Origin of the sequence: Pseudomonas sp. NFACC41-3 (assembly GCF_900109505.1) — a bacterium.
Classification (GTDB): Bacteria; Pseudomonadota; Gammaproteobacteria; order Pseudomonadales; family Pseudomonadaceae; genus Aquipseudomonas; species Aquipseudomonas chlororaphis.
This window is the reverse complement of record NZ_FOAE01000007.1, coordinates 213,511-323,956: the sequence shown is the minus strand read 5'-3', so window position 1 is coordinate 323,956 and position 110,446 is coordinate 213,511. Positions and strand designations below refer to the sequence as shown.

At 60.6% G+C, this 110,446-nt stretch carries 113 protein-coding genes and 1 pseudogene (1 of these 114 cut by a window edge); 75 read left to right on the top strand and 39 right to left on the bottom strand.

The window, feature by feature from the left end:
- The 23 genes from rpsC to bfr all read left to right on the top strand — a co-directional run.
- A protein-coding gene (gene rpsC / locus BMY68_RS29305) for a 30S ribosomal protein S3 (RefSeq protein WP_007924192.1) crosses the window boundary here: on the top strand, positions 1-111 show its 3' end. Its footprint begins 576 nt before the window's first position; the window shows 111 of its 687 coding nt (coding positions 577-687); its start codon lies off the left edge, out of view; the stop codon is at positions 109-111.
- Positions 112-123: 12 nt separating this feature from the next.
- On the top strand, positions 124-537 hold the full coding sequence (gene rplP / locus BMY68_RS29300) for a 50S ribosomal protein L16 (RefSeq protein ID WP_003228729.1): 414 nt from the start codon (positions 124-126) through the stop codon (positions 535-537).
- Entirely contained in the window at positions 537-728 is a 192-nt protein-coding gene (gene rpmC / locus BMY68_RS29295) for a 50S ribosomal protein L29 (protein ID WP_002555481.1), read from the top strand. The genes rplP and rpmC overlap by 1 nt, the downstream gene beginning before the upstream one ends.
- Before the next feature lie 2 nt (positions 729-730).
- Positions 731-997, top strand: a complete 267-nt coding sequence (gene rpsQ, locus BMY68_RS29290) for a 30S ribosomal protein S17 (RefSeq protein ID WP_003176419.1) — start codon at positions 731-733, stop codon at positions 995-997.
- Between the two features lie 23 nt (positions 998-1,020).
- Complete coding sequence (rplN, locus tag BMY68_RS29285; protein ID WP_002555479.1) at positions 1,021-1,389, top strand: 50S ribosomal protein L14; 369 nt, start codon at positions 1,021-1,023, stop codon at positions 1,387-1,389.
- Positions 1,390-1,400: 11 nt separating this feature from the next.
- Positions 1,401-1,715 (top strand): 50S ribosomal protein L24, encoded by a 315-nt coding sequence (gene rplX / locus BMY68_RS29280; RefSeq protein ID WP_003186046.1) that lies wholly within the window; start codon positions 1,401-1,403, stop codon positions 1,713-1,715.
- A 20-nt stretch (positions 1,716-1,735) separates the two neighbouring features.
- Positions 1,736-2,275, top strand: coding sequence for a 50S ribosomal protein L5 (gene rplE, locus BMY68_RS29275; RefSeq protein ID WP_007924186.1), 540 nt, complete (start codon positions 1,736-1,738; stop codon positions 2,273-2,275).
- Between the two features lie 13 nt (positions 2,276-2,288).
- On the top strand, positions 2,289-2,594 hold the full coding sequence (rpsN, locus tag BMY68_RS29270; RefSeq protein WP_003228726.1) for a 30S ribosomal protein S14: 306 nt from the start codon (positions 2,289-2,291) through the stop codon (positions 2,592-2,594).
- 208 nt (positions 2,595-2,802) lie between these two features.
- The gene (gene rpsH, locus BMY68_RS29265; RefSeq protein ID WP_003228724.1) at positions 2,803-3,195 is read left to right on the top strand and encodes a 30S ribosomal protein S8; all 393 of its coding nucleotides are present in this window, start codon (positions 2,803-2,805) and stop codon (positions 3,193-3,195) included.
- A 12-nt stretch (positions 3,196-3,207) separates the two neighbouring features.
- Positions 3,208-3,741 (top strand): 50S ribosomal protein L6, encoded by a 534-nt coding sequence (rplF, locus tag BMY68_RS29260; RefSeq protein WP_007924185.1) that lies wholly within the window; start codon positions 3,208-3,210, stop codon positions 3,739-3,741.
- 10 nt (positions 3,742-3,751) lie between these two features.
- On the top strand, positions 3,752-4,102 hold the full coding sequence (gene rplR, locus BMY68_RS29255; protein ID WP_003186037.1) for a 50S ribosomal protein L18: 351 nt from the start codon (positions 3,752-3,754) through the stop codon (positions 4,100-4,102).
- A 3-nt stretch (positions 4,103-4,105) separates the two neighbouring features.
- Positions 4,106-4,606, top strand: a complete 501-nt coding sequence (rpsE, locus tag BMY68_RS29250; RefSeq protein WP_007924184.1) for a 30S ribosomal protein S5 — start codon at positions 4,106-4,108, stop codon at positions 4,604-4,606.
- 2 nt (positions 4,607-4,608) lie between these two features.
- A complete protein-coding gene (gene rpmD / locus BMY68_RS29245; protein ID WP_003176408.1) occupies positions 4,609-4,785 on the top strand; it encodes a 50S ribosomal protein L30 in 177 nt (58 codons plus the stop codon).
- A 3-nt stretch (positions 4,786-4,788) separates the two neighbouring features.
- Positions 4,789-5,223 (top strand): 50S ribosomal protein L15, encoded by a 435-nt coding sequence (gene rplO, locus BMY68_RS29240; RefSeq protein WP_007924183.1) that lies wholly within the window; start codon positions 4,789-4,791, stop codon positions 5,221-5,223.
- On the top strand, positions 5,224-6,552 hold the full coding sequence (secY, locus tag BMY68_RS29235) for a preprotein translocase subunit SecY (RefSeq protein WP_007924182.1): 1,329 nt from the start codon (positions 5,224-5,226) through the stop codon (positions 6,550-6,552).
- A 24-nt stretch (positions 6,553-6,576) separates the two neighbouring features.
- Positions 6,577-6,693 carry a 50S ribosomal protein L36 gene (rpmJ, locus tag BMY68_RS29230; protein ID WP_002555468.1) on the top strand — a complete coding sequence of 39 codons (117 nt, stop codon included), beginning with the start codon at positions 6,577-6,579 and terminating at the stop codon, positions 6,691-6,693.
- A 130-nt stretch (positions 6,694-6,823) separates the two neighbouring features.
- The gene (gene rpsM / locus BMY68_RS29225) at positions 6,824-7,180 is read left to right on the top strand and encodes a 30S ribosomal protein S13 (protein WP_009045849.1); all 357 of its coding nucleotides are present in this window, start codon (positions 6,824-6,826) and stop codon (positions 7,178-7,180) included.
- Between the two features lie 30 nt (positions 7,181-7,210).
- Positions 7,211-7,600 (top strand): 30S ribosomal protein S11, encoded by a 390-nt coding sequence (gene rpsK, locus BMY68_RS29220; RefSeq protein WP_007924177.1) that lies wholly within the window; start codon positions 7,211-7,213, stop codon positions 7,598-7,600.
- Between the two features lie 18 nt (positions 7,601-7,618).
- Positions 7,619-8,239, top strand: a complete 621-nt coding sequence (gene rpsD / locus BMY68_RS29215) for a 30S ribosomal protein S4 (RefSeq protein ID WP_003176404.1) — start codon at positions 7,619-7,621, stop codon at positions 8,237-8,239.
- A 22-nt stretch (positions 8,240-8,261) separates the two neighbouring features.
- The gene (gene rpoA / locus BMY68_RS29210; RefSeq protein WP_007924176.1) at positions 8,262-9,263 is read left to right on the top strand and encodes a DNA-directed RNA polymerase subunit alpha; all 1,002 of its coding nucleotides are present in this window, start codon (positions 8,262-8,264) and stop codon (positions 9,261-9,263) included.
- Positions 9,264-9,305: 42 nt separating this feature from the next.
- Complete coding sequence (gene rplQ, locus BMY68_RS29205) at positions 9,306-9,692, top strand: 50S ribosomal protein L17 (RefSeq protein WP_007924175.1); 387 nt, start codon at positions 9,306-9,308, stop codon at positions 9,690-9,692.
- 171 nt (positions 9,693-9,863) lie between these two features.
- A complete protein-coding gene (locus BMY68_RS29200) occupies positions 9,864-11,312 on the top strand; it encodes a catalase (protein ID WP_085534444.1) in 1,449 nt (482 codons plus the stop codon).
- Between the two features lie 155 nt (positions 11,313-11,467).
- Complete coding sequence (bfr, locus tag BMY68_RS29195) at positions 11,468-11,932, top strand: bacterioferritin (protein WP_007924173.1); 465 nt, start codon at positions 11,468-11,470, stop codon at positions 11,930-11,932.
- Between the two features lie 91 nt (positions 11,933-12,023).
- Here bfr and uvrA read toward each other — a convergent pair whose 3' ends face one another.
- On the bottom strand, positions 12,024-14,858 hold the full coding sequence (gene uvrA / locus BMY68_RS29190; RefSeq protein WP_007924172.1) for an excinuclease ABC subunit UvrA: 2,835 nt from the start codon (positions 14,856-14,858) through the stop codon (positions 12,024-12,026).
- A gap of 180 nt (positions 14,859-15,038) precedes the next feature.
- On the opposite strand from uvrA, the gene BMY68_RS29185 reads away from it, so the two are divergent.
- The 6 genes from BMY68_RS29185 to BMY68_RS29160 all read left to right on the top strand — a co-directional run bounded on the left by BMY68_RS29185 (position 15,039) and on the right by BMY68_RS29160 (position 22,213).
- Entirely contained in the window at positions 15,039-16,433 is a 1,395-nt protein-coding gene (locus tag BMY68_RS29185; RefSeq protein WP_062824453.1) for an MFS transporter, read from the top strand.
- A gap of 9 nt (positions 16,434-16,442) precedes the next feature.
- Positions 16,443-16,955 carry a single-stranded DNA-binding protein gene (locus tag BMY68_RS29180; protein WP_009045846.1) on the top strand — a complete coding sequence of 171 codons (513 nt, stop codon included), beginning with the start codon at positions 16,443-16,445 and terminating at the stop codon, positions 16,953-16,955.
- A 142-nt stretch (positions 16,956-17,097) separates the two neighbouring features.
- Positions 17,098-18,315, top strand: coding sequence for a tyrosine-type recombinase/integrase (locus BMY68_RS29175; RefSeq protein WP_085534446.1), 1,218 nt, complete (start codon positions 17,098-17,100; stop codon positions 18,313-18,315).
- Positions 18,312-19,826, top strand: a complete 1,515-nt coding sequence (locus BMY68_RS29170) for a site-specific integrase (RefSeq protein WP_085534448.1) — start codon at positions 18,312-18,314, stop codon at positions 19,824-19,826. Before BMY68_RS29175 ends, BMY68_RS29170 begins: the two co-directional genes overlap by 4 nt.
- Positions 19,819-21,828: an integrase gene (locus tag BMY68_RS29165; RefSeq protein WP_085534450.1), complete on the top strand. Its 2,010-nt coding sequence runs from the start codon at positions 19,819-19,821 to the stop codon at positions 21,826-21,828. Before BMY68_RS29170 ends, BMY68_RS29165 begins: the two co-directional genes overlap by 8 nt.
- Positions 21,821-22,213, top strand: a complete 393-nt coding sequence (locus BMY68_RS29160) for a hypothetical protein (protein ID WP_085534697.1) — start codon at positions 21,821-21,823, stop codon at positions 22,211-22,213. The genes BMY68_RS29165 and BMY68_RS29160 overlap by 8 nt, the downstream gene beginning before the upstream one ends.
- A gap of 35 nt (positions 22,214-22,248) precedes the next feature.
- Here BMY68_RS29160 and BMY68_RS29155 read toward each other — a convergent pair whose 3' ends face one another.
- The gene (locus BMY68_RS29155) at positions 22,249-22,524 is read right to left on the bottom strand and encodes a helix-turn-helix domain-containing protein (protein WP_085534451.1); all 276 of its coding nucleotides are present in this window, start codon (positions 22,522-22,524) and stop codon (positions 22,249-22,251) included.
- An 84-nt stretch (positions 22,525-22,608) separates the two neighbouring features.
- On the opposite strand from BMY68_RS29155, the gene BMY68_RS29775 reads away from it, so the two are divergent.
- From BMY68_RS29775 to BMY68_RS29135, 4 genes are all read left to right on the top strand, one after another.
- Positions 22,609-23,049: an FTH domain-containing protein gene (locus BMY68_RS29775; protein WP_139214913.1), complete on the top strand. Its 441-nt coding sequence runs from the start codon at positions 22,609-22,611 to the stop codon at positions 23,047-23,049.
- Between the two features lie 861 nt (positions 23,050-23,910).
- A complete protein-coding gene (locus BMY68_RS29145; protein WP_085534455.1) occupies positions 23,911-24,837 on the top strand; it encodes a DUF4007 family protein in 927 nt (308 codons plus the stop codon).
- The gene (locus BMY68_RS29140; RefSeq protein ID WP_085534457.1) at positions 24,827-28,138 is read left to right on the top strand and encodes an ATP-binding protein; all 3,312 of its coding nucleotides are present in this window, start codon (positions 24,827-24,829) and stop codon (positions 28,136-28,138) included. The genes BMY68_RS29145 and BMY68_RS29140 overlap by 11 nt, the downstream gene beginning before the upstream one ends.
- On the top strand, positions 28,131-28,970 hold the full coding sequence (locus BMY68_RS29135) for a phosphoadenosine phosphosulfate reductase domain-containing protein (RefSeq protein WP_085534459.1): 840 nt from the start codon (positions 28,131-28,133) through the stop codon (positions 28,968-28,970). The genes BMY68_RS29140 and BMY68_RS29135 overlap by 8 nt, the downstream gene beginning before the upstream one ends.
- 116 nt (positions 28,971-29,086) lie before the next feature.
- On the opposite strand, the gene BMY68_RS29130 is transcribed toward BMY68_RS29135, so the two are convergent.
- The 4 genes from BMY68_RS29130 to BMY68_RS29115 form a co-directional block, all read right to left on the bottom strand.
- Positions 29,087-30,940, bottom strand: coding sequence for a hypothetical protein (locus BMY68_RS29130; RefSeq protein ID WP_085534461.1), 1,854 nt, complete (start codon positions 30,938-30,940; stop codon positions 29,087-29,089).
- A 2-nt stretch (positions 30,941-30,942) separates the two neighbouring features.
- Positions 30,943-33,348, bottom strand: coding sequence for a sensor histidine kinase (locus BMY68_RS29125; RefSeq protein WP_085534463.1), 2,406 nt, complete (start codon positions 33,346-33,348; stop codon positions 30,943-30,945).
- Positions 33,349-34,648: 1,300 nt separating this feature from the next.
- Entirely contained in the window at positions 34,649-35,512 is an 864-nt protein-coding gene (locus BMY68_RS29770) for a hypothetical protein (RefSeq protein WP_139214912.1), read from the bottom strand.
- A gap of 928 nt (positions 35,513-36,440) precedes the next feature.
- A complete protein-coding gene (locus BMY68_RS29115; protein ID WP_085534467.1) occupies positions 36,441-36,995 on the bottom strand; it encodes a cysteine hydrolase family protein in 555 nt (184 codons plus the stop codon).
- A 103-nt stretch (positions 36,996-37,098) separates the two neighbouring features.
- Between BMY68_RS29115 and BMY68_RS29110 the strand changes: the two genes are divergently transcribed.
- From BMY68_RS29110 to BMY68_RS29100, 3 genes are all read left to right on the top strand, one after another.
- Positions 37,099-38,106, top strand: coding sequence for a GlxA family transcriptional regulator (locus BMY68_RS29110; RefSeq protein WP_009045844.1), 1,008 nt, complete (start codon positions 37,099-37,101; stop codon positions 38,104-38,106).
- A 182-nt stretch (positions 38,107-38,288) separates the two neighbouring features.
- Complete coding sequence (locus BMY68_RS29105) at positions 38,289-39,398, top strand: DUF3182 family protein (RefSeq protein ID WP_085534469.1); 1,110 nt, start codon at positions 38,289-38,291, stop codon at positions 39,396-39,398.
- The gene (locus BMY68_RS29100; protein WP_062824457.1) at positions 39,388-40,143 is read left to right on the top strand and encodes an alpha/beta hydrolase family protein; all 756 of its coding nucleotides are present in this window, start codon (positions 39,388-39,390) and stop codon (positions 40,141-40,143) included. Before BMY68_RS29105 ends, BMY68_RS29100 begins: the two co-directional genes overlap by 11 nt.
- A gap of 83 nt (positions 40,144-40,226) precedes the next feature.
- Here BMY68_RS29100 and BMY68_RS29095 read toward each other — a convergent pair whose 3' ends face one another.
- The 6 genes from BMY68_RS29095 to BMY68_RS29070 all read right to left on the bottom strand — a co-directional run bounded on the left by BMY68_RS29095 (position 40,227) and on the right by BMY68_RS29070 (position 50,198).
- Positions 40,227-41,222, bottom strand: a complete 996-nt coding sequence (locus BMY68_RS29095; RefSeq protein WP_085534471.1) for a lysylphosphatidylglycerol synthase domain-containing protein — start codon at positions 41,220-41,222, stop codon at positions 40,227-40,229.
- Positions 41,209-42,510, bottom strand: coding sequence for a cardiolipin synthase ClsB (clsB, locus tag BMY68_RS29090; protein WP_085534473.1), 1,302 nt, complete (start codon positions 42,508-42,510; stop codon positions 41,209-41,211). Before clsB ends, BMY68_RS29095 begins: the two co-directional genes overlap by 14 nt.
- Positions 42,507-43,304 (bottom strand): endonuclease/exonuclease/phosphatase family protein, encoded by a 798-nt coding sequence (locus tag BMY68_RS29085; protein WP_085534475.1) that lies wholly within the window; start codon positions 43,302-43,304, stop codon positions 42,507-42,509. Before BMY68_RS29085 ends, clsB begins: the two co-directional genes overlap by 4 nt.
- Entirely contained in the window at positions 43,301-44,227 is a 927-nt protein-coding gene (locus tag BMY68_RS29080) for a DUF72 domain-containing protein (RefSeq protein WP_085534477.1), read from the bottom strand. Before BMY68_RS29080 ends, BMY68_RS29085 begins: the two co-directional genes overlap by 4 nt.
- A gap of 261 nt (positions 44,228-44,488) precedes the next feature.
- On the bottom strand, positions 44,489-45,700 hold the full coding sequence (locus BMY68_RS29075) for an MFS transporter (RefSeq protein WP_053262830.1): 1,212 nt from the start codon (positions 45,698-45,700) through the stop codon (positions 44,489-44,491).
- 181 nt (positions 45,701-45,881) lie between these two features.
- Complete coding sequence (locus BMY68_RS29070) at positions 45,882-50,198, bottom strand: DEAD/DEAH box helicase (RefSeq protein ID WP_085534479.1); 4,317 nt, start codon at positions 50,196-50,198, stop codon at positions 45,882-45,884.
- A gap of 222 nt (positions 50,199-50,420) precedes the next feature.
- Between BMY68_RS29070 and BMY68_RS29065 the strand changes: the two genes are divergently transcribed.
- Both BMY68_RS29065 and BMY68_RS29060 read left to right on the top strand, forming a co-directional pair.
- The gene (locus BMY68_RS29065; RefSeq protein WP_023969342.1) at positions 50,421-51,305 is read left to right on the top strand and encodes a sugar nucleotide-binding protein; all 885 of its coding nucleotides are present in this window, start codon (positions 50,421-50,423) and stop codon (positions 51,303-51,305) included.
- Positions 51,298-52,227, top strand: a complete 930-nt coding sequence (locus BMY68_RS29060) for an NAD-dependent epimerase/dehydratase family protein (RefSeq protein WP_009045834.1) — start codon at positions 51,298-51,300, stop codon at positions 52,225-52,227. Before BMY68_RS29065 ends, BMY68_RS29060 begins: the two co-directional genes overlap by 8 nt.
- A gap of 58 nt (positions 52,228-52,285) precedes the next feature.
- Here BMY68_RS29060 and BMY68_RS29055 read toward each other — a convergent pair whose 3' ends face one another.
- The 5 genes from BMY68_RS29055 to BMY68_RS29035 all read right to left on the bottom strand — a co-directional run bounded on the left by BMY68_RS29055 (position 52,286) and on the right by BMY68_RS29035 (position 56,479).
- On the bottom strand, positions 52,286-52,984 hold the full coding sequence (locus BMY68_RS29055) for an OmpW/AlkL family protein (RefSeq protein WP_009045833.1): 699 nt from the start codon (positions 52,982-52,984) through the stop codon (positions 52,286-52,288).
- A gap of 235 nt (positions 52,985-53,219) precedes the next feature.
- Positions 53,220-53,738 carry a DUF3299 domain-containing protein gene (locus tag BMY68_RS29050; RefSeq protein ID WP_085534481.1) on the bottom strand — a complete coding sequence of 173 codons (519 nt, stop codon included), beginning with the start codon at positions 53,736-53,738 and terminating at the stop codon, positions 53,220-53,222.
- 28 nt (positions 53,739-53,766) lie between these two features.
- A complete protein-coding gene (locus BMY68_RS29045) occupies positions 53,767-55,032 on the bottom strand; it encodes an ABC transporter permease (RefSeq protein ID WP_085534483.1) in 1,266 nt (421 codons plus the stop codon).
- Position 55,033: 1 nt separating this feature from the next.
- Positions 55,034-55,744: an ABC transporter ATP-binding protein gene (locus BMY68_RS29040; RefSeq protein WP_053262826.1), complete on the bottom strand. Its 711-nt coding sequence runs from the start codon at positions 55,742-55,744 to the stop codon at positions 55,034-55,036.
- 138 nt (positions 55,745-55,882) lie between these two features.
- Positions 55,883-56,479, bottom strand: a complete 597-nt coding sequence (locus BMY68_RS29035; RefSeq protein ID WP_085534485.1) for a DUF2796 domain-containing protein — start codon at positions 56,477-56,479, stop codon at positions 55,883-55,885.
- Positions 56,480-56,614: 135 nt separating this feature from the next.
- Here BMY68_RS29035 and BMY68_RS29030 point away from each other — a divergent pair, with 135 nt between their 5' ends.
- On the top strand, positions 56,615-56,968 hold the full coding sequence (locus tag BMY68_RS29030; RefSeq protein WP_085534487.1) for a hypothetical protein: 354 nt from the start codon (positions 56,615-56,617) through the stop codon (positions 56,966-56,968).
- A 50-nt stretch (positions 56,969-57,018) separates the two neighbouring features.
- On the opposite strand, the gene trxA is transcribed toward BMY68_RS29030, so the two are convergent.
- From trxA to BMY68_RS29015, 3 genes are all read right to left on the bottom strand, one after another.
- Positions 57,019-57,891: a thioredoxin gene (trxA, locus tag BMY68_RS29025; protein ID WP_085534489.1), complete on the bottom strand. Its 873-nt coding sequence runs from the start codon at positions 57,889-57,891 to the stop codon at positions 57,019-57,021.
- A 105-nt stretch (positions 57,892-57,996) separates the two neighbouring features.
- Complete coding sequence (locus BMY68_RS29020; protein WP_009045827.1) at positions 57,997-58,653, bottom strand: class I SAM-dependent methyltransferase; 657 nt, start codon at positions 58,651-58,653, stop codon at positions 57,997-57,999.
- The gene (locus tag BMY68_RS29015; protein WP_085534491.1) at positions 58,650-59,108 is read right to left on the bottom strand and encodes a hypothetical protein; all 459 of its coding nucleotides are present in this window, start codon (positions 59,106-59,108) and stop codon (positions 58,650-58,652) included. Before BMY68_RS29015 ends, BMY68_RS29020 begins: the two co-directional genes overlap by 4 nt.
- A 129-nt stretch (positions 59,109-59,237) precedes the next feature.
- On the opposite strand from BMY68_RS29015, the gene nrdR reads away from it, so the two are divergent.
- The 12 genes from nrdR (at position 59,238) to BMY68_RS28955 (ending at position 67,922) form a co-directional block, all read left to right on the top strand.
- Positions 59,238-59,702 (top strand): transcriptional regulator NrdR, encoded by a 465-nt coding sequence (gene nrdR, locus BMY68_RS29010; protein ID WP_007924133.1) that lies wholly within the window; start codon positions 59,238-59,240, stop codon positions 59,700-59,702.
- A complete protein-coding gene (gene ribD, locus BMY68_RS29005) occupies positions 59,699-60,832 on the top strand; it encodes a bifunctional diaminohydroxyphosphoribosylaminopyrimidine deaminase/5-amino-6-(5-phosphoribosylamino)uracil reductase RibD (protein ID WP_085534493.1) in 1,134 nt (377 codons plus the stop codon). Before nrdR ends, ribD begins: the two co-directional genes overlap by 4 nt.
- Positions 60,833-60,878: 46 nt before the next feature.
- On the top strand, positions 60,879-61,541 hold the full coding sequence (locus tag BMY68_RS29000) for a riboflavin synthase (protein ID WP_009045823.1): 663 nt from the start codon (positions 60,879-60,881) through the stop codon (positions 61,539-61,541).
- Positions 61,542-61,572: 31 nt separating this feature from the next.
- A complete protein-coding gene (gene ribBA, locus BMY68_RS28995; protein ID WP_007924126.1) occupies positions 61,573-62,664 on the top strand; it encodes a bifunctional 3,4-dihydroxy-2-butanone-4-phosphate synthase/GTP cyclohydrolase II in 1,092 nt (363 codons plus the stop codon).
- A gap of 91 nt (positions 62,665-62,755) precedes the next feature.
- Positions 62,756-63,232, top strand: a complete 477-nt coding sequence (gene ribE / locus BMY68_RS28990; RefSeq protein WP_007924117.1) for a 6,7-dimethyl-8-ribityllumazine synthase — start codon at positions 62,756-62,758, stop codon at positions 63,230-63,232.
- A complete protein-coding gene (gene nusB / locus BMY68_RS28985) occupies positions 63,229-63,729 on the top strand; it encodes a transcription antitermination factor NusB (protein ID WP_007924115.1) in 501 nt (166 codons plus the stop codon). Before ribE ends, nusB begins: the two co-directional genes overlap by 4 nt.
- A gap of 18 nt (positions 63,730-63,747) precedes the next feature.
- Positions 63,748-64,713 carry a thiamine-phosphate kinase gene (thiL, locus tag BMY68_RS28980; RefSeq protein WP_085534495.1) on the top strand — a complete coding sequence of 322 codons (966 nt, stop codon included), beginning with the start codon at positions 63,748-63,750 and terminating at the stop codon, positions 64,711-64,713.
- On the top strand, positions 64,710-65,213 hold the full coding sequence (locus BMY68_RS28975; RefSeq protein WP_009045821.1) for a phosphatidylglycerophosphatase A family protein: 504 nt from the start codon (positions 64,710-64,712) through the stop codon (positions 65,211-65,213). Before thiL ends, BMY68_RS28975 begins: the two co-directional genes overlap by 4 nt.
- 10 nt (positions 65,214-65,223) lie before the next feature.
- A complete protein-coding gene (locus BMY68_RS28970; protein WP_085534497.1) occupies positions 65,224-65,982 on the top strand; it encodes a substrate-binding periplasmic protein in 759 nt (252 codons plus the stop codon).
- Between the two features lie 112 nt (positions 65,983-66,094).
- Positions 66,095-66,712, top strand: a complete 618-nt coding sequence (gene ribA, locus BMY68_RS28965) for a GTP cyclohydrolase II (protein ID WP_007924108.1) — start codon at positions 66,095-66,097, stop codon at positions 66,710-66,712.
- Positions 66,709-67,128 (top strand): hypothetical protein, encoded by a 420-nt coding sequence (locus BMY68_RS28960; protein WP_009045819.1) that lies wholly within the window; start codon positions 66,709-66,711, stop codon positions 67,126-67,128. Before ribA ends, BMY68_RS28960 begins: the two co-directional genes overlap by 4 nt.
- Entirely contained in the window at positions 67,128-67,922 is a 795-nt protein-coding gene (locus tag BMY68_RS28955; protein WP_085534499.1) for a cobalamin-binding protein, read from the top strand. The genes BMY68_RS28960 and BMY68_RS28955 overlap by 1 nt, the downstream gene beginning before the upstream one ends.
- A 15-nt stretch (positions 67,923-67,937) precedes the next feature.
- On the opposite strand, the gene BMY68_RS28950 is transcribed toward BMY68_RS28955, so the two are convergent.
- The 4 genes from BMY68_RS28950 to BMY68_RS28935 form a co-directional block, all read right to left on the bottom strand.
- A complete protein-coding gene (locus BMY68_RS28950; protein ID WP_085534501.1) occupies positions 67,938-69,821 on the bottom strand; it encodes a TonB-dependent receptor domain-containing protein in 1,884 nt (627 codons plus the stop codon).
- A gap of 142 nt (positions 69,822-69,963) precedes the next feature.
- Positions 69,964-71,862 (bottom strand): 1-deoxy-D-xylulose-5-phosphate synthase, encoded by a 1,899-nt coding sequence (gene dxs, locus BMY68_RS28945; protein WP_007924104.1) that lies wholly within the window; start codon positions 71,860-71,862, stop codon positions 69,964-69,966.
- A gap of 111 nt (positions 71,863-71,973) precedes the next feature.
- Positions 71,974-72,861: a (2E,6E)-farnesyl diphosphate synthase gene (ispA, locus tag BMY68_RS28940; RefSeq protein ID WP_009045815.1), complete on the bottom strand. Its 888-nt coding sequence runs from the start codon at positions 72,859-72,861 to the stop codon at positions 71,974-71,976.
- Complete coding sequence (locus BMY68_RS28935) at positions 72,858-73,100, bottom strand: exodeoxyribonuclease VII small subunit (protein ID WP_007924102.1); 243 nt, start codon at positions 73,098-73,100, stop codon at positions 72,858-72,860. The genes ispA and BMY68_RS28935 overlap by 4 nt, the downstream gene beginning before the upstream one ends.
- A 225-nt stretch (positions 73,101-73,325) precedes the next feature.
- Between BMY68_RS28935 and nirK the strand changes: the two genes are divergently transcribed.
- From nirK to BMY68_RS28920, 3 genes are all read left to right on the top strand, one after another.
- A complete protein-coding gene (gene nirK, locus BMY68_RS28930; RefSeq protein WP_085534503.1) occupies positions 73,326-74,414 on the top strand; it encodes a copper-containing nitrite reductase in 1,089 nt (362 codons plus the stop codon).
- A gap of 67 nt (positions 74,415-74,481) precedes the next feature.
- On the top strand, positions 74,482-74,781 hold the full coding sequence (locus BMY68_RS28925) for an ArsR/SmtB family transcription factor (protein ID WP_007924100.1): 300 nt from the start codon (positions 74,482-74,484) through the stop codon (positions 74,779-74,781).
- A gap of 57 nt (positions 74,782-74,838) precedes the next feature.
- Complete coding sequence (locus BMY68_RS28920; RefSeq protein ID WP_175534877.1) at positions 74,839-75,849, top strand: zinc-dependent alcohol dehydrogenase family protein; 1,011 nt, start codon at positions 74,839-74,841, stop codon at positions 75,847-75,849.
- A 24-nt stretch (positions 75,850-75,873) separates the two neighbouring features.
- Here BMY68_RS28920 and BMY68_RS28915 read toward each other — a convergent pair whose 3' ends face one another.
- Entirely contained in the window at positions 75,874-76,323 is a 450-nt protein-coding gene (locus BMY68_RS28915; protein ID WP_085534507.1) for a DUF3828 domain-containing protein, read from the bottom strand.
- Positions 76,324-76,494: 171 nt separating this feature from the next.
- Here BMY68_RS28915 and BMY68_RS28910 point away from each other — a divergent pair, with 171 nt between their 5' ends.
- Positions 76,495-76,794, top strand: coding sequence for a type II toxin-antitoxin system RelE/ParE family toxin (locus tag BMY68_RS28910; protein ID WP_062824477.1), 300 nt, complete (start codon positions 76,495-76,497; stop codon positions 76,792-76,794).
- Positions 76,791-77,084: an addiction module antidote protein gene (locus tag BMY68_RS28905; protein WP_085534509.1), complete on the top strand. Its 294-nt coding sequence runs from the start codon at positions 76,791-76,793 to the stop codon at positions 77,082-77,084. The genes BMY68_RS28910 and BMY68_RS28905 overlap by 4 nt, the downstream gene beginning before the upstream one ends.
- 115 nt (positions 77,085-77,199) lie before the next feature.
- Here the strand turns inward: BMY68_RS28905 and BMY68_RS28900 are convergent, their stop codons facing one another.
- The 9 genes from BMY68_RS28900 to BMY68_RS28860 all read right to left on the bottom strand — a co-directional run bounded on the left by BMY68_RS28900 (position 77,200) and on the right by BMY68_RS28860 (position 86,901).
- Positions 77,200-77,586, bottom strand: coding sequence for a DUF6124 family protein (locus BMY68_RS28900; RefSeq protein WP_085534511.1), 387 nt, complete (start codon positions 77,584-77,586; stop codon positions 77,200-77,202).
- Between the two features lie 813 nt (positions 77,587-78,399).
- Positions 78,400-78,927: an inorganic diphosphatase gene (gene ppa / locus BMY68_RS28895; RefSeq protein ID WP_062824479.1), complete on the bottom strand. Its 528-nt coding sequence runs from the start codon at positions 78,925-78,927 to the stop codon at positions 78,400-78,402.
- Between the two features lie 264 nt (positions 78,928-79,191).
- Positions 79,192-80,001, bottom strand: coding sequence for a M90 family metallopeptidase (locus BMY68_RS28890; protein ID WP_062824480.1), 810 nt, complete (start codon positions 79,999-80,001; stop codon positions 79,192-79,194).
- Positions 80,002-80,006: 5 nt separating this feature from the next.
- The gene (locus BMY68_RS28885; RefSeq protein ID WP_007924093.1) at positions 80,007-80,663 is read right to left on the bottom strand and encodes a DedA family protein; all 657 of its coding nucleotides are present in this window, start codon (positions 80,661-80,663) and stop codon (positions 80,007-80,009) included.
- A gap of 253 nt (positions 80,664-80,916) precedes the next feature.
- Complete coding sequence (locus BMY68_RS28880) at positions 80,917-81,375, bottom strand: GNAT family N-acetyltransferase (RefSeq protein WP_009045805.1); 459 nt, start codon at positions 81,373-81,375, stop codon at positions 80,917-80,919.
- Positions 81,376-81,482: 107 nt separating this feature from the next.
- Complete coding sequence (gene eutC, locus BMY68_RS28875; protein WP_085534513.1) at positions 81,483-82,307, bottom strand: ethanolamine ammonia-lyase subunit EutC; 825 nt, start codon at positions 82,305-82,307, stop codon at positions 81,483-81,485.
- A 10-nt stretch (positions 82,308-82,317) separates the two neighbouring features.
- Entirely contained in the window at positions 82,318-83,712 is a 1,395-nt protein-coding gene (locus BMY68_RS28870; protein WP_085534514.1) for an ethanolamine ammonia-lyase subunit EutB, read from the bottom strand.
- Positions 83,713-83,767: 55 nt separating this feature from the next.
- The gene (gene eat / locus BMY68_RS28865; RefSeq protein ID WP_085534516.1) at positions 83,768-85,216 is read right to left on the bottom strand and encodes an ethanolamine permease; all 1,449 of its coding nucleotides are present in this window, start codon (positions 85,214-85,216) and stop codon (positions 83,768-83,770) included.
- Between the two features lie 164 nt (positions 85,217-85,380).
- On the bottom strand, positions 85,381-86,901 hold the full coding sequence (locus tag BMY68_RS28860; protein WP_009045801.1) for an acetaldehyde dehydrogenase ExaC: 1,521 nt from the start codon (positions 86,899-86,901) through the stop codon (positions 85,381-85,383).
- 429 nt (positions 86,902-87,330) lie between these two features.
- Here BMY68_RS28860 and BMY68_RS28855 point away from each other — a divergent pair, with 429 nt between their 5' ends.
- From BMY68_RS28855 to BMY68_RS28840, 4 genes are all read left to right on the top strand, one after another.
- Positions 87,331-89,244: a sigma-54-dependent Fis family transcriptional regulator gene (locus tag BMY68_RS28855; protein WP_085534518.1), complete on the top strand. Its 1,914-nt coding sequence runs from the start codon at positions 87,331-87,333 to the stop codon at positions 89,242-89,244.
- Positions 89,245-89,459: 215 nt separating this feature from the next.
- Positions 89,460-90,809, top strand: a complete 1,350-nt coding sequence (gene mpl, locus BMY68_RS28850) for a UDP-N-acetylmuramate:L-alanyl-gamma-D-glutamyl-meso-diaminopimelate ligase (protein WP_007927128.1) — start codon at positions 89,460-89,462, stop codon at positions 90,807-90,809.
- Entirely contained in the window at positions 90,806-91,438 is a 633-nt protein-coding gene (ubiX, locus tag BMY68_RS28845; protein ID WP_007927126.1) for a flavin prenyltransferase UbiX, read from the top strand. The genes mpl and ubiX overlap by 4 nt, the downstream gene beginning before the upstream one ends.
- Positions 91,431-91,718 (top strand): YceK/YidQ family lipoprotein, encoded by a 288-nt coding sequence (locus BMY68_RS28840; protein ID WP_085534520.1) that lies wholly within the window; start codon positions 91,431-91,433, stop codon positions 91,716-91,718. The genes ubiX and BMY68_RS28840 overlap by 8 nt, the downstream gene beginning before the upstream one ends.
- 154 nt (positions 91,719-91,872) lie before the next feature.
- On the opposite strand, the gene BMY68_RS28835 is transcribed toward BMY68_RS28840, so the two are convergent.
- The 3 genes from BMY68_RS28835 to BMY68_RS28825 all read right to left on the bottom strand — a co-directional run bounded on the left by BMY68_RS28835 (position 91,873) and on the right by BMY68_RS28825 (position 94,820).
- On the bottom strand, positions 91,873-92,514 hold the full coding sequence (locus BMY68_RS28835) for an oxidoreductase (RefSeq protein WP_085534522.1): 642 nt from the start codon (positions 92,512-92,514) through the stop codon (positions 91,873-91,875).
- Positions 92,515-92,542: 28 nt separating this feature from the next.
- Positions 92,543-94,261 (bottom strand): C13 family peptidase, encoded by a 1,719-nt coding sequence (locus BMY68_RS28830; protein ID WP_085534524.1) that lies wholly within the window; start codon positions 94,259-94,261, stop codon positions 92,543-92,545.
- A 103-nt stretch (positions 94,262-94,364) separates the two neighbouring features.
- Positions 94,365-94,820, bottom strand: coding sequence for a MaoC family dehydratase (locus BMY68_RS28825; RefSeq protein WP_009045795.1), 456 nt, complete (start codon positions 94,818-94,820; stop codon positions 94,365-94,367).
- 182 nt (positions 94,821-95,002) lie between these two features.
- Here BMY68_RS28825 and BMY68_RS28820 point away from each other — a divergent pair, with 182 nt between their 5' ends.
- The 3 genes from BMY68_RS28820 to BMY68_RS28810 are packed head-to-tail and all read left to right on the top strand — an operon-like array spanning position 95,003 to position 96,679.
- On the top strand, positions 95,003-95,365 hold the full coding sequence (locus tag BMY68_RS28820; protein ID WP_009045794.1) for a CidA/LrgA family protein: 363 nt from the start codon (positions 95,003-95,005) through the stop codon (positions 95,363-95,365).
- Positions 95,362-96,078: an LrgB family protein gene (locus BMY68_RS28815; protein ID WP_007927117.1), complete on the top strand. Its 717-nt coding sequence runs from the start codon at positions 95,362-95,364 to the stop codon at positions 96,076-96,078. Before BMY68_RS28820 ends, BMY68_RS28815 begins: the two co-directional genes overlap by 4 nt.
- A 10-nt stretch (positions 96,079-96,088) precedes the next feature.
- Complete coding sequence (locus tag BMY68_RS28810) at positions 96,089-96,679, top strand: LON peptidase substrate-binding domain-containing protein (protein WP_007927116.1); 591 nt, start codon at positions 96,089-96,091, stop codon at positions 96,677-96,679.
- Positions 96,680-96,803: 124 nt separating this feature from the next.
- Here BMY68_RS28810 and BMY68_RS28805 read toward each other — a convergent pair whose 3' ends face one another.
- Both BMY68_RS28805 and BMY68_RS28800 read right to left on the bottom strand, forming a co-directional pair.
- Complete coding sequence (locus BMY68_RS28805; protein ID WP_085534526.1) at positions 96,804-98,120, bottom strand: bifunctional DedA family/phosphatase PAP2 family protein; 1,317 nt, start codon at positions 98,118-98,120, stop codon at positions 96,804-96,806.
- Positions 98,121-98,215: 95 nt separating this feature from the next.
- Positions 98,216-98,902 (bottom strand): DNA-3-methyladenine glycosylase, encoded by a 687-nt coding sequence (locus BMY68_RS28800; protein ID WP_007927114.1) that lies wholly within the window; start codon positions 98,900-98,902, stop codon positions 98,216-98,218.
- Positions 98,903-99,078: 176 nt separating this feature from the next.
- Here BMY68_RS28800 and BMY68_RS28795 point away from each other — a divergent pair, with 176 nt between their 5' ends.
- From BMY68_RS28795 to lipA, 12 genes and pseudogenes are all read left to right on the top strand, one after another.
- Positions 99,079-100,344 (top strand): glutamate-5-semialdehyde dehydrogenase, encoded by a 1,266-nt coding sequence (locus tag BMY68_RS28795; protein ID WP_053262799.1) that lies wholly within the window; start codon positions 99,079-99,081, stop codon positions 100,342-100,344.
- Positions 100,344-100,988 (top strand): nicotinate-nucleotide adenylyltransferase, encoded by a 645-nt coding sequence (nadD, locus tag BMY68_RS28790; RefSeq protein WP_007927112.1) that lies wholly within the window; start codon positions 100,344-100,346, stop codon positions 100,986-100,988. The genes BMY68_RS28795 and nadD overlap by 1 nt, the downstream gene beginning before the upstream one ends.
- A gap of 75 nt (positions 100,989-101,063) precedes the next feature.
- Positions 101,064-101,471: pseudogene (gene rsfS, locus BMY68_RS28785) on the top strand (ribosome silencing factor); the annotation flags it as partial.
- A gap of 9 nt (positions 101,472-101,480) precedes the next feature.
- Positions 101,481-101,948 carry a 23S rRNA (pseudouridine(1915)-N(3))-methyltransferase RlmH gene (rlmH, locus tag BMY68_RS28780; RefSeq protein WP_003185785.1) on the top strand — a complete coding sequence of 156 codons (468 nt, stop codon included), beginning with the start codon at positions 101,481-101,483 and terminating at the stop codon, positions 101,946-101,948.
- Positions 101,949-101,960: 12 nt separating this feature from the next.
- Positions 101,961-103,856 (top strand): penicillin-binding protein 2, encoded by a 1,896-nt coding sequence (mrdA, locus tag BMY68_RS28775; protein WP_085534528.1) that lies wholly within the window; start codon positions 101,961-101,963, stop codon positions 103,854-103,856.
- A gap of 31 nt (positions 103,857-103,887) precedes the next feature.
- Positions 103,888-104,991, top strand: coding sequence for a rod shape-determining protein RodA (rodA, locus tag BMY68_RS28770; protein ID WP_051003959.1), 1,104 nt, complete (start codon positions 103,888-103,890; stop codon positions 104,989-104,991).
- A 17-nt stretch (positions 104,992-105,008) separates the two neighbouring features.
- Positions 105,009-106,022 (top strand): lytic murein transglycosylase B, encoded by a 1,014-nt coding sequence (gene mltB / locus BMY68_RS28765; RefSeq protein ID WP_009045789.1) that lies wholly within the window; start codon positions 105,009-105,011, stop codon positions 106,020-106,022.
- Positions 106,022-107,023, top strand: coding sequence for a septal ring lytic transglycosylase RlpA family protein (locus BMY68_RS28760; protein ID WP_007927105.1), 1,002 nt, complete (start codon positions 106,022-106,024; stop codon positions 107,021-107,023). Before mltB ends, BMY68_RS28760 begins: the two co-directional genes overlap by 1 nt.
- A gap of 185 nt (positions 107,024-107,208) precedes the next feature.
- On the top strand, positions 107,209-108,366 hold the full coding sequence (locus BMY68_RS28755) for a D-alanyl-D-alanine carboxypeptidase family protein (RefSeq protein WP_007927104.1): 1,158 nt from the start codon (positions 107,209-107,211) through the stop codon (positions 108,364-108,366).
- An 80-nt stretch (positions 108,367-108,446) separates the two neighbouring features.
- A complete protein-coding gene (locus tag BMY68_RS28750; RefSeq protein ID WP_007927103.1) occupies positions 108,447-108,722 on the top strand; it encodes a DUF493 domain-containing protein in 276 nt (91 codons plus the stop codon).
- A complete protein-coding gene (gene lipB, locus BMY68_RS28745; protein WP_025807692.1) occupies positions 108,722-109,369 on the top strand; it encodes a lipoyl(octanoyl) transferase LipB in 648 nt (215 codons plus the stop codon). The genes BMY68_RS28750 and lipB overlap by 1 nt, the downstream gene beginning before the upstream one ends.
- 1 nt (position 109,370) lies before the next feature.
- A complete protein-coding gene (lipA, locus tag BMY68_RS28740; RefSeq protein ID WP_007927101.1) occupies positions 109,371-110,393 on the top strand; it encodes a lipoyl synthase in 1,023 nt (340 codons plus the stop codon).
- The last annotated feature ends 53 nt before the right edge of the window (positions 110,394-110,446 follow it).

Genomic DNA, 110,446 nt, shown 5'->3' with positions numbered 1-110,446 from the left:
TACGGTGTGATCGGTGTGAAGGTTTGGATCTTCAAAGGCGAAGTAATTGGTGGTCGCCAAGAAGAGCTGAAGCCACAAGCACCTGCGCCTCGTAAAAAAGCTGCTAAGTAAGGGGTACGCCAAATGTTGCAACCAAAGCGTACGAAGTTCCGCAAGCAAATGACCGGCCACAACCGTGGTCTGGCATTGCGCGGTAGCAAAGTCAGCTTCGGCGAGTTCGCGCTGAAGTCTGTTGCTCGTGGTCGTCTCACCGCTCGTCAGATCGAGTCAGCGCGTCGTGCTCTGACCCGTCACGTAAAACGTGGCGGCAAGATCTGGATCCGTGTATTCCCGGACAAGCCTATTTCCAAGAAGCCACTCGAAGTTCGGATGGGTAAAGGTAAGGGTAACGTCGAATACTGGGTTGCCCAGATTCAGCCAGGCAAAGTCCTGTATGAAATCGAGGGTGTTTCTGAAGAGCTGGCGCGTGAGGCTTTCGCCCTGGCTGCTGCAAAGCTGCCGCTCGCCACCTCCTTTGTTAAACGGACGGTGATGTGATGAAAGCGAATGAACTTCGTGAAAAATCCGCACAGCAGCTGAACGAGCAACTGCTCGGCCTGCTGCGCGACCAGTTCAATCTGCGTATGCAGAAGGCAACTGGCCAGTTGGGGCAGTCTCATCTGCTCTCGCAAGTTAAGCGTGACATCGCTCGCGTGAAGACTGTGCTCAACCAGCAGGCAGGTAAGTAATCATGGCTGAAGCCGAAAAAACTGTCCGTACGCTGACTGGCCGTGTTGTCAGCGACAAGATGGACAAGACCATCACCGTTCTGATCGAGCGTCGCGTTAAGCACCCTATCTACGGTAAATACGTTAAGCGTTCGACTAAGCTGCACGCGCACGACGAAACCAACCAGTGCCACATCGGCGACAAAGTCACTATTCGTGAAACTCGTCCGCTGGCCAAGACCAAGTCTTGGGCTCTGGTTGATGTTCTCGAACGCGCTGTGGAAGTCTAAGGGCTAAGGGTCGGAGAAATTATATGATTCAGACTCAATCCATGCTCGATGTGGCCGATAACAGCGGCGCTCGCCGTGTTATGTGCATCAAGGTGCTGGGTGGCTCCCATCGTCGTTACGCTGGTATCGGTGACATCATCAAGGTTACCGTCAAGGAAGCAATTCCTCGCGGTAAGGTGAAGAAAGGTCAAGTGATGACTGCTGTTGTAGTCCGCACTCGCCATGGCGTCCGTCGTGCTGACGGCTCCATCATCCGCTTTGATGGCAACGCTGCTGTTCTGTTGAACAACAAGCAAGAGCCGATCGGCACCCGTATCTTTGGGCCAGTGACCCGTGAACTTCGTACTGAGAAGTTCATGAAGATCGTCTCGCTCGCCCCAGAAGTGCTGTAAGGAGATCCGACATGCAAAAGATTCGTCGTGACGACGAGATCATCGTGATCGCCGGCAAAGACAAGGGTAAGCGCGGTAAGGTGCTTAAGGTTCTCGCTGACAACCGTCTGGTTGTTGGTGGTCTGAACCTGGTTAAGCGTCATACCAAGCCTAACCCGATGTCGGGCGTACAGGGCGGTATCGTCGAGAAAGAAGCGCCACTGCACGCTTCCAACGTCGCCATTTTCAACGGCGAAACCAACAAGGCTGACCGCGTTGGTTTCAAAGTAGAAGACGGCAAAAAAATTCGTGTCTTCAAGTCGACCCAAAAAGCGGTTGATGCTTGAACACTGCTAGGTAGAAGACCATGGCACGACTACAAGAGATTTACCGGAAGGAAATCGCTCCGAAACTTAAGGATGAACTTAAGCTTTCGAACGTGATGGAAGTTCCGCGCGTTACAAAAATCACCCTGAACATGGGTCTGGGCGAAGCGATCGGCGACAAAAAAGTCATCGAGCATGCTGTTGCTGACCTGGAAAAGATCACCGGCCAGAAAGTCGTTGTGACCTACGCTCGGAAATCCATCGCTGGCTTTAAAGTCCGTGAAGGTTGGCCGATCGGCGTCAAAGTGACCCTGCGCCGTGAGCGTATGTACGAGTTCCTGGATCGTCTGCTGTCGATCTCCCTGCCTCGGGTTCGCGACTTCCGCGGCCTGAATGCCAAGTCCTTCGACGGTCGTGGCAACTACAGCATGGGCGTGAAAGAGCAGATCATCTTCCCGGAAATCGACTACGACAAGATCGATGCTCTCCGCGGTCTGGACATTACCCTGACCACCACTGCCAAGAACGATGATGAAGGCCGCGCTCTGCTGCGTGCTTTCAAATTCCCGTTCCGCAACTGATTGGAGTAGGAAAATGGCCAAGAAGAGCATGAAAAACCGTGAGCTGAAGCGTCAGCTCACCGTTGCCAAGTACGCCACCAAGCGTGCAGCGCTGAAAGCTATCATCGTCGATCTGAACGCAAGTCCAGAAGCGCGTTGGGAAGCTACCGTAGCTCTGCAGAAGCAGCCACGTGACGCAAGCGCTTCGCGCATGCGTAACCGCTGCCGCCTGACTGGTCGTCCGCACGGCGTTTACCGCAAGTTCGGCCTCGGCCGTAACAAGCTGCGTGAAGCTGCAATGCGTGGTGACGTACCAGGTCTGGTTAAAGCCAGCTGGTAATAGCTATCAAAGTCTCGGTGTTCGGGGTCGCAAGATCCTGACCGCCGGTGGCCTTGAACATGAATCAAGCCCCTTTTGGGGCTTGATTCATTTCTGGGGTGTGTCTAGAATGACCGGCTCGCCTGAGCCCGTGTTTTTTGCCCGGAATTTCTCGGCGACAAGCTGTAGCCGCAAGGCTCATTTTTTTTGTATCAGGAGCGTCTAGCCCATGAGTATGCAGGACCCGTTAGCGGACATGCTAACTCGAATCCGTAATGCCCAGATGGCTGAAAAGTCCGTCGTAAGCATGCCGTCTTCCACGCTGAAGGTGGCTGTAGCAAAAGTCCTGAAGGACGAAGGTTACATCGCGGGTTATCAGATCAGCAGCGAAACCAAGCCACTGCTGTCCATCGAGCTGAAATACTTCGAAGGCCGTCCGGTCATCGAGGAAGTGAAGCGCGTTAGCCGTCCAGGCCTGCGTCAGTACAAGTCCGTTGAAGATCTGCCGAAAGTTCGTGGCGGTCTCGGCGTGTCTATCGTCTCCACCAACAAAGGTGTGATGACTGATCGTGCTGCGCGCGCTGCCGGTGTCGGCGGCGAAGTTCTTTGCACTGTGTTCTAAGGGGGGATAAGCATGTCTCGCGTCGCTAAGAACCCCGTTAAGCTGCCAGCTGGTGTTGAAGTTAAATTCGCCGGCCAACAGCTTTCGGTGAAGGGTGCCAAGGGCACTCTCGAACTGAACGTACACTCGTCCGTTGAAATTGTTCAGGAAGCTGGTGAGCTGCGTTTCGCTGCTCGCAATGGCGACCAACAAACTCGCGCAATGGCCGGTACCACTCGTGCGTTGGTAAACAACATGGTCCAAGGCGTAAGCCAAGGCTTCGAGCGCAAGCTCCAGCTGGTCGGTGTTGGTTACAAGGCACAAGCAAAAGGCACAGTGCTGAACTTGGCCCTTGGCTTCTCGCATCCAGTGGACTACGAGCTGCCGGAAGGCATCACCGCTGAGACTCCTAGCCAGACCGATATCCTGATCAAGGGCATCGACAAGCAGCTGGTAGGTCAAGTGGCCGCTGAGATCCGCGACTTCCGTCCGCCAGAGCCTTACAAAGGTAAAGGTGTGCGCTACGCGGACGAAGTCGTCCGTCGTAAAGAAGCCAAGAAGAAGTAGGGCATAGCAAATGACCGACAAAAAAGTTACTCGACTGCGTCGCGCTCGCAAAGCACGCCTGAAAATGCACGAACTCGAAGTCGTGCGTCTCTGCGTGTTCCGCTCTTCGCAGCACATCTACGCCCAGGTCATTTCGGCCGACGGCAACAAGGTCCTGGCAAGTGCCTCGACTTTGGATAAAGAACTGCGTGATGGCGCCACTGGCAACATCGACGCGGCCACTAAGGTTGGCCAGCTGGTCGCTACGCGTGCAAAAGCCGCTGGCGTCTCGCAGGTGGCTTTCGACCGCTCTGGCTTCAAGTACCACGGCCGCGTCAAGGCGCTGGCTGATGCTGCTCGTGAAGCTGGGCTGGAGTTCTAAGTTATGTCAAATAACGACCAAAAGCGCGACGAAGGCTACATTGAGAAGCTGGTTCAAGTTAACCGCGTAGCCAAAACCGTAAAAGGCGGCCGTATCTTCACTTTCACCGCGTTGACCGTGGTTGGTGATGGTAAAGGTCGCGTTGGCTTCGGCCGTGGCAAGTCGCGTGAAGTGCCTGCTGCGATCCAGAAGGCAATGGAAGCTGCTCGCCGCAACATGATCCAAGTTGATCTGAACGGCACTACCCTGCAGTACGCAATGAAGTCCGCTCACGGTGCTTCGAAGGTGTACATGCAGCCTGCTTCTGAAGGTACCGGTATCATCGCTGGCGGCGCTATGCGTGCTGTCCTCGAAGTTGCTGGCGTTCAGAACGTTCTGGCCAAGTGCTACGGCTCGACTAACCCAGTAAACGTGGTTCACGCCACTTTCAAGGGTTTGAAAGCAATGCAGTCCCCTGAATCCATTGCCGCCAAGCGTGGCAAAAGCGTCCAGGAGATCATCTGATCATGGCTACCGTTAAAGTAACGCTGATCAAAAGCATGACCGGCCGTATCCCTAACCACAAACTGTGCGTTAAGGGTCTGGGTCTGCGTCGCATCGGTCACACTGTAGAAGTCCAGGATACTCCCGAGAACCGCGGGATGATCAACAAGGCTTACTACATGCTGCGTGTCGAGGGTTAATCGATGAAACTCAATGATCTGAGTCCAGCGCCGGGTTCCCGTCGCGAAAAGCATCGTCCGGGCCGTGGTATCGGTAGTGGTTTGGGTAAGACTGGTGGCCGTGGTCACAAAGGTCAGACTTCCCGCTCCGGTGGCACCATTGCCCCAGGCTTTGAAGGCGGTCAACAGCCGCTGCATCGTCGCCTGCCAAAGTTCGGTTTCGTATCTCTGAAGGCCATGGACCGCGCAGAAGTGCGTCTGTCCGAGCTGGCTAAAGTGGAAGGCGACATCGTCACCGTGCAGTCCCTGAAAGATGCCAACGTGATTAACCAAAACGTACAGCGTGTGAAAATCATGCTGTCCGGCGAAGTTACTCGCGCTGTGACTATCAAGGGCATCGCAGCCACCAAAGGTGCGCGTGCGGCTATCGAAGCAGCTGGCGGCAAGTTCGAGGAATAAATGGCTAAGCAAGGTGCTCTCTCTGCGCTCGGCAAAGGCGGTATGTCTGAACTCTGGGCTCGTCTGCGTTTTCTGTTCTTGGCGATTATCGTCTACCGAATAGGCGCACACATCCCGGTTCCAGGTATCAACCCTGACCGACTCGCAGACCTGTTTCGACAGAATGAGGGGACCATTCTTAGCTTGTTCAACATGTTTTCCGGCGGCGCGCTGGAACGGATGAGCATCTTTGCACTGGGGATCATGCCGTACATCTCGGCATCGATCATCATGCAGCTGATGACCGCCGTCAGCCCGCAGTTGGAGCAGTTGAAGAAGGAAGGTGAAGCTGGCCGTCGCAAGATCAGCCAGTACACCCGCTACGGCACTGTCGTCCTAGCTCTTGTTCAGGCCATCGGCATGTCCGTTGGCCTGGCGGGGCAGGGCGTTGCGTTCACTGGTGACTTTGGCTTCCATTTCGTCGCGGTATCCACTTTTGTGGCTGGTGCGATGTTCATGATGTGGCTGGGTGAGCAGATTACTGAGCGTGGTGTTGGCAACGGTATCTCGATGTTGATTTTCGCAGGTATCGTCGCCGGTCTTCCGAGAGCGATCGGGCAGTCTTTCGAGTCTGCGCGTCAGGGTGATATCAACATTTTTGCCCTGGTTGCCATCGGTTTGCTGGCAGTAGCGATTATCGGTTTTGTGGTGTTCATTGAGCGTGGCCAGCGTCGTATTGCTGTTCACTATGCCAAGCGTCAGCAGGGCCGCAAGGTGTTTGCTGCGCAGACTAGCCACTTGCCGCTGAAAGTGAATATGGCAGGCGTTATTCCTGCTATTTTCGCGAGCAGCATTTTGCTGTTCCCGGCTTCGTTGGGTGCCTGGTTCGGTCAGTCTGAAGGTATGGGCTGGTTGCAGGACATCTCGCAGTCGATCGCTCCTGGTCAGCCGTTGAATATTCTGCTGTTTAGTGCAGGGATTATTTTCTTCTGCTTCTTCTATACGGCGTTGATGTTCAATCCGAAAGACGTAGCGGAAAACCTGAAGAAGTCCGGTGCCTTTATTCCGGGCATCCGTCCAGGTGAGCAGTCTGCGCGCTACATTGATGGCGTTCTGACCCGCTTGACCATGTTCGGTGCTCTATATATGACGGCCGTCTGCCTGTTGCCCCAGTTCCTGGTGGTTGCAGCAAACGTTCCGTTCTACCTTGGCGGGACCTCGTTGCTGATCGTGGTCGTGGTTGTTATGGACTTTATGTCGCAAGTACAATCGCACCTCGTTTCGCACCAGTACGAATCCCTGATGAAGAAAGCCAACCTGAAGGGTTACGGCAGCGGCATGCTGCGCTGACCCATAAGGTTCGAGGAGTTGGTGATGAAAGTTCGTGCATCGGTGAAAAAGCTGTGCCGTAACTGCAAGATTATTCGCCGCGAAGGTGTTGTTCGAGTAATTTGCAGCGCGGAACCGCGTCACAAACAGCGCCAAGGCTGAGTGTGATTGTGCTTCAAGCCCAGCAGCTAGTGCGCTGCTGGGTTGATTATTTGTTATTACAGCGATATTATCTCGCGCCCTATTTCTTGGCTTCCGGGGCGTAGGTAGCTGTCAATTGGAGTCCCACTGAATGGCCCGTATTGCAGGCGTTAACATTCCAGATAACAAGCATACTGTTATCTCGCTGACCTACATCTATGGTGTTGGTCGCACGACTGCGCAGAAAATCTGTGCAGAGACTGGGGTCAACCCAGCCGCAAAGATCAAGGATCTGAGCGACGAGCAAATTGAACAGCTGCGTGGCGAAGTGGCGAAGTTCACCACTGAAGGTGACCTGCGTCGCGAAATCAACATGAAAATCAAACGCTTGATGGATCTGGGCTGCTACCGCGGTCTGCGCCATCGTCGTGGTCTTCCAGTGCGCGGTCAGCGTACCAAGACCAACGCGCGTACTCGCAAAGGTCCGCGTAAGCCGATCCGCAAGTAATCGCACCAGCGAATCGACAGGAATTTAGTCATGGCAAAACCTGCTGCTCGTCCTCGTAAAAAGATTAAAAAGACAGTGGTTGATGGCATCGCCCACATCCACGCGTCTTTCAACAACACCATCGTGACCATCACCGACCGTCAAGGTAACGCTCTTTCCTGGGCAACCTCCGGTGGTTCGGGTTTCCGCGGTTCCCGCAAGTCCACCCCGTTCGCTGCTCAAGTAGCTGCTGAGCGTGCTGGCCAAGCTGCGCTGGAATATGGCCTGAAAAACCTCGACGTCAACGTCAAGGGCCCAGGTCCAGGTCGTGAATCCGCAGTCCGCGCTTTGAACGGCTGTGGCTACAAGATCGCCAGCATCACCGACGTGACGCCAATCCCGCATAACGGGTGCCGTCCGCCGAAGAAGCGCCGCGTGTAATCCAGGAGATTGTAAAGAATGGCTCGTTACATTGGTCCAAAATGCAAACTGGCTCGTCGCGAAGGCACCGATCTCTTCCTGAAGAGCGGCGTGCGCGCTATCGAATCCAAGTGCAACATCGAAGCAGCACCTGGTATCCACGGCCAGCGCCGCGGTCGCCAGTCCGACTACGGCACCCAACTGCGTGAAAAGCAGAAGGTCCGTCGTATCTACGGCGTTCTCGAGCGTCAATTCAGCGGCTACTACAAAGAAGCTGCTGGCAAGAAGGGTGCAACCGGTGAAAACCTGCTGCAACTGCTCGAATGCCGTCTGGACAACGTTGTATACCGTATGGGCTTCGGTTCGACTCGTGCCGAATCCCGTCAGCTGGTATCGCACAAGTCGATCAGCGTAAACGGTCAGACCGTTAACGTTCCGTCCTACCAGGTTCGTGCTGGTGACGTGGTTGCTGTTCGCGAGAAAGCAAAAAACCAACTTCGCATTGTCCAAGCTCTCGATCTGTGTGCCCAACGTGGCCGCGTAGAATGGGTAGAAGTAGACACTGAGAAGAAGTCGGGCGTTTTTAAGAACGTTCCAGCTCGCAGTGATCTGTCCGCCGACATCAACGAAAGCCTGATTGTCGAGCTCTACTCCAAGTAAGGGCTAGAAAATAGGTGCATCCATGCAGATTTCGGTAAATGAGTTCCTGACACCCCGCCATATTGATGTGCAGGTTGTCAGTCCAACCCGCGCCAAGATCACCCTCGAGCCTCTCGAGCGTGGTTTTGGCCACACCCTGGGCAACGCGCTGCGCCGCATCCTGTTGTCCTCAATGCCCGGCTGTGCAGTAGTCGAGGCCGAGATTGACGGTGTGCTCCACGAGTACAGCGCCATCGAAGGTGTACAGGAAGACGTAATTGAAATCCTGTTGAACCTTAAAGGTCTGGCTATCAAGCTGCACGGCCGTGACGAAGTTACGCTGACCTTGTCGAAGAAGGGTTCGGGGGTGGTTACCGCTGCCGATATTCAGCTGGATCATGATGTCGAGATCGTTAACCCCGATCACGTAATCGCTAACCTGGCGTCTAACGGCGCCCTGAACATGAAGCTCGTAGTAGCTCGTGGTCGTGGTTATGAACCGGCAGACTCGCGTCAGAGCGATGAAGACGAAAGCCGCAGCATCGGTCGCTTGCAGCTTGACTCTTCGTTCAGCCCGGTTCGCCGTATCGCATACGTGGTGGAAAACGCCCGTGTCGAGCAGCGTACCAACCTGGACAAGCTGGTTATTGATCTGGAAACCAACGGTACTCTGGATCCTGAAGAGGCTATCCGTCGTGCTGCAACCATCCTGCAACAGCAGTTGGCTGCGTTCGTCGACCTCAAAGGTGACAGTGAGCCAGTGGTAATCGAGCAGGAAGACGAGATCGATCCGATCCTGCTTCGCCCGGTTGACGATCTGGAACTGACTGTACGTTCGGCTAACTGCCTTAAGGCGGAAAACATTTACTACATCGGTGACCTGATTCAGCGTACCGAAGTAGAACTGTTGAAGACTCCGAACCTTGGCAAGAAATCCTTGACCGAAATCAAGGACGTTCTGGCCTCCCGCGGTCTGTCCCTCGGCATGCGCCTCGACAACTGGCCGCCTGCAAGTCTTAAGAAGGACGACAAGGCGACTGCCTGATCGTCGTAATCACCGAACGTTGTGTTTGGTAAGGAATGAACCATGCGTCATCGTAAAAGTGGTCGTCACCTGAGCCGCACCAGCTCGCACCGCAAGGCCATGTTCCAAAACATGGCGGTGTCGCTGTTCGAGCACGAGCTGATCAAAACTACACTGCCGAAAGCTAAAGAACTGCGCCGCGTTGCTGAGCCGCTGATCACTTTGGCCAAGACAGACAGCCTGGCTAACCGCCGTCTGGCTTTCGACCGTACTCGTTCGAAAGCTATCGTTGGTAAGCTCTTCAACGACCTGGGCAAGCGTTACGCTACCCGTGAGGGTGGCTACCTGCGCATCCTCAAGTGCGGTTTCCGCGCTGGCGACAACGCGCCTATGGCGTACGTCGAGTTGGTTGATCGTGCTGTCGGCGGTGAAGCTGTATCCGCTGAGTAAGACGTCAAATACAAAGAACCGGGCCTAGTGCCCGGTTTTTTGTGTCTGCTGTATTAGAAAATTACTATCGATAGCAATCATTTAATGCATTTGATGCTGTCATCTTGATGGTCGATACTCCTCGTCAGCCGATTAGCCGGCAGTTCCAAGACTGACAGAGGAAGATTGAGCATGAGCCAAAACAAAACGCTTACCACCGCAAGTGGCGCTCCAGTCGCCGATAACCAGAATTCCCGTTCTGCTGGCCCTCGTGGCCCGCTGCTGCTCGATGATTTTCACCTGATCGAGAAGCTTGCCCACTTCAACCGTGAAAACATTCCTGAGCGTCGCGTACACGCCAAGGGCTCGGGTGCCTATGGCACTTTCACTGTGACCCGCGATATCACCGAATACACCAGCGCCAAGCTTTTCGAGTCCGTGGGTAAGCAGACTCCTACCTTCCTGCGGTTCTCCACCGTAGGTGGCGAGCGTGGTTCGGCTGATACCGAACGCGACCCGCGCGGTTTTGCCCTGAAGTTCTATACCGAAGAAGGTAACTGGGACATCGTCGGCAACAACACGCCTGTGTTCTTCATTCGCGATCCACTGAAGTTTCCCGACTTTATCCACACCCAGAAACGTTTGCCGCAGAGCAACCTGAAGAGCGGCCAGGCCATGTGGGACTTCTGGTCACACTCTCCCGAGGCGCTGCACCAAGTCACCATCCTGTTCTCGGATCGCGGGATTCCGGACGGCTATCGTCATATGCACGGCTTCGGTAGCCACACCTACAGCTTGATCAACGCCAAGGGCGAGCGTCACTGGGTGAAATGGCACTACAAGACCCAGCAGGGCATCAAGAACCTGGCACCGGCCGAGGCTGCCCGCCTGGCGGGTACCGATCCGGACTACGCCCAGCGTGACCTGTTCAACGCGATCGAGCGCGGCGACTTCCCGAAATGGAGCGTATGCATTCAGATCATGACCGAGGCTGAGGCTACCGCTCACTACGAGAACCCGTTCGACGTGACCAAGACCTGGTCGCAGAAGGAGTTCCCGCTGATCGAGGTCGGTGAGCTGGAATTGAACCGCAACCCGCTGAACTACTTCGCAGAAGTCGAGCAGGCTGCCTTTGGTCCTAGCAACATGGTTCCAGGCGTCGGCCTGTCGCCGGACCGCATGCTGCAAGGCCGCGTATTCGCTTACGCCGACGCTCATCGCTATCGTGTCGGCACCAACCACCAGCAACTGCCGGTCAACGCCCCACGCAGCCCGGTGAACAGCTACCAGCGCGACGGCTCCATGGCCTTTGGCAGCAATGGTGGCGCGGCACCGAACTATGAGCCGAACAGCTACGCCGATGCGCCGAAGCAGGCTCCTCGCTACGCGGAGCCGGCGCTGGCCCTCAGCGGTGCGGCGGATCGTTACGATCACCGCGAAGACACTGACTACTACAGCCATGCGGGCGCTCTGTTCCGCCTGATGAATGATCAGCAGCAAGCCCTGTTGATCAACAACATCGCCGGTGCAATGGCGGGTGTCAGTTCGGATGTGGTCCAGCGTCAACTGCAGCATTTCTTCAAGGCTGACCCGGCTTATGGAGAAGGAATCGCAAAGGCGTTGGGCGTACAGCTTAACTAAGTCTAAACGAGAAGCAGAACCGCCCTCATTTGGGCGGTTTTTGCGTTTTTTCGGCTACTTTTCTCTGGAATTCTTCACTTTGTTAGCGTTTTTCCAGTGACCTGCAAGTCAGCTTGGTTCAAAATACAGACTTTCAAGCAGGGAGATGTAGGGCGATGCAAGGTCACCCGGACGTAATCGATTACCTCAACACGTTGCTGACGGGCGAACTGGCGGCGCGTGACCAATATTTCATCCATTCGCGCATGTATGAGGACTGGGGCTTCAGCAAGCTCTACGAGCGCATCAATCACGAGATGGAAGAAGAGACTCAACACGCCGATGCATTGATGCGTCGCATCCTGATGCTCGAGGGCACGCCACGCATGCGCCCTGACGATCTGGATATCGGTACCACCGTGCCGGACATGTTCGCCGCCGACCTGCGCCTGGAGTACAAGGTCCGCGCTGCACTGTGCAAAGGCATCGAACTGTGCGAGAAGCACAAGGACTATGTCAGCCGCGACATCCTGCGTGTGCAGTTGGCCGATACCGAAGAAGACCATACCTACTGGCTGGAAAAGCAGTTGGGCCTGATCAAATCGATCGGTCTGGAAAACTATCTGCAGTCGCAGTTCTGATGCTTTAGCCAGCGCCTGCAGGCAAATGCAGGACTGACGAGCACAAAAAAGCCCCTGTCATTTCACAATGGCAGGGGCTTTTTCATTGGGCTCAGGCCCGGTCGCGGGTCAGCAGTGGCTTGAGGTAGTAGCCGGTATGGGATTGCGGCATTTCTGCCAACTGCTCCGGCGTACCCTCGGCAATGATCTGTCCGCCCTTGGAACCGCCTTCCGGCCCCAGGTCCACCAGCCAGTCGGCGGTCTTGATCACGTCCAGGTTGTGCTCGATCACCACCACGGTGTTGCCGTGGTCACGCAGGCGATGCAGAACGTCCAGCAACTGCTGGATATCGGCAAAGTGCAGGCCGGTGGTTGGCTCGTCGAGGATGTAGAGGGTCTTGCCGGTGTCACGCTTGGACAGCTCGCGAGACAGCTTGACCCGCTGCGCCTCACCGCCGGACAAGGTCGTTGCCGACTGCCCCAGCTTGATGTAGGAAAGCCCCACATCCATCAGCGTCTGCAGCTTGCGCGCCAGCGCCGGCACCGGGTCGAAGAACTCCCGCGCTTCCTCGATGGTCATTTCCAGGACCTCGTGGATGCTCTTGCCCTTGTATTTGATCTCAAGGGTTTCGCGGTTGTAGCGCTTGCTCTTGCACACATCGCACGGCACGTAGATGTCCGGCAGGAAGTGCATTTCCACCTTGATCAGGCCGTCGCCCTGGCAGGCTTCGCAGCGTCCACCCTTGACGTTGAAGGAGAAGCGGCCCGGGCCGTAGCCGCGCGAGCGCGACTCGGGTACCCCGGCAAACAGTTCGCGGATCGGCGTGAACAGCCCGGTGTAGGTCGCCGGGTTGGAGCGCGGTGTACGGCCGATCGGGCTCTGGTCGATATCCACCACCTTATCCAGATGCTGCAGGCCGTTGATGCTGTCGTGCGCAGCGGCTTCCAGCGTGGTCGCGCCGTTCAGCGCCGTGGCGCTGAGGGGGAACAGGGTGTTGTTGATCAGGGTCGACTTGCCCGAACCGGAGACACCGGTCACGCAGGTCAGCAGGCCGATCGGAATCTCCAGGTCGACGTTGCGCAAGTTGTTGCCACGAGCCCCTTTTAGGGACAGTGAAAGCTTCTTGTTGCGCGGCGTACGCTTGGCTGGCACGGCGATTTTCACGCGCCCTGACAGGTATTTGCCGGTCAGCGAGTCGGGATGGGACATCACCTCGTCGGGAGTACCCTCGGCGACGATCTGTCCGCCATGCACGCCAGCGCCTGGGCCGATGTCCACCACATAGTCGGCCAGGCGAATGGCGTCCTCGTCGTGTTCGACCACGATCACCGTATTGCCGATATCCCGCAGGTGTTTCAGGGTGCCCAGCAAGCGATCGTTGTCGCGCTGGTGCAGGCCGATGGAGGGTTCGTCGAGGATGTACATCACCCCCACCAGGCCGGCGCCGATCTGGCTGGCCAGACGAATACGCTGCGCCTCGCCGCCGGACAGGGTATCGGCGCTGCGATCCAGGGTCAGGTAATCCAGGCCGACATTGACCAGGAACTGCAGGCGCTCGCGGATTTCCTTGAGGATCTTGTCGGCAATCTCGCCACGGCGTCCGGTCAGAGACAAAGTGCCGAAGTAATCGGTGGCATCGCCGATCGGCAGGCTGGTAACGGCCGGCAATGTCTTCTCGCCGACCCACACGTGGCGGGCTTCGCGACGCAGGCGGGTGCCGCGGCAATCCGGGCACGGCTGGGTGCTGAGGAACTTGGCCAGCTCCTCGCGCACGGTGGCTGATTCGGTCTCGCGGTAGCGACGTTCCAGGTTCGGCACTATGCCTTCGAACGGGTGGGAGCGTTTGACGATATCGCCACGATCGTTGAGGTACTTGAAGTCGACGTTCTGCGTGCCGCTGCCGTTGAGAATGACCTTCTGCTGGTCGGCCGGCAGCTGGTTGAACGGCACTTCCAGGCTGAAGCCGTAATGCGATGCCAGCGAGCCAAGCATCTGGAAGTAATAGACGTTACGCCTGTCCCAGCCACGAATCGCCCCTTCGGCCAGGGTCAGCTCGCCATTGACCAGGCGCTTGATGTCGAAGAACTGCTTGACCCCCAGGCCATCGCAGGTTGGGCAAGCACCGGCCGGGTTGTTGAAGGAGAACAGCTTGGGTTCCAGTTCGCTGATGGCGTGGCCACAGATCGGGCAGGCGAAGCGCGCGGAGAAGATGATCTCTTCACCGGGTTCGTCGTCCATCGGCGCCACCAGGGCGATACCGTCGGCCAGCTTCAGCGCGGTCTCGAACGACTCGGCCAGACGCTGCTGCAGGTCGGCGCGGACCTTGAAGCGGTCGACCACCACATCGATCGAGTGCTTCTTCTGTTTATCCAGCTTCGGCAGCTCATCCAGCTCGTAGAGCTTGCCGTTGACCCGGGCGCGGACGAAACCCTGGGCGCGCAGTTCCTCGAAGACCGACAGGTGCTCGCCCTTGCGCTCGCGAATCACCGGCGCCAGCAGCATCAGCTTGCTGCCTTCCGGCTGGGCCAGCACCAGGTCGACCATCTGGCTGACGGTCTGGGCTTCCAGCGGGATGTCGTGATCCGGGCAGCGTGGCGTACCCACGCGTGCATACAGCAGGCGCAGGTAGTCGTAGATCTCGGTGATGGTGCCCACGGTGGAGCGCGGGTTGTGCGAGGTGGATTTCTGCTCGATGGAAATTGCCGGCGACAAACCTTCGATGGTGTCGACGTCGGGTTTTTCCATCATCGACAGGAATTGCCGGGCATAGGCCGACAGCGACTCGACATAACGGCGCTGGCCTTCGGCGTACAGCGTATCGAACGCCAGGGACGATTTGCCGGATCCGGACAGGCCGGTGATGACGATCAGTTTGTCCCGTGGCAGGGTCAGGTCGATGTTCTTCAGGTTGTGGGTTCGGGCCCCACGAATCAGGATCTTGTCCAAAGTGGCCTCGCTCGGCGGGCGTCGAAAACGTAGGAGTATAAGGGCAAATACTGGATGGATGCACACTATCAAATGAGGTCTGTGCAGCCGTAGATGAAACCTGCGCGGCAAAGCGTCGCCATATACCCCGTCAATCGATCGGACTGGTAGAATCGCCGCCGGTTCACACGAGGTTTTTCCATGCATGATCCCCACAGCGAGCGCATGAGTGGCGCCGAGACCCGCGCGGCAAGCGGTCTGGCCCTGGTGTTCGCCTTCCGTATGCTTGGCATGTTCATGGTGTTGCCGGTCCTGGCGACCTATGGGATGGACCTGGCGGGAGCGACCCCGGCCCTGATCGGGTTGGCGATCGGCGCTTACGGCCTGACCCAGGCGATTTTCCAGATCCCGTTCGGGATCATTTCCGACCGCATCGGCCGTCGTCCGGTGATTTACCTGGGGCTGATCGTCTTTGCCCTGGGCAGTGTGCTGGCGGCCAACGCCGATTCGATCTGGGGCGTGATCGCCGGGCGCATCCTGCAGGGCGCCGGGGCGATTTCCGCGGCGGTCATGGCGCTGTTGTCGGACCTGACCCGCGAGCAGCACCGCACCAAGGCCATGGCCATGATCGGCATGACCATCGGCCTGTCCTTTGCCGTGGCCATGGTGGCCGGCCCGCTGCTGACCCGCGCTTTCGGCTTGCCCGGGCTGTTCTTCGCCACCGGCGGCATGGCGCTGCTGGGAATTTTCATCGTTGCCTTCATGGTGCCGCACTCGACCGGCCCGTTGCAGCACCGCGAATCCGGGGTCGCGCGCCAGGCCCTGTTGCCGACGCTCAAGCATCCGGACCTGCTGCGCCTGGATCTTGGTATCTTCGTGTTGCACGCGATGCTGATGTCGAGCTTCGTCGCCTTGCCGCTGGCCCTGGTGGAAAAAGCCGGCCTGCCCAAGGAACAGCACTGGTGGGTCTACCTCACCGCGCTGTTGATCTCCTTCTTCGCCATGATCCCGTTCATCATCTACGGCGAGAAGAAACGCAAAATGAAACGAGTTCTGCTGGGCGCGGTCAGTACGCTGCTGCTCACCGAGCTATTCTTCTGGGAGTTCGGCGACAGCTTGCAGGCGCTGGTGATCGGCACGGTGGTGTTCTTCACCGCGTTCAACCTGCTGGAAGCTTCGCTGCCGTCGCTGATCAGCAAGGTTTCACCGGCCGGTGGCAAGGGCACGGCCATGGGGGTCTACTCCACCAGCCAGTTCCTCGGTTCGGCGCTGGGCGGCATTCTCGGCGGCTGGTTGTTCCAGCATGGCGGTTTGTCGGTTGTGTTCCTGGGGTGTGCAGGACTTGCTGCCCTGTGGTTGGCCTTTGCTGTTACCATGCGCGAACCTCCTTACGTGACGAGCCTGCGCTTGCCGTTATCGCCCGAAGCGATCCGCGAAGCCGGTCTGGTCGAGCGCCTGAAGGCCGTTGTTGGGGTAACAGATGCAGTGATGGTGGCCGAAGAAGCCGCCATTTACATCAAATTGGACACCGAATTATTGGATCGCGCGACCCTCGAGCAGCTGGTCAACCCAGCCCGATCGGCGTGCGAAGCCTAGGAGAACGTTATGGCCCGTGGGGTTAACAAAGTCATATTGGTCGGCACTTGCGGCCAGGATCCTGAAGTTCGCTACCTGCCTAACGGTAACGCCGTGACCAACCTGAGTCTGGCCACCAGCGAACAATGGACCGACAAGCAGACCGGCCAGAAGGTCGAGAAGACCGAGTGGCACCGTGTGTCGATGTTCGGCAAGGTCGCGGAAATCGCCGGCGAGTACCTGCGCAAAGGTTCGCAGGTCTACATCGAAGGCAAGCTGCAGACCCGCGAGTGGGAAAAAGACGGCATCAAGCGTTACACCACTGAAATCATCGTCGACATGCAGGGCACCATGCAGCTGCTGGGCGGCCGTCCTCAGGGCGACCAGGGCCAGGGCATGGGCAACTCCGCGCCACGTCCGCAGCAGTCGCGTCCGCAGCCTTCGCAGGCGCCACAACGCGAATCGCGTCCAGCGCCTCAGCAGTCCTCGCCACAGCCGGCGCAGAACTTCGACGACAGCTTCGATGACGATATTCCGTTCTAGGCCATACCTTAGATTTTTTTGTAAAGTTTAGCCACGAAGCCCCCGCCATGCGGGGGCTTCGTGTTTTATAAGTGTTAAAAATATTCTTAGCAAATTCCTAGGAGGTACTACCCTGTAAAAATGTAAAGAATAGGTGGCTGCTATGAACCTGTCTCTTCGCAGGGTTAAGTCCTCAAATGGTGAGCGCCTCATCGTTCTTGTCGATGAGCTTGGCATGCCTTTGTTTTACCCTGCGCTCTACGTAACCGTGCACATGCGCGGACGCTCATTAGCTCTGAATACAATTCAAAGCGCGCTCAGTGCCCTCAAAGCCATGTATGCATGGCAGAGTTATTACAGCATTGATGTCGAATCGCGTTTTTCGTGTGGTGAGCTGCTGCTAAGTCACGAAATCCATTCGCTGCGTGATTTCATGCAGAAGCCCTTGGCCGATGAGGATGGGGGGAGTGTCGTATCAATTTCCCGCAGGGTGCGAACCGTAAGTAAAGGCAATCAGTACGCGCGGATGTCAGTAATTGCGGACTATCTGGGTTTTCTCGCAGACCAAAATCTCCCGGCCTCTATTTCGAGCCATGATGGTGTTGGGCGAATGGTGTCGCAGATCAAGGCCAACCGACCGAAGACCTCGAATAAGTCCAATGTGAGTCGAGAAGAGAAATATCTGGATGACTCGGTGCTTGATACGCTGGAAAACACGTTGAGGCCAGGCTCAGCTAGCAACCCGGTGCGAGAGTATGCCGTCCAGGTACGTAACGCGCTAATGTTTGCCATTCTCCGTATCACCGGGCTGCGCCGGGGCGAGCTGTTAAATCTAAAAGTTGAAGATATTGACTTTGGAATGAACACAATGCAGGTCGTCAGACGCCCAGATTCAAAGGAGGATGCGAGGGCCTATCAGCCAGTCGTCAAGACGCGGGAGCGGGTCTTCCCGCTGATACCTGAACTTTCAGATCAGATTTATAACTATGTAATCAGGCTCAGAAATAAAGTACCTGGCGCCAAAAAGCACGGCTATCTCTTCATAACGCATAAGTCGGGAGTTTCGCAGGGGCTACCGTTATCGAATGCTGGGTTTGGTAAATTCATGGGTCTGCTGAAAAATATCGTCGAAGGTAATAGCGATATCCACGCTCATTCCCTACGCCATCATTGGAACTATTCTTTCTCGAAAATCTGCGAAATCCAAGGCATCACACCTCAGCGCGAAGAAAAGATTCGTTCATATCTCATGGGTTGGAGTGAGACTTCTGGCACCGCTGCGACCTACAACCGTAGGCATACCAAAGAACAGGCAGGTAAAGCGGTTCTTGAACTTCAATATAAACATCTTGGTAAGGCTCTTAAGGACGGTGCTGTATGAACGTGCTCACGTCGTACGCTTGTACCAATGAAGAGTTTTACTCAAGAGAGGGTTATTTAGTAAGGCTTGATGATGATCGATGGAAGCTAAGTAAGGATGTTGAAATTCCCCTTTCTTTAGTGAAGCCATTGTTAAGTGAAGCTATGTACCTAGCATTTCGGCATGTACTAGCATTTTACGCCAGATCCGGTTCTCCTTCGCACGTCCAGAATTTGTTTTATCGCTGTAAGTATTACCTCGAGTCTACCGTAGGGTTAAATCCTTTCAGTATCGAGTCACTGATTTCGTACCGCTCTACGTTGGACGTGAAAACGGAGTGGTATTTGGGGACACTGCGTGGACTCATCAGGCAGTGGGATAGACTCGGATATGCAGGTATTCCTAAAGACGCGCTAACTCTATTGGACAAATGGACGCTCAAAGGGAATGAAAAAGGCTATGCGGTTCAATCGATGTGCCCCGATAGCGGACCGCTGACAGATATCGAAATGGAGGGCATTACAGCAGCACTCATCAGGGACTATGTGGCGAATCGCTTGGCGCTGATTGATGCGTGTTTTGCACTGACTTTGGCCATGACAGGGCGGCGACCTAGTCAGATTACCGGATTGAAATTGCGCGATCTTATTTGTCGATCAGACAGATACTTCATCAGTTTTCCCCGTGCCAAGCAGCGTAGTCAGTCTTGGCGTACATCTTTCAAAGAGTTTGCGATAGTCGAAGACCTCTGGCTACTTCTGCAGCAGCAAGCCGTACAAGTTCAGCGTGCATTTGCCCGCAGGCTGGGAAAAGAGGTTCCGCTGGACTTGGTGGCGGATCTGCCGCTATTTCCAGTAATGAGTGCGTTAGACGCGCGATCCGATCTCAGAAGCCAATTGGTTGGAGATCGTTTGCACGCACCCAGCGCCTCAGTGAAGGAGTCGATGGATGAGGTGGCAAAAACGACGGGCGTTTTCAGTGAGCGCACAGGGGGCTTGCTGCGCCTGAATCCGACCCGCTTTCGTTACACGCTGGGCACCAATTTAGCCAGAGAAGGCAGGGGCGAACTTGTCATTGCGGAAGCACTTGATCATTCCGATACTCAAAACGTTGGAGTGTACGTCCGGAACATTCCTGAGATTGTCGAACGAATTGATAAAGCGGTTGCGTTGCAACTGGCGCCCATCGCACAAGCGTTTCAAGGCGTGCTTGTCGTGTCTGAGAGAGACGCGAAGCGCGGAGATGACCCAAACAGCAGAATTTCCAATGGTGCTGTAAACCTTGGCACCTGCGGTAGCTATGGTTTTTGCGGCGCCCTTGCCCCCGTTGCTTGTTACACCTGCAGTCACTTCCAGCCATGGTTGGACGGTCCACATGAAGCTGTCCTGGAGGGCTTGATCAATGAGCGCGACAAGGTCATGGAGCGGACGGAAGACAGGAAAATCGCTTCCGTAAACGACCGATTGATTCTTGCCGTAAGCGATGTGGTTAACCGCTGTATTTCGATGAAAAAGGAGGTCGCTCGTGGCTGAACTCCTCCTGTTCAAGCCGAAGCATGTAATCGATGCCAAAACCAATCTCAGTGATTTCATTGAGATGTGTCGTGACAGGCTTACGGTATTCGGGGCTGATCTCGAGTGGGAGCGCGACACCTGGCCAGGAGTGGGTAATTTCACCGTTATGGGGGCACCCGCTCGTGGATTTACCGACAGCCAGCTACTAAATTTCGAAATCGTCCCTTTCGCCAAGGCGTATGTGCGGTACCAGCAGGGGCATAAACCCAACAAGCTCAAGAATGAGTTTAAAGCGATTCGCTGCATCGAGAAGGCGCTTTTGCAAGTCAAAGGGCGAGCGGATATCACGCTAACAGATATTCAAGTTATGGATGTAGCCGCTGAGGTTGCCCGAGAATACAAGTCGACTGCATATCAAGCGGGCAGTAGTTTGGTGCACCTCATAAATTTTCTCAACGAAAGTAAAATCATTCCAAGGCCTGTCAATTGGAGAAATCCGATCTCTAAGCCAAAGGAAATACACCGAACAGACGTGGATGGGAAAAAGAAACGAGCTGAAAAAATGCCCGAACAGCACTTGCTTGAGTATATGGGCGAGATGTTCGCAAACGATCTTCAGGCTCCTCGAGATCGATTTACGACTTCGATATTCGCTTTATTGATGTGTGCTCCATCACGTATCGGTGAAGTTCAGGACCTACCGATTAACTGCTTGCACATAGAGGTCGACAGCAAAGGTGTAGAGCGCCTTGGTCTGCGTTTCTATGCGGGTAAAGGTTACGGCGCTGATATCAAGTGGGTTTCGACCGTGACAAAGGATATAGCCGTCGAAGCTGTGCGGCGTCTGACCGAGATGTCTGAAGAAGGTCGAAGGTTGGCCTCTTGGTATGAGACACAGCCCGATAAGTTTTATCGCCATGCTGGCTGCCCAAATGTTGGCGAGCTCGAACCGCTATCGGATGAACAGGCTGCCATGGCGCTCGGGTTATCCCTACAGCATCTGAATGTCGATCCTTATTTCAAAGGTTACGAGCCCTATCAGGAACTCAAGGCGAAGGGAGAACGTTTGACCTTGGCATTTCTGAACAAGTTTGCTCATAGCCAGCTACCGGAAGGCTGGCCTTGGAAGAGCAAGGATCGGCATATCAGGTATTCGCAAGCACTTTGCTGCTTCCGCCTTCACGAGTTGCACCTCAATCGTACGACCAGTCCTTTACTGCTTTGGTCACCGGGTAAAAGCACCTTCACGACCGACCTGAATTACATTCCAGGTCAAGAGAGCAATATCTGGCGTCGCCATGGCTATGCCAATCTGGTTGGTAATGACATTTCCATGACTTCGCATCAGTTGCGACACTTTTTGAACACGGTTGCTCAGAGGGGGGATCTCGGTCAGCTAGATCTTGCCAAGTGGTCTGGTCGCGCGAATATCCATCAGAACGCTACCTACAATCACATGAGCGACGATGAGTACGTTGATCTTGCTAGGCAGGCTGGAGTTGGAGGCGTTCTCGCTAAAATTAAAGCGAACACGCCGGTGACGTTTACTGACCTGAATGCCATAGGTGAAGGGATTGCTCACGTAACCGAGTATGGGTTCTGTGTCCATGACTTCTCCATGTTGCCATGCCAGAAGCACCGCGATTGCTTGAACTGCACCGAGCAGGTTTGTATCAAGGGAGACGATGAAAGATTAGAGCGCTTGATGCAGCAACGCGATGGAATTCGCCAGCAGCTAGAAAAGGCGCAAGAGGCAAGTGAGGGCGGCTTGTACGGCGCAGATCGGTGGAGCCAACATCAACATAAAACACTGGAACGAGTCAGTCAGCTCATCGAGATACTTGCGTCGCCGAAAACTCCGATAGGATCAGTGATTTGCTTGAGCAATGATCAGGAATTCAGCCCCCTTAAGCGTGAATTGGATGCCCGCTCAGATGCCTCAGAGCGTGTTCCGCTAGCATCGTCAAGCCAGCCAGCTTTTGATGAAATGCGAGCGCTGCTTAGGGGGAATGATGGCTAAGCATTTGACCCGCAGGGACATCGAAATCCTGGTCGGCATCGTCGATGTCTGGGAAGGGAAGTTGAGTTGGGACGCGCTGTGCGATGCCGCTGCACCTCTAATCGGTGGGCGGCCGACTCGACAGACGCTTAGCTCGCATGGCCAGGTTAAGACGGCGTTCGCGCATAAGAAAGAGCAGCAAAAAACAGGTTTTGTTGCTGGGAAAAGGCCAGCAAGCTTGAGTATTGCCGAGCAACGAATCAAGCGTCTCGAAAATGAAAATGATCGGCTTCGGGATGAGAGCTCTAGATTGCTCGAGCAGTTTATTCGATGGCAATACAATGCCTATAAGCATGGCCTCTCGAAAGACAAGCTTGATGCGCCATTACCCGATATTGAGAGATGAAACCAAGAGTGTTTCTCTTCCTGTCAGTTTGCAGCTCATAAATCACACATGCCGAGCTCTTTGCGTACCAGTGTCAGCAGGTCTTCCGGTGACAGGGATCTATCTTTAATTAGGTAGCTTTTTGCAAGAATCGTCACGGGATGAATGCCAATGGTTGAAGCGAATTCATCCAGCTTCTCGATAGAGGGGGTCTTCAGGCCGCGCTCAACGTCGCTCACGTAGCTCTGACTTGCACCTATGCTTTCCTGCGACAGATCCTTACTCATTCTGAGTTCTCGCAGGGCCTGCCCAAATGCGTATTTCAGTTCCAATGTGCATTACTCGCAAAAGGAACGATAAGGCCTTTACAGGAATAAAAGTGCTATACTCAATAGAGTATAAATTGGAGGGATGATATGTTTCGTACCTACGCAGATGCTGAAATTCAGATTGGCGAGGCTTTCGGATCAGATTGTCATCTGTGGCGCTTTATTGAGCATGGGCTTCATCAGCCCTGGTTTTATGTGACGCTGGCTAAACTAACTAAAGACGGTAAATATCGAGATATGCTGATGCTGTCTGATATTGTTAATCTTGAAGGTTTGGTTTTTTCTCGGTCTGAGTTGGTGAAAATTGAAGAGGTTCAATTAGTCAGTCCTGGGTACTTTAATAAAAGCGGGTCTTGGTTGATGGAACCCTTGCTAAGTATCTCAAAGGGTAAGTTTAGATCTGGTGGCTACTACTATGTTTATAGGGTTTTAGGAGGAGGGTGCTATATTTCTAGCGGAGGTGGTTGTGTTTCGGATCGTATAGAGGAAAGTGAAGTTTCGGTTTTTGAAGGGGGAGGTAATGATTAGCTTGTTGCGCTTGGCGGTGAGTTACGAGGGTTGGTGAGTTAATTTTTTGCTTCGGCGCATGGGGTTGTAGTTCTGCCTATGTCACGATAGTTTGCGAAAGAGAATACTCGCGAGCTACTCCTTATCTCACCAATCTGTATCTTTTTTTGATATTAAGTAGTTGAGTTTTTTTCCGTCAGCTGCAAGTCGACGGCCCGATGCACGTTGTCTTTTTTTACCTTCCATGCGAATGATCTGTAGCGGGCTAGGTCTCACGTCCTCGACCAACGAACTGAGGCGCTCAAGCGCATCAATAGTTCGAAGCACGCTAATCAAATTAGCTACAGTACCTTTTCCGTGATTGAGCAGGAGGTTTAGTGTTTGTCGGCTTATAGCTGCGTTTTTTGCGACCTCCTCTAGGCTGATATTCCTCTTCAAGCGGAGTGCCTGAATCCGTGCGCCAATGGTTTGCGCAATTACTTGGTCTGTGTTTGCTTTTAGTCTCATAGTGTCAGCAATTTTAGCCCGTAAGTGGATTTTTTTGAGTTTTCGTAAGCTATTGTTGACGTTATGCCTTTCTAGACTCTAGCACTCAGCGCGGATCGGTTAGGCGTTTGAGGCACCATAGCCGGTATGGAAGCAAACTCCAACGCCTTGCAGGGACCGCTATCGGTCAGAGGCTCCTTATCACTGTTCAATTTGCGGGCTTGATTGGTTTCGCCTCGACTACCAAGCAGCCATATTGCTTTTTGAAATGCTCATTGGCAGACATCGAGAGTGGTCAAGGATACAATGCGCCTCATTCGACCCGGGACAACTGGATGAGTCCACCAGCGTGGTACTTTTCGGCTGGAGAGGGTCACCAGCGTGGAAAAAGGATCAATGACTTCTATTCCGATTGGCAAAACAGATGCCCATTTCTCTGGGCATGAAACCTTTCCGCTCCGCCAGATGTGGCTCAAAAAGGCCGTGGACAAGGCTGATGCTGATGGTCACTTGTCCAAAAGCACCTTCTCTGATGAGAAGGCTATTGCCGATTTTGGCGTCGGTAGAAACATGGTCGCCTCTATTAAGCATTGGGCTCTCGCATGCGATGTGATAGCTGAAGATGATTCGCGTCGCCATTTTTCTCTCACGCCTGTTGGAAGAGCGATTTATGGAGATAACGGTTTCGATCCTTATTCTGAAAATCCTGTCACTGCATGGCATGCCCATTGGTGCCTCGCAGGTCGTGGTACCCGAGCTACAACGTGGTACTGGCTATTTAACGTGTTTTCGGCACAGTCGTTTAGCCGAGAGGAGGCCCTCCCCACTCTCACCAAGTACGCGCTCTTAGCGGCTAAGGGGAAAAAACTGTCCCAAGCTACGTTGAGCAGGGATTTGGATACATGCTTGCGTGGCTATGCTCCCAAAGCTGCATCGGCCTCGGTCGAGGAAGCCGCTGAGTCCATGCTCGCAGAGCTAGGCTTGCTTCAAGAGGAGCGCAAGGGAGTTTTCTCGTTTCGTCGTGGCCCGAAATCGACGTTGCCGGACGCTTTCTTTGCATGGGCGCTTCTCGACTATTGGACAAATGAGCGCAGAGCCGAGTCTTCTTTGACTATTGAAGCAGCAGCTTACGCGCAGGGTTCTCCGGGACGGGTCTTCAAGCTCGACGAGGAATCAGTTGCTGAACGCTTGTTTGCCCTTGCTGACCTTACGGAAGGCAAACTCCGGTGGTCCGACACCTCAGGACTTCGCCAAATCCATCGTGGCGATTTCGATCATGAGTTGCTGATGTCCAAGCTTTTGAGAAAATCCTATGACCAATGAGCTAATTGCCGCTCCTGATCAATCTCGCGTGAGAATCACAAGGCACTATCGTCGATCTGTCCGGATCGACGCAGATCTTGGACGGCCTGATGCCTTAGAAGGTTATCTCCTGACCGATACTGCACGGGAAGCTCTTTCCGTAATGACAAGGCAGATCGCAGGTACCAATCAGCGCGCCTTTACATGGACGGGGCCCTACGGCGGGGGCAAGTCATCGCTCGCGCTCGTACTTGCAGCAGCTGTCTCTAATGACAAGATGCTACGACAGGAAGTGGCCGGTGTTGTGGGAGAAATTCCGCATTTCCAAGAGGCATTTTCGGTAGACGATGCAGAATGGCTCGTCATCCCGGTGGTGGGAAAGCGCGGTAGCGTGACCACTGAAATCGCTAAAGCGTTTGAAAAAGCTCTTGGAAAAGATGAGAGCTACTCGGCACCTGAGAGTCTTATCACGGATTTGGCTGCTGAAGCCGCACGTGAAGACCGTGCAGGAGTCTTGTTAATTGTCGATGAAATGGGCAAATTCCTAGAAGCCTCGGCTACCGGTGGCGACGATGTCCACTTCTTCCAAGACTTGGCCGAGATGGCTGCCCGCTGCCAAGGCAAATTAGTCGTGGTGGGTATACTTCATCAAGCATTCCGGCAATACGCTTCTCGTCTAGGTATCGAGGCTCGGGAAGAATGGGCGAAGGTCCAAGGGCGTTTCTCTGACGTTTCATTCGTCGCGACCGGTGATGAGGTAGTTGAACTTATCGGAAGGGCTATTCAATGCGAGATAACTCATCCCTGCACTTTGGAAGCAAGTAACACCGTTGGTTTGGCTATATCCGGGCGTCGGCCAGCTGTTGGTTCTGGTATGGGGGAGCTCTTGGATCATTGCTGGCCCCTTCATCCAGTGACCGCAGCGCTTCTAGGACCTGCCTCGCGTCGTCAGTTTGGGCAAAACGAGCGCAGTGTGTTTGGATTTTTGACCTCGCTTGAACCTTACGGCTTTCAGGACTTTCTTGCTCAATGGGATGGGCAAATAGCTTACGGTCCTGAAAGATTTTGGGATTACCTGAGAGCGAACCTGGAGCAGGCTATTTTGGCATCGCCTGACGGCCACCGTTGGGCTCAGGCTGTCGAGGCGGTAGAAAGAACCGTATCCAAAGGAGGTGCCGACGCTGAAGTGGCGTTGGCGAAATCTCTCGCACTTATTGATATGTTTCGGAGCGTTTCGGGTCTTGCTGCAGATGATAGCGTGCTCCGGACGGTGCTGCCTCAACATTCTCCCCTTGAAGTTGGTGCAATGCTTGAGCAGCTGTCTACTTGGCGTGTTGCTCTCTATAGAAAGCACGTTGGGGCTTGGACAATTTTCGAGGGCAGCGACTTTGATATTGATGAGGCAGTTTCTAAAGCAAGGGCGACATTCGTATCCGCAGATATGAAAACGTTAACTGCGGTAACGAATCTTCATCCGGTTATCGCTAAGCGTCACTACAACCAAACGGGAACGTTCCGATGGCTCGGTGTTTCTATGCATACCGTCCAAGAAGCGGAGCGTCTCGCAAAAACGTATCACCCCGAGGGAGGAGAGTTCGGTCGTCTCGCCCTAGTTTTGCCTGAGCGCCATTCCACTACAGAGGACGCCGCCAAAGCATTATCTGGGCTGCCGATTGACCCTAAATGTCCAATTTTTTTCGGTATACCACCTAATCATGAGTTGATCGCTGATCTTGGTTCTGAGTTGCTGTCTCTTCGGATCGTTTTTGAAGGCCGCCCAGAGTTGGAGGGGGACTCAGTGGCACGGCGCGAGGTCAGTGCTCGACTATCCTCGGTTAAGGGGGCGCTTGAGGAGGCGCTCAGAGATGCTATCAGCAGCGCAGATTGGAGATTGAAAGGGGCGCAAAAGAGCTCCGACACGCTGTCCTCACTAGCTTCTGAGATGGCAAGTGAGATATTCGGGGAGGCTCCCAAGGTATGGAGCGAGCTTGTTAACCGGGATGCATTATCCGCCAACAGCGTAAAAGCTCGCCGCGACTTGCTTCACAGGATGGTCGGCAACGGCTTTGAGGAAAATCTCGGGATTGAAGGCTTCCCTGCCGAGAGAGGATTGTACGAGACGCTTCTGTCGTCCACTGGGTTACATCATAGAGACCTAGATGGTAGTTGGCGCTTCTGTCCGCCCAAGAAGTCCGATGGAAGGAGCCTTCACCCGTTGTGGAGTGCTGCGCTGAAGATGGTCTCCACGCGGATCGCGGGTACAATCGCGATAAAGGAATTGCATGCTCTCTGGGCCGCGCCTCCCTATGGTGTGAAAAATGGATTGATGCCGGTTCTAACTGTGGCTTTTATGCTTGCCCATGCCGATAAGGTCGCGGTCTACCGCGATGGTGTATTTGAACCGAGGCTCACGGATGTAGACGTCGACGAAATGTTGCAGGACGCAAGCCGCTTTTCGCTACGTTGGGTTGACGAAGATGCCGATAGAAGGCTTGCCCTGAGCGCGCTGTCAGTAATGTTGGCAGGCTGTGGCTTCAGTACCGCAAGCGATACACCGCTTGAAGTAGCTAGGGCCCTTGTGGCACTGGTCTTTTCTCTTCCTATGTGGGCTAGACGCACCCAACGTATATCTCCAGAAGCTCGCGCCGTTCGCGACATACTGCTGAAAGCATCTGACCCGCACAGGCTGCTTTTTATAGATCTACCCGAAGCATTAGCCGCTGTCCCTACAGATATTTGTGATCGGCTTGAAGCTCCCTTGAAGGAGATGCTAGCGGCATATCCCGAAATGTTGAGGAAACTTGATAGTCGGCTTGCCGATGCTGTTGATGGCAAGGCGGGTGATGATCCTGAGCTGAGGGACCGTGCCGAGTACATTGCTAAGGTCACCGGAGATCTTCGTTTAGAAGGGTTCGCTGCAAGGCTCCGCAAGCGTGATGGTTCTACCAAGTCTATCGAAGGCATATTGAGTCTTGCGGTGAATAAGCCACCTAAAGATTGGACCGATCTTGATGTCGATGCCGCTCTCGTGGCTGTTGCAGATCTATCGCTCGCCTTCCGCAAGGCGGAAGCTCTAATTTCCGTGAAGGGGAGACAGCCTGGTCGGGAGTCTTTCGCCATTGTGATTGGTGCCGGTGGATCTTCATCTGTAGTAGCCAAAGACTTTGAGGTCGCTGGTCGAGATCGACAGGCTGTCCGCGGCGCGGCGGACAGGGTTATCGAGCTCCTGAAAGCTTCGGGCCTGGAGGGGAATTTGTTACTCGCAGCTTTGGCTCAGGCAGGTACTGTACTCGTGAGCAAAGAGGAGGCTGAGCATGCGTGAGCGACATCTGCTGGGGTTATCCGGCGGACGCGATAGCGCGGCCCTCGCACTCTACGTCCGTCAAACACGGCCCGAACTTGAAGTTGAATACTTTTTTACAGATACAGGTGAGGAGCTTCCTGAAGTTCAGGAGTTTCTGGGACGTTTGGAAGGTTTTTTAGGCCAACCTATATTGAGGCTCAATCCTCGACGTGACTTCGAATTCTGGCTCAAAGAGTACAATAACTTCCTACCCTCTCCACAAACACGTTGGTGCACTCGCCAGTTGAAATTGGCTCCTTTCGAGGAGTGGATACGGCCAATGCTGGCGAAAGGTGAGAAAGTCTTTTCATACGTCGCAATTCGCTCGGATGAAGACTACCGTGAGGGCTACTCTTCCAAGCACGAAAACCTAAAGGTAGTGCTGCCCTTTCGAATGGACGGTATAGACAAAGCTGGAGTCCTCGAGCTCCTCGAGTCTTCTGGTGTGGGGCTGCCCCGATACTATGAATGGCGAAGCAGAAGTGGATGCACATTTTGTTTTTTTCAGCAGAAAATCGAATGGGTCCGTCTGCAGGAGCGGCATCCCGACGCATTTGAAGAGGCAAAGGCGCTTGAAAAAACAGCTTTGGAGCAGGGGTCTCCTTTTACCTGGACTAAGGGGGAGCCGCTGACTGAGCTGGAGAAGCCTGAGCGAGTGGGAGCGATTCGAAAGGAATATGAGGCTCGTCTTTTAAGAAACAAAGCTCGTAGACCACGTAATCCGCTTCGCCCATGGGAAGAAAACTTAGATATCGATGACGTGTATGGAGTTGATGAGGCGGATGGAGGTTGCGCTGTCTGCCATAAATGATCTATTGGCAGTTTTCCTATCCATTAATAGTCTGTTAAGTTGACAAACGCTACGGGGCGACTCATTTGCGGCTTACGATCATCTGATGCCGCCCCTCACTCACTGTGCTCGACAGTTTAAGCGTGCCAAACAGCCAATATGATCTTTGTTTTATTTACATCGTGCGCCAGCCACTTTTCATGGTTGATTGAGCTCTTGAGGTCTCCCATGGAAGTTGGTTTATCCTTGCAATAAATTACCAAGTTTTCGCTGGTGTATTTTCCCCCAGCCTTAAGTTGTATGCCCATATAAACGCGAAGAAGCTCATCGTTAATAGATTCGGGAAATGCTGCAATTATAGAGCTAAGGCTTTCTTGGTCAATATGAAGCTCATCCGAGTTACCTCGGCTCATTGCGTGCCCAGATAACGAAGTGCCTGCAAGTAAAGCTGCGGGATCAGCTTGCGACAATGTGCCTGCTAGCAAAGCGGTCCCTTGTAGGTGCCAGCTACTTAAGGTGCGTTGAAGTCCAACCCGCGAAGCTCTTGAGCTGTATATGGCTGCGATGCTTTGAGCCTGGTCAAGACGAAGTTCGCCTACAGACGTCCAGCCATTCACAAAATCTTCAGCAAATTCTTGAATAGATGGCGTACGGATATTTCTTAAGTTCCATCCCAGCGTATCAGTTTCCGTATCTGTCGCCGTCGAGCTGAGATAGACCATCGCCTGGTTCTTTTCTTGATTTAAAGGGCGCGAGCGAACTCCGCTAACAAGGAGTAATGAGACTTTATCGAATGCATCATCCTTAGCTTGAGCGAGGTCACATGCCTGCGTGAGATTTAGCCACTCTCCACCATCGTTTGAACGCAATACCATACCAAAGCGAAGATTTTTCTTCAGCCATTGCGCCTTGCTGAGGGCGGAAGCGGCGGCAGGATACGTTGTATGATCAAGGCTTGGCCCCCCACGCCACTCCATACTCCTCATTAATCCTCGGATAGCTGCTCGCGAATCACCTATTTCGGCGACTGGCGCGATAACATTAGTGTTGCGATGCTCAATCAAAGAATCGCCAAGTGTACGAAGCGAGTTGCGAATTCCGGTATATGATTCTAGTGCGGTCAGTAAATGACGACTAATACACTCCTCCACATACCGGCAGAAGTCGTCATTATCTAAAGTTGCGGTTTCGTGGAGTATGTCCATGGCTTGCAAGTCTAGTTCCCATAGCTTTTTTGCTTGGTCCAGAGCCGCGAGCTCTAACGCTTTAGAGGTCTCGCCCACAAAATTTTCAACTGCTGAAATAAATGGCCTGTCGGATGCGAGCTGATAAAGAGTAGTCTTCCAGTGGATTAAATCGTCATCACTCATCGGCTTACCCATAATCCGCATCCTAGAGCTAGAAGCTTTAAGTATGGGGCGGATATCTCGGAATTCTGAGCGCAGTTGAGCTACGTGAGTGGACATCAATATAACTTGGAGTGGGTTCTCGCAGTCCTTGTGTGTCGTAATCACGGAGTCAATGAACGGAAGTGTTTGTTGGTTGGAGTTTTTAACTAAATAATAATCAACAATTACCAGGTCGTAATATTTGTCGGAGGGGATAGATGGGGTAGAGTAGAAATCAATATTCTCCTCAAGTACTCCCGTGCCCAAAAGAAGCCCCTGTATCCGTCTAACAGGAGCTGCATTGTCATAGCGAAATTCGAGAACTTTACGAACAGCGTCGCTTAACCGAGCTGGCGCCTCTTCGCGTATCGACTTATCGGACAGCGGTGAAGCAAGGTCGGGAATTGTTTCTATGTTCAGACCATGTCTGTTTAACACTTCGATATAAGCTTCGTAGTCGGGGTCATTGGGATCCCCAAGCAGTGCTGCAACGTCGCCGTCGATGGAGAGAAGGTCTGAGGTGCAAATATCTTCAGATAAGTCATCGTCAACAATTGCAATCTTGATTACTTTCGCGTCAAGCAAAGATTTTTTGAGATCCATACCTATTCCTTGGGAAGCTCAAGTACAAAGCCTCTGAAGCGGCCATCATCGTCCGCTGAGTCCAATACAAGCTTTGCTTCGTGATAAGTCGCAACCTCGGCTGCGATGAAAAGGCCGAGGCCTTGGCCGCGCGGCCGTAGTGAAAAGCCGGCCGTGAAGATTCTGTTCTTATCCGCTGGTGAAATTCCCGGACCGTTATCCCTTAGAGTCAACGTACGAGACTCGGGGTCGAGTTCGATTGAAATACATCGTTCGGTCCTGCCAGCTTTAGCGCCTTGTTGTACCCAGTATATAGAGTTGGTAATTAGGTTTTCAATCGCTAGACTCACGAAGCCACGGACCATGTTTACCTTAACTGGTCGAAGCTCTGGCTCATTAGAGATAAATAATTTGCAGTTCACTTCATGTCGTTCAAAGCGAGCTGCATAACCTTCAACTATAGTGTTTAGTAATGCTGCTAGGTCGAAAGTTTCTTTTCGGTGTCGACCAGACGGAGTTAGAGGATCTAGCTGGCGTAGCCGCGTATTGATAGCTTTGATTTCTGCGTCTAATTTACTGAGGAGTGTTTTTGTTTGTGGTGATTCATCTTTAGAAAGCTTCTGCATCAGCTGTCGAGTATGGCCGGTTGTTCTAGTCAGTTCGTGCAGCACACCTGACATTACAGTGCCAACACCGGCCAGTTCAAGAATATCTTCTCGACGCTCTCCAGCTAGCTTACTTGCTTCTTCAAAACGTGTGACTTCATTCTTAATGAAGTGAAGATGATCAGCAATGGACTGGACCGAACCCTGTACCTCTGGCGAAACTTTTGAGCGAATGTCGGTCAAGCCTTGTTCGGCTTGAACGACCCTTGCCCTTATCGTGGCAGGGGCGCTTTCCACAATGTCATCGAGTTTGGCTTTTTTCTCCGCCTGACCTTCGTGCTCAATGTACCGCCGAAGCTCATCAATCGCGAACTTTGTCAGCATCTCTCGAACAAGATTAGCCTCGGGGGATTCAATGAGACCTTCACGGTTTGAGCGATCTACTAAACCAGGGTTCTCCGCTCTGGAGATTTCTAATGCGCCTACAGTTTGAATACGGTTGACAGCAAATCCGCCTCGTTTTAACGCTGAGCTATCTAATCCCAGCCAATCTTCGCCTGTAGACTGTCCTGAAAACCCTACCCGAAAACCATCGCGATAAATCGCGATACCGCCGCACCATATATTGAGCTCTTCTTTCGCCGCTTTCCAGTTGCCATGCAATGTCGCTTGCTGGCGAAGGTGATCGCGATTGAACCAGCGGATCGTCGCACGAATAGGACCGATTTTTTTTAACGCCTCGATGTTTGTGGTCAACGCGTGCTCGAGTTCTGCGACTGTTCTTTTAGTTATTTCTGGCTCATTGCCACGTTGGTAATCAATTAAGTCAGTTCTTAATATGTTGCTGCTATCTTCGACAAATCCGTTCGGATTAAATGAAAGCTCCATGTCGGCCTGAACTAGATCCGTTAGTACTTTTTTCATTCCTTCGATGGGGATGCGCGCGCCACTATTTACATAAACGTCGATAGGAAAACCTAACGGCTTCTTCTTTTCGCTCTTGTCGCTTTGGCGTTCTTTATCTTGCTCTTCAGGATTATCTTCGGATTTGACGAACGGATTTTGCAGGCGACGTAGGAAGTCACCAACTAATTTATTTCGGACTTTTTCTTCTGTCCAGTGGCTCTTCAGAGCCGAGATCGTAATCACTGTTCCCGATGGGGATTGGCGAGGGCGCACCGTTGGTTTTATATCAAGACTTATATCGTTTATTTCTTTGGTCGGGTCGTCGAACAGTCTCCAATCAAACTGTATTTCGTGGGGTTGGCCGTCCTTAGTCCAAGACGTCACATTTGCGTTGTCCCCAAGGCGCATCATAGCCAGACGACCGATCCCTTTATTGCCAAGAATTTTGCGACTAAGATCCTTGGAGTTGTTTGTCATCAGTTTAGATGGTGTGCCGATTGCCAGAAACACAGATTCAAGTGTCTCCGCGTCCATTCCACAACCTGTATCTTCGATTGAAATATAATTGATCGACTCTATTAGGTTTTTTATTTGTTCTTTGGAAGAGTGAGGGTCTAGTTTTTGTAGTAGCTCATGGACTCTTTGGGTGTTGCTAGGAACAATGGTCGCGCTAACAATGTCTTCTTTTATTTCTGCAATCGTCGCTTTTAAGGTCGTTGCGTCTTTACTTTGATTTATCTTTCTGATGCTTTCGTCAATTGTTGAGTGAGGCACAGGAATGTGTATATCAATTTTTACTCTAGGCGACTCTGCGTCAAACGCATTCTTGATGAGTTCATTAATAGCCACCTCGTCAGAGGTAATCAACTCTGCTCCAAGATGCACTAATGTCCTAGCAGCTACCGAAAAAATTGCCACTTGATTCAAATCCTTAATAGATGTTGATAGGCACAGTTTTAAGTCGGAAAATTATAGCAATCTTCTACTCAGTAGCCATGGAGCCAGAAAATCACCATAGGCGCATTGTGAAAATCCTCTCCAGATTAGCATGTGCAGATGATGCCATGATGATGTCATGGTCTCAATATCCCTCAAATTTGACGCTTAGACTTTTCTTATCGGTAATAGGCCGGGAAGCTAATCATGCTCCTTATCGATGAGACGGATATTCACCTGAAATCGCGGTGCAGTGTCTATCAGTAGCCTGATACACATCGGCTGCTGGCCCTTTCCAGGTTTTCTCTGTCTCCTGAGTGACAGGAAGTCTTGATCTTGCCTTGGCACTCTCGAATGAGAGAGCTGAGTTTCCGACTGGCTCAGACGGAGTGTGGAAGGATGCTTTTCCTAGCGTCACCAGCAACACTGGTATAGGTGCGATCATGCATCGAGTGTCTGAGGGTGGCCTGCCAACGCCTCTGTCTGACCCATCTGCTCGGCAATCGTGATGCCGAAAGCTTTGCTTCAGTATGAATAGCAATGTGAGCGAGGCGGGCGACGCTTCGAGTTGAAAAACATCTCGGCAAGCTTGTATTTTCTTTGCACAACATAACGAGAAATAGCCGGAAGCAGATGCTGAGCTGGGCGCCTGCTATTGGCCAGCAAGCCGGGTTAAGGGCGTGCGATCTTGTCGTCAACCAATTTTGAGCGGCGATGAAGCCGTGAGTTAGCCACTGAGCGGTTAGCGCCATAAACGATGTTGGGGCAGGCGCGAGCGGCAAGTGCTGTGTTCGACTCGGATACAAGAACTAACCAGCTTGAGCGAAGTGCAGTGCGGTCCCACCTGATGCGTATGGCTAGTCTTGAACAGGATCTTGGCATGAGATGCGGATGGGCAAAGCGCGGCTACCACCGACAACGTTCAACCGATTCTGTTGAAAAAGTCGGCCATGGTTTCCACGGCAGAAAAGTGCGCGCTTGAGATTGAAATCTTTGCTTTGAGCAGAGGGTTCCGGGCTCAGATTTCACGTAGCGGCGCGCAAAAAAGGCGTTTTCATCGGTCAGTATGCGGACCGTTTGGAAAGACCGACTTTTTCAACAGAATCTGCCCAAAGCGATCATTTGGTTGGCAGCGAAGAATTTGGAAAGAACCGAATGAACATAATTATGCGCCGGCTGCCACGCTGCTGCTTACGCCAACTGCTACAGCGTGGATACCGATTCCCTGGGCCGCAAAATTTGCCGCTCAAAAATGGGCGAATGAAAATGGCGGGTGTAATTGTCAGTAGCCGCGCATTAATCTACTTGCGACGCCCAGCATAGAATGTTTAAACCAATAAAATCTGTCAGAAGCATCCTGGCTCTGAAGCTGAGATCGAGAGTAATAAACAGTATGAGTGACCGTGTCCATATCCGACGGACTTTCAGCTATAACTGCCATGCACGAGGTCTGGAGGGCCACCCCATCAAAACCACCTGACGCGAGTCGGCTATCGAGTAATTGTTGGAACTTGGAGTAGAGACCATTTAGATGGTCCTCAATCACCGCAAAAACCTCAAACACAGTTTGCGCCTCATACGGCCTATCAAAGCAAATATGAGGTTCAAAATTTAAAGCAATGATGCCCCACCCTTTATTTGCAATCTGAATAGAACCTTTGGTTAAGTTGCGACGAATATTTTCAAGTGAGTTAATAGTTTTGCATGCAACATAATACTCACCAAATGGAGCCGATACCACGATGTCGGGCTCACCAAGCTGGGCTGTTAAACCTCTGCGCCTTATGTACTGAAGGAATTCTAGCTCGAAAACCATATTCAGAGCATGTGATCCATTGGGTGTTTTCGGATCGAGTGGGTTAGTTGCAATCCGAGCCAGCGAACTTTTGAATGCTGTCTTTTCTTCTGAGCTCGGGAGGGTACTAGCCTCGACTATAGCTAGGAATACTCGCTGAGCATGATGGAGCTCAGCTGACTGCGCTTCACTCAAGAGCCCAATCGTTTCCTCTGCACGCTCACACAGTTCGAGATACTTCTCCAGATCAGAGCCGGGCAGAATATCTACTTTGAATTTTTTGAAAATCGACCGAATTGTAGTCGGAAGCTTGGCAATGTCTTCGTAACTTGTAAAAACTTCTGGATCCATGTCATACCTCTTCCGTAGGGCAAAATGCCGTGTGCCTCTCATTTTATCACTATCAGTTGCTGGCGGCTGCCGAAGACTGAGGACTGTCTCATAGATAGGACTAAGCTACGTTTCTTATGGACCAGCCTTGGGAGATCAGTTCGAGACGCTGTGATGTTCATCAGATATCTGTGTCATGCCATAGCAGAGTGGTCAATTCCCTTTCACGTACGGGTTTCCAAATCCAAGTGCGGTCCCATGCCCCTCGTCCGTCACAATGGTTCGATAACAGACAGTCATGCCGTGAATGGCCGCTTTTGCATGAGGGTTCAACCGATGGACGTTTCTGAGAAAGCTTAGGGCAATTCACTTTTTATAGGATTCATGGATGATAAGTTGGCCATCGAAACCAGGGCCCGGTTCTTTCTAGCTTTAAGTCTTGACGATCCCGTTTTCTCGGCCAAGAATACAACCGCTTGCTAGCTGCTCTTGAGAGTCGGCTGACATGGTAGAATGCTGGTCTACTCAAATAAACAGCCACCCACCTTCACGTCACTGCATTGCGAAATTACCCATCGGGACCAGTCCCATGGGGGCGGTTCCTCTTTTCAAGGAGACCCGCTCCATCGATTCATCGCCTATTTCAGATCGACATGTCTCAATCGCAAGATGAGATGTAAAAAATACGTGTGCAAAACGCGATTTATTTACAAAAAACCGGACAGAAGCTCTACTTGTGGAGCCTACTGCTTTGTTTTTTATGGAATAAATTCGGACTGAATGGCTGCAAGGTAAGCAGAACCATTTTAAGAGAAGCCTCTCGGCAACGGCATGAAAAAGGCCCGTAGCGCGCAAACGCTACGGGCCTTTTGCTTTCTATCTATCGCAAGTTCGGTGCTGGGGACGTTCAGTTATCCCAGAGCCCCCAGCAAGGAAGGGCCCGACAGAATCAGCGGCTACCCGCCAGAAACTCATCGGTGGACACCACGTTGGCGTAGGCGAACCCCAGGGACGACATGAATGCAGCGTGGACTTGGGCCGCCGGCACCACCACACCATTGAATTCGAGGTCGCGGGTGGCACAGGCATCATGGATCACTGTGACGCCATAGCCCAGGTCAGCGGCAGCGCGGGTGACGCCGTCGATGCACATGTGGCTCATGCTGCCGACCACCACCAGTTGTTCGATGCCGTGCTGGTCAAGAATGGCCTTGAGCTCGGTTTCGCGGAACGAATTGACGAAGTGCTTGAGCACCACCGGCTCGTCGGCGCGGTTGCTGACCTTCGGATGCAGTTGCGCGCCGCTGGAGCCGGGGGTGAAGAACGGCGCGCTGTCGGAGGTGAATTCGTGGCGGATGTGCACCACCTGCTGGCCGCTGTCGCGGAAGGCCTGGATCAGCCGCGCGGCGTTGTCGGCGGCGGCTTCGGCGCCGACCAGGGGCCATTTGCCGTTGGGGAAGTAGTCGTTCTGGATATCGACTACGATGAGCGCTTGCTTGGCCATGGGTGTTTCCTCTGAAGTAGTGGTTGGCTGTGGAGTCCAGTATTGGCTCCGGCGGGCCGGTCGAGGATTGGCCGCACCGACAATAGCAGGGGGAAAACTGACAATGGGTATGGAAAGCGCAGTGGCCGAATTGGGCGTGCTGATCTATCCCGGCGCACAAATGGCCGCGGTGCATGGCTTGACTGACCTGTTCGAGGTCGCCAACCGCATTGCCGCCGAACAGCGCAGCACACAGTTGCCGCTGCTGCGCATCAGCCACTGGCAGGCCCAGGCCGACCAGGCCCCCGTACGGGTGTACGACAGTCGCCCGGGTGCTGACGGTCCATTGCTGGCGGTGCTGATCCCACCCTCGGTGGCCGGTTTTTCCCAGGCGCAGGCACCCCAGGCACTGATCCAGTGGCTGCGCCAGCAGCATGCCAATGGCGCGACCCTGGGCGGGGTCTGTGTCGGTTCGATCCTGCTGGCCGAAAGCGGCCTGCTCGACGGCCGCAGCGCCACCACTCACTGGACCTCGGCGAAGCGGTTCGCCGAGCGCTACCCGAACATCCGCCTGAACGCCGACAAGCCGATCGTCGACGACGGCGACCTGATCACCACCGCCGGCCTGATGGCCTGGTCCGAGCTGGGGCTGCGCCTGGTCGACCGCCTGCTGGGCCCGAGCATCGCCAGCGGCACCGCGCGTTTCCTGGTGATCGAACACAGCGACAGCGCCAGCCAGTGCGGCAGTAACTTCGCGCCGATCCTCGGTCATGGCGACGCGGCGATCCTCAAGGTGCAGCACTGGCTGCAGGCCAATGGCGCGGTGGACGTTTCCCTTGCCGTCATGGCGCAGCAGGCCGGGCTGGAGGAGCGTACCTTCCTGCGGCGCTTCCGGGCCGCCACCGGGCTCAAACCCACCGAATATTGCCAGCACTTGCGGGTAGGCAAGGCACGGGAAATGCTCGAGTTCACCAACGGCACCATCGACCATATCGCCTGGACGGTCGGTTACCAGGACCCGGGAGCGTTCCGCGCCACCTTCAAGAAGATCACGGGGCTTACGCCCAGCGAGTATCGCGCGCGTTTCGGCGTGACACCCCCGGCACCGCTGGCGCGGGCCGGGCAGGGCTGACCCCGCGGGTCGTGCAAAATACCGGGCGTTGCGGGCCGATCGTGCAAAATAAAACAGGCGCAATGCCAGCAGCGATGGCCTGGAGCGCTTATTCCATGGGGGCATTCGACTTCCCCCTGGCCTTGGCGTGATCCCTGCACCCTGTCTTGTACATTCATCACGCCGATGACGAAGGGGGACGCATGACCCCGACGCAACGCAAGAAACGGGTGGTCGCCCACTCGGTCCATCCGGGGGCCTCGCAGCATGTCGTGGAGACCAATCGAGCGCTGGCCCGCTGGCTGGCGCAGATCCTCGGGCTGGAGTTCGCCGGTGACTACGACCCGCTCGTGCATGGGCAGAGCGAGCTGTACCTGTTGCCGACGCAGACCATCGTCGGCCCCGCCGCGGCCCGGCAATTGCGGCTCAAGGGGCCGGACGATCTGTGGGGCGGGTATGTCGAGCATGACTTTATCTGCACCAAGGCCATTACCCATGGCCTGCTGAACAGGAACGCCGTGGCCCCGCCGGGCTGGGCGCCGCTGTTCTCCCAGCGGGTGCGCAATGTGGTGCTGGACGGCCTGAGCGTGTTTTCCCTGAATGACGCCCGGCCAGCGGCCAGTCATTTGCTTTACAGCGGGCCGATCCGCATGAAACCGATCCATGCCTGCGCCGGTCGCGGCCAGCAGGTGATCGAGAACCTGGATCGCTTCGACGAGCTGCTGGCGCAACCGGACGTCGCCCGGCAGTTCAATGAAGGCGTGGTCCTGGAGCAGGATCTGCGACAGGTGGCCACCTACAGCGTCGGCCAGTCCTTTATCGCCGGCCACGTCCTCAGTTACTGCGGCCAGCAGTACCTGACCGAAGACTCCGACGGCGAGCAGGTCTACGGCGGTTCCGAGCTATTGGTAGTGCGGGGTGGCTACCCTGAGTTGCTGGCGCTGCAACTGCCGGAGGAAGTGCGCCTGGCGGTGCAGCAGGCGCGGGTTTTCGACGCCGCCGCCGATGAGGCTTATCCGCGGTTTTTCGCCTCCCGGCGCAACTACGACATCGCCCAGGGCCTGGACGCCGAAGGCCGGCAGCGCAGCGGCGTACTCGAGCAATCGTGGCGTATGGGCGGTGCCAGCAGCGCCGAAGTGGCGGCTTTGCAGGCCTTTATCGATCATCCGGATATGCGCGCGATTCGTGTGTCCGCGGTGGAAACCTATGTCGACCGGCCCTTGCCGGCCGATGCCATCGAGGTCTATCGCGGGCCCGCGGAACACAGTGACTTTCTTCTCAAATATGTAACGGTCCAATCCTATGACGGCTAGAAGCGAAAGCATTCAAATCGACATCGATGACGAGCAGATGCGCGGGACTTTCCTCAGCCCCAAGTCGAAAGTCCCCGGCGTACTGTTTGTCCACGGCTGGGGTGGGAGCCAGGAGCGCGACCTGGAGCGCGCCCGCGGCATCGCCGGGCTGGGTTGCGTGTGCCTGACCTTCGACCTGCGGGGCCATGCCGGCAGCGGCATCCCGCTGAACCGGGTGACCCGCGAAGACAACCTGCGCGACCTGTTGGCGGCCTATGACCGCCTGCTGGCCCATCCGGCCCTCGATACCTCGGCGATTGCCGTGGTGGGCACCAGTTACGGTGGCTACCTGGCGAGCATCCTGACCTCGCTGCGACCGGTGCGCTGGCTGGCATTGCGGGTCCCGGCGCTGTATCGCGACGAAGCCTGGAACAGCCCCAAGCGCGACCTGGACAAGGCCGACCTGCTGGACTACCGCAGCAGCCTGGTGCGTGCCGACAGCAACCGGGCGCTGCATGCCTGTTCGACGTTCACCGGGGATGTGCTGCTGGTGGAGTCGGAAAACGACGAGCATGTGCCCCATGCCACCTTCATGAGCTACCGCGCGGCCTGCCAGCAGACCCATTCCATGACCCATCGGATCATCGACGGCGCCGACCATGCCCTGAGCGATCCTGTGTCGCAGCAGGCCTACACCTCGATCCTGGTGGACTGGATCACGGAAATGGTGGTGGGAGAACGCTTGAGCATCATTCAGTCGCGATAGTCGCAAGCGCTGGTTGAAGGTGTTGCTCGAATAGGCGCGCAAGCTCGCTCCTGGAGAGGAGCGCGCGTGTTTGCGCGATTGCCTCAGCTGCCTTGGCGCGGTTTTTTCTCCACGCGCAACGCCTTGGCCCTGGCCTCCACCACCAGGTACATCAGCAGCGCGATCAGCAGCGGCAGGATGAAGTAGATCGCCCGGTAGGCGATCAACCCAGCCAGCAGGCTGCCGCGGGACACCTCATGTTGCAGCAGGGCGATAAACACCGCCTCCAACACCCCGAGCCCCGCCGGAATATGGGTGATGACCCCGGCGATGCTGCTGATCAGCAGCACCCCGAGCACCACCGGGTAATCGAGCTTGCTGGGCAGCAGGGTAAAGATCACCGCTGCCATCAGCGACCAGTTGAGTGCGCCCAGGGCCAGTTGCAGCAGGGCCATGTGCAACGAGGGCAAGTTGATCTCGACCCCGTGTATCGACCACTCGCGCCGTCGGGAAAACCGACAGGCCGCCAGGTAACTCACGCCCAGCACCAGCAGCAGGACGCCCACGCCCTGCAACGCGCCGTTGCTGAGTTGCCAGCCGGGCGGCAACTTCATCAGGCCACTGGCGAATACCGTGCCGGCCAGGACCATGTAGCCGAACCAGTTGGTGGCCAGGCTCAGGCCGAGGATCTTGGCGATATTGCCGGTGCTCACCCCGAGCCTGGAGTACAGCCGGTAGCGCATGGCGATTCCGCCGACCCAGGCGCTGAGGTTGAGGTTGAAGGCGTAGCTGATGAACCCCACCGGCAGGATCTGCCGCCAGCCGAGGTTCTGCCGGATGTAGGTGCGACCGATCAGGTCGAAGCAGGCATAGACCAGGAAGCTGGCCAGGGTCAGGCCCGCGGCGATGACCAGGGTACGCACCTTGAAGTCGGCCAGGGTGCCGAGTACTTCGCTCCAGTCGATGCGCCGGGCCAGCAGGGTGAACAGCACGATCAACAGCAGGAAGAAGGCGATGGTCAGCGGTTTCTTCAGGCGTTGCCAGCGCGACCGGGAGTGCGATGCGGCGGGCGTCGAGCCATGGGCGTCAGTGCGGCTCATGGGGCGACTCCCGCGGGGTGGCGGCCTGGCCGAAGGGCTTCAATTGCGGCTTGTGGGCGGGTAGCCAGCCGGCCCAGGCCGGGAAGTGACGCAGGATGTGAAACACCAGGAAACCCACGGTCAGGCGCCACAAGCGGCCACGCCCGGAGCCCTTGGCCGGCATGGCCTGGCAGTGGTCGCGACTGAGCCGATCGAGGCGCTCGAACAGGTCGCGATTGAACGCCCGGTCGCGGATCAGCACATTGGCCTCCAGGTTCAGCGACAGGCTCAGCGGGTCGAGATTGCTCGAGCCCACGGTGCTCCAGTCGTCGTCCACCAGCGCCACCTTGCCGTGCAGTGGCCGTTCGCAATATTCGTAGATGGTCACGCCGTCCTTGAGCAGATAGTCGTAGAGCATGCGCGCCGCCAGCTTGGCCACCAGCATGTCCGGCTCGCCCTGCAGGATCAGTCGCACCTCGACGCCACGGCGCGCGGCGTTGCGGATCTCGCGCAGCAGCCGATAGCCGGGGAAGAAGTAGGCATTGGCGATCACCACCCGCTGGCGGGCCCCGCGCAATACCTGGCGGTAGACCTCTTCGATATCGCTGCGGTGCTGGCGGTTGTCGCGGTAGACCAGGCGCACCTGGCCGTCATGGTCGGTCAGGGCCAGCTCCGCGCGGCGCTGCCGGCGGCGTTGCCACCAGTAGCGGGCGCGGGCCGGGCGGTCGCCTTGCAGCAGGGCGAAATGGTGGATATCCACCACCGCCGGCCCCTGGATCTCTACCGAGTAATCCTGTTTGGCCTGGGGGCCGAAATCGGCCAGGTGATCGGCGGAGAAGTTGATCCCGCCGACAAAGGCGATGGCGCCGTCGACCACCACGATCTTGCGATGCAGGCGGCGGAACCAGTTGGTGCGCACCCCGAAAATCGGCTGTGCCGGGTCGAATATCTGCAAGCGCACCCCGGCATTGCTCATGGCGGCAAGGAACTCGGTGCTCAATTCGCCGCAACCGAAGCCGTCCAGGCTGACGATGACACGCACGCCACGCTGTGCGGCTTCGATCAGGATACGGTGCAGCTCGTGGCCGACCTTGTCCTCGAAGAGGATGAAGGTCTCCAGCAGGATCTCGTTCTGCGCCTGGCGCAGCACTTCGAACACCCGGGGAAAATACGCCTCGCCATTCTCCAGCAGCACCACCCGGTTGTTGCTGTGCCAACCGTATTCGAGGTCCATCCGTAGCGGCTCATGGGCCAGCCCCGCGTCAGGCGGGTGGTCCACCGTGGTTTTTTCCAGGGGCATGTCGTTCATAACTCGACCTCGACCGACAGCGGTGCATGATCGGAGAGATGGGACCAGGGATGGGAGGCCAGGACCTGGGGGCGGTGGATTTTCAGGTGACGCACGTAGATCCGGTCCAGCCGCAGCAGCGGCAGGCGTGCGGGGAAGCTGCGCGCCGGTTTGCCGTGCTGGCTGACAAAGGCCTCCTGCAAGCCACTGGGGGCGAGCTGTGCATCGGCGCGCAGCCGCCAGTCGTTGAAGTCGCCGGCGACGATCAAGGGCGCATCGACGGGAAGCTCGGCGATCAGCTGCAGCAGCAGATCCAGCTGTTGCTGCCGGTGGCTTTCGCGCAACCCCAGGTGCACGCAAATGGCGTGCACTTCCAGGGCATCGCCGGGCAGGCGCAACACGCAATGCAGCAGGCCGCGGCTCTCGTGCCCGGACAGGGAGATGTCGAGGTTGTCGTAGCGAATGATCTGGAATTTCGAGAGCAGCGCATTGCCGTGGTCGCCGGCCGGGTACACGGCGTTGCGTCCATAGGCGAACTGCGGCCAGATGCTGTCGGCGAGGAATTCGTATTGCGGCATGCTCGGCCAATTGTTGTAGCGCTGCGGGTGCTGGTCGTGGGCGCCGTGCACCTCCTGCAGGAACACCACGTCGGCGGCCACGCTGCGCACCGCCTCGCGCAGCTCGGGCAGGATGAAGCGCCGATTCAGGGCGGTGAAGCCCTTGTGGGTGTTCACCGTCAGCACCGTGAAGCGGCGCGCGGCGGCGAGCCCGATCACGGGCGGTACCGGGTTGTGGGCCGACTCGTCATGGCTCATGGCAGCACCCCGGGCGCGGCAGGCTCGCCGGGCGCTGTCGCCAGTGTCTTGTCGAGCCCGAAGCGCTGCAGCAACCGACGGGCGTCGAAGGGCGCGCGGACCTTGAGATCATTGTCGAAATAACAGAACACCTCCCGGCTCTTGCGCGCCCTGGGTGGGTGCCGGGCATCGATCAGCCGGGCATCGGCAGGCTGCTTGCCGCTGTGCCAGGCCTCGATCCGGTCGCCCCAGCGCTTCAGGGCCTGGGGCGTATAGCCGCTGGCGTACAGCTCCTTGTCGCCGTGCAGCCGCAGGTAGACGAAATCGCCGGTCAGGTCCTCGCAATAGGGCCACTTGCCAGCGGTGTCGGCCACCACCAGTGCCACGCCGTGCTGGCGCAGCAGATAGGTGAATTCGGGCACGGCAAAGCTTGTGTGGCGAATTTCCACGGCATGGCGCATGGCTTTTTTGCCGTAGGCCTTGGTGCTGGCGTGGCCGTTGAGGCGTGGTTCGTGCTGGCGGGCGAGGGCGGCGGCCTGTTCGGTATCGGCGGGCAATTGCTGAAGAAAGGCGCCGAACAGCTCGGCGTCGAACCGAAAGCTTGGCGGAAACTGCCACAGGATCGGTCCGAGCTTGTTCTTGAGCTCCAGCACGCCCGAGGCGAAGAAGTTGGCGATCGGCTTGTGCACATCCCGCAGCCGCAGGATATGAGTGATGTAGCGTGGCGCCTTGACGCTGAACACGAAGTCCTTGGGCGTATCGGCATACCAGTTGGCATAACGCTCGGGGGTCTGCAGCGCGTAGAACGAACCGTTGATTTCGATGCTGTTGACTGCGCGCGAAGCGAATTGCAGCTCGCGCCTCTGCGTCAGCCCCTCGGGGTAGAAATCGCCACGCCAGGGCTTGTAGCGCCAGCCGGAAATACCGATATGAATCGCCGCCATGTCCGCTCCCGTCTTGGGGCCTTCGAACCACCTCTGTCTTTTGATGACTGCCCGGCTGACGGGAAAGTTTCGACCTTCCTACGGACGGTGTTTTCCAGCCCCTAGCCGCGGGCTGGCGGGCGATGGGCCGCCCGACGGTGACAAACCCTGCGCCGGGCAGCCGCTGACGCCAGCCCCGCCAGGCGCCACACTTTGCGACCGGGCATAAAAAAACGCAGCCGGCCAGGGCTGCGTTTTTCTGGTTGGGGCCTGCTGGTGGGCTCAGTGCCCGACCACCACCCGGCTCGACCCCTCGGCCGGCTCGGCGTACACCGGGCCGAGGCGATCCAGGCGGCCGCTCCAGGCGGTCAGGGCCAGGGCGCCCAGTACCACCAGGCCTCCGATCCAGGCGGTGTGGATCAGCCCCAGGTGGGCGACGATCAGGCCGCCACCCCAGGCGCCGCCGGCGATGCCGAGGTTGAAGGCGGCGATGTTCAGGCCCGAAGCCACGTCTACCGCTTGCGGGGTGTGGTGTTCGGCCTGGCGCACCACGTAGACCTGCAGGCCCGGTACGTTGCCGAAGGCCACAGCGCCCCACACCAGTACGGTGGCCAGCGCCAGCCACGGGTTGCCGGCGGTGAAGGTGAGTAGGAACAGCACGCCGGCCAGCAGGGCGAAGATGATCTTCAAGGCGCTGATCGGGCCGCGCTTGTCCGCCAGCTTGCCGCCCCAGATGTTGCCTACGGCGACCGAGATCCCGTAGACCAGCAGCACCAGGCTGACGGTGCTGGCGCTGAAGCCGGAAATGTCCTGGAGAATCGGCGCGAGGAAGGTGAAGGCGATGAACGAGCCGCCGTAGCCCACCGCGGTCATGGCGTACACCAGCAGCAGGCGCGGTTGTTTCAGCACTTGCAGTTGTTGCAGCAAGGACGCCGGTTTGCTGTGGGCGATGTTTTTCGGCACGTAGATCAGGCTGCCGATAAAGGCGATCACACCCAGGGCGGATACCGCGAGGAAGGTTTCGCGCCAGCCGAAATGCTGGCCGATAAAGGTCCCCAGCGGCACGCCGGTGACCAGGGCCACCGTCAGGCCGGTGAACATGATGGCAATCGCGCTGGCGGCTTTTTCCTTGGGCACCAGGCTGGTGGCGATGGTCGAGCCGATGGAGAAGAACACGCCATGGGCCAGGCCGGTGACGATGCGCGCCAGGACCAGGGATTCATAGCTGGGCGCTTGCCAGGCCAGCAGGTTGCCGAGGGTGAACAGCACCATCAGCGACAGCAGCAACAGTTTGCGCGGGACCTTGCCGGTCAGCGCGGTGAGCACCGGCGCGCCGACGGCGACACCCAGGGCGTACAGGCTGACCAGCAGCCCGGCGGACGGCAGGCTGACGCCGAGGTCGGCGCCGATGGTGGGTAACAGGCCAACGATGACGAACTCAGTCGTCCCGATGGCGAAGGCGCTGAGGGTCAGCGCGAGCAAGGCAATGGGCATGGCTGCAACTCCGGTGGATTTGACAATGGAGCGCAGTGTCCGGATTTGAATCGTGCGGAAAAATAGCGGTTCCGGTATTTGATATTTGACCTGAAGGCAAATATCGAGCTGAGCAATCAACCCGCTTCTGTAGGAGCGACGCTTGCTCGGCGCGATGCACCAGGCCGCCCGCGGTCCGATATCAGTGGCGAATCAACCGGGTCCGCAGCTCAAGGCTGGCCTGCGGCTCAAGGTCCAGCCAGACATGCGGTTTGCCGGCGATCTCGGCGGCTGCGGGCAGGCCGTCGCGGTACACCAGCCGGTTGCCGGCCAGGGCCGGGACCTTCGGCCCGGGCAGCAAGGTGCCGGCGAGGTTCAGCGGGTCGACGCCACACACCGCGATCAGGCTGCCATCCAGTGGGCGGCGGCGCACTTCGCGCAACAGGGCGATGGCCTCGGGCAGGGCGAACTGCTCGCCGGCCAGGCCGCTGACAAAACGCCCGCCGCGAATTTCGCCGCGGGCCTCCAGCCGATGGAAAGTACGCAGCAGTTCGCGCCAGCTCGGCAACCAGTCGGCCTCGCGCTCCAGCAGGCGCCAGAACACCACGCCATAACGCCGCAACAGGGTCATGGCGATGTGTTCCAGGGTGGCCGGTGGGGTTGCCTGCCCATGACCGCCGACGCCCTCCGGTACTGGTGACGGACGCCGTAGCAGCGCCCAGCGCCCCGCATCGTCCATGCCGCCGACCACGGCCCCGCGCCCGCGTCGGCCGCTGCGGGCCAGACGCTTGCTGGCCGGGGTGATCAAGGCGCGCAGGCCGGCAAAACTGTCGGCATTCACCCACCCTGCGGCCACCAGTTCCTGCAGGGCGATCTCCAGCTCGGTGCGCAGGACATGGGCTTCATGCTGCAATTCATCGAAGAACAGGGCGCCGTGCTGGCTCAGGGCTTCATGGACCTTCTGCGCCTTGGGCGACAGCTCGCGGCTGTCGGGCTGTGCGCCCAGCCCGCTCCACAGCGCGACCTGGTTGCGCGGCAGCAGCACGATCGGCGTATTGCGCAGGGTCGCGCCGGCGGTTTTGTGCGGCGCGCTGAGCCGGCTCCAGACCACTTTGCCGTTGCGGCACAGCTCATCCAGCCAGGTGGCGGAGTAATCCTTGATCCGCGCCGGTAGCAGGTCGCTGTCCCAGGCGCCGGCCGCGGCGGCATAGCCTTCGAACTGGGCGACCGTCTGCGCCAGCATGGCACTGCCCTGGCCCTGGGTGGCGCTGGACAGGTGCTGCCAGTCGAACAGAAAACGCATCAGGTCCTGCAGCGACACCGGTTCGATTTCCCGGCGCAGGCGTTTGACGGTGTAGCGATGAATCCGCGCCAGCAGATGCCGTTCGCACCACTCTTCCCGGGCCTCGCCGGGGCTGAAGCGGCCGCGCAGCACATAACCTTCGCCTTCCAGCTGCGCCAGGACCTGGGTAACCTCGCCGGCGCTCAGGCCCAGGGGCATGGCGATGCGTTCCAGCGGCAACGGGCCGAAGCCGCTGAGCCGGGCTCGAATCACTTCGACCACCGCTTCATCGCGCTGCCATCGCTCATCGAAGCCGGGCGGCGCCTCGAGGAGCGGTTGCAGCGGCGCCTGTGGATAAATCGCCCGCAGGCAGCCCAGGCGCTCGACGGCCAGCCACAGGGCCTGTCCGTCGCCGATCTGCAGGCGGCTGGCGCGCCCGCTGTCCGCCAGGGCTTGCAGCCAGTCGGTCCACCGCGGGTTGGCCTGGGCTTCGTCCTCGCTGATACAGGCCAGGCTCATCAGCGCTTCATGCATTTCGTCCGGGTTGCCGGGGGCGGGCCAGGCTTCCTCGCGCACCGACTGGATGGCCTCGGCGTCGAGGGCGCCGAGGTCGTCGCTGGACTCGGGGTCGCTCCAGCGGCGGCTGAGCACGGCCTGGGTGCGGCGCTCTTCCAGCGGAGCATCGTCAAGGAAGGTATAGGGCCGGGCGCTGAGGATTTCCGCGGCCAGGGGCGAGGGCGCCGGCAGGTCGCGGCTGATCAGGCGCAGCTCGCCGCGCTCCATGCGCCGCAACAGCGTCAGCCAGCCCTCGCTGTCCATGGCTTCGTGCAGGCAGTCGTCGAGGGTCTGTTCCACCAGCGGGTGATCGGGAATCTGCCGTTCGCCGGCGAGATTCTCCAGGCAGGCGATCTGGTCGGGAAACACGCTGGCGATCAGGTCTTCGCTTTTCATCCGCTGGATCTGCGGCGCTACCTTGCGCCCGCCGACAAAGCGCGGCAGCGCCAGGGCCACCCCGGCATTCCAGCGCCAGCGCACGCCGAACAGCGGCGCCTCCAGCACGGCCTGGACCAGGATGTGTTCGGCGCTGTTGCTGTGCAGGTAACGCCAGACGTCGTCGAGCGCGAAACTGTGGCCGGTGGACAGCGACAACACGATGGCGTCTTCGCTGGCGGCGGCCTGCAATTCGAAGTTGAAAGTGCGGCAGAAGCGCTTGCGCAGCGCCAGGCCCCAGGCGCGGTTGATCCGGCTGCCGAACGGCGTGTGGATGATCAGTTGGGTGCCACCGGACTCATCGAAAAAACGCTCCATGATCAGCGTGTCCTGGGACGGCAGCGCGCCCAGGCTCTGGCGTGCGCGGGCCAGGTACTCGACCAGTTGTTCGGCGCTGGCGGCGTCCAGGCCCAGGCTGTCGCCCAGCCAGTCGAGGGCGGGCTGTAGTTGGCCGGGGGTGGCGCCGAGCAACACGTCGAGCCGGCCCAGCAGGCGCGCCACGGCAAACGACAGTTCGGCGCTGCGCCCAGGGGCTTCGCCGAGCCAGAACGGAATGGTCGGCGGCTGGCCGTGGGCGTCCTCGACCCGCACCCGGCCGGTTTCCACCCGCAGGATGCGGTACGAAGTGTTGCCCAGCTGAAACACATCGCCGGCGATGCTTTCCACCGCGAAGTCTTCGTTGACGCTGCCGATATTCAGCGCCTGGGGCTCCAGCAGCACGGCGTAGTCGGCGTTGTCGGGGATGGTGCCGCCGCTGGTCACCGCCGTCAGCTGGCTGCCCCGCCGGCCGCGCAGGCTACGGTTGACGGCATCGCGATGCAGATAGGCGCTGCGAATGCCCTGGCGCCCGTTGTAGCCCTCGGCGAGCATGCGCAGCAGCGCCTGGAAATGCCCTTCGTCGAGGTCGCTGTAGGGCGAGGCGCGACGGATCATCTCCAGCAGCGGCTGCTCCTGCCATTCCTGGTTGCTGACTTCGGCGACGATCTGCTGCGCCAGCACATCCAGCGGCGCCCTGGGGATCTGCAGGGTGTCGAGTTCGCCGCGATGCACGCAGTCGAGCAGGGCGGCACATTCGATCAGGTCGTCGCGGCTCAGGGCGAACAGGCGGCCCTTGGGCGTGCCGCCGACCTGGTGCCCGGAGCGTCCAACCCTTTGCAGAAAGGCCGAGATCGAACGCGGCGAGCCGATCTGGCACACCAGGTCGACATCGCCGATATCGATGCCCAGTTCCAGCGAGGCGGTGGCGATCAGTACTTGCAGGTCGCCGCGCTTGAGGCGCTGTTCGGCGTCCAGGCGAAACTCCTTGGCCAGGCTGCCATGGTGGGCGGCCACCGCGTCCTTGCCCAGGCGTTCGCTGAGGTGGCGGCTCAGGCGTTCGGCCAGGCGCCGGGTGTTGACGAACACCAGGGTGGTGCGGTGTTCCCGCGCCAGTTCGGCGATACGTTCGTAGACCCGTTCCCAGACGTCGTTGGCCATGACCGCCGACAGCGGCACGGGCGGCACTTCGATGGCCAAGTCCCGGGGGCGGGCGTGGCCGATATCGACGATCTCGCAGGGGCGTTCATGACCCACCAGGAAACGCGACACCGCTTCGATGGGCTTCTGCGTGGCCGACAGGCCGATGCGCGTCAGCGGCTCGGCGCATAGCGCTTGCAGGCGCTCCAGGCTTAACGCCAGGTGGCTGCCGCGTTTGCTGGCGGCGATGGCGTGGATCTCATCGACTATCACCGTGCGCGTGCTGGCCAGCATTTGCCGGCCGGAGGCCGAGCCCAGCAGCACATACAGCGATTCGGGGGTGGTCACCAGGATATGCGGCGCGCTCTTGCGCATGGCGCTGCGGTCTTTCTGCGGGGTGTCGCCGGTGCGCACCGCGGTGCTGATGCGTAATTGCGGCAGGCCCATGCGTTCGAGTTGCGCGGTGATCCCGGCCAGCGGGTCCTGCAGGTTGATCTGGATATCGTTGCTCAAAGCCTTGAGTGGCGAGACGTACACCACCAGGGTCTGTTCCGGCAGCGTGCCGCCGTTTTCCAGGCCGCGATGAACCAGCTCGTCGATCACCGCGAGGAAGGCGGTCAGGGTCTTGCCCGAGCCGGTGGGCGCGGCGATCAGCGTCGAACGGCGCTGGCGGATCAGCGGCCAGGCCCGGGCCTGGGCGGCGGTCGCCGCCGGGAAGCAGCTGTTGAACCAGGCGCTGACCGCGGGATGAAAACCCGGCAGGGCGTTGGCGGGGATCTGGGGAAGGTTCATGCACAACGTTATGCGACCGCCGGAGTGAAGTTGCAAGCCTGCCTTGTCGCCGCTGGCGGCAGCGGCCCTGAAGGGCTGTGTGCTTTGTTGCTCTACACTTTCTCAGTGACGGTTGCGCCGGAAACCCGCAAAATGCAACGATTCTGAGCAATATTCATGGCCAGCCCCGCGGGGCTGGCCGATTCAAACCATCGTTCCGAACAGATTGGGCCTGCTGACTCTATGCGAATGCGCCTTATGTTACTGGGCGGCGGAAATGCCCTTGGGCAGGCGCTGATTCGCCTCGGTGCGGAGGAAGACATCGGTTTCCTCGCCCCCCGTCCGCCGCAAGACGGCTGGGATGCCGCGAGCCTGACGCAACTGCTCGACGACACCCGTCCGGATGCCTTGATCAACCTTGCGTACTACTTCGACTGGTTCCAGGCGGAGAGTGTCCCCGAGGCACGCCTGGCCAGTCAGGAACGGGCGGTCGAGCGGCTTTCCGAGCTGTGCCAGCATCACAACATCATTCTTCTGCAGCCTTCCAGCTATCGCGTGTTCGACGGTTCGCGGGCCACCGCCTACAGCGAAAAGGACGAACCGGTACCGCTGGGCCTGCGTGGCCAGGCCTTGTGGCGGATCGAGCAGAATGTGCGCGCCACCTGCCCACAGCATGTGCTGCTGCGTTTCGGCTGGCTGCTGGACGATAGCGCCGAAGGCACCCTGGGGCGTTTCCTGGCCCGTGCCGAGCAACCCGAAGAGCTGCTGCTGGCCGACGACCGCCGGGGCAACCCGACGCCGGTGGACGATGCCGCCCGGGTGATCATCTCCGTACTCAAGCAACTCGATTGCGCTGCGCCGCTGTGGGGCACTTACCACTACGCCGGCCATGAGGCGACCACGCCGCTGGCGCTGGGCCAGGCGATCCTCACCGAGGCCCGCAGCCTGCATCCGCTGGCCATCGAAGCGCCGACCGCCCAGGCTCACGCCGCCCGGCCGGACGCTGCCGAAGAACCGCAGCACGCGGTGCTGGCCTGCAAAAAAATTCTGCACACTTTCGGGATCAAGCCTCGCGCCTGGCGCGCGGCACTCCCGGCTCTACTGGATAGGTTTTATCGTCATGGCTGATGGCCCAATCTTGATCACCGGCGGTGCCGGTTTCATCGGTTCGCACCTGACCGACGCTTTGCTCGCCAAGGGCTACTCGGTGCGGATCCTCGACGATCTGTCCACGGGTAAACCCGGCAACCTGCCGCTGGACAACCCGCGGGTCGAACTGATCGAAGGCGACGTCGCCGATGCGGCCCTGGTGGCGCGGGCCATGAGCGGCTGCCGCGCGGTGGCGCACCTGGCGGCGGTCGCTTCGGTACAGGCTTCGGTGGACGACCCGGTGCGTACCCACCAGAGCAACTTCATCGGCACCCTCAACGTCTGTGAAGCCATGCGCCAGGCTGGCGTCAAGCGCGTGCTGTTTGCTTCCAGCGCGGCGGTTTATGGCAACAATGGCGAGGGCGAATCGATCGACGAAGACACGCCCAAGGCGCCACTGACGCCCTATGCGTCGGACAAGCTGGCCAGCGAGTACTACTTCGATTTCTATCGCCGCCAGCATGGGCTGGAGCCGGCGATCTTCCGCTTCTTCAACATCTTCGGGCCGCGCCAGGATCCATCCTCGCCGTACTCCGGGGTCATCAGCATCTTTTGCGAGCGCGCGCAGAAAGGCCTGCCGATCACCGTATTCGGCGATGGCGAGCAAACTCGTGATTTCATGTATGTCGAAGACCTGGTGGACGTGCTGGTGCAGTCCCTGGAAACACCGCAACTGGAAGTCGGCGCGGTCAATGTCGGCCTGAACCAGGCCACCACCCTCAAGCAATTGCTCGAGGTCCTGGGCGAGGTGGTAGGGCCGTTGCCACCGATCAGCTACGGCCCGGCGCGCTCCGGGGACATTCGCCATTCGCGGGCGAACAACCAGCGCCTGTTGCAGCGCTTCAAGCTCCCCGAACCGACGCCGATGAGCGTCGGGCTGGCACGTTTGCTGGGCCGCTGAGCTTTCCCCAGCGATGAAAAAAGGCGCCTTTGCAGGCGCCTTTTTTTGTCTGGCCGATTTAGAACTTGTAGCCCAGGCCGACCATGTAGACCCATGGATCGACATCCACGTCGACCTTGGCCCGGGTGCCGCCGGCGACCGCGTTGTTGTTCACGTAGGCGGTGGTGTCGATGTCGACGTAGCGCACCTGGGCGTTGATCATCACGTTGTCGGTCAGCATGTAGTCGGCACCGACCTGCCAGGCCAGGCCCCAGGAGTTCTTCGCCCGGAAATTGTCGAAACCGGCGGCGCTGGCACGGCTGCCGACGTGCTCGTCATAGATCCAGGTGTAGTTGATACCGGCACCCACGTAAGGCTGGAAGGCGGCCTTGTGGTCCAGTGGGTAGTACACGACGCTCAGGGTCGGCGGCAGGTGCTTGAGGGTACCGAGCTTGCCGTTGGCGGCGTCCAGCGCGGTGCCCTTGAGCTTGACGTCATGCTCGAACGGGGTGGCCGCGAGCAGTTCGATACCGACGTTGTTGGTCAGCATGTAGGCGAAGTTCAGGCCCAGCTGAGTGTCGCTGCTCATGGTCGCCTTGCCGCCGAGGTTGGCACCGGCCAATGGACCGCGATCGACCTTGACGTCGCCGCTGTCGGCTTTCGGATTGACGGTGATGGCACCGGCGCGAACGATGATGTCGCCGGCTTCGTGGGCGTGGGCGATCGGGGCGGCGAGCGCGAGCGCGAACAGGGAGGCGCTGAGCAGGGGCTTGTGCATGGGAGCTCCAAAGGACGATTCGAGTTGGCTAGGTCCAATGGTAAGGATCGTCAAGGAACAGGCTTTGACTCAGCTCAATGAAAAGCGGATCAGCGTGGGAGCGAGGGGGGTAGGGGGCTCTAGGCGCTTTGGAATCGATCGCGAGCAAGCTCGCTCCTACATGAACAGTGCGGTTCCCTGTAGGAGCGAGCTTGCTCGCGATGAGGTCATGTGCGGCACTGCAAAACCGGCGGTTTCACTCCTGCAATTCGTACACGTAGATCTTCTCTGCCTCCATCTGGTAACCCGCGTCGGCGATTTCGCTGGTGGACGCCTTGACCTGCATCGGCCCCTCGATCCAGTACGGCTGATACAGCTCGTCGAGCTTCACGCCGACTTGGCTTTTCACATGCACGATCTGGTTCGACGGCGGTGGCGGCACGTGGATGCAGGCGCCGAAATACGGCACCAGCAGAAACTCCGTGGTGCGGCCTTCCTCGCTGACTTCCAGCGGCACGATGTAGCCGGGCAGGCGCACCGACAGGCCGTCCAGGCTCTGCACCACCGGAGCGTTGGGCATGTCCTGCTTGGCCGCCGGGGCAGACTCGGAGGCCAGGGCGTCGCTCATCTGCGACAGGTCGTGCAGCGGCTGCATGTTCGGCACCTCCGCCGGCGCGTCCGGCGGGATCATTTCCGACCAGGCCAGATCACGGGGTTCGGCGGCCCACAGTGGCAGGGCGACCAGCATCAATAGCGCAAGCAGGGCACGGGGCATGCCGGAGCTCCTCATAACCGGAAGTTCCTCATAAACGGATGGACAGGCCATCGGCCAGCGATTGTCGGTAGGCGCGCCAGGCGGGCACGCTGCCCATCAGCAGGGCGGCGATCAGGATACCGCCGAGCAGCGTCCACTCATACTCGCTTGGCCAGGACAGCGGCAGATACAGGCCGTAGCTCGACTGCACATAACCCTGGGCCAGGGCGATGCCCAGGTACAGCAGGCCCAGCCCGGCGAGCACACCGGACAGCGCCAGGGCGAAGGCCTCCAGCACCAGCAAGGTCGCGATATGCCAGGGGCGGGCGCCGACCGAACGCAGGATCGCCATTTCCCGGCGGCGCTCATTGAGGCTGGTGAGGATCGCCGTGAGCATGCCGATCAGGCCGGTCAGCACCACGAACAGCGACACCACGAACAAGGCCTTTTCCGCGGTGCCCATCAGGCTCCACAGCTCCTGCAGGGCGACCCCGGGCAAGATCGCCAGCATCGGTTCGCCGCGGTATTCGTTGATCTCGCGCTGCACCGCGAAGGTGGCGATCTTGCTGTTCAGGCCGAGCATGAAGGCAGTGATCGCTTGCGGCGTCAGGTCCATGTTGCGCGCCTGGTCGGCACTGATGCGGCCGTTGCCCTGGGCCGGCACGCCGTTGTGCCAGTCGATATGGATCGCCTCCATGCCACCGAGGCTGATGTGCAGCGTGCGGTCCACCGGGGTGCCGGTGCGCTTGAGGATGCCGACCACGGTGAAGGGTTTGTCGTCGTGCTTGACCAGGCTGATGGCCGCTACGCCGTGGGCCAGCACCAGCTTGTCGCCGAGCTTGTAATGCAGGGCCTCGGCGACTTCGGCGCCCAGCACCACTTCGAACGGATCGCTGGCGAACTCGCGGCCGCTGGCCAGTTGCAGGTTCTGCTGGTGGCCGTACTGGTAATGCTCGAAGTAGGCCGCAGTGGTGCCCATCACCCGGTAGCCGCGATGGGAATCGCCGAGGGAAATCGGGATCGCCCATTTCACTTTCGGGCTATTGGCGAAGTGCTCGAAGCTGTCCCAGCGAATGTTGTTGGTGGCGTTGCCGATGCGGAACACCGAGTACAGCAGCAGGTTCACCGAACCGGAGCGGGCGCCGACGATCAGGTCGGTACCGCTGATGGTGCTGGCGAAGCTGGCGCGGGCTTCGGTGCGCACCCGTTCCACCGCCAGCAGCAGGCAGACCGACAGGGCGATGGCGAAGGCAGTGAGGATCGCGGTGAAGCGGCGGTTAGCCAGGCTGGCCATGGCTAGACGGAACAGATACATCTCAGACCTCCGCGGGCGTGGCAGCGCGATTGAGCTCGGCCAGCGACAGGTTGCGATCGAACAGCGGCGCCAGGCTCTGGTCATGGCTGACGAACAGCAGACTGGCCCCGGCCTCGCGGCATTCGGCGAACAACAGGCGAATAAAGGCTTCGCGGGCGTCGTAGTCCAGTGCCGAGGTGGGTTCGTCGGCGATCACCAGTTCCGGTTGGCCGATCAGCGCGCGGGCGGCGGCGACCCGTTGTTGCTGGCCGATGGACAGCGAGTCGGCGCGGCGACCGAGCAGGTCGGGGTCTTTAAGCCCCAGGTGGGCGAGCAGGGTGGCCGCCGCCTGATCGACACTGCCGTGGCGCTGTACGGCGCGGCTGGCGCGCAATTTGGAGAAGTGGCAGGGCAACTCGACGTTTTCGCGTACCGAGAGAAACGGCAGCAGGTTGAACTGCTGGAAGATGTAGCCGGTGTGATCGACCCGGAAGCGGTCGCGGGCGCCGGCGGAGAGTTCGGTCAACTCCTGGCCCAGCAGGCGGATGCTGCCGCGGCCGGGTTTCTGCACGCCGCCGAGCAGGCCGAGCAGGGTGGTCTTGCCGCTGCCGCTGGGGCCCTTGAGGAACAGCGTTTCACCCGCTTCCAGGCGAAAGGCCGGGATATCCAGCAACTGCGGATGGCCGGGCCAGCTGAAGCCCAGGTCGGACAGTTCGATAAGTGCTTGGGTCATGTTGGGCCGATCATGGAGTGAGTTTTGTAGCCGCTGCCGAAGGCTGCGATAAGGTCCGCAGGACCTTGCGAAAACCTCAAGAGCAACGACCCCTTCGGGCTCGATCGCAGCCTGCGGCAGCGGCTACAGGAGTTGCGGTCAGAATTTCAGGCTGGCGGCCTTGGAGGTCGCTTCCACGCCTTGCTGGCCACTTGGCGAGATGAGTTGTACCTGAATTTTCTGGGTGGCGGGGAAGGTCTTGAACACGCCGGCCAGGTCCAGGTTCTTCAGCGCGCCCGGCGTGGCACAGGTGAACTGGTAGTGCGCATGGATCTCGCTGTGTTCGTGGTGATGTTCGTGGCCGCCGGCACTCTTCGCGTCGTCATGGTCTTCGTCGTGATCTTCGGGCTTGTCGCCGAACAGCGGGCTTTCCAGTTCCTGTTGCGCCACCACGCAACCGGCGGCGGGCGGCAGGCTGAACAGCGCCAGCGGTTTTTCCAGCTGCGCGCGCACGGCGGCGACCTTGGCCTTGTCCGCGTCGGTGCTGGCGACGTGCTCGAAGCCCACCAGGTTCATCGCCGGGCTTTCCAGTTCCAGCTCCAGGGTCTGGCCGTCCAGTGCCGCGTTCAGGCGGGCCACGCCATGCTCGTGAGCACCGAGGCTGCCGTGCTCATGGTCGTGGTCGTGTTTTTCGGCCGCGTGAGCGATGGCCAGGGGCAACAGGGCGAACGGCAGGGCGAGCAGCAGACGACGCATGGCAAGTCTCCGGGAGTGAACATGAAAATAATGTTATGTAATCTTATAACGGAAGCGGCGAGAGTGTGACCGCCTGCTTGGCGTTGCGCAAGACGCATGGGAGCATGCTCGTCAGAAATTTTCGGGAGCAGAGCGATGGTGCGGATTCGTGGAAGCATCGGCGAATGGCCGGTGGACTTGACCCTGGAACTGGACGAGGCCGACTGGGATCAGTTGAGTGCCCGGCTGGGGACGCCGTTGCAGGCGGCCAAAGCCGAAAGCGGCGCGCCTGTGGCCAAGCCGGCGAGCCAGGACGATGCGCTGTGGCAGATCACCCAGGACCTGCTGCGCAAGGCCGGGCAATTGAGCGGCCCGGATCTTTTGGAGCAACTGGAAGGCCTGACCGGCAGCGCCGCGGCGGGCAAGCGGCTGTTGGTGCGTTTGCGCCATAGCGCACAGGTCAAGGTGGTGAGCGGCGGTGATACGCCGCTCTACAGCTGGGTCGAGTAGACGAGGGCTGCGCCGGCTTGCGATAAACCGGCGCGGCTATCAGCTATGAATCAGTACAGCGCGGCGAACAGCTTGCGACGGTAGGTGGTCACCAGCGGGTGATCGTTGCCCAGCAGCTCGAACACTTGCAGCAAGGTCTTGTGCGGCAGGCCTTCGTTATAGCTGCGGTTGCGGATGAACAACTTGAGCAGGGCATCCAGCGCCGCGTCGTACTGCTGGCGCGCCAGCTGCTGAATGGCCAGCTGATACACCGCCTCGTCATCCTGCGGGTTCTGCGCCAGGCGGCTTTTCAGCTCGGCGCTGTCCGGCAGGTCGGCGACCTGCTTGAGGAAGGTAATCTGTGCCTTGGCCCCGGCCAGCGCCGCCTTGTGTTCATCGCCGGTGACCGCGTCGAGTACGGTCTGGGCTTCGCCCAGTTCGCCGCGTTCGGCCAGGCAGCGGGCGTAGAGGATCAAGGCCTTGGCGTTGCTGTTGTCTTCGCCCAGCAGCACTTTGAGCGTGGCTTCGGCATCGGCGATGCGCCCTTCGGCGAACAGCGCTTCAGCCAGCTCCAGCGGGTCGGCGGCCTTGGGCGGCGGCATCTGCACATGGGGTTCGAGCATGGCGCGCACCGCGGACTCCGGTTGCGCTCCGGCAAAGCCGTCCACCGGCTGGCCGTCCTTGAACAGCACCACGGTCGGCAGGCTGCGAATGCCGAAGCGGGCAACGATGTCCTGCTCGATATCGCAGTTGACCTTGGCCAGCAGCAGTTCGCCCTGATAGCTCTCGGCGATCTGTTGCAGCATCGGCATCAGCGCCTTGCAGGGCGCGCACCATTCGGCCCAGAAATCCACCAGCACCGGCTTGTGGAACGAGTTCTCGATCACCGACTGGTCGAAGTCGGCGGTGCTGGCGTCGAAAATGTACGGCGTGTCCTGACTCATGGGGGATCTCGAAGAACGTGAATGGGCCAACTATAAGGGCTGGCGGGGTGTGCCTGAAAGCGGTGGCTGTCCGTTCGCCGGTTATCGCGTAGCGCTGGCAGGGGCTCAATCGCGCTGCGCGTGATACAGGCTCACTTCGCGGAACTCCCAGGGCTCGGCCAGATCCGGCAGGGTCAGGGCGTGGAGCATTTCCAGGCGTCGGTACAGCGGATGCTGGAAGTCCTTGACCCGGGAGTCCGCCACCAGCGCCTGGCGTCCGCGGCTGAGGAACTCATCCAGCAGCGGCAGGTTGGCGCGGTCGTAGAGCACGTCGGCCACCAGGATCAGGTCGAAGCGATCCGCTTGCGCGAAAAAGTCCGTGGAGTAACCCAGTTCAACCCCGTTGAGCGCCGCATTCGCCTTGCAGGCGGCGATGGCCAGCGGGTCGAGGTCGCAGGCCACCACTTCCAGCGCGCCGGCTTTCAGCGCCGCGATACCGGCCACGCCGGAGCCGGCGCCGAAATCCAGGACCCGCTTGCCTTGCACCCACTGCGGACGCTCGGCCAGATAGCGCGCCAGGGCCAGGCCGCTGGCCCAGCAGAAACTCCAGTACGGCGGTTCGTGGAGAATTCGCCGGGTTTCTTCCGGGGTGAAGGCGCGGTCCATGTTGTCGGCATCGATCAACCACAGCTTCAGCTCGGTGTCCGGCAGTTCGCAGGCCACCAGTTGGGCATCGCCCAGCAGTTCGCTCAGGGCGCGTTGCAGGTCGAGCGGTGGGGTCATGGTGCTTTGACGAATTGCAGCTGGCCCACGGCCTGGGTGGTCGGCTGGGTGATGAGTTGCGCCGGCAGGTGCAGGATCAACTGGCCGGACTGGCTGGCGCGGCCGCGCAGTTCAACGCGGGCGCCTACCGGGAAGACATCGGGATTGAAGCGCAGGCGAAACGGCAGGACCTTGTTGTTGCCGATCAGGTTGCTGCTGGCCAGCAAACGTTGCGGCCGGCCGCGCTCGTCGATCACCAGCAGCGCCAGTTCCACCTCGGCACCGCTCGGTACGCCCTGCAGGGTGCCGCTCAGTTCACGCTGGTAGGCCGGCAGGGGGCCGAGGTCAGTGGATTCCTGGGCTTTTTTCACACTCTGCTGGGGCGGCACGGTGGAGATGGCCGGTTTCGGGGCGTCGCTGCTGCAAGCGACCAGCAGGCTGAAAAGGCTGAGCAAAACGAGCGGTCGTAGTGGCATGCGAAGCTCCAACAAGGCGAAATTCCATGTGCAAAACATAATAGTCGGTCTGTATACCGTAAAGGCTATGGCTTGTCTTGCCAGTGGGATGCGCTACCATGGCCCTCCCTTTTTTTGTTGCCTGCCACCATGCACTGTCCCTTCTGCGGTGCCAACGACACCAAGGTCATCGACTCGCGTCTGGTCGCCGAAGGCGAACAGGTGCGCCGCCGGCGTGAATGCCTGGCCTGCGGTGAGCGTTTCACCACTTTCGAAACCGCCGAACTGGTGTTGCCGCGCCTGATCAAGACTGACGGCAGCCGTCAGCCCTTCGACGAAGAAAAACTCCGCGCTGGCATGCAGCGTGCCCTGGAAAAACGTCCGGTCAGCGTCGAGCGCCTGGAAGCCGCGCTGGTGCATATCAAGCACAAGTTGCGCGCCACTGGTGAGCGTGAGGTCAAATCCCTGGTCGTCGGCGAACTGGTGATGGCCGAGCTGCAAAAGCTCGATGAAGTGGCCTATATCCGCTTCGCTTCGGTCTACCGACGGTTCCAGGATCTCAACGAATTCCGCGAAGAGATCGACCGTCTCGCCCGCGAGCCGGGCAAAGAATGAACACCTCCAGCGAACAGGCGGTACTCGACGCCCACTATATGGCGCGCGCCCTGGAGCTGGCCGCAAAAGGTCGCTTCAGCACTCACCCAAACCCCCGGGTCGGTTGCGTGATCGTGCGCGACGGCCAGGTCGTCGGCGAAGGCTGGCATGTGCGGGCCGGCGAGCCCCACGCCGAAGTCCACGCCCTGCGTGCCGCCGGTGCCAACGCCCGCGGCGCCACCGCGTACGTGACCCTCGAACCCTGCAGCCATCACGGCCGTACGCCGCCGTGCGCCGATGCCCTGGTGGATGCCGGCGTGGCGCGGGTCGTGGCGGCGATGCAGGACCCCAACCCGGAAGTCGCCGGCCGTGGCCTGCAGCGCCTGGCCCAGGCCGGCATCGCTACCCACAGCGGGGTGATGGAGCAGCAAGCCCGTGCCCTCAACCAGGGCTTCCTCAAACGCATGGAACAGGGCTTGCCGTTCGTGCGGGTCAAGCTGGCCATGAGCCTGGACGGGCGCACCGCCATGGCCAGCGGCGAAAGCCAGTGGATCACCGGCCCCGCCGCGCGTTCCGCGGTGCAGCGCCTGCGGGCCCAGGCCAGCGTGGTGTTGACCGGTGCCGACACGGTGCTGGCGGACAATGCCCGGCTGACGGCGCGTGCCGAGGAGCTGGGGCTGGATGCGGAACAGACCGCCCTGGCCATGAGCCGTCCACCCTTGCGCGTGTTGATCGACGGCCGCCTGCGGGTGCCGCTCGATGCGCCGTTCTTCAAGGCGGGGCCGGCGCTGGTCGCCACCTGCGCGGCGGTGGAAGAGCGGTACGCCAATGGTCCGGAGTGCCTGATCGTGCCGGGCGCCGATGGCCAGGTGGACCTGCGTCGGCTGCTGGGCGAGCTGGCTGCCCGCGGCGTCAACGAGGTGCTGGTGGAAGCTGGCCCGCGTCTGGCGGGGGCATTCGCCCAGCAAGGTTTGGTGGACGAGTACCAGATCTTTGTCGCCGGCAAGTTCCTCGGCTCTACGGCCCGGCCGCTGCTCGACTGGCCGCTGGCGCAGATGAGCGAGGCGCCGCAGCTGAAAATCATTGAAATGCGCGCCGTAGGCGATGACTGGCGAGTCATTGCCATTCCTCTGCCAGCAGCGAGCGTATAATTTCGGGCCTTCGCCACGCGGCGACCCTGTTCTCGAGGAGGACTCCATGTTTACAGGCATCATCGAATCCATCGGCAGCATCCGTGCATTGACCCCCAAGGGTGGCGATGTGCGGGTGTATGTGGAAACCGGCAAGCTCGACCTGGGCGACGTGAAGCTGGGCGACAGCATCGCGGTGAACGGCGTCTGCCTGACCGCGGTGGAACTGCCGGGCGACGGCTTCTGGGCCGACGTCAGCCGCGAGACCCTGGACTGCACCGCTTTCCATCAGTTGAAGGCCGGCAGCCGGGTCAACCTGGAAAAGGCCCTGACCCCGACCACCCGCCTGGGCGGTCACCTGGTCAGCGGCCACGTCGACGGCGTCGGCGAAGTGGTGGCCCGGGAAGAAAATGCCCGCGCCATCCAGTTCCGCATCCGCGCGCCCAAGGACCTGGCCAAGTACATCGCCCACAAGGGCTCGATCACCGTCGACGGCACCAGCCTGACGGTCAACGCGGTCAATGGCGCCGAGTTCGAGCTGACCATCGTCCCGCACACGCTGGCCGAAACCATCATGGCCGACTACCGGCCGGGTCGGCAGGTCAACCTCGAAGTCGACCTGCTGGCGCGTTACCTGGAGCGCCTGTTGCTGGGCGACAAGGCCGCGGAGCCTTCGAGCGCTGGCATCACCGAAAGTTTTCTGGCCGCTAACGGCTACCTCAAATCCTGAACCTCAAATTTTGAAAGAAGGGGGGTGCCGCGTGGCGCTCAACAGCATCGAAGAACTGGTTGAAGACATCCGCCAAGGCAAGATGGTCATCCTCATGGATGACGAAGACCGCGAGAACGAAGGCGACCTGATCATGGCCGCCGAGTGCTGCAAGGCCGAACACATCAACTTCATGGCCAAGCACGCCCGCGGCCTGATCTGCATGCCGATGAGCCGCGAGCGTTGCGAGCTGCTCAAGCTGCCTTTGATGGCGCCGCGCAACGGCTCCGGGTTCGGCACCAAGTTCACCGTTTCCATCGAGGCCACCACCGGCGTGACCACCGGCATCTCCGCCGCCGACCGCGCACGCACGGTGCAGGCGGCTGCCGCCAAGGACGCCAAGGCCGAAGACATCGTCAGCCCGGGCCACATCTTCCCGCTGATGGCCCAGCCGGGCGGCACTCTGGCCCGCGCCGGCCACACCGAAGCCGCCTGCGACCTGGCGCGCATGGCCGGTTTCGAGCCGAGCGGGGTGATCTGCGAAGTGATGAACGACGACGGCACCATGTCCCGTCGCGCCGAGCTGGAAGCCTTCGCCGCCGAACACAACATCAAGATCGGCACCATCGCCGACCTGATTCACTACCGGATGATCCACGAACGTACCGTTCAGCGGATTGCCGAGCAGCCGCTGGACAGCGAATTGGGCCAGTTCAACCTGGTGACCTACCGTGATTCGGTGGAAGGCGACGTGCACATGGCGCTGACCCTGGGCAACATCTGCGCGGAAGAGCCGACCCTGGTTCGCGTGCACAACATGGACCCGCTGCGCGACCTGCTGATGGTCAAGCAGCCTGGCCGCTGGAGCCTGCGGGCCGCCATGGCCACGGTAGCCGAGGCCGGCAGCGGCGTGGTGCTGTTGCTGGGCCACCCGCTGGACGGCGACGTGCTGCTGGCGCATATCCGCGAAACGGCCGAGCACGTGCCTGCGAAAAAACCGACCACCTACAGCATCGTCGGTGCCGGTTCGCAGATCCTGCGCGACCTGGGCGTACGCAAAATGCGCCTGATGAGTGCGCCGATGAAATTTAATGCGATATCCGGTTTCGACCTGGAAGTTGTAGAATACGTGCCCTCCGAATAAAAGCCGGTTGTTTCGGGCTTGAAATTCGCGGTTCAAATATCACTAGTGAGCGCGTAGTGAACGCGCTCCGGCTCTTTAAGAGATTTGTCGAATGACCCTGAAGACCATCGAAGGTACCTTCATCGCCCCCAAAGGCCGCTATGCCCTGGTGGTCGGCCGTTTCAACAGCTTCGTCGTCGAAAGCCTGGTCAGCGGCGCCGTTGACGCCCTGGTCCGTCACGGCGTGAGCGAAAGCGACATCACCGTGATTCGTGCCCCTGGCGCCTTCGAGATTCCGCTGGTTGCGCAGAAAGTCGCGCAGAAGGGCGAGTTCGCGGCGATCATCGCCCTGGGCGCGGTCATTCGTGGCGGCACTCCGCACTTCGAATACGTGGCGGGCGAATGCACCAAGGGCCTGGCCCAGGTGTCCATGGAGTTCGGCGTACCGGTCGCCTTCGGCGTGCTGACCGTCGACTCGATCGAGCAAGCCATCGAACGTTCCGGCACCAAGGCCGGCAACAAAGGTGCTGAAGCTGCCTTGTCCGCTCTGGAAATGGTCAGCCTGCTGGCGCAGTTGGAGGCCAAGTGATTAGCGACGATAGCGATCGTTTCAACCCGCGCGATCCGAAACCTGCGGACGCTGGCAAGCCATCCAAGAGCGCCAAGCGTCGCGAAGCCCGTCAGCTCGCGACCCAGGCGCTGTACCAATGGCACATGGCCAAGCACTCGCTGAACGAGATCGAAGCGCAGTTCCGGGTCGACAACGATTTCACCGACATCGACGGTGCCTACTTCCGTGAGATCCTGCACGGCGTTCCGGCCAACAAGAATGAGATCGACAACGCTCTCACTCCTTGCCTGGACCTCACCATCGAAGAGCTGGACCCGGTCGAACTGGCGGTTTTGCGCCTGTCCACCTGGGAACTGCTCAAGCGCGTCGATGTGCCGTACCGCGTTGTGATCAACGAAGGTATCGAACTGGCCAAGGTCTTCGGTTCCACCGACGGCCACAAGTTCGTCAACGGCGTACTCGACAAGCTGGCCCCGCGTCTGCGTGAAGCTGAAGTGAAGGCATTCAAGCGCTGATCCGCGCTTGCAGCTGCCATGGGCGAGTTTGAGCTGATCCGTAACTTCTTCGCTGCCGCGCCTTGTGCGCAGGGCGGCGAGGGCGTTGCACTGGGGATTGGCGACGACTGCGCCTTGCTGGCTGTTCCCCCTGGCGAACAGTTGGCGATTTCCACCGACACCCTGGTGGCCGGTGTGCATTTCGCAGATCCCTGCGACCCTTTCCTGCTCGGCCAGCGCTCGCTGGCGGTGGCGGTCAGCGACCTGGCGGCCATGGGCGCCGCGCCTGTCGCCTTCACCCTTGCCCTGACTCTGCCGATGGTTGACGCCGATTGGCTGCAAGCCTATGCCAACGGCCTGAGCGCCATGGCGCAGAGCTGCGGCGTGCGCCTGGTAGGCGGCGACACCACCCGTGGCCCGTTGACCCTGACCATGACCGTATTCGGCCGCGTGCCCGCCGGCCAGGCCCTGACCCGCAGCGGTGCCCGTCCGGGCGACCTGCTGTGTGTCGGCGGCGAGCTGGGCAATGGCGCCGGTGCCTTGCCCCTGGTGCTCGGACAACGCAGCGCCGAGCCGGCGGTCGCCGAGCCTTTGCTGGCCCATTACTGGTCGCCGCAACCGCAACTGGCCCTGGGCCAGGCGCTGCGCGGCAAGGCTACCGCGGCCATGGATATCTCCGATGGCCTGCTGGCCGACTGCGGGCACATTGCTGCCGCTTCAGCTGTCGGCTTGCTGATCGAAAGTGAAAAACTGCCGATGTCCCGGGCGTTGTTGAGCTTTCTCGGTGAGAATGGCGCCCGCTCGGCGGCACTCAGCGGCGGTGACGATTACGTGCTGGTCTTCACCTTGCCCGAAGCCGAGCTGGCGCCGCTGCTCGCCGCCGGCTGGCCGCTGCATGTGCTGGGCCGGGTCGTGGCCGGGCAGGGCGTGGTGCTGCTGGATGCCGAGGGGCGGGACATCACCCCGAGCACTCGGGGTTATCAACATTTTCGGGAGACACCGTGACAGATCATCCCAAACAGGTTCCGGCAGAGTTCGTGCCGCCCTCCGTCTGGCGTAATCCCTGGCATTTTCTGGCCTTCGGCTTCGGTTCGGGCACCTTGCCCAAGGCTCCGGGTACCTGGGGCTCGCTGGTGGCGCTACCCTTTATTCCGCTGTGGCAGATGCTGCCGGATTGGGGCTACTGGCTGATGCTCGGCATCACCATGCTGTTCGGCTTCTGGCTGTGCGGCAAGGTGGCCGACGACCTGCGGGTGCATGACCATGAAGGCATCGTCTGGGACGAAATGGTCGGCATGTGGATCACCCTGTGGCTGGTGCCGGAAGGTTGGCAGTGGTTGCTGGCGGGTTTCCTGATGTTCCGCTTCTTCGACATTCTCAAGCCCTGGCCGATTCGCTGGATCGACCGGCATGTGCACGGCGGTATCGGGATCATGCTCGACGACGTGCTGGCCGGTGTCTTCGCCTGGTTGGCGATGCAGGGGCTGGTGTGGTGCTTTGCCTGAGGAGTCAGCCATGCCGGCCGTTCGCGTTCTGCTGGTAATGCTCTGTGTCTTGACCGCCAGCCTGGTCCGGGCCGCCGAGCCGGCGGCGCTGCCCGGCGAAATCCGGGTGGCCAGCGAGGAGTGGGACAGCTACACCCAGGCCGATGGCCAAGGCATGGCCTGGGATATCCTGCGCGAGGTCTTCGAGACCCAGGGCGTGAAGCTCGACATGCGCAGCGTGCCGTACACCCGCTCGGTCGGGCTGGTGCAGCGGCGTGAAGTCGATGCCCAGGTCGGCTCCTATCGGGACGAAACCGATGGCGCCCTGTATCCACGCTGGAATTACGACACCGACCATATCTACAGCCTGGGCCTGGCGACGAACCCGCCGCCGACCCTGGCCACGCTCGGCAACTACCGCCTGGTCTGGGTACGCGGCTACCGCTACCAGGACTACTTGCCCAATATTCAGCGTTTCAATGAAATCCGCCGGCGGGTCGGTATCTTGCCGATGCTCCAGCAAGGCCGTGCCGACTTCTATATCGATGCCCTGACCGAGGTCGATTTTGTTCTGTCCCAGGCCGGGGACCGCTCGCAGTTCCGGCGCAGCCATTTGGCCGAACTGCCGCTGTACCTGGGCTTTGCCGACAATGAACGGGGCCGGGTGCTGCGCGCGCTGTTCGATCGACGGATGGCCGAGTTGGTGAAAAACGGCCGTTTGCGCCCGATTTTCCAGCGCTGGCAGCAGCCCTATCCGTTCGATACCGGGCGTCCGCCTGAAGACCGTTGATCTAACTTCTCGATCTTTATGTCCGATAATTCAGCCTAAGCGTCTGTCGGAAGCTGCTGTTACAATGCCGCCTCTGCGAATCTCCAGTCCCATACAGATCAGGAGCACAACGGTGCCCGTCGTTTTTGTCGCCGCTTCCAAGCTGCCCACCCCTTTTGCGCAATTCACCATGCACGGTTTTCTCGATGAAGCCACCGGCCGCGAGCACGTTGTGCTCAGCCTGGGTGATATTGCCGATGGCGCTCCGGTGCTCGGCCGGTTGCACTCCGAATGCCTGACCGGCGATGCCCTGTTCAGCCAGCGTTGCGACTGCGGTTCGCAACTGGAAGCCGCCCTGCAGGCGATCGCCCGCGAAGGCCGTGGCGTGCTCCTGTACCTGCGTCAGGAAGGCCGCGGCATCGGCCTGCTGAACAAGATCCGCGCCTATGAGTTGCAGGATGGCGGCGCCGACACCGTGGAAGCCAACGAACGCCTGGGTTTTGCCGCCGACCAGCGTGACTACGCCATGTGCCTGCCGATGCTTGAGCACCTGGGGGTGAAATCCCTGCGCCTGATGACCAACAATCCGCGCAAGGTCAAGGCCCTGACCGAGATGGGTATCGTGGTCGCCGAGCGCGTGCCGTTGCATACCGGGCACAACCCGCACAACAAACTCTACCTGGCCACCAAGGCCAGCAAGCTCGACCACATGATGGGTAACGAGCACCAGGGCGAGGTAGACCGGGCGTGACCCGCGGTCAGGTCCGGCGGCGCCTGGCCGTCAGTTGGTGGCAATACCTGGCGCTGGCGCTGCTGCCGCTGTTCGTGATCAACCTGGTGTTTGGCCAGGGCGAGCCGCTGCTGCCGATCCTGGCGATGCCGTTTTTCATTGCTGGCGTAGCTTCGATGTTTGTCAGCCTGCGTTTTTTCGGCGGCTACAAACGGGCCTTGATCGCCACCCATAAAGCCCTCGATACCCCCGAAGAGCCAGCGGCCTGGATCGAGCTGGCGGCCCGCCGTCGCGCGGCGTTTCTGGCCGCGGCCCTGCCGGCCTGGGTCGGTGCTCTGGCGGTGTTCGTCGGCCTGGAAGCGGTACCGCTGATCCTCCTGGCGCTGTCCACCGCGGTGCTGTTCTACCTCTACCGCATCCCGCGTCAGCTCGGTTGATGCGCCGCTGGCTGGCAGTCCTGCTGCTGGCCCTCGCTGGCCCGGCGCCGGCCGTGGAGCGCGTGGTCAGCCTTGCGCCTTCGCTATCGGAAATCGTCGTCGAACTGGATTCCGCCGACCTGCTGGTCGGTGTGCTCGACGCTGGCGAGCGTCCCCCTCAATTGCACAACCTGCCGTCGGTGGGCCGCTACGGCCAGTTGGACATGGAGCGGCTGCTCAGCCTCAGGCCGGATCTGCTCTTGCTCTGGCCCGGCAGCGTTGGCCCGGCCCAGCGCGAGCAGCTCAGTCGCCTGGGCATCCCGACCCTGGTGGCCGAACCCCATAGCCTCGACCAGCTCACCACTCAAATTGAAACCGTTGCCGCCCGGCTAGGGCGCCCACAACGCGGCCTGAAGCGTGCCAATGAGTTGCGGCAGCAACTGGCCGGCCTGCGTCAACGCTATGCCCGCAGCGCGCCCCTGGCAGTGTTCTATCAGGTCTGGGACCAGCCGCTGTACACCGTGGGCGGCGGGCAAATCATCAGCGATGCCTTGAGTGTGTGCGGCGCGCGCAATGTGTTTGCCGACCTGCCGCTGCCGGCGCCCCAGGTCAGCGTCGAGGCAGTATTGCAGCGCAATCCCGAGGTGATCCTGGCCAGCACCCAGGCGCAACTTGACGCCTGGAAAGACTGGCCGCAATTGAAGGCCGTGGCGCAAGGCCGGTTGTTGCTGATCAGCGATAAAGGCCTGGAGCGGCCGAGCGGGCAGATGATCGCTGCGACGGCCAAGCTCTGTGAGTTGCTTGATTCCGAGTAGCGGCTACTGGCGCCACTAAAGCTCCGGCGTCCAGGTCACCCCGAACATCCAGGCCCGGCCTTGCTCCCGATACCCGTACTGCGCGCCGTCATGGCTGTACAGCACCCGGCTGTAGGACTTGTCGAGCAGATTGTCGACCTTCAACTCCAACCGCACCTCGCGAGTCAGCGCCCAATTGCTGCGCAAGCCCAGCAGGGCATAACCGCCGAGGCGTTGCTGGTTGGCCAGGTCGTCATAGCTGCTGCTCACTGCTTGCCAGCTGGCGCCGAGGCCCAGGCGGTCGAACTGCCGATCCAGGTCCAGGCTCAAGGTGCGCCGGGCACGGCGGGCCAGGGTGTGGCCGGTATCGCGGTCGCGGGGATCGATGATCGCCAGCCCCAGATTGCTCTGCCAGCCGAACAACTCCTGCTGCAGCGTCGCCTCGAAGCCGTTGATACGTGCCGAGGCGACGTTCTGCGGGCGCGAATTGCTGCCGAAGATAATCGCGTCTTCCAGGTCGGTGCGGTACAGCGAGGTCTCCAGGCGAGTGCTCTCGCTCAACTGGCTGCGCCATTGCAGCTCGTAGCTTTTCGAGGTCTCGGGCTTGAGGTCGGGGTTGCTGAAGTCGGGGTAATACAGGTCGTTGAAGGTCGGGGCGCGGAAGCCTTCGCTGTAGGTCAGCAGGACATCGTTGTCGGCGTTCAGCGGCAGGGTGAGGGTGCCGCTCCAGCTGTTCTGGCCGCCGAACTGCTGGTTCTGGTCGCGACGCAGGCCCAGTTCGGTGGAGAAACTGTCGGCCTTGAAGCGATGCTGGACAAAGGCCGCGCGGTTCCAGCGACTGTCCTCGGCGAAGGCGGTGCTGCTGTTGACCCGGTCTTGGTACCAGTCGCCGCCGACGATCAGGCTGTTGCGTTCGTCGAGCGTCAGGTCGTTCTGCCAGTTGACCGAGTCGCGGTAGGTATTGAACACCGTGCGTTCGTCGCTGAGCTTGTCGAAGGTCTTCTCGCGGTTTTCGCTGTGACCCAGTTCCAGGCGCGACTTCCAGGCTTCGTTGATACGCCCGTCGACATAGCTGCTGAAGCTGCTGACCGCGAATTCGCTGTAGGGCTTCTGCGGGAAGCTCTCGAAGGTGCTGCTGTCAAAGCGCCCGAAGGGGTTGTCGAACTCGCTTTTGCCGCGGTTATCCAGCAGGTTCAGGCCCGCCTCCCAGTCGTCATTGAACGCATGGCTCAGACTCAGGCTGAGGGACTGGTTGCGGTAGGCGTCATCATCGCGATCGCTGGCATAGGACTCATGGGTGCGATTGCTCCCGGCCGTGTCGTCGAGGCTGGCGCCCAGGCTGAAGCGGGTCTGCTGGTCGCCGCCGGACAGGCCGATGCTGCGCTCCCAGGTCTGGTGGCTGCCGACCCCCAGGTGCAGGCGGGGTTGCAGGCCCTGCTCGGCGCTGCGCCGGGTGAAGATCTGGATCACCCCGCCAATGGCGTCGCTGCCGTAGATCACCGAGCGGGAGCCGCGCAGCACTTCCACCCGCTCGATCTGCTGGATATTCAGATGCTGCAGATTGCTGTCGCCGGAGCTCGAACTGCCGATGCGCTGGCCATCCACCAGCACCAGGGTCTGCGCCGACGAAGTGCCGCGGATATAGATCCCCGGCACGCTGCCCCGGCCGCCACTCTGCGCCACTTGCACGCCAGGCACCCGTTGCAGCAGGTCGGTGACGCTGGAGGGTTGCAGGCGGTCGATGTCGTCGCGGGTGAATACGGTGTTGGCGGCGCTGCTGTCGTTGCGCGCCTCTACCTGGCGGTTGGCGCTGATCAGCGTGTCGGGCAGCTTGAGGGCCTGTTCGCGCTCGAGAGTGTCGGCCAGCAGTTGGCCGGTGGGCAGCAGGACAAGGGGCAGGACGAGGAGGGCGGGTTTCATCGGCAATCTATAGCGAATGGAGCATGCGAGGAAAAACCGTAGCCGCTGCCGCAGGCTGCGATAAGGTCCGCAGGACCTTCCTGCGACCTCAAAAGCAACGCCCCCTTCGGGGGCGATCGCAGCCTTCGGCCGCGGCTACAGGTTACAGGCCGAGCCGTTGCAGGCGTGCCCGTACGGCGGCTTCGATACCGGCTTCGTCCAGGCCGCATTCGGCCAGCATCTGCGCCGGTTTGGCGTGTTCGACGTAGAGGTCCGGCAGGCCCAGGTGCAGGATCGGCTTGAGGATCGCCTCGCGCGCCAGGAACTCGCCGACCGCGCCACCGGCGCCGCCCATGATGGCGTTCTCTTCGATAGTCACCAGCAGTTCGTGGCTGGCGGCGATCTCGCACACCAGGGCTTCATCCAGCGGCTTGACGAAACGCATGTCGACCACGGTGGCATCCAGCTTGTCGGCGACTTTCAGCGCCTCGGCCAGTTGCACGCCGAATACCAGCAAGGCGACCTTGCTGCCCTGGCGACGGACCACGCCCTTGCCGATCTCGATCGGCTGCAGGTCTTTCTCGATGGTGGCGTTCGGGCCGGTACCGCGTGGATAACGCACGGCGGCCGGGCCGTTGTACAGATGGCCGGTGCTGAGCATCTTGCGCAGCTCGTTCTCGTCGCTCGGGGTCATCACCAGCATGCCGGGGATGCAGCGCAGGAACGACAGGTCGAAGCTGCCGGCGTGGGTCGGGCCGTCTTCGCCCACCAGGCCGGCACGGTCGATGGCGAACAGCACGTCGAGGTTCTGCACCGCTACGTCATGCACCAGCTGGTCGTAACCGCGCTGCAGGAAGGTCGAATAGATCGCCACCACCGGCTTGGCGCCTTCGCAGGCCATGCCGGCCGCCAGGGTCACGGCGTGCTGCTCGGCAATCGCCACGTCGAAGTAGCGCAGCGGGAAGCGCTCGCTGAAGGCCACCAGGTCCGAGCCTTCCTTCATCGCCGGGGTAATGCCCACCAGGCGCGGGTCGGCGGCGGCCATGTCGCACAGCCATTCGCCGAATACTCCGGAGTACTTCGGCCCGCCGGCTTTTTTCGGCGCAGCGGCGGGGCTGTCCAGGGGGTCGAGCTTGGTGATGGCGTGGTAGCCGATCGGGTCGACTTCCGCCGGGGCGAAACCTTTGCCCTTCTTGGTCACCACGTGCAGGAACTGCGGGCCCTTGAGGTCGCGCATGTTGCGCAGGGTGGCGATCAGGGTCGGCAGGTCGTGGCCGTCGATCGGGCCGATGTAGTTCCAGCCCAGTTCTTCGAACAGGGTGCCGGGAACCAGCATGCCTTTTGCGTATTCTTCGGTGCGGCGGGCGATTTCCCAGGCGCCGGGCAGGCGCGACAGCACCTTCTTGCTGCCTTCGCGCATGCTGGCGTAGGTGCGGCTGGAAAGAATCTTGGCCAGGTAATTGGACAGGCCGCCAACGTTGCGCGAGATCGACATGTCGTTGTCGTTGAGGATCACCAGCATGTTGGCGTCCACTTCCGGCGCGTGGTTCAGCGCCTCGAAGGCCATGCCCGCGGTCAGGGCGCCGTCGCCGATCACCGCGATCGCCTTGCGCTCGCTGTTCTGCAGGCGTGCGGCAATGGCCATGCCCAGCGCCGCGCTGATCGAGGTGCTGGAGTGGCCGACGCCAAAGGTGTCGTACTCGCTCTCGGAGCGCCGCGGGAAGGCGGCCAGGCCGTCCTTCTGGCGCAGGCTGGCCATGCGCTCGCGACGACCGGTGAGGATCTTGTGCGGATAAGCCTGATGACCCACGTCCCACACCAGGCGGTCGTCCGGCGTGTCGAAGACGTAATGCAGCGCGATGGTCAGCTCGATGACGCCCAGGCCGGCACCGAAATGCCCACCGGTCTGGCCGACCGTATAGAGCAATTCCAGGCGCAACTCATCGGCCAGGGTTTCCAGCTCGGCTTCGCCTAACCGGCGCAGGCCGTCCGGCGTGTTGGCACGGTCGAGCAGGGGCGTGGTCGGGCGCTTGCGGGGAATCTCATGAAACGTCGTGGGCATCAGGCGAATCGTTATAGGTATAAAAGAGGCGGCAGTTTACCTTATGCATCGCAAGCTGCCCACGCAGAGCGCGGAACTTGGCCGATATGCGGTCTGCCGCGCCGGGGTCGATCAACTGCGTCGTTCGACGATATAACGCGCCAGCTCCCGCAGAGGCTCGGCGCCCGCGTCAAAGGGTCGCAGTGCGTGCAGGGCCTGATCGCGCAGCTCCAGGGCATAGGCCTTGGCCGCTTCCAGGCCGAGCAGGGCCGGGTAGGTCGGTTTGTCCCGGGCGATGTCGGCACCCTGGCGTTTGCCGAGGGTCGCGGTATCGCTTTCCACGTCGAGAATGTCGTCCTGCACCTGGAACGCCAGGCCGATGGCCTGGGCGTAGGTCTGCAGGGACTTGAGCTCGTCTTTTTCGGCCCGGCCGCTGGCCAGGGCGCCGAGCTTGACGCTGGCCTCGATCAGCGCGCCGGTCTTGTGCCGGTGCATGTACTCCAGGGCTTTCTGGTCGAGTTTGAGGCCCACCGAACCGAGGTCGATGGCCTGGCCGCCGACCATGCCCGCGGGGCCCGCGGCCAGCGCCAGGGTGCTGACCATCTGCAGGCGGATCTCGGCACTCGAATCGCTCAGGCGCGGGTCGAGCAGGGCGCTGAAGGCCAGGCTCTGCAAACCGTCGCCGGCAAGAATCGCGCAGGCTTCATCGAAGGCTTTATGGGTGGTTGGCTGGCCGCGACGCAGATCGTCGTCGTCCATCGCCGGTAGATCGTCGTGCACCAGGGAATAGGCGTGGATCAGCTCCACCGCGCAGGCCGCGCCGTTGGCCTGTTCCGGCCGGGCGCCGAGGGCTTCGCAGGCGGCGTAGGCCAGCAGCGGGCGCACGCGCTTGCCGCCGTTCATCACGCTGTAGCGCATGGCCTGGTAAAGACGGGCCAGCTCCGGGCTTGGCGCGTGGAACAGGGTTTCCAGTGCAGCATTGACCCGGGCCTGGCTGCTGGCCTGATAGGCCGCGATCATTCTGGCTGTTCCGCGTCGAAGGGTTCTTCGGCCAGTTCGCCATCGCGCTCCAGCAGGATCTGCACCTTCTGCTCGGCCTGGGCCAGCGCCGCCTGGCAATCGCGGGTCAGGCCGATGCCTTGCTCGAAGGCGGTCAACGAGTCTTCCAGCGACAGCTCGCCGTTCTCCAGACGCTCGACCAGCGTTTGCAGGTCGGCGAGGGATTGTTCGAAATCTAAGGCAGCTTTTTTGCGGGCCATGGCGGCTATCCCGGTTGACGTTAAACCGGCGCGACACTAGCAGACATGGGGGGTTGGGGCAAATGAGCGGCGGTTGCCGAACGGCTCGGCAGGGCGATTTTTTGCCCTGGATCAGGGCCGGTTGTGCGGGTCGACCTTCTGTCGCCATTTCTTGCTTTACGACAAGGAAAGTTGCGCGCACTTGCCTTGCAATGCCCCATCGTTGATTGGCAAGGAGAGGCTGCAATGAGTGTTTTTCGAAGTGTATTGGGGGCCTGTGCGCTGCTTGGCAGCTGTGCCAGCAGCCTGGTTCTGGCCGGTGGGGCAGAGGGGTTGCAGCGGGTGCAGGTCGAGCTGGTCGCACCGCCGCTGGTTCATCCTCATGAGCAAGTGGTCAGCGGGCCGCCCAAGGTGGTGCAGTTCCGCATGAGTATCGAAGAGAAAAAAATGGTCATCGACGACCAGGGCACCACGCTCCAGGCCATGACCTTCAACGGCTCCATGCCCGGCCCGACTCTGGTGGTGCATGAGGGTGACTATGTGGAGCTGACGCTGGTCAACCCAGCGACCAACAGCATGCCCCACAACGTCGACTTTCACGCGGCCACTGGCGCCCTGGGCGGGGCGGGCCTGACCCAGGTGGTGCCGGGGCAGGAAGTGGTGCTGCGTTTCAAGGCTGATCGCAGCGGTACCTTTGTCTACCATTGCGCGCCGCAAGGCATGGTGCCGTGGCACGTGGTGTCGGGCATGAACGGCGCACTGATGGTGCTGCCCCGTGACGGCCTGCGCGATCCTCAGGGCAAGCCCCTGCATTACGACCGCGTCTACACCATAGGCGAGTCCGACCTGTATATCCCCAAGGACAAGGACGGCCACTACAAGGACTACCCGGACCTGGCGTCCAGCTACCAGGACACCCGCGCGGTCATGCGCACCCTGACCCCGAGCCACGTAGTGTTCAACGGCCGTGTCGGCGCCCTGACCGGTGCCAACGCGCTGACCTCCAAGGTCGGTGAAAGCGTGCTGTTCATCCATTCCCAGGCCAACCGCGACAGCCGTCCGCACCTGATTGGCGGCCATGGCGACTGGGTCTGGACCACCGGTAAATTCGCCAACCCGCCGCAACGCAACATGGAAACCTGGTTTATCCCCGGCGGCTCCGCGGTTGCGGCGCTGTACACCTTCAAGCAGCCGGGTACCTACGTGTACCTCAGCCACAACCTGATCGAGGCCATGGAACTGGGGGCCCTGGCCCAGATCAAGGTGCAAGGGCAGTGGGACGATGACCTGATGACCCAGGTGAAAGCGCCGGGGCCGATCGTCGAGAGCAAGTAATAGGAGGACGGGCGGGGGATATTGCTCGGGTCTTGAACATTTCGTAAAAGTCCGTAATATCCTCGCCATGCTCATCGACCAAATCAAAGCCCTGGCCAGCGACATCCGTATGCAGATGCTCGAATGGCTGAAGGACCCGGAAGGCAACTTCCCGCCCCAGGGGCATGACGCGCCGAAAGAAATCGGCATCTGCATGACTCACCTGCAGCACAAGGCCGCGCTTTCGGCGTCCAGCACGTCCAGCCATCTGGCGATCCTGCAGCAGGCCGGGCTGGTCGAGGCCACGCGTATCGGCAAATGGACTTACTTTCGCCGTAACGAAGCGGCCATTGCTGCTTTTGCCGAGCAACTGAAGCGCGAACTCTGAGTTTTTTTACTTGAACATTTCGTTATTTTTCGAAATGAAAAGGCAACCCAGGAGGATCTGTTCATGAAAGCAATCTACGTACAACCCGGTGGTGGCTACGACAACGTAGTGGTCGGCGAGGCGCCGGCCGCGGCGCCACAAGCGGGCGAAATCACCGTGCGCCTGCGCGCCAGCTCCCTCAACTACCACGATTTTGCGGTGGTCAGTGGCATGTGGGGGCCGACTGAGTCGCGCATCCCGATGGCCGATGGCGCCGGTGAAGTGGTAGCGGTGGGCGAGGGTGTCAGTGAATTTGCCATCGGCGACTCGGTGGTCAGCACCTTCTTCCCCGAATGGCTGGACGGCCGGCCCAATGTCATAGGTTTCGCCACGGTGCCGGGCGATGGCCTGGATGGTTACGCCCGGGAAGTCGTCACCGCCCGCGCCACCTCCTTCACCCGTGCGCCCAAGGGCTGGAGCCACGCCGAAGCGGCGACCCTCACCACCGCCGGCCTTACCGCCTGGCGCGCGCTGGTGGACGACGGTCGGGTGACCGCTGGAGATACCGTGCTGGTGCAAGGCACTGGCGGCGTGTCGATCTTCGCCCTGCAATTCGCCAAGATGCTCGGCGCTACCGTGATCGCCACCTCGTCCAGCGATGCCAAGCTGGAGCGGCTGAAAGCCCTCGGCGCCGATCACCTGATCAACTACCGCCAGGACCCGACCTGGGGTGAAACCGTGCAGAAGCTCACCGCCGGCCGTGGCGTCGATCACGTGATCGAAGTGGGCGGCCCCTCCACCCTGGAGCAGTCGATGATCGCTGCGCGGGTCGGTGGCCATATCTCGGTGATCGGCATCCTGACCGGGGTTGCCGGCGAGTTCCCGATCGTCACCGCGCTGGTCAAGCAATTGCGTCTGCAAGGCGTGCTGGTGGGCAGCCGCCGGCAGCAGCAGGACATGGTCCGCGCGATCGACGCCAACGGTATGCATCCGATCCTCGACAAGCACTTCGCCCTGGACGCGATGGTCGATGCCTTCCGCTACCAGGAAAGCAACCAGCACTTCGGCAAGATCATTCTCGATATCTGATCCTGCCTGGCCGGTCGCCGCGGATCACTCACTCTGATCCGTGGTGGCCAGCACCTCGTTGATCTTCCAGCAGCCTTTGTCCTTGATCAGCAGCAGGTCGACGATCTGCGTGGTATCCGGCGTATTGCCCAGGGTCACCGACTCACGCGCCGAGGTGCCTTGCACCTGCGGTTCGCTGACCTTGATCTGGGTCAGCCACTCATCCATGTAGTCCTGGGTCTTGAGGAAATAATCCTCTTCCAGGCCCTCGGGGCTGCTCATCTGCTTCTTGATCCGTTCGATCAGCGTTTGCGTGACGTACTGCTGCAGGTGCGGCAGGTCATCGGTGATCGGGTCTTTTTCGTTGCTGAAACTCTGCAGGTACCAATTGTAGAAGGCCTCGGCCACCGGCTTGGGCGAGCTGGCGCAGTCGGCGAAGGCGAGGGGCTGATGGAAAGCCGCGGCGAGGAGCAGCAGGGGGAACAGCTTTCTCATGGGGACGTCCTTACAGGAGTTAAGACATTGAGCCGTTGAGACATCAGGTTTATGGCCGAGTGCTCGATTTCAACACGCTGCGTCTCGGATCGCTATCGGCCTGTACGCTGGCAGCGATTTGCAATACAAATACGCTTTCAAATGCTGTAGTCTTGAAACTACAGTCGCGGGATGATCGAGATCAAACAGACCGCGACCTTTATGGAGTGGGAAAACAGGCTCAAGGATTCCAGAGCCAGGGCGTTGATTGCTGCGCGGATTTTTCGCCTGGCCAACGGTCTTGCCGGGGACGTGTCGCCGGTGGGCGAAGGCGTCAGCGAGCTGCGCATCCATTACGGGCCGGGCTACCGGGTTTACTTCCAGCAGCGCGGCTTGCAACTCGTCATTCTGTTGTGCGGCGGCGACAAGAGTCGCCAGGGCCGCGATATCGAACTGGCCAAACAGCTGGCCCGTCGTTGGAGCCGATCATGAACGAACCGCTATTCGACTATGACCCCGCCGCGGCCCTGCGCGACCCGCAGGCCATTGCCCTGTTCATGGCGGACGCCTTCGAGACCGGCGATGCCGGCTACATCGCCAAAGCCCTGGGCGTGGTGGCGCGGGCCAAGGGCATGACCGAACTGGCCCATGAAACCGGGCTGTCCCGCGAGCAGCTGTACCGCTCATTCAGCGACAAGGGCAACCCGACCCTGAAGACCCTGCTGGCGGTGATGCGTGCACTGGGGCTGGACATGACGGCGCGGGTGCATGGGGCGTCTTGATTGATGGCCGGGCCGAACCGCCAATGTCGGGGGCGGCGGCCCTGTCCAGCGCCTGGCGGGAACTCATGGAGCACGGGGCGAATGAGCTTCGCCCCGTTCCAGTGTTCGCCGATTTTTAACGCCCCGCACCAGCCTCGGCCGGCCGGTTGGCGTCGAGCAACGCGTTCACTACGGCATTGGCCATCTCCACCGAGTGGATCATCGACCAGATCAGCCCGCGCTCCACACCGCTGGCGCGTTCGCTGATCTCGTCGCTGACCTGTACCGCGCAATCCAGTAGCAGCGACACATGCACCAAGGCTTCTTCGGCGCTGACGCCGGGGCGGACGCTGAACAGGGCGTCACGGCCCACGGCTGTCGGGACGGTGGCTTTCAGGTTGCCGAGGATTGAGGTTTCAGCGGTGTTCGCGGCCAGGGCCAGGCGGATGCGCTGGGTGGCGAGATCGTGTTCGGGGGTTCTGAATTGCCCGGGCAGGGGCGGATCGGGGACAAGCTTTTTCATGGTGTAACTCCTAGTACAGATCAGGAGCCTTCACCGTCGCTGCTAAACGTAGGGTGGCGGCCGTTTGCAGGTTAGCAGACCGGTGTACTAGGAAACCCGGCGCACCCGAAGGTGCCCTGCGCACGGCCACCATAAAACGTTGGCCAAAAAGAAGCGCCTCGCTGAGGGGGCACTTTGCGCCTAGTACTGTGGGCTGCTAAACCCGATCACTGAATAAGCAGTGACAGGCCGAGCCTAGACAGCAGGTTTCACAGGCGCAAGCGGGTGGGAGTTTCTAGGAAAAGTCGCTCAATAGAAAGCGAAGAACCTTACTTTTGCCGGGGCAGAAACGGCTGCCGATGACCTGTCCGGTCCATCGGGTTACGCATTGAGCAGGGTTTTCCAGGCATTAAAAAGCCGGCTTGTGGCCGGCTTCTCGGGGACTGGCTTGGTTCATTTTTGGTAAACCGCACCAGCCTGCAAAACGTACACCCAGCTCTTGCGGCTGGCTGTGGGACTTGGCGAGAAAATCATCTGCCGCGTCGGGCGGATCTGACCGGTTGAACAGGTCGATGCGCAAAGGTGGGGCGCAGCATACTGATATTCGAAGAGAATTCCCAGCGCAAAGCGTTAGCCGGAGCCTGTGACGAGGGCAAAAAGCAGGGCGTTTTGTATCGGAGGGCGTTGTTGGCGGGGAATGGGCTGTTGTTCTGGGGGCTGTTATCGCGGACAAGCCTCGCTCCTACGGGGGAGGGGCATTCGACGGGCATAAAAAAGCCCCGGGTTAGCGGGGCTTTTTCTTGAAGCTTGGCGCTGGAAGCTTGCAGCTGCTGCTTAGCCTTTGTAGGCGGCAACCGACTTCAGGATCGCGGCGCGGGCGGCGTCGGCGCCGTCCCAGCCTTCGATCTTCACCCATTTGCCTTTTTCGAGATCTTTGTAGTTCGCGAAGAAGTGCTCGATCTGCTGAATCAGCAGCGGCGGCAGGTCGGTGTATTCCTTCACGTCGACATACAGCTGGGACAGCTTGTCGTGTGGAACAGCGATGACTTTGGCATCGCCGCCGCCGTCGTCGGTCATGTTCAGGATGCCGACCGGACGGGCGCGGATCACCGAGCCTGGAGCCACTGGGTAAGGGGTCACGACCAGCACGTCGAGGGGGTCGCCGTCGTCGGCCAGGGTGTTCGGGATGTAGCCGTAGTTGGCCGGGTAGAACATCGGGGTGGCCATGAAACGGTCAACGAACAGGCAATCGCTGTCTTTGTCGATTTCGTATTTGATCGGCGCGTGGTTGGCCGGAATCTCGATTGCGACGTAGATGTCGTTCGGCAGGTCTTTGCCAGCCGGAATCTTGCTGTAGCTCATTGGGCGATGCCCCCGTTAGTTGACCAAAATGTCTTGGCCGGATTGACCAAAAAGTGGCGGCGATTATAGGCATATTCCAAGGGCTATGCCACGTACCGAAGGACGTATGGACGCCTTGGGCCAAACGCCGCGAACCCTGTGCAGGAGCCGTCGGTCGACGCTCGATTGCTTGCGAAAAGAAGAGTCGCCGCAGCCTGTTTAGTTCAGAGACACCCGTCAGGATCGACGATTATTTCGCCAGCGGGCGCGTTCCGGCAGGACGCCTCAGTGTTGCTGGTAGTGCGGGTCGCTGGCCTGCAATTGCTGGAGCCGGGCTAGGGGATTCTGCCGGTAAAACAGCTGCAGTTGCTGGTAGACCTTCGGATAGGCCTCGTGCAGCAGATCCGGGGCGCTGAAGAAGTATTCGCTGGTGACGGCGAAGAATTCCGCGGGGTTTTCCGCGGCGTAAGGGTCGATGGCGGTTTCGGCGTCCGGGTCGTGGTCGAGCTGGCGGTTGAGGTCGTCGTAGGCCGCCTGCATCACCTGCGCCCAGTCGCTGATGCGCATGTCGCTGTGCAGCGGCGGCAGGCCGTTGGCGTCGCCGTTGAGCATGTCCAGCTTGTGCGCCAGCTCGTGGATCACCAGGTTGTAGGCTTCCCAGCCGCCGCTGGCGAGCACGCCGGGCCAGGCCAGGATGATCGGGCCCTGTTGCCAGGCTTCGCCGCTGTGTTCGCCGTCCCATTCGTGTTCGACGCCACTGGCATCGCGATGGCGCTGGGGGCTGAGGAAGTCGTCGGGGTAGAGGACGATTTCGTGGAAGCCCTGGTACCAGTTCAAATCCCCCAGGTGCAACAGCGGCAACTGGGCCTGGGCGGCCAGCAGCAGGCGTTCGAACTGGTGCAGCTCGACCCCGGGCAGGGCGCTCAGGTGCTTGTCGTCGAGAAACAGGACGCTGGTTTCCCGTAGCCACTGATCCTCGGCATCGCTCAGGCCGTCGAGAAAGGGCAGGTGCTGGCGCACCCGTTGCCACATTTCATCGGCAACCGGGTGCTTGGCCAGCCGACGCCGGCGGCGCCAGGTACTGAGGGGCCACATAGCGATCAGTGGCTTTCAGCCTTTGCCGCCGAGCGGCCCAGGCGGCTGCGCACCACGCCGATGATCATCGGCACCAGCGACAGCAGGATGATGCCCACCACCAGCAGCGACAGGTTTTTCTTGATGAACGGCACGTTGCCGAAGAAGTAGCCCAGGGTCACCAGGCCGCCGACCCACAGGATGGTGCCGGCCACGCTGAAGGCGAAGAAGCGCGGGTACGGCATCTTGGCCACGCCGGCGACGAAGGGAGCGAAGGTACGGATGATCGGCAGGAAACGCGCCAGGGTCACGGTTTTACCGCCGTGACGGTCATAGAAATCGTGAGTCTTTTGCAGGTAGTCGCGGCGGAAGATCTTCGAGTTCGGGTTGCTGAACAGTCGTTCGCCCACCGTTCGCCCGATGATGTAGTTGGTGCTGTCGCCGAGGATCGCCGCCAGCATCAGCAAGCCGCCGAGCAGTACCGGGTCCATGGCGCCACCGGCGGCGACCGCGCCGGCGATGAACAGCAGGGAGTCGCCAGGCAGGAACGGCGTCACCACCAGGCCGGTCTCGCAGAAAATCACCAGGAACAGGATGGCGTAGATCCATGGCCCGTAGTTGGTCACCAACATGTCGAGGTAAACGTCGAGATGGAGGATGAGGTCGATCGGGTTGAAATCCATTGGGGCACCTGTGGTGACGGCCCGATTCTGCGGGCCTGTGCGATGACTGGGGCAAAAAACTTACAGCTGGCGCAGATTCATCTTACGCCCCGAAAAGGTCGGCATTATAAGACCTGATAGGTGAAATGGGCGTTGAGTTTGTAGCGAGGAATGTATTGACGGCGCTGGCTGGCCAGAGGCGAAAGATCGTGGCCTTCGGCAGCGTCTTCCCAGGCACTGTCGAAGGTTGTGATCGGGCGGTTGCAGAGGGGGCTTAGTCGTCGCTGATCGGCAATATGTAGTTCTTGAACTGGGTATCTTCGCGAAAACCGATGGATTCATAGGTTTTCTGTGCCACTTCGTTGTCACTGCTGGTGGAGACACGCATGCGCACGGCCTGGGTGTCCTTGGCCATTTTCTTCGCGGTGCGGATCAGGTTGTCGGCCACCAGTTGGCGACGGGCATCTTCGGCGACGTAGATGTCGTTGAGGATCCACACGCGCTTCAGGGACAGGGAGGAAAAGCTGGGGTAGAGCTGACAGAAACCGAGGAGTTTCTTGTCGTCATCGTCGGGCAGGGCCAGGTAGATCACCGACTCCTTGCGGCGCAGGCGCTTTTCCAGGAAGGCCCGGGACGAGTCCGGAAAAGGCAGGGCACCATAGAACTCGCGGTATTTGACGAACAGGGGGGTCAACAGATCCAGGTGTTCGAGGGTTGCTTGAGTAATCCGCATGAGTTGTCCTCAACTTCGAATGGATACGACGGCAAACGGTTCATTACTCGGGCAGCCGTGTTTCGATGCTGCCTAAAGCCTGGAAAAAGCGCAATCGTCTCGAAAAGTCATGGCTTTGCAGGCCCCAGCAGGAAATTGCCCTTGGTGGTGTCGGGCGCCTCGCTGTCCAGGGTGTTCACCTGGGCCTCGTCTTTCAGGTTGACCCCCGAGAGCTGCCGCCTGCAGGCCTCGCGCATCAGGTACAGCAAGCGGTGGGCCGCCATGCCGTAGCTCAGGCCCTCCAGGCGCACGTTGGAAATGCAGTTGCGATAGGCATCGGTGAGCCCGACCTTCGGGTTGTAGGTGAAATACAGCCCCAGGCTGTCCGGTGAGCTGAGGCCCGGGCGTTCGCCGATCAGGATCACGGTCATTTTTGCCCCGAGCAGCTCGCCGATTTCGTCGGCCACCGCCACCCGGCCTTGTTCCACGAGGATGACCGGCGACAGCGACCAGCCTTCGGCTGCGGTCTGTTCTTCAAAACGGGCGAGAAACGGCAGGGTATGCCGATGCACCGCCAGCGCCGACAAGCCGTCCGCTACCACCACCGCCAGATCCACCCCGCCCGGATTGGCGGATGCGTGATCGCGCAGGGCCTGGGCCGACTCGTCGCTGAGCTTGCGCCCCAGGTCCGGGCGTTGCAGGTAGCTGTGGCGATCGCTGGCGGCGCTGTGCAGCAGCAGGCTGTCGCGGCCGCGTTCGGCCAGTTGGCTGCTCAGCCCGGCATGGTCGAAGGGCAGGTGCACCGCATCGCGGGCCTGGGCGTGGGCGAACTGGAAGTCCAGCTGGGCGCCGGTGGGCAGGCTGGTGCCGGTGCGGCCCAGGGCGATACGCGCCGGGGTCAGGCGGCGCAGATCCAGCCAGGGGTTCTGGCTGTCGGTCGGATGTTTGTCCATGGGCCTGTCCTTACTGAAGCTGTGCCAGCGCCTGGCGGAAGGCCGGCGGCAGGTTGTGGCCGAACTGCACCTTGCCGTCGGGCTGGGTGAAGATGCCGGTTTTCGCCAGCCACTGCTCGAACTCTGGCGCCGGTTTCAGGCCCAGGGTCTGGCGGGCGTAGAGCGCGTCGTGAAAGGAGGTGGTCTGGTAGTTGAGCATGATGTCGTCGGAGCCGGGGATGCCCATGATGAAGTTGATCCCGGCCACGCCCAGCAGGGTCAGCAGGGTGTCCATGTCGTCCTGGTCGGCTTCGGCGTGGTTGGTGTAGCAGATGTCGCAACCCATGGGCACGCCCAGCAGCTTGCCGCAGAAGTGGTCTTCCAGGCCGGCGCGGATGATCTGCTTGCCGTTGTACAGGTACTCCGGGCCGATGAAACCGACCACGGTGTTCACCAGGAACGGCTTGAAGTGCCGGGCCACGGCATAGGCGCGGGTTTCGCAGGTCTGCTGGTCGACGCCGAAGTGGGCGTTGGCCGACAGCGCGCTGCCCTGGCCGGTCTCGAAATACATCAGGTTCTGCCCCAGGGTGCCGCGCTTGAGGCTCAGGCCGGCCTCGTAGCCTTCCTGCAATACATTGAGGTTGATGCCGAAACTGGCGTTGGCCGCCTCGGTGCCGGCGATCGACTGGAACACCAGGTCCAGCGGCACGCCACGGTTGATCGCCTCGATGGAGGTGGTGACATGGGTCAGCACGCAGGCCTGGGTGGGAATTTCATAACGCTGGATGATGGCGTCGAGCATTTCCAGCAGGGCGCAGATCGAGGCGATGCTGTCGGTGGCCGGGTTGATGCCGATCATGGCGTCGCCGTTGCCGTAGAGCAGGCCGTCGAGAATGCTCGCGGCGATGCCCGCCGGTTCGTCGGTCGGGTGGTTGGGCTGCAGGCGGGTCGACAGCCGCCCACGCAGGCCCAGGGTGCCGCGGAACCGGGTGACCACGCGGATCTTCTGCGCCACCAGCACCAGGTCCTGGACACGCATGATCTTCGACACGGCGGCGGCCATTTCCGGGGTCAGCCCGGGCGCCAGGGCGCGCAGGCTCTGTTCGTCGGCGGCGTCGCTGAGCAGCCAGTCGCGAAAGCCGCCGACCGTGAGGTGGCTGACGGTGGCGAAGGCGGCCTTGTCGTGGGTGTCGATGATCAACCGGGTGACTTCATCGGTTTCGTAGGGGATCAGCGCCTCTTCGAGGAAGTGCTTGAGCGGAATGTCCGCCAGGGTCATTTGCGCGGCGACCCGCTCGCCGTCGTTGAGGGCGGCGACGCCGGCCAGGAAGTCCCCGGAGCGCGCCGGGCTGGCCTTGGCCATGACCTCCTTGAGGCTGTCGAAGCGGTAAGTCTGGGCGCCGATTGTGTGGGCGAAACTTGCCATACAGGTTCTCCGTGACGACGCAGGGACGTGGCCCCTGCGTCGAGGTTTTCGGCGGTTAGTGCAAGGCTTCTTCAGCTTTCTGAATGGCCGCGAATTCTTCTTCGGGCGTGCCTGCTACCAAGTGATGCCGACTGTAGAAAGCAAAGTAAGCAATTAATACTCCATAGATGATCGCGGCGCCAATGACCACCCGCGGATCCACCAGGAAGCCCGCGACCACGGCGATGCAGGCCAGTACCAGGGCCACGCCGGAGGTGAAGATGCCGCCCGGGGTGCGGTACGGACGATCCATTTTGGGGCGGCGGATGCGCAGGGTGATGTGCGCGGCCATCATCAGCACGTAGGAGATGGTCGCGCCGAACACCGCCACCAGGATCAGCAGGTCGCCCTGGCCGGTCAGCGACAGGCCGAAACCGATGATGCCGGGGATCACCAGCGCCAGGACTGGCGCCTTGCTCTTGTTGGTTTCCGACAGCTTGCGCGGCAGGTAACCCGCGCGGGACAGGGCGAAAATCTGCCGCGAGTAGGCGTAGATGATCGAGAAGAAGCTGGCGATCAGGCCGGCCAGGCCCACCAGGTTGACGAAGCTGCCCATCCAGGTCGAACCGCCGTAGGCCTTGGCCAGGGCTTCCACCAGCGGGTTGCCGGAGGTCAGCAGGGCGTTGGCCCCCGCGCCGCCTGGGCCGATCACCAGGATCAGCAGGGCGAAGCTCAGCAGCACCAGCATGGCGCCGATCAGGCCGCGCGGCAGGTCGCGCTTGGGGTTCTTGGTTTCTTCCGCGGCCAGCGGGACGCCTTCGACCGCCAGGAAGAACCAGATGGCGTAGGGAATCGCCGCCCACACACCGACATAACCGAACGGCAGGAAGCTGCTGGCGCCCACGGCCTCGGTGACCGGGATGTCCAGCAGGTTGGCCACCGAGAAGTGCGGCACCATCGCCACCAGAAATACGCCCAGGGCGATGGCGGCCACGGCGGTGATGATGAACATCAGCTTCAGCGCCTCGCCGACCCCGAAGATGTGGATGGCGATGAACACGATGTAGAACGCCAGGTAGATCATCCAGCCGCCGATGCCGAACAGCGACTGGCAATAGGCGCCGATAAACACCGCGATCGCCGCCGGGGCGATGGCGTATTCGATAAGGATCGCGGTGCCGGTGAGAAAGCCGCCCCAGGGGCCGAAGGCACTGCGGGCAAAACCGTAGCCGCCGCCGGCGGTGGGGATCATCGAGGACAGTTCGGCCAGGGAAAAGCACATGCACAGGTACATGGTGGCCATCAGCAGGGTGGCGAGGAACATGCCGCCCCAGCCGCCCTGGGCCAGGCCGAAGTTCCAGCCGGCGTAGTCGCCGGAGATGACGTAGGCCACGCCCAGGCCCACCAGCAGGACCCAGCCTGCCGCGCCTTTTTTCAGTTCGCGTTGTTGGAAATAGTCGGAGCCGACTTTTTCAAAGTCGACGGAAGAGCCAGCCGGCTGCACGCCGGTATGTTCGCTAGGCATAAGGGTTCACCTGTTCTTATTGTTGTGCCCGGTCGGCAGACCGGATCGGTGTTGCAAGGCGATGGAGTGTTCTGCCTTGAGGTCGTCATCGCGAGCTTGCGCGAGCGGCCCCCAAGGGTGAAGCCGCGTTGGCGGCTTCACCCTTGTCCCTGGCTTTACTGGCTTTAGAAGAAGCCCAGCGGGTTGATGTCGTAGCTCACCAGCAGGTTTTTGGTCTGCTGGTAGTGGTCGAGCATCATCTTGTGGGTTTCACGGCCGACGCCGGACTTCTTGTAACCGCCGAACGCCGCGTGGGCGGGGTACAGGTGGTAGCAGTTGGTCCACACACGACCGGCCTTGATCGCCCGGCCCATGCGGTAGGCGCGGTTGATGTCGCGGGTCCAGAGGCCGGCGCCAAGGCCGAACTCGGTGTCGTTGGCAATCGCCAGGGCTTCGGCTTCGTCCTTGAAGGTGGTGATGCTCACCACCGGGCCGAAGATTTCTTCCTGGAACACACGCATCTTGTTGTGGCCCTTGAGCAGGGTCGGCTGGATGTAATAACCGCTGGCCAGGTTGCCCTCGAGTTTTTCCACCTTGCCGCCGGTCAGCAGCTGCGCGCCTTCGCCCTTGGCGATTTCCAGGTACGAGAGGATCTTGTCGAACTGCTGCTCGGACGCCTGGGCGCCGACCATGGTGTCGGTGTCCAGCGGGTCGCCGCGCTTGATCTGCTCGACCTTTTTCATCACCACTTGCATGAACTCGTCGTAGATCGACTCTTCCACCAGGGCGCGCGACGGGCAGGTGCAGACTTCGCCCTGGTTGAAGAACGCCAGCACCAGGCCTTCGGCGGCCTTTTCGATGAAGCTCGGTTCGGCCTGCATGATGTCGGCGAAGAAGATGTTCGGCGACTTGCCGCCCAGTTCCACGGTGGACGGGATGATGTTCTCGGCGGCGCATTTCATGATGTGCGAGCCCACCGGCGTCGAACCGGTGAAGGCGATCTTGGCGATGCGCTTGCTGGTGGCCAGGGCTTCGCCGGCTTCTTTGCCGAAGCCTTGCACCACGTTGAGCACGCCCGGCGGCAGCAGGTCGCCGATCAGCTCCATCAGCACGCAGATGCCCAGCGGGGTCTGCTCGGCCGGCTTGAGTACCACACAGTTACCGGCGGCCAGGGCCGGGGCGAGCTTCCAGGCGGCCATCAACAGCGGGAAGTTCCACGGGATGATCTGCCCGACCACGCCCAGTGGTTCGTGAATGTGATAGGCCACGGTGTTGCCGTCGATTTCCGCGGCGCTGCCTTCCTGGGCCCGCAGGCAGCCAGCGAAGTAGCGGAAGTGGTCGGCGGCCAGGGGGATGTCGGCGTTGAGGGTTTCCCGCACGGCCTTGCCGTTGTCCCAGGTTTCGGTGATGGCCAGCAGTTCGAGGTTCTGTTCGATACGGTCGGCGATTTTCAGCAGGATCAGCGAGCGGGCCTGTGCCGAGGTGGCACCCCAGGCATCGGCGGCGGCATGGGCGGCGTCCAGGGCTTTCTCGATGTCTTCGGCGGTGGAGCGCGGGAACTCGGCGATCGGTTGGCCGTTTACCGGCGAGGTATTGGTGAAGTACTGACCTTTGACAGGCGCGACGAATTCGCCGCCGATGTAGTTACCGTATTTGCTCTTGAACGAAACGATAGCGCCTTCAGTACCGGGGTGTGCATAACGCATGGTGGGTATCTCCTGGCTTTTGTGCTTATAGGGGAGGACGCGCTGTTGCGCTTGTAAAAGCGTAGAGCAAAGCCCGGGCCACTGCGTTGCAGGCTAGGAAAATCAAGGGTTTGCGAATGTTTCAGCGGCTGCGTGCCGGGCGTATGTGGCAGTTGTGGCACAGGTCGGGTGACACTTTGTACCGCTTGTGGCACAGCTCGTGACTCATTGGTCGAGGCAGCATTGCAATGCGTCCATGGCTGGAGGATGCTGGTGGGCCGCGAGGATCTGAAGAACTCTTCTGTAGCCGCTGCCGCAGGCTGCGAACGACCGCGAAGCGGGCGCTGCTCTTCAGATCGCGGAAGCCCCTGCGGGGCTTGGCGCAGCCTGCGGCAGCGGCTACAGGTGGGTGCCTTCTGAGCAGTCAGCGCAGCAGGAGAACAATAAGAAATGCACAGCAATCACCTCACCCGGCACGCCCAGCAAGTGCTGACCGTGACCCAAGGCAAGGCCCATCTGCAGGGGCCCGGCAGCGATCCTTCCATCGCCCGCTCCTGGCTGCGTTGCCTGGAGGACTATCACCTCGACCCGGCCCTGAGCATGGCGCCCACCGTGCTCGAGCACGGCCGCCTGCTGGAAAGCCGCGAACGCCTGCAGCAGGTGCTGCAGATCGCCGGCAACGAGATGACCAGCCTGCACCAGCAGCTGTCCGGCGCCGGCCATGCGGTGCTGTTGACCGACGCCCGGGGGGTGATCCTCAACTGCGTCACCGCGCCCGCCGAGCGCAAGATTTTCGAACGCGCCGGGCTCTGGCTCGGCGCCGACTGGAGCGAGGCCTGCGAGGGCACCAACGGCATCGGCACCTGCCTGGTGGAGCGCCAGTCCCTGACCATCCACCAGGACGAACATTTCCGTGGCCGTCATACCGGCCTGACTTGCTCGGCCAGCCCGGTGTTCGACCCTCACGGTGAACTGCTGGCGGTGCTCGACGTTTCCTCGGCGCGCCCGGATGTGTCGCGCCAGAGCCAGTTCCACACCATGGCCTTGGTCAATCTCTCGGCGAAGATGATCGAGAGCTGCTATTTCCTGCGCTATTTCGACAATCAATGGTTGCTGCGTTTTCACCTGCAGGCCGAGTCCGTCGGCTTGTTCAGCGAAGGCTTGCTGGCATTCGACGGAGAAGGGCGGATCAGCGCGGTGAACCAGAGCGCCTTGAACCTGCTGGGGCATGTTCGCGGTGGCTTGCTGGGCAAACCGGTGGAAGCCTTTTTCGACTGCTCGCTGGACGAGTTGCTGGGTCGCGCCAGTGTCAATGCCAGCGCCAGCTGGCCGCTGCGCACCCGTGATGGGCGGCACCTGTTCGCGGTGTTGCGTGGCCAGCCGCGCAGCGTACCGAAACCGCTGCCGCCGAGGGCGGTGCTGGAGCGTCCGCGTCTGCCCGAGATCTGCCTGGGCGATGCGGCCCTGCAAGACGACTTCCGCAAATCCTTGCGGGTGTTCGAGCGCGATGTGCCGTTGCTGATCAACGGCGAAACCGGCTCCGGCAAGGAGGCGTTCGCCAAGGCGGTGCACCATGCCAGCCAGCGGGCGGAGAAAGCCTTCGTTGCCTTGAACTGCGCGGCAATTCCCGAAAGCCTGATCGAAAGCGAGCTGTTCGGTTATCGCGGCGGCACCTTCACCGGGGCGCGCAAGGAAGGCATGCGCGGCAAGTTGCAGCAGGCCGATGGCGGCACGCTGTTCCTCGATGAAATCGGCGATATGCCGCTGGCCTTGCAGACCCGCCTGTTGCGGGTGCTGGAGGACCGCATGGTGGTGCCTATCGGCGGCGAGCCGCAGGCGGTCAACGTGCGCATCATCAGCGCCACTCACCGGGACCTGCTGGAGCGGGTACGGGATGGCAGTTTCCGCGAGGATTTGTATTACCGGCTCAATGGCCTGGAAATCAGCTTGCCGGCGCTGCGCGAGCGCAGTGACAAATCCCAGTTGCTGGATTTTCTCCTGGCGCAGGAAGCCGGCGATCAGCAGGTCTCGCTCGACGGCCCGGCGCGCCAGGCCCTGCTGGACTTCCACTGGCCAGGCAACGTGCGGCAACTGCGCAACGTATTGCGCACCCTGGCGGCGCTCTGCGACGACGGACGCATCGGCCTGGAGGATGTGCCGGCGATGATTCGCCAGGGCCGCCCGGCGCCAATGCCGGCAGCTGCCGAGGAGGCGGGCGGATACCCGTTGGACGATGCCGAACGCCTGGCCTTGCTCAATGCCCTGGAACAACAGCGCTGGCATATGACCCACACCGCCGAGCAGCTGGGGGTGAGCCGTAACACCCTCTATAGAAAGCTGCGCAAGCATGGAATCGCGCGCTAGGACATGAGACCGCGTCAGCGTTCATCGCGGCGCAGCCGCCGATACGTCGGTAACCGCGGCCCAAGGCTCCAGCCGCGTTCGAGCGATTCCCCGGCAAAAGCCCCACAGAACTCGTCACAGCCTCCGACAGCGACAACAGCCTGTTCCCCATCAGCTAAAGAGTGCGATTTGCAGCCCTCTACGCTAACCTGCCTCGATGTTTTACGAGGCCTTCTATGCACATTCATATTCTCGGTATTTGCGGCACCTTCATGGGCTCGATGGCGGTTCTGGCCAAAGAACTGGGCCATCATGTCACCGGCTCCGATGCCAACGTCTACCCGCCCATGAGCACCCAGCTCGAAGCCCAGGGCATCGAGTTGACCCAGGGCTACGACCCGGCCCAGCTTGACCCGGCGCCGGACCTGGTGGTGATCGGCAATGCCATGTCCCGCGGCAACCCGGCGGTGGAATATGTGCTGAACAAGGGCCTGCCCTATGTTTCCGGCCCGCAATGGCTGGCCGACCATGTGCTGCAAGGCCGTTGGGTGCTGGCGGTGGCCGGCACGCACGGCAAGACCACCACCAGCAGCATGCTGGCCTGGGTGCTGGAGCATGCGGGCATGAGTCCGGGCTTCCTGATCGGTGGCGTGCCGCAGAACTTCTCGGTGTCGGCCCGCCTGGGCGGCACACCGTTCTTCGTAATCGAAGCCGATGAATACGACAGCGCCTTCTTCGACAAGCGCTCGAAGTTCGTGCACTACCGTCCGCGCACGGCGATCCTGAACAATCTCGAGTTCGATCACGCGGACATCTTCCCCGATCTGCCGGCGATCGAGCGGCAGTTCCACCACTTGGTGCGGACCATCCCGAGCGAAGGCCTGGTCATCCACCCGACCACCGAGCCGGCCCTGCAACGGGTGATCGACATGGGCTGCTGGACCCCGGTGCAAACCACCGGCGCGGGCGGCCAATGGCAGGTCAAGCTGCTCAGCGAAGACGGCTCGAAGTTCGAAGTAATGTTCGAAGGCGAGGCCCAAGGCGTGGTCGAGTGGGACCTGACCGGCCAGCACAACGTCGCCAACGCCCTGGCCACCCTGGCCGCGGCGCGCCATGTCGGCGTGGTGCCGTCCATGGGCATCGCTGCGCTGAGCGCGTTCAAGAGCGTCAAGCGGCGGATGGAGAAGGTGGCTGAAGTCCATGGCATCACCATCTACGACGACTTCGCTCACCACCCGACCGCCATCGCCACCACCCTGGATGGCCTGCGCAAGCGCATCGGCGATGCGCCATTGATCGCGATCATCGAGCCGCGCTCCAACTCCATGAAGCTCGGCGCCCACCGTGACGGGCTGCCGGAAAGCGTCAACCAGGCCGATCAGGTGGTCTGGTACGCGCCGGCCAACCTCGGCTGGGACCTGGGCGCCACCGCTGCGCTGTGCAGCGTGCCGTCGATTGTCAGCGACTCCCTGGAAGGCATCATCGAGCGGGTGAAGAGCCAGGCCAAGCCGGGCACCCACGTGGTGATCATGAGCAACGGCGGCTTCGGCGGCCTGCACGGCAAGCTGGCCGAGGCACTGCGATGAACAACGGCCCGGAACGCATCACCCTGGCGATGACCGGCGCCTCGGGCGCCCAGTACGGCCTGCGCCTGCTCGATTGCCTGGTGCGCGAAGATCGTGAAGTGCACTTCCTGATCTCCAAGGCCGCGCAGTTGGTGATGGCGACCGAGACCGATGTGACCCTGCCGTCCAAGCCGCAGACCATGCAGGCCTTCCTCACCGAGTACACTGGTGCGGCAGCCGGGCAGATCCGCGTGTATGGCAAGGAAGACTGGATGTCGCCGGTGGCCTCGGGCTCCGGTTCGCCGGCGGCGATGGTGGTGGTGCCTTGTTCCACCGGTACCTTGTCGGCCATCGCCACGGGCGCCTGCAACAACCTGATCGAGCGGGCGGCGGACGTCACCCTGAAGGAACGCCGCCAGCTGATCCTGGTACCGCGCGAGGCGCCTTACTCGAGCATCCACCTGGAGAACATGCTCAAGCTGTCGAACATGGGTGTGACCATTCTGCCGGCGTCTCCGGGTTTCTATCACCAGCCGCAGACCATCGACGACCTGGTGGACTTTGTCGTGGCGCGGATTCTCAACCTGTTGAATATCCCGCAGGACATGCTGCCGCGTTGGGGCGAGCATCATCTGAGCAGCGATGAGTAAGTCGCTGCTGGTCCTGCTGGTCGCCCTGCAACTGGGCGGCTGCGCCACGGCACGCACGCTGAACGCGGCCAAGCCGGGAGCTCCGGTGGTGTATTCCGGGACGCGTCTGGATCTGTATGTGATGCAGGGCGGCTGTTGCCCGATGGATCGCTTCGGTGCCGAAGCGCCGAGCTATCTGGGGGTCGATCTGCCGGCCAGCGCCTTGCTCGACACGCTGCTGTTGCCGCTGTCGGTGCTGACGGTATTGGGGGTTGGTTTCCAGGCTACAGGCGGGTTGTAACGACCTTGTAGCCGCTGCCGAAGGCTGCGATCGGTCGCGTAGCGGCCGTAGAGGCGGGCGGCGCGGTGGTGCGGCAAATCGCGTCGTCAGGATTGCGCCTGCTGCGCAGTCGATCACAGCCTGCGGCAGCGGCTACAGGCGCGATCCATGGCGTTTATTTGCCCAGCTTGCGCAACTCGTCGGACTCGACGATCCGCACGCCATCCTGCTCTTCCAGCGCCAGGCGCCACATGGCCCGGGCCAGATGGCAGGCTTCGATGCCGTGGTATTTGCCGGGAATCAGCTTGGACAGCGGGCCGGCCAGCTGTTCGGCGAGACGCGGTTCGATGCGTTCGCCAAGCAGCAGCGACGGCCGGCAAATAGTCAGTTGCGGCCAGTCCTGGGCCTTCAGCGCCTGTTCCATTTCGCCTTTGACCCGGTTATAGAAAATCGAGGATTTCGCGTCCGCGCCCAGGGCGCTGATCACCACCAGGTGCCGCGCACCCATTTCCCGCGCGCGTTTGCCGAAGGCCACCACCAGGTCCAGGTCGACGGCGCGGAACGCCTGTTCGGAGCCGGCTTTCTTGATCGTGGTGCCCAGGCAGCAGAACGCCAGGTCCACCCGGCCGCTGAGCTGCGGCAGGAGTACCGCCGGGTCGCCGACCGGGTTTTCCAGGCGCGGATGTTCGCTCAAGGGGTGCCGGCTGGGCGCCAGTACGCGGGTTACCGTGGGTTCGTTGAGCAGGCGGTCGAGCAAGTGCTCGCCAGTCAGGCCGGTCGCGCCGGCGAGCAAGATATGCTGAGGCGTCAAGTACATAATGTTTCCCCCTTGATACTGTTTCAGCTTAGTTGCTCTTTGCTTCCTTGCTGTCGTTGGCGGCGCTTTGCAGCGCCTTTCGTGCTTGTTGCTTGCGCAGATGCTGCCAGTGCGCCAAGACCCCCTTGGGCGCCCAGATCTGCGGTTCAGAGGCTTCGAAATTGTCCGCCTGTTCGCGTTCGGCCACGGTCGCCCTGGCCAGCTTGAAGGCCTGTTCCAGGTCGTCGGTCTGGTTCAGCGCCTGGGCGAACAGGGCGTCGCCGAAGTAGGTGAAGTCGGCTTCTTCCGAGCAGCCGAACGATACGCGGTCGGCCTGCGAAGCGGTCATGATCAGGGTCCGCTCATCCTTGAGCGCGGGAATGAACCCGCCGGAATAACAGGCCGAGATCACGATGATCTTGTCGCGGTTTTTCAGTGGCGCCAGTACCGCGGCCAATTCGTCGGCCGGCAGGTCGGCCAGCTCCAGGCGCGGCTGGTCGAGCACCAGTTCGTGTTCGCTGGTGCCGTGGCTGGTCAGGTAGATAAACAGCAGGTCTTCCGGGCCGCTGCGTTCGGCCAGGACCTGGACCGCGCGCCGCAGGTTTTCCCGGGTGGCCATGGGCCGGCTGTCGAGGCGGTCGCGGTGGTTGACCAGGCGGATCTGCCCGTAGGCACCGAAGCGGGTGGCGAGCATGTTGCTGACATAGTCGGCCTCGCGCAGAAACACGCTTTGCTTGCCATCGCCGGCCAGCGTCAGGCTGTAGAGCTCGATGGCGGGGGTCGACGCCGGTACCGCGCTGAGGGCGTCGTCGAGCAGGCGGCCCTGGGCCAGCAGGCCGGTCTCCAGTGGGTCGGGCAACAGTCGGCCGTCGGCATCGCGAACCCGCAGGCCATTGATCCAGTCGCCGCTTTGCACGGTGCCATCGCGCAGCACCAGCACACCGTGGCCCTGGTAGTTGTCGCCTTCGAAGCCGCCGATATAGAAGCTGCCGTCGCTGAGGTTCAGGCGGCCCTGGCCGCTGAAGCGCCAGTCGCTGAAACGGCCGATGTAGTGGCTGCCGTCGACGCCGATCAGCTCTCCCTTGCCACTGAGGGCGCCTTCCTTGAACTGGCCGATCCAGACATCGCCGTCGGCGTTTTCGTAGCGGCCCTTGCCGCTGAGCTGGTTCTGTTTGAAGCCGCCGACGTAGAGGTCGCCCTCGGCGCTGCTGAAGGTGCCGTTGCCTTCCAGCTGGCCATCGACGAAGTGGCCGCTGAACTGGTTGCCGCTGGCATCGCTGCGCTGGCCTTCGCCGTTGGGTTTGCCGCGGGAGAACTGGCCCTGGTACTGGCTGCCATCTTCCAGTTCGAGACGACCGAGCCCGGAATACAGGTCGGACTTGAATTCGCCGCGGTAGGTCATGCCGCGTTCCTTGAGGGTGCCTTCACCGTCGCGCCGGCCCAGTTTGAAACCGCCGGTATAGCTGCTGTCCTTGGTGGTCAGGCTGCCCTGGCCGTGGAACAGGCCCTGCTGGAATTGACCGCGGTAGACCTCGCCGTCGCTGCCGTGCCATTCGCCCTGGCCATGCCATTGGCCGCTGTCGAACTGGCCGGCATACCAGCTGCCGTTGGGGTAGTCGATGCGCCCCTGGCCCTGCAGCAACCCGTTGACCACATCGCCGCGGTAGCGGCCACCGTCCGGCAGACGGGCGTCGGGAGGCAGCAGCGATTCGCCGTCTCCACATGCGGTGAGCAACAGGGTCAGAGCCAGGGGTACAAGTGGGTGCATAGCGGGATCCGGATAATTAGGGGACCGAGTATGCCGCAGCAACGAGGCTTATATATAGAGAGGCTGCGCGAAACAGCGTGAGCTGTTTCGCATCAGGAAGGTTTCAGACAAAGCAGAGGGACAAGGGCTCGGCGATGTAGGCTGGTTTTTCCTGGCCTTCGATTTCCAGTGTGGCGGTGGCCTTGAGCAGCCATTGGCCGGGTTTCTTCTCGGTGACTTCCACCAGGTCGACCTTGAGGCGGACCCTGGAATCGACCTTGACCGGCTGGATGAAGCGCACGCTGTCCAGGCCGTAGTTGACCACCATCTTCAGACCCTCGGGCAGGATCAGGATGTCTTCCATCAGTTTCGGGATCAGCGACAGCGACAGGAAACCGTGGGCGATAGTGCCACCGAACGGCGTCTGGGCGGCTTTCACCGGGTCTACGTGGATGAACTGGAAGTCACCCGTGGCTTCGGCGAACAGGTTGATACGCTGCTGATCGATGGTGAGCCATTCGGAACGTCCTAGTTCCTTTCCGACATAATCTTTGAGTTCTGCAACAGGAACATACGGCATTGAGACTCTCCTTGGGTTCATCGGTTTTATCGTTCTAAAGGGGCGGGGGCCGTACCCCCTGACCACCCACTGTAGATCATCATGGGGGTTTGCTCCGGTCAACCTTCCATGCTTTTGGCGAATGCCGGTCCATAGGGTTCGCGTGCTTATAATGCCCGGCGTTTTTTCGGGGGAGATGAGAGATGTTGTTACGCGGTCTGACATGGCTGGTGCTGTTTCAATTGCTCGGCACGGCGATCAATCATCTGTTCCTGCCGATCCTGCCGGGGCCGATTGTCGGCCTGCTGTTGCTGCTGATCTTCCTGGTGGCGCGCGGCGAAGTGGGCGAGCCGCTGAACCTGGCCGCCTCCAGTCTCTTGCGTTACCTGCCGCTGTTGCTGGTGCCGCCCGCCGTGGGCGTGATGGTGTACGCGGCGGACATCGCCGCGGACTTCTGGGCGATAGTCGGCGCGCTGGTGTTGTCGTTGGTGATCTCCATGGCCTTCGTCGGCGTGCTGATGCAGCGGCTGGTCAAGCGCCACGGACATCGGGAGGGCGGCCAATGATGTTCGATTGGCAGGGCGCCTGGGCGTCGGTGATCCACCATCCATTGTTCGGCATCGGCATTACCCTGGGCGCCTATCAACTGGTGCTCGCGGCCTTCGAGAAAACCCGTTGGATCTTTCTGCAACCGGTGCTGGTCTCCATGTTGCTGGTGATCGGCGTGCTGCTGAGTTGTGGTTTGAGCTACGCCGAGTACCGCAAGAGTACGGAGATCCTGAGCATTCTCCTGGGGCCGGCCACGGTGGCGCTGGCCGTACCGCTGTACCTCAACCTGCGGCGGATTCGACAGTTGTTCTGGCCGATATTTACTACGCTGGTGATTGGAGGAGTGGTCGCCACCGGCCTGGGCGTACTGCTGGGATGGTGGTTCGGTGCCGAGAACATGATCCTGATGACCATGGCGCCGAAATCAGTGACCTCGCCGATCGCCATGCTGGTGGCCGAACAGATTGGCGGTGTCGCAGCGCTGGCTGCGGTATTCGTGTTGATCACCGGGGTGATCGGGGCGATTTTCGGTCCGGCCATCCTCAACCGCCTGCAGGTGCATAGCCCGGAAGCCCGGGGCATGGCGCTGGGCATGACGGCTCACGCGGTGGGCACTTCGGTGGCCTTGCAGGAAAGTGATGAGTGCGGTGCTTTCGCGGCGCTGGCGATGAGTCTGATGGGTGTGGCCACGGCGGTCTTCCTGCCGTTGGCGGTGTCGTTGGTGGTTTAAGGAAACCTGTATGAGCCTGGCGCTTTTCCCGCTGAACACGGTGCTGTTCCCCGACTGCATTCTCGACTTGCAGATTTTCGAGGCGCGCTACCTGGACATGATCGGTCGCTGCATGAAACAGGGCAGTGGCTTCGGCGTGGTGTGCATCCTCGAAGGCGAAGAGGTGGGCATCGCCCCGGAAGGTTTTGCGCGGGTGGGTTGTGAAGCGCTGATCACCGACTTCCATCAGCAGGACAACGGTCTGCTGGGGATTCGGGTCAAGGGCGGGCGGCGTTTTCGGGTGCTGAGCAGCGAAGTGCAGCGCGATCAGTTGCGGGTGGCTGAAGTCGAGTGGCTGGACGAGGCGCCGGAGCGGCCGCTGCAGGATGAAGACGGGGACTTGATCGCCTTGCTCAAGGCGCTGGCCGAACACCCGATGGTCGAAGCCCTGAACATGGGCACCGAAGCCACCGGCCAGCAGTCGCTGGCCAACCAGCTGGCCTACCTGTTGCCGTTCTCCGAGCTGGACAAGATCGACCTGTTGCAACTGGACGATCCGCAACAACGCCTGGATGCGATCCAGGCCTTGCTGGACGAGTTGCAGGGCGAACTGTTCGCCTGATCCTGATCCTGTAGCCGCTGCCGCAGGCTGCGATCGCCCACACAGTGGGCGCAGATTCCGAAACCGCTGAAGGCCTTCGGCCTATCGCAGCCTGCGGCAGCGGCTACAGGGGCGTTCGCTCTATCTAGTAGGCATAACGCAGCATGGCGTGGGGCAGATGTCTGACGGCTTCGAAGCCGAACAGCGCCATCAGCGCCGGCAATACCAGCCACCAGATCTTGGCCGGCATGGGCTCCAGTGGTGTCTGGCGCTGGGCGAACCACAGGCTGGCGGCGCACCCGCAGGCGGCAAGCATGGCGCCGGCAAGGATGTCTGAGGGCCAATGCGCGCCCAGGTAAATCCGCGACAAGGCAATCGCCGCCGCCGGCAGGCAGCCCAGCAGCAGCCAGGTCAGGCGCATGCGCGGCGGCTGGCCGCGACCGGCAAGTATCGCCAGGGTCAGGAACAGGGCGAACGAACCGGAGCTGTGGCCGCTGGGCATGCTGTAGCTGGTCAGTGGGTCGGTCAGGACTTCCGGGCGTACCCGGGCGAAGAACAGCTTGGTGCCGGTGTTGGCCAATGCGGTGCCCAGCAGCGTGGTGCCCGCGAAAATCGCCTGCCGCCATTGCCGGGCAATCAGCAACAGCAGAGTGATCAGGGCGCTGGCGAACAGCATGGTGCGGAATTCGCCGAACTGGGTGAGCACCACCATCACCTCGTCCATTGCCGGGCTGCGGTGCTCCTGGACGAGCGCCATCAGGCCCTGGTCGAAATGGTTCAAGTAGGGGTAACCGATGAACAGCCCCGCCAGGATCGCCAGGCTGAGGCCGGCCACCAGCGGGCTGGCCTTGCGATGGCGGCGCACGGTGCTGTTGATGCTCAGGCCCAGCAGCACGGCGATGCTGGCGGCGACTATTCCCGCCTGCGGCCAGAAACCTTCAGGCAAGGGCAGGCGGATCGCCGCGCCCGTGGCCCAGCCCGGCAGCAGGTAGGCCACGGTCCAGCCGGCCGCGGCCAGCAGGCTGACGGCGAAAAAGCGCGGGAACGACATGTCGAACATCCCGGCGACCATCGGCAGCATGGGCCGCAAGGGACCGATAAAGCGCCCGACCAACAGGCTGGCGATGCCATACCGCTGGAAATAGGCTTCGGCGCCGTTGATCCATTCCGGGTGATGCCGCAGGCCCGGCAGGCGGCGGATATTCTGGTGAAAACGCCGGCCCAGCAGATAAGACACTACGTCCCCGAGCAAGCCGCCAAAGAACCCCAGCGCCAGGGTTTCACCCAGGGACAGTGCGCCGCTGCCAGCCATCACGGCAATGGCGAACAGCAGCACGGTGCCGGGTACGATCAGGCCGGCAATCGCCAGGCATTCGACGCAGGCGACGATGAACACGGCTGCCGCCAGCCATTGGGGGTTCATCGTCAGCCAGCCGGTTATTCCATCGAGCCATTGGCCCATAGGTTTTCAACTCCGGTTATTCGGTGGTTCAACTGTAGAAACGGGCTTGCTCGCGATTAGGCCATCCGCGGGCACGCCGGCTCCTGCGAAAGGGATCAATCGAGCAACAGATAGTCGCGACCTTCGACCTGCCCGCGACGTAGCGGGTTCCGGGTGCAGTAGGGGGCGTAGGCGGCATCGACAAAGCGGTACATCAAGTGTTCGTCGCGGCCGTGGGGAATGCCCAGGCGAGTGGTCTGGATGATGCTGGCGACGGGCGTGCCGACATCCTCGACGAACAGCACTTCATGGTCGAAGCGCTTGGCATCCCATACCGGGACTTTCAGGCCCAGCGCCTTGCACAGCAGGGTCTGGCCGGCGCAGAGCTTTTGCGAGGGGCGCGGCCGACCGCTGGCATCGGGATTGTTCAGCAGCATCTGCGCCAGGCTGGCAGGACCTGAGACTTCGTCGACCCAAGGGTAGGCCGACTTGATCAGCACCGCGTTACCTGGCCCCTGGGCGCTGAAGTTCAGCGAATCGCCGCCACGGGCGTAGTACATATAGATGTGGCCACCGTCCAGAAACAAAGCCTTACGCTTTTCTGTGTAGCCGAGGGAGGCATGGCTGCCTTTTTCCTCGCAGTAATAGGCTTCTGTTTCGATAATGCGCGCCGACAACCACAGATCGCCGACCCGATGGCGGATGATTTTGCCAAGCAGTTCACGGGCCAGGACCTGGGCATCACGATCGAAAAAGCGGTCGGGCAGGGCCTTGGGCAGCGTCGGGGTGGACAGAATGGACATGGTGGCCAGGAGCGATGACGGGAATTGGTTCGGAATGATATCAATTCCAGGCTTAATTCAGGCTGAACGAGAGGTATTTGCCGTCCATTTCGACCATCCGCCCGTGACCGCTGTCCGTGGACCGGCGCGACAGCTATAATCAGCCGCTTTCCTCTTTGCCAAGACCACAGCAGACCATGACTGAGTCCGTTCTTGACTACATGACCCGTTTGGGTCGCGCTGCCCGCGAAGCTTCGCGGGTAATCGCCCGTGCCACCACTGCGCAGAAAAACCGCGCATTGCTGGCGGCTGCCGATGCATTGGACGCTGCTCGCCCCGAGCTGAGCGCGGCCAATGAGCAGGACCTGGCCAACGGCCGGGCCAATGGTCTGGAACCGGCATTGCTCGATCGTCTGGCGCTGACTCCGGTGCGTATCGACGAAATGATCGAAGGCCTGCGTCAGGTGGCCAAGCTGCCTGACCCCATCGGTGAAATCCGCGATATGCGCTACCTGCCTTCGGGCATCCAGGTCGGCAAGATGCGCGTGCCCCTGGGCGTGATCGGCATCATCTACGAGTCGCGTCCCAACGTGACCATCGACGCCGCCAGCCTGTGCCTGAAGTCCGGTAACGCGACCATCTTGCGGGGCGGCTCCGAGGCGATCAATTCCAACCGCGCCATTGCCACCTGCATCCAGCAAGGGCTGGCGGTGGCCGGCCTGCCGGCGCAAGTGGTGCAGGTGGTGGAAACCACCGACCGCGCGGCCGTTGGCGCGCTGATCACCATGCCCGAGTTCGTCGACGTGATCGTGCCGCGTGGCGGCAAGAGCCTGATCGAGCGGGTCAGCCGCGACGCCAAGGTGCCGGTGATCAAGCATCTGGACGGCGTCTGCCATGTGTTCATCGACGTGGCGGCCGACCTGGACAAGGCGATTCGCATCGCCGACAACGCCAAGACCCAGCGCTACGCACCCTGCAATACCATGGAGACCCTGCTGGTCCACGCCGGTATTGCCGAGCGCGTACTGCCGCCGTTGGCGGCGATCTATCGCGACAAGCAGGTCGAGCTGCGCGGTTGCCCGCGTACCCGTGCCTTGCTGGGCGACGATGTGATCGAAGCCACCGAAGAAGACTGGAGTACCGAGTACACCGCGCCGATCCTGTCGATCCTGGTGGTCGACAGCCTGGACGCGGCCATCGAGCACATCAACATCTACGGTTCGCACCACACCGACGCCATTGTCACCGAGAACTTCACCGACGCCCGGCGTTTCCTCAACGAGGTGGATTCCAGCTCGGTGATGGTCAATGCCTCGACCCGGTTTGCCGACGGTTTTGAATATGGCCTGGGCGCGGAGATCGGTATTTCCACCGACAAGCTGCACGCCCGTGGTCCGGTCGGCCTGGAAGGGCTGACCAGCGAGAAATATGTCGTCTTCGGCGACGGCCATGTGCGCACTTGATGAGCAAACGTATCGGTCTGCTGGGCGGTACCTTCGACCCCGTGCACATCGGTCACCTGCGCAGTGCGCTGGAGGTGGCCGATTCGCTGGGGCTCGATGAGCTGCGCCTGACCCCCAGTGCGCGGCCGCCGCATCGCGATGCACCGCAGGTGTCGGCGCTGGACCGTCTGGCGATGGTCGAGTGCGCGGTGGCGGGCGTTTCACCCCTGGTGGTGGACGACCGTGAGCTGAAACGGGACAAGCCGTCCTACACCCTAGACACCCTGGAACAGATGCGGGCCGAGATGGCCGCGGATGACCAGTTGTTCCTGTTGCTGGGCTGGGACGCTTTTTGCGGCCTGCCTACCTGGCATCGCTGGGAAGAGTTGCTCCAGCATTGCCACATCCTGGTGCTGCAACGCCCGGATGCCGACAGCGAGCCGCCGGATGCGTTGCGCAACCTGCTGGCGGCGCGCTCGGTGAGCGATCCCCTGGCCCTGCAAGGGCCCGGAGGACACATTGCATTCGTCTGGCAGACACCGCTCGCGGTGTCCGCCACCCAGATCCGTCAACTGCTGGCCAGCGGTAAGTCGGTACGTTTCCTGGTGCCTGATGCGGTCCTGGCCTATATCGATGCACACGGTCTTTACCGTGGGCCGAACTGAAGGCGCGCTGCCGGCTGATGCCGTGCAACGCGCCATACATACGAGCTGAACGAGTTTTATATGACTAACCAAGTAATGAAAGGCGAAGATCTGGTCAAGGTGGCAGTCGCCGCGCTGGAAGACGTCAAGGCCCAGGACGTCCTGGTGATCGATGTTCGCGAAAAGCAGAGCATCACCGACTACATGATCATCGCCACCGGTACTTCCAACCGCCAGATCGGCGCGATGCTGGAAAAGGTCCGCGAGATGGTCAAGGCCCAGGGCGTCAAGCCGCTGGGTGAAGAAGGCAAGGGCGACAGCGACTGGGTGCTGCTGGACCTGGACGACGTGATCGTGCACATGATGACCGCCTCCGCGCGCCAGTTCTACGACCTGGAACGTCTGTGGCAGGGCGCCGAGCAGAGCCGTGCGGCCGATGGCAAGCACCACAGCCCGGAGCACACCCATGAGCACTTCACCAAGCTCAACAAAGACCAGCAATAAGGGACGGCTGTGCGCCTGCGTCTGATCGCTGTCGGTTCACGCATGCCCAAGTGGGTGGAAGAGGGTTGGCACGAGTATGCCAAGCGTCTGCCGTCCGAACTGGCGCTGGAACTGGTGGAAATACCGCTCAATACCCGTGGCAAGAACGCCGATGTGGCTCGTTTCATCCGTCAGGAGGGCGAAGCCATGCTGGCCAAGGTCGGCCCGAACGAGCGGATCGTCACCCTCGAGGTCCACGGCAAGCCCTGGAGCACCGAGCAACTGGCGGTGGAGCTGGATCGCTGGCGCCTCGACTCGCGCACCGTGAACTTCATGGTCGGCGGCCCCGAGGGGCTGGCGCCGGAAGTCTGTGCGCGGGCAGATCAGCGCTGGTCGCTGTCGCCGCTGACCTTGCCACACCCGCTGGTACGGATCCTGATTGGTGAACAGCTGTATCGCGCCTGGACAGTCCTGTCCGGGCACCCTTACCACAAATAGCCCGCGCCCCTAATGTCCCAGCCGATCCGTATCAAGGACCACGAAAAAGACGCCCGTCTGGTGCGTGGCCGGGTCGTGTTCGGGGCTATTGCCGTGGTCTGCCTGATCGGGGTGCTGATCGCGCGGCTGTATTACCTGCAGGTGATCCAGTACGACTATCACTCGACCCTGTCGGAAAACAACCGGGTTCACGTCCAGCCGATTCCGCCGACCCGCGGCCTGATCTTCGACCGTAATGGCGTGGTGGTGGCCGACAACCGGCCGAGCTTCAGCCTGAGCATGACCCGCGAGCGTTCCGGTGACTGGCGCCAGGTGCTCGATGTCATTGTCGAGGTGCTGGAACTGACGCCGGAAGACCGGGCGCTGTTCGAGAAGCGCATGAAGCAGGGGCGTCGGCCGTTCGAGCCGGTGCCGATCCTGTTCGAGCTCAACGAAGAGCAGATCGCCCGGATCGCGGTCAACCAGTTCCGTCTGCCTGGGGTGGAAGTGGTGGCGCAGTTGGTCCGTCATTACCCCCAGGGCGCGCACTTCGCGCACTCGGTGGGCTACATGGGGCGGATCAACGAGAAAGAGCTGAAGACCCTGGACCCGGTGAACTACAGCGGCACCCACCACATCGGCAAGACCGGTATCGAGCGCTTCTACGAGCCCGAGCTGCACGGCCAGGTGGGTTACGAAGAGGTCGAGACCAATGCTCGCGGCCGCGTGTTGCGGGTGCTCAAGCGTACCGACCCGATTCCCGGCAAGGACATTGTCCTGAGCCTGGACATCAAGCTGCAGGAAGCCGCGGAGGCAGCATTGGGCGGCCGGCGTGGCGCGGTGGTCGCGCTGGACCCCCGCACCGGGGAAGTGCTGGCCATGGTCAGCCAGCCGAGCTTCGACCCGAACCTGTTCGTCACCGGCATCAGCTTCAAGGCCTATGCCGAGCTGCGCGATTCCATCGACCGTCCACTGTTCAACCGGGTGCTGCGCGGCCTGTATCCGCCGGGCTCGACCATCAAGCCGGCGGTGGCGATCGCCGGTCTCGATTCCGGGGTGGTGACGGCCTCCACGCGGGTCTATGACCCGGGCTACTACCAACTGCCCAACTACGATCACAAGTACCGTAACTGGAACCGCAGCGGTGACGGTTACGTCGACCTCGACACCGCGATCATGCGGTCCAACGACACCTACTTCTATGACCTGGCCCACAAGCTGGGGATCGATCGGTTGTCGGCCTACATGAACAAGTTCGGGATCGGCCAGAAGGTCTCGCTGGACATGTTCGAGGAGTCGCCGGGCCTGATGCCGTCGCGGGAATGGAAACGCGCCACCCGTCGCCAGGCTTGGTTCCCGGGCGAGACGCTGATTCTCGGGATTGGCCAGGGTTACATGCAGTCCACTCCGTTGCAGCTGGCCCAGGCCACGGCATTGGTGGCGAACAAGGGCAAATGGAACCGTCCGCACCTGGCCAAGACTATCGAGGGCGAAAAGCCGGTGGATGAGAACCCGATGCCGGACATCATCCTGCGCGATCCGTCGGACTGGACGAAGGTCAATCACGGCATGCAGCAGGTGATGCACGGCGCCCGCGGTACGGCGCGCAAGGCGGCCATTGGCTCGCAATACCGGATCGCCGGCAAGAGTGGTACGGCCCAGGTGGTCGCGATCAAGCAGGGCGAGAAGTACGACCGCTCCAAGGTCCAGGAGCGCCATCGCGACCACGCCCTGTTCGTCGGCTTCGCGCCGGCGGAAAACCCGAAAATCGTGGTCTCGGTCATGGTCGAGAACGGCGAGTCCGGTTCCGGCGTGGCGGCTCCGGTGGTGCGCCAGGTGATGGACGCCTGGCTCCTCGGCCCCGATGGCCTGCTCAAGCCTGAGTTTGCCGGCCCTATCAGTGCGGAGGCTACGACCCGTGAAGAGTAATTTCGATCGCATCCTGTCCAGCGAGGATGTGATGCGTCGCCGGGCGACGCTGCTGCAGCGCATGCACATCGACGGCCCATTGCTGATCCTGCTGCTGACCCTGGCGGCCGGCAGCCTGTTCGTCCTGTATTCGGCCAGCGGCAAGAGCTGGGACCTGCTGGGCAAGCAGGCGACGTCGTTCGGCATCGGCCTGGTGTCGATGATCGTCATTGCCCAGCTCGAGCCCCGGTTCATGGCGCGCTGGGTGCCGCTGGCCTATGTGTTCGGCGTGATACTGCTGGTGGTGGTGGATGTCATGGGCCACAACGCCATGGGCGCCACCCGCTGGATCAACATCCCCGGGGTGATTCGCTTCCAGCCCTCGGAATTCATGAAGATCATCATGCCGGCGACCATCGCCTGGTACCTGGCCAAGCGCACCTTGCCGCCGCAGCTCAAGCATGTGGGTATCAGCCTGGTCCTGATCGGTATTCCGTTCATTCTGATCGTGCGCCAGCCGGACCTCGGGACCTCGCTGCTGATTCTCGCCGGTGGCGCCTTCGTGCTGTTCATGGGCGGGCTGCGCTGGCGCTGGATCCTCAGCGTGCTGGCCGCCGCGGTACCAGTGGCGATCGCCATGTGGTTCTTCATCATGCACGACTACCAGAAGCAACGGATCCTGACCTTCCTCGACCCGGAAAGCGATCCATTGGGCACTGGCTGGAACATCATTCAGTCCAAGGCGGCCATTGGCTCCGGCGGCGTCTTCGGCAAGGGCTGGCTGCTCGGCACTCAGTCCCACCTGGACTTTTTGCCCGAGAGCCACACCGACTTTATTATCGCGGTCATGGGCGAAGAGTTCGGCCTGGTGGGCATTTGCGCCCTGCTGCTGATCTATCTGCTGCTGATCGGTCGGGGGCTGGTGATCACCGCCCAGGCGCAGACGCTGTTCGGCAAATTGCTCGCCGGCGCCCTGACCATGACGTTTTTTGTTTACGTTTTCGTCAACATCGGTATGGTCAGTGGCCTGTTGCCGGTCGTGGGGGTGCCGTTGCCGTTCATTAGCTACGGAGGAACTTCGCTGGTGACGCTGCTGTCAGCGTTTGGGGTTTTGATGTCGATCCATACCCATCGTAAGTGGATCGCGCAGGTTTGAATAAGGTGAAGAATTCAATGCAAGTAATGCGTGGCTGGACTGCTCGGTATGCACCGTGGGTCGGTCTGGTAGGCATCCTTGGTGCGGCGCAGGAAGCGCTGGCCGGCGGCGAATATGAAGGTTCCCCTCAAGTAGCCGAATTCGTGGGCGAAATGACTCGCGACTATGGTTTCGCGGGCGAACAGTTGATGGGCGTGTTTCGCGAGGCCGAGCGCAAGCAGTCGATCCTCGACGCCATTTCCCGGCCCGCCGAGCGGGTCAAGCAGTGGAAAGAATACCGGCCGATGTTCATCACCGACGCGCGCATCGCCCGCGGTGTGGACTTCTGGCGCCAGCACGAAGCGGTACTGGCCCGTGCCGAGCAGGAATACGGCGTGCCGGCCCAGGTGATCGTGTCGATCATCGGCGTCGAAACCTTCTTCGGGCGCAACACCGGCAATTATCGGGTGATCGATGCACTGTCGACTTTGGGCTTCGATTACCCGCCACGTGCCGAGTTCTTCCGCAAGGAGTTGCGCGAATTCCTGCTGCTGGCCCGTGAAGAACAGGTCGACCCGCTGACCCTGAAAGGCTCCTACGCGGGTGCCATGGGGTTGCCGCAGTTCATGCCGAGCAGTTTTCGCGCCTATGCTGTGGACTTCGACGGTGATGGCCACATCAATATTTGGACCAATCCGGACGACGCCATCGGCAGCGTCGCCAGTTATTTCAAGCGTCACGGCTGGGAAGCCGGGCAGCCGGTGGTCAGCCGGGCCGAAGTGCGTGGCGATCAGGTCGACGAAGGTTTGACCACCGGTATCGAGCCGACGAAAACCGTCGGGGAGTTGCGGGCGCTGGGCTGGTCGAGTCATGATGCGCTGCGCGATGATATGCCGGTCACGGCTTTCCGCCTGGAAGGTGACAATGGCCCCGAGTACTGGATGGGCCTGAAGAATTTCTACGCGATCACGCGTTATAACCGCAGCGTGATGTACGCCATGGCCGTACATCAGCTCTCTGAACAGCTGGTCCAAGCACGGGGCGTCAAGTAATGCTGGCATCGCCAAACCGCAAACCCCTGAAGCTGGTGGCTCTTGCCGCGTTGTCCTTGCTGGTGGTCAGTTGTTCGTCAACCCAGGCGCCGAAACAGAAAGGCCCGACGACAGCCGTACGTTCGACGCCGGGCCTGGACATCAACCGCGCCCACAAAGACGGCGCGCCCTGGTGGGACGTCGATGTATCGCGCATCCCCGACGCCACGCCGACCCTGCACACCGGCCCGTACAAGGCCAACCCTTATACGGTGCTGGGCAAGACCTATTTCCCGATGGCCGAATCCAAGCGTTATGTCGCTTCGGGTACGGCTTCCTGGTACGGCACCAAGTTCCACGGGCAGAACACCGCCAATGGCGAGGTGTATGACCTGTATGGCATGAGTGCCGCACACAAGACCCTGCCATTGCCGAGTTATGTCCGGGTGACCAACCTGGATAACCACAAAAGCGTGATCCTGCGGGTCAATGACCGTGGGCCGTTCTATTCGGACCGGATCATCGATTTGTCCTACGCCGCGGCCAAGAAGCTCGGTTATGCCGAGATCGGCACCGCCCGGGTCAAGGTCGAGGGTATCGACCCGCAGGAATGGTGGGCCCAGCGCGGTCGGCCGGCACCCTTGATGCTCAATGAGCCGAAAGCCGCGCCAGTGATGACGGCGTCCACGGGGACCGTCGAGCAATGGACGCCACCTGCACAGCAGCACGCCGCGGCCGTTGTGCCGGTGCAACTGGATGCAAAAAAAAACGCTTCTGCGCAAGCCTCTGGCCAGTATCTGCAGGTGGGCGCCTTCGCCAACCCGGACGCTGCCGAGCTCCTGCGCTCGAAGCTGAGCGGGATGGTGAGCGCTCCGGTGTTCATCAGTTCGATCGTGCGCAATCAACAGACCCTGCACCGGGTGCGCCTGGGGCCGATCGGCTCGCCGGGTGAGATCCAGCAAGTGCAGAACAGTGTCCGGCTGGCCAATCTGGGGCAGCCGAGCCTGGTAACCGCCGAGTAATAGGATTCTGATTCATGGTTCACCTGCGGTATTTGGGGGGTGAGCCCAGGTTGTTGGCTCGTCGTACAACAAAAGCCCGGCAAGGGTCAGTGAGTGAACAACTGAACACGCGACAGCCCTTTAGAAGGCTGTCTGAATAGTTTTGTCCGCGAGGACAAGTTTCCATTAGCAATTTCGAGAGACGGATGAACATCACCACCTTTGCCAAACGCCTGTGTCTGCTTGTCCCGCTGATCATCACGCCTGCCGCCTGGGCGGTAGAAGTGATGCCGTCGCCACCGCAGCTGGCCGCCAAGTCCTATGTGCTCATGGATGCCAGCAGCGGTAACGTGCTGGTGGAGAACAACGGTGACCAGCGCCTGCCGCCAGCCAGCCTGACCAAGCTGATGACGGCCTACATCGCGACCCTGGAAATCCGTCGCGGCCAGATCGGCGAGAACGACCCGGTGACCGTCAGCGAGAACGCCTGGCGTACCGGTGGTTCGCGGATGTTCATCAAGGTCGGCTCGCAGGTCACTGTCAGCGACCTGTTGCACGGCATCATCATTCAGTCGGGTAACGACGCCAGCGTCGCGGTTGCCGAGCACATCGCCGGCAGCGAAGACGCCTTTGCCGACATGATGAACAAGACCGCCGGCGACCTGGGCATGAGCAACAGCCACTTCATGAACCCGACCGGCCTGCCGAACCCCGAGCACTACTCGTCGGCGCATGACATGGCGGTACTGGCTCGCGCCATCATTCACGAAGACCCGGCTCACTACGCGATCTACTCGCAGAAAGAGTTCTTCTGGAACGGCATCAAGCAACCTAACCGCAACCTGTTGCTGTGGCGCGACAAGACCGTCGACGGCCTGAAAACCGGTCACACCGACGAAGCCGGCTACTGCATGGTGTCCTCGGCCGTGCGTGACGGCATGCGCCTGATCGCCGTGGTGTTCGGTACCAACAGCGAGCAGGCTCGCGCGGCCGAAACCCAGAAGCTGCTGACCTACGGTTTCCGCTTCTTCGAAACCCAGACCTTCTACCAGAAGGGCACCGAGCTGGCTCAGGCCCCTGTCTGGAAAGGCACCACCTCCCAGATCAAGGCCGGCCTGGCCCAGGACCTGACCATGACCATGCCCAAAGGCCAGCTGAAGAAGCTCGCTGCCAGCATGACCATGAATCCACAATTGATCGCACCTATCGCCAAGGGCGACGTGATCGGTAAAGTCGAAGTGAAACTGGACGACAAGGTGGTGCACAGCGCCGATCTGATCGCTCTGGACGCGGTCGACGAAGGTGGTATCTTCCGCCGCATGTGGGATAGCATCCGTCTATTCTTCTACGGCTTGTTCAACTGATATTGTCGACCCGCGCGGCCCTCGCTCTGAAATAGAGCGGGGGCCGCGTCCGTCGCCACGGCTTACGAGGCCGTTACGCCATGACAGACACCGAAGTAAAGGCGCCAAAGATCGAATTCCCCTGCGCGGATTACCCGATTAAGGTGATCGGCGATACCGGCGTGGGTTTCAAGGACAAGATCATCGCGATCCTTGAAAAACACGCGACCGTTGACCACAAGACCCTGGCCGAGCGCCAGAGCACCAACGGCAAGTACACGACCATCCAGTTGCACATCGTCGCCACCGGTCAAGAACAGCTGTATGACATCAACAGCGAACTGCGGGCCACCGGCTTCGTGCACATGGTGCTGTGATGCCTCAAACGCTGGGCTTTCGCGAGCTCGGCCAGATGGCCTACGAGCCGGTCTGGCAGGCCATGCAACGCTTTACCAACGAACGCGGCACCGACGCTCCCGATGAAGTCTGGTTGGTGCAGCATCCGCCGGTCTTTACCCAGGGCCAGGCGGGCAAGGCCGAACACCTGTTGCTTCCCGGGGATATCCCGGTGGTGCAGGTCGACCGGGGTGGCCAGGTGACCTATCACGGTCCTGGCCAACTGGTGGCTTATCTGCTGCTGGACGTGCGCCGTCTGGGTTTTGGCGTGCGCGACCTGGTCAGCCGGATGGAGCAGTGCCTGGTCGAGCTGCTGGCCAGCTACGGCGTGGCCGCGGCAGCCAAGCCGGATGCCCCCGGCGTTTACGTCGATGGCGCGAAAATCGCCTCCCTGGGCCTGCGGATCCGCCATGGTTGTTCCTTTCATGGCCTGGCCTTGAACGTGGACATGGATCTGCAGCCGTTTCGACGGATTAACCCCTGTGGCTATGCCGGGCTGGCAATGACCCAGCTGAGCGACCACACAGGACCGATTGAATTTGCCGAGGTAAGTGCCCGGCTGCGTGCGCAGCTCGTCAAACACCTCGACTATGCTGAGCAGACGACCCTAACGGGCGGAATCGACTGATATGACTACTGCGCAAGACGCTGTGCAAACCCTGATCCCGACGCTGGATGTTTCCGAGCGCCCGGCCCGTGCGAAAGTTGAAACCGGCGTTAAATTGCGCGGTGCCGAGAAAGTCGCGCGCATCCCGGTGAAGATCATCCCGACCACCGAACTGCCGAAGAAACCGGACTGGATTCGCGTGCGTATTCCGGTTTCCCCGGAAGTCGACCGGATCAAGCAATTGCTGCGCAAGCACAAATTGCACAGCGTCTGCGAAGAAGCGTCCTGCCCGAACCTGGGCGAGTGCTTCTCCGGCGGTACCGCGACCTTCATGATCATGGGCGACATCTGCACCCGTCGCTGCCCGTTCTGCGACGTCGGTCACGGCCGTCCGAAGCCTCTGGACGTCGATGAGCCGATGAACCTGGCGGTGGCCATCGCCGACCTGCGCCTGAAGTACGTGGTGATCACCTCGGTCGACCGCGATGACCTGCGCGACGGCGGTGCCCAGCACTTTGCCGACTGCATCCGCGAAATCCGCAAGCTGTCGCCGAACGTGCAACTGGAAACCCTGGTCCCGGACTACCGTGGCCGCATGGACGTAGCGCTGGAAATCACCGCGGCCGAGCCGCCGGATGTGTTCAACCACAACCTGGAAACCGTGCCGCGCCTGTACAAGGCCGCGCGCCCGGGTTCGGACTACCAGTGGTCGCTGACCCTGCTGCAGAAGTTCAAGCAACTGGTGCCGCACGTACCGACCAAGTCCGGCCTGATGCTGGGCCTGGGCGAGACCGACGACGAAGTCATCGAGGTCATGAAGCGCATGCGCGAGCATGACATCGACATGCTGACCCTCGGCCAGTACCTGCAACCGTCCCGCAGCCACTTGCCGGTGCAGCGTTTCGTGCACCCGGACACCTTCGCCTGGTTCGCCGAGGAAGGTTACAAGATGGGCTTCAAGAACGTCGCCTCGGGCCCGCTGGTACGTTCCTCGTACCACGCCGACGAGCAGGCGAAGCTGGCCAAAGAAGGCCTGGTCTCCTGATGTAATACGCCCGCAAGGTCTTTTCCTTGCGGGCGTCATCTTCCGTTACGCCT

Excerpts from the sequence above, each read along its gene's own strand:
- rplP (WP_003228729.1), top strand. The coding sequence starts at position 124 with ATGTTGCAACCAAAGCGTACGAAGTTCCGCAAGCAAATGACCGGCCAC.
- rpmC (WP_002555481.1), top strand. The coding sequence starts at position 537 with ATGAAAGCGAATGAACTTCGTGAAAAATCCGCACAGCAGCTGAACGAG.
- rpsQ (WP_003176419.1), top strand. The coding sequence starts at position 731 with ATGGCTGAAGCCGAAAAAACTGTCCGTACGCTGACTGGCCGTGTTGTC.
- rplN (WP_002555479.1), top strand. The coding sequence starts at position 1,021 with ATGATTCAGACTCAATCCATGCTCGATGTGGCCGATAACAGCGGCGCT.
- rplX (WP_003186046.1), top strand. The coding sequence starts at position 1,401 with ATGCAAAAGATTCGTCGTGACGACGAGATCATCGTGATCGCCGGCAAA.
- rplE (WP_007924186.1), top strand. The coding sequence starts at position 1,736 with ATGGCACGACTACAAGAGATTTACCGGAAGGAAATCGCTCCGAAACTT.
- rpsN (WP_003228726.1), top strand. The coding sequence starts at position 2,289 with ATGGCCAAGAAGAGCATGAAAAACCGTGAGCTGAAGCGTCAGCTCACC.
- rpsH (WP_003228724.1), top strand. The coding sequence starts at position 2,803 with ATGAGTATGCAGGACCCGTTAGCGGACATGCTAACTCGAATCCGTAAT.
- rplF (WP_007924185.1), top strand. The coding sequence starts at position 3,208 with ATGTCTCGCGTCGCTAAGAACCCCGTTAAGCTGCCAGCTGGTGTTGAA.
- rplR (WP_003186037.1), top strand. The coding sequence starts at position 3,752 with ATGACCGACAAAAAAGTTACTCGACTGCGTCGCGCTCGCAAAGCACGC.
- rpsE (WP_007924184.1), top strand. The coding sequence starts at position 4,106 with ATGTCAAATAACGACCAAAAGCGCGACGAAGGCTACATTGAGAAGCTG.
- rpmD (WP_003176408.1), top strand. The coding sequence starts at position 4,609 with ATGGCTACCGTTAAAGTAACGCTGATCAAAAGCATGACCGGCCGTATC.
- rplO (WP_007924183.1), top strand. The coding sequence starts at position 4,789 with ATGAAACTCAATGATCTGAGTCCAGCGCCGGGTTCCCGTCGCGAAAAG.
- secY (WP_007924182.1), top strand. The coding sequence starts at position 5,224 with ATGGCTAAGCAAGGTGCTCTCTCTGCGCTCGGCAAAGGCGGTATGTCT.
- rpmJ (WP_002555468.1), top strand. The coding sequence starts at position 6,577 with ATGAAAGTTCGTGCATCGGTGAAAAAGCTGTGCCGTAACTGCAAGATT.
- rpsM (WP_009045849.1), top strand. The coding sequence starts at position 6,824 with ATGGCCCGTATTGCAGGCGTTAACATTCCAGATAACAAGCATACTGTT.
- rpsK (WP_007924177.1), top strand. The coding sequence starts at position 7,211 with ATGGCAAAACCTGCTGCTCGTCCTCGTAAAAAGATTAAAAAGACAGTG.
- rpsD (WP_003176404.1), top strand. The coding sequence starts at position 7,619 with ATGGCTCGTTACATTGGTCCAAAATGCAAACTGGCTCGTCGCGAAGGC.
- rpoA (WP_007924176.1), top strand. The coding sequence starts at position 8,262 with ATGCAGATTTCGGTAAATGAGTTCCTGACACCCCGCCATATTGATGTG.
- rplQ (WP_007924175.1), top strand. The coding sequence starts at position 9,306 with ATGCGTCATCGTAAAAGTGGTCGTCACCTGAGCCGCACCAGCTCGCAC.
- BMY68_RS29200 (WP_085534444.1), top strand. The coding sequence starts at position 9,864 with ATGAGCCAAAACAAAACGCTTACCACCGCAAGTGGCGCTCCAGTCGCC.
- bfr (WP_007924173.1), top strand. The coding sequence starts at position 11,468 with ATGCAAGGTCACCCGGACGTAATCGATTACCTCAACACGTTGCTGACG.
- BMY68_RS29185 (WP_062824453.1), top strand. The coding sequence starts at position 15,039 with ATGCATGATCCCCACAGCGAGCGCATGAGTGGCGCCGAGACCCGCGCG.
- BMY68_RS29180 (WP_009045846.1), top strand. The coding sequence starts at position 16,443 with ATGGCCCGTGGGGTTAACAAAGTCATATTGGTCGGCACTTGCGGCCAG.
- BMY68_RS29175 (WP_085534446.1), top strand. The coding sequence starts at position 17,098 with ATGAACCTGTCTCTTCGCAGGGTTAAGTCCTCAAATGGTGAGCGCCTC.
- BMY68_RS29170 (WP_085534448.1), top strand. The coding sequence starts at position 18,312 with ATGAACGTGCTCACGTCGTACGCTTGTACCAATGAAGAGTTTTACTCA.
- BMY68_RS29160 (WP_085534697.1), top strand. The coding sequence starts at position 21,821 with ATGGCTAAGCATTTGACCCGCAGGGACATCGAAATCCTGGTCGGCATC.
- BMY68_RS29775 (WP_139214913.1), top strand. The coding sequence starts at position 22,609 with ATGTTTCGTACCTACGCAGATGCTGAAATTCAGATTGGCGAGGCTTTC.
- BMY68_RS29145 (WP_085534455.1), top strand. The coding sequence starts at position 23,911 with ATGACTTCTATTCCGATTGGCAAAACAGATGCCCATTTCTCTGGGCAT.
- BMY68_RS29140 (WP_085534457.1), top strand. The coding sequence starts at position 24,827 with ATGACCAATGAGCTAATTGCCGCTCCTGATCAATCTCGCGTGAGAATC.
- BMY68_RS29135 (WP_085534459.1), top strand. The coding sequence starts at position 28,131 with ATGCGTGAGCGACATCTGCTGGGGTTATCCGGCGGACGCGATAGCGCG.
- BMY68_RS29130 (WP_085534461.1), bottom strand. The coding sequence starts at position 30,940 with ATGGATCTCAAAAAATCTTTGCTTGACGCGAAAGTAATCAAGATTGCA.
- BMY68_RS29770 (WP_139214912.1), bottom strand. The coding sequence starts at position 35,512 with ATGGATCCAGAAGTTTTTACAAGTTACGAAGACATTGCCAAGCTTCCG.
- BMY68_RS29115 (WP_085534467.1), bottom strand. The coding sequence starts at position 36,995 with ATGGCCAAGCAAGCGCTCATCGTAGTCGATATCCAGAACGACTACTTC.
- BMY68_RS29110 (WP_009045844.1), top strand. The coding sequence starts at position 37,099 with ATGGGTATGGAAAGCGCAGTGGCCGAATTGGGCGTGCTGATCTATCCC.
- BMY68_RS29105 (WP_085534469.1), top strand. The coding sequence starts at position 38,289 with ATGACCCCGACGCAACGCAAGAAACGGGTGGTCGCCCACTCGGTCCAT.
- BMY68_RS29100 (WP_062824457.1), top strand. The coding sequence starts at position 39,388 with ATGACGGCTAGAAGCGAAAGCATTCAAATCGACATCGATGACGAGCAG.
- BMY68_RS29095 (WP_085534471.1), bottom strand. The coding sequence starts at position 41,222 with ATGAGCCGCACTGACGCCCATGGCTCGACGCCCGCCGCATCGCACTCC.
- clsB (WP_085534473.1), bottom strand. The coding sequence starts at position 42,510 with ATGAACGACATGCCCCTGGAAAAAACCACGGTGGACCACCCGCCTGAC.
- BMY68_RS29085 (WP_085534475.1), bottom strand. The coding sequence starts at position 43,304 with ATGAGCCATGACGAGTCGGCCCACAACCCGGTACCGCCCGTGATCGGG.
- BMY68_RS29080 (WP_085534477.1), bottom strand. The coding sequence starts at position 44,227 with ATGGCGGCGATTCATATCGGTATTTCCGGCTGGCGCTACAAGCCCTGG.
- BMY68_RS29075 (WP_053262830.1), bottom strand. The coding sequence starts at position 45,700 with ATGCCCATTGCCTTGCTCGCGCTGACCCTCAGCGCCTTCGCCATCGGG.
- BMY68_RS29070 (WP_085534479.1), bottom strand. The coding sequence starts at position 50,198 with ATGAACCTTCCCCAGATCCCCGCCAACGCCCTGCCGGGTTTTCATCCC.
- BMY68_RS29065 (WP_023969342.1), top strand. The coding sequence starts at position 50,421 with ATGCGAATGCGCCTTATGTTACTGGGCGGCGGAAATGCCCTTGGGCAG.
- BMY68_RS29060 (WP_009045834.1), top strand. The coding sequence starts at position 51,298 with ATGGCTGATGGCCCAATCTTGATCACCGGCGGTGCCGGTTTCATCGGT.
- BMY68_RS29055 (WP_009045833.1), bottom strand. The coding sequence starts at position 52,984 with ATGCACAAGCCCCTGCTCAGCGCCTCCCTGTTCGCGCTCGCGCTCGCC.
- BMY68_RS29050 (WP_085534481.1), bottom strand. The coding sequence starts at position 53,738 with ATGCCCCGTGCCCTGCTTGCGCTATTGATGCTGGTCGCCCTGCCACTG.
- BMY68_RS29045 (WP_085534483.1), bottom strand. The coding sequence starts at position 55,032 with ATGTATCTGTTCCGTCTAGCCATGGCCAGCCTGGCTAACCGCCGCTTC.
- BMY68_RS29040 (WP_053262826.1), bottom strand. The coding sequence starts at position 55,744 with ATGACCCAAGCACTTATCGAACTGTCCGACCTGGGCTTCAGCTGGCCC.
- BMY68_RS29035 (WP_085534485.1), bottom strand. The coding sequence starts at position 56,479 with ATGCGTCGTCTGCTGCTCGCCCTGCCGTTCGCCCTGTTGCCCCTGGCC.
- BMY68_RS29030 (WP_085534487.1), top strand. The coding sequence starts at position 56,615 with ATGGTGCGGATTCGTGGAAGCATCGGCGAATGGCCGGTGGACTTGACC.
- trxA (WP_085534489.1), bottom strand. The coding sequence starts at position 57,891 with ATGAGTCAGGACACGCCGTACATTTTCGACGCCAGCACCGCCGACTTC.
- BMY68_RS29020 (WP_009045827.1), bottom strand. The coding sequence starts at position 58,653 with ATGACCCCACCGCTCGACCTGCAACGCGCCCTGAGCGAACTGCTGGGC.
- BMY68_RS29015 (WP_085534491.1), bottom strand. The coding sequence starts at position 59,108 with ATGCCACTACGACCGCTCGTTTTGCTCAGCCTTTTCAGCCTGCTGGTC.
- nrdR (WP_007924133.1), top strand. The coding sequence starts at position 59,238 with ATGCACTGTCCCTTCTGCGGTGCCAACGACACCAAGGTCATCGACTCG.
- ribD (WP_085534493.1), top strand. The coding sequence starts at position 59,699 with ATGAACACCTCCAGCGAACAGGCGGTACTCGACGCCCACTATATGGCG.
- BMY68_RS29000 (WP_009045823.1), top strand. The coding sequence starts at position 60,879 with ATGTTTACAGGCATCATCGAATCCATCGGCAGCATCCGTGCATTGACC.
- ribE (WP_007924117.1), top strand. The coding sequence starts at position 62,756 with ATGACCCTGAAGACCATCGAAGGTACCTTCATCGCCCCCAAAGGCCGC.
- thiL (WP_085534495.1), top strand. The coding sequence starts at position 63,748 with ATGGGCGAGTTTGAGCTGATCCGTAACTTCTTCGCTGCCGCGCCTTGT.
- BMY68_RS28970 (WP_085534497.1), top strand. The coding sequence starts at position 65,224 with ATGCCGGCCGTTCGCGTTCTGCTGGTAATGCTCTGTGTCTTGACCGCC.
- BMY68_RS28955 (WP_085534499.1), top strand. The coding sequence starts at position 67,128 with ATGCGCCGCTGGCTGGCAGTCCTGCTGCTGGCCCTCGCTGGCCCGGCG.
- BMY68_RS28950 (WP_085534501.1), bottom strand. The coding sequence starts at position 69,821 with ATGAAACCCGCCCTCCTCGTCCTGCCCCTTGTCCTGCTGCCCACCGGC.
- dxs (WP_007924104.1), bottom strand. The coding sequence starts at position 71,862 with ATGCCCACGACGTTTCATGAGATTCCCCGCAAGCGCCCGACCACGCCC.
- ispA (WP_009045815.1), bottom strand. The coding sequence starts at position 72,861 with ATGATCGCGGCCTATCAGGCCAGCAGCCAGGCCCGGGTCAATGCTGCA.
- BMY68_RS28935 (WP_007924102.1), bottom strand. The coding sequence starts at position 73,100 with ATGGCCCGCAAAAAAGCTGCCTTAGATTTCGAACAATCCCTCGCCGAC.
- nirK (WP_085534503.1), top strand. The coding sequence starts at position 73,326 with ATGAGTGTTTTTCGAAGTGTATTGGGGGCCTGTGCGCTGCTTGGCAGC.
- BMY68_RS28925 (WP_007924100.1), top strand. The coding sequence starts at position 74,482 with ATGCTCATCGACCAAATCAAAGCCCTGGCCAGCGACATCCGTATGCAG.
- BMY68_RS28915 (WP_085534507.1), bottom strand. The coding sequence starts at position 76,323 with ATGAGAAAGCTGTTCCCCCTGCTGCTCCTCGCCGCGGCTTTCCATCAG.
- BMY68_RS28910 (WP_062824477.1), top strand. The coding sequence starts at position 76,495 with ATGATCGAGATCAAACAGACCGCGACCTTTATGGAGTGGGAAAACAGG.
- BMY68_RS28905 (WP_085534509.1), top strand. The coding sequence starts at position 76,791 with ATGAACGAACCGCTATTCGACTATGACCCCGCCGCGGCCCTGCGCGAC.
- BMY68_RS28900 (WP_085534511.1), bottom strand. The coding sequence starts at position 77,586 with ATGAAAAAGCTTGTCCCCGATCCGCCCCTGCCCGGGCAATTCAGAACC.
- ppa (WP_062824479.1), bottom strand. The coding sequence starts at position 78,927 with ATGAGCTACAGCAAGATTCCGGCTGGCAAAGACCTGCCGAACGACATC.
- BMY68_RS28890 (WP_062824480.1), bottom strand. The coding sequence starts at position 80,001 with ATGTGGCCCCTCAGTACCTGGCGCCGCCGGCGTCGGCTGGCCAAGCAC.
- BMY68_RS28885 (WP_007924093.1), bottom strand. The coding sequence starts at position 80,663 with ATGGATTTCAACCCGATCGACCTCATCCTCCATCTCGACGTTTACCTC.
- BMY68_RS28880 (WP_009045805.1), bottom strand. The coding sequence starts at position 81,375 with ATGCGGATTACTCAAGCAACCCTCGAACACCTGGATCTGTTGACCCCC.
- eutC (WP_085534513.1), bottom strand. The coding sequence starts at position 82,307 with ATGGACAAACATCCGACCGACAGCCAGAACCCCTGGCTGGATCTGCGC.
- BMY68_RS28870 (WP_085534514.1), bottom strand. The coding sequence starts at position 83,712 with ATGGCAAGTTTCGCCCACACAATCGGCGCCCAGACTTACCGCTTCGAC.
- eat (WP_085534516.1), bottom strand. The coding sequence starts at position 85,216 with ATGCCTAGCGAACATACCGGCGTGCAGCCGGCTGGCTCTTCCGTCGAC.
- BMY68_RS28860 (WP_009045801.1), bottom strand. The coding sequence starts at position 86,901 with ATGCGTTATGCACACCCCGGTACTGAAGGCGCTATCGTTTCGTTCAAG.
- BMY68_RS28855 (WP_085534518.1), top strand. The coding sequence starts at position 87,331 with ATGCACAGCAATCACCTCACCCGGCACGCCCAGCAAGTGCTGACCGTG.
- mpl (WP_007927128.1), top strand. The coding sequence starts at position 89,460 with ATGCACATTCATATTCTCGGTATTTGCGGCACCTTCATGGGCTCGATG.
- ubiX (WP_007927126.1), top strand. The coding sequence starts at position 90,806 with ATGAACAACGGCCCGGAACGCATCACCCTGGCGATGACCGGCGCCTCG.
- BMY68_RS28840 (WP_085534520.1), top strand. The coding sequence starts at position 91,431 with ATGAGTAAGTCGCTGCTGGTCCTGCTGGTCGCCCTGCAACTGGGCGGC.
- BMY68_RS28835 (WP_085534522.1), bottom strand. The coding sequence starts at position 92,514 with ATGTACTTGACGCCTCAGCATATCTTGCTCGCCGGCGCGACCGGCCTG.
- BMY68_RS28830 (WP_085534524.1), bottom strand. The coding sequence starts at position 94,261 with ATGCACCCACTTGTACCCCTGGCTCTGACCCTGTTGCTCACCGCATGT.
- BMY68_RS28825 (WP_009045795.1), bottom strand. The coding sequence starts at position 94,820 with ATGCCGTATGTTCCTGTTGCAGAACTCAAAGATTATGTCGGAAAGGAA.
- BMY68_RS28820 (WP_009045794.1), top strand. The coding sequence starts at position 95,003 with ATGTTGTTACGCGGTCTGACATGGCTGGTGCTGTTTCAATTGCTCGGC.
- BMY68_RS28815 (WP_007927117.1), top strand. The coding sequence starts at position 95,362 with ATGATGTTCGATTGGCAGGGCGCCTGGGCGTCGGTGATCCACCATCCA.
- BMY68_RS28810 (WP_007927116.1), top strand. The coding sequence starts at position 96,089 with ATGAGCCTGGCGCTTTTCCCGCTGAACACGGTGCTGTTCCCCGACTGC.
- BMY68_RS28805 (WP_085534526.1), bottom strand. The coding sequence starts at position 98,120 with ATGGGCCAATGGCTCGATGGAATAACCGGCTGGCTGACGATGAACCCC.
- BMY68_RS28800 (WP_007927114.1), bottom strand. The coding sequence starts at position 98,902 with ATGTCCATTCTGTCCACCCCGACGCTGCCCAAGGCCCTGCCCGACCGC.
- BMY68_RS28795 (WP_053262799.1), top strand. The coding sequence starts at position 99,079 with ATGACTGAGTCCGTTCTTGACTACATGACCCGTTTGGGTCGCGCTGCC.
- nadD (WP_007927112.1), top strand. The coding sequence starts at position 100,344 with ATGAGCAAACGTATCGGTCTGCTGGGCGGTACCTTCGACCCCGTGCAC.
- mrdA (WP_085534528.1), top strand. The coding sequence starts at position 101,961 with ATGTCCCAGCCGATCCGTATCAAGGACCACGAAAAAGACGCCCGTCTG.
- rodA (WP_051003959.1), top strand. The coding sequence starts at position 103,888 with ATGCGTCGCCGGGCGACGCTGCTGCAGCGCATGCACATCGACGGCCCA.
- mltB (WP_009045789.1), top strand. The coding sequence starts at position 105,009 with ATGCAAGTAATGCGTGGCTGGACTGCTCGGTATGCACCGTGGGTCGGT.
- BMY68_RS28760 (WP_007927105.1), top strand. The coding sequence starts at position 106,022 with ATGCTGGCATCGCCAAACCGCAAACCCCTGAAGCTGGTGGCTCTTGCC.
- BMY68_RS28755 (WP_007927104.1), top strand. The coding sequence starts at position 107,209 with ATGAACATCACCACCTTTGCCAAACGCCTGTGTCTGCTTGTCCCGCTG.
- BMY68_RS28750 (WP_007927103.1), top strand. The coding sequence starts at position 108,447 with ATGACAGACACCGAAGTAAAGGCGCCAAAGATCGAATTCCCCTGCGCG.
- lipB (WP_025807692.1), top strand. The coding sequence starts at position 108,722 with ATGCCTCAAACGCTGGGCTTTCGCGAGCTCGGCCAGATGGCCTACGAG.
- lipA (WP_007927101.1), top strand. The coding sequence starts at position 109,371 with ATGACTACTGCGCAAGACGCTGTGCAAACCCTGATCCCGACGCTGGAT.